Genomic DNA, 112,290 nt, shown 5'->3' on the forward strand with positions numbered 1-112,290 from the left:
CCAGCGATAGCGGTGGTCCAGTCCAAAATTTATTGACTGACCTGACGCCATCGCTGGCAAGCCAGCTCCCACAGGAATTTCGGGATTATGTACTTTCGCGGATTTTCAATTCGAAGCCCATATCCTCGACCGGCCGCGCCACGCTGTTGCCGGCCATCAGCGTCAGCATCTGCTCCGCCGCACGCTTGCCGATCGCTTCGCGGGGCGTATTGATGCTGCTCAGGCGCGGCACCATGTGCTCGGACATCGGCAGGTCGTTGAAGCCGAGGATCGCCACTTGCTCGGGGATCCTGATCCCGTTGCGCAGCGCTTCGAGCAAGGCCCCCTGAGCCAGGTCATCGTTGCCGAAGAAGATCGCATCGACATCCGGATGCGCCGCCAGCAATTGCAGGAACAACTCGCCACCCAGGCCCACGGACGATGAGCGCGGGGTCAGCACCTCCAGATCCGGGTCGTAACGGCCGGCCTTCTGCAACGCCTTGCGAAAGCCTTCACCGCGCAGCAGGGTGCGCTGATCAAGCTGTGCGCCAATGTAAGCCAGACGCTTGCGGCCACGGGACAGCAAATGTTCGGCAGCCGTTTCCCCGGCGCTGAGCTGCGAGAAACCGACGCAGTTCACCCCGGCGGCGCTGTCCAGTTCCATCATGTACACGCAGGGAATGTTGCTGGCCTCGATCATCCGTCGCGAGCTTTCGGTGCGGTCGAAGCCGGTCAGCAGCAAACCGCGTGGCTGATAGGCCATGTAGTTGCGCAGCAGGTTTTCTTCTTCATCGCGCGAATAGTGGAAGTTGCCGATCAGCACTTCGAAGCCTTTGGGCGTCAGTACCCGATGAATGGCTTCCAGGGTGTCGATGAACAGCAGGTTGGACAGCGAAGGCACCAGAACCACCACCGAATGGCTCTGGGCCGAGGCCAGGGCGCGGGCGGCGGGGTTGACCACATAGTTGAGTTCCAGCGCGGCTTTCTGGACTTTTTCCACAAGCTCGGTGGCAACCGTGCTGACCCCACGCAGGGCGCGGGAGGCGGTAATCGGGCTGACGCCGGCCAGACGGGCGACTTCATTAAGGGTGGGACGGCCGGTGGTGCGGGTGTTTTTATCGTTTTTAGGGGTGGTCATCGGGCGGCTTGCCAAACAAAAATCAAGGCACTAAGGTAGCGCTGTCCTTATGCAGCTGCAAATGCGTAAGCGAGGTCCTGCCTGATCCTCGCTTTTTGGCGTACGGACAAAACCTGCTGCAACCCAAAAAAACGACAAGAAGGCGTCGGCAACTTCTGCCTGTGCACTAGAGTCATAGCTAGCAAAGGTAGCGCTGTCTGCGCGCTGAGGTGTTACATGAATCATCCCATCACCGCCCTGGTCATCATGGGCGTTGCCGGTTGCGGCAAGACGTGCGTCAGCGAGGCCCTGTGCCAATTGAGCGGCGCCACTGCCATTGAAGGCGATACTTTCCATCCGGCCGCGAACATCGAAAAGATGAGCGCGGGGATCCCCCTGAACGACGAAGACCGTGCCGGCTGGCTCGACAGCCTGTGCGATGAACTGCGTCGCGTCGATGCCCTGGGCGAGCGCCCGGTGCTGACTTGCTCGGCCCTCAAGCACAGTTATCGCGAAGTGCTGCGCAGCGCCTTGCCGGGCCTGGGCTTCGTGTTCCTCGAATTGACGCCTGAAGTGGCCGCCGAACGTGTGTCCCACCGTCCGGGCCACTTCATGCCGGCCACCCTGATCGAAAGCCAGTTCGCCACTCTCGAGTCGCCCAAGGGCGAGCCGTTGACCCTAGCCCTGAATGCTTCGATCCACAGCGTTGAAGAACTGGCGGCGCAAGCCCACGTCTGGTGGCAGGCCCATGGCCTGAAACAGGCGGTATGAGTGTGATTGTGAAGACAGCGCTGTCCTTTCGACTTCTGATTAACCCGCTTTAATAACAACAACAAACCAGGAGACACCCCCTCATGTTTGGCATGTCCCATGACGCCTACCTGCTGTTCGATGCAGTGGTTACGGTGATCGGACTCATCGTCCTGATCACCAAGTTCAAGATTCACCCCTTCATTGCCCTGACCATCGCCGCCGCGTTCCTCGGCCTGACGTCCGGCATGCCGATCGGCACCATCATCAAGGCGTTCCAAGACGGCTTCGGTGGCGTGCTCGGTTTTGTCGGCATCATCCTCGCCCTGGGCACGATGCTCGGCAAGATGATGGCCGAATCCGGTGGTGCCGATCAGATCGCCCAGACCCTGATCCGCGCGTTCGGCAAGGACAAGGTGCAGTGGGCGATGATGTTCGCCGCGTTCCTGGTGGGCATTCCGCTGTTCTTCGAAATCGGCTTCGTGCTGCTGATTCCGCTGGTGTTCATCGTCGCTCGCCGCACCGGTGTGTCGATCATCAAGATCGGTATCCCGCTGCTCGCCGGCCTGTCCGCCGTGCACGGCCTGGTGCCGCCGCACCCGGGTCCGCTGCTGGCCATCGGCGTGTTCGGTGCCGACATCGGCAAGACCATTCTCTACGGTCTGATCGTCGCGCTGCCGACCGCCATCATCGCCGGTCCGATCTTCGGTACGTTCATCGCCAAGCACATCCCAGGTACCCCGAACCAGGAACTGGTCGATCAACTGGCCCGTGAAAACGATTCGGCCAACCTGCCGAGCTTCAGCATCACCCTGGTCACCGTGCTGCTGCCGGTGTTCCTGATGCTGCTGAAAACCTTCGCTGATGTGGCCCTGCCGGACGGTCATTTCTTCCGCACCTGGATGGACATGATCGGTCACCCGATCTCGGCACTGCTGCTGGCATTGCTGCTGTCGCTGTACACCTTCGGTCACAAGCAGGGCATCGGTTCTCAGCAGATGCTCAAATGGCTGGACGCGAGCCTGGCGCCGACTGCCGCGATCATCCTGATCATCGGTGCCGGCGGTGGCTTCAAGCAGATGCTGGTGACCAGCGGCGTGGGCGACGTGATCGGCCACATGGCGGTCAGCGCGCAGATCTCGCCGATCCTGCTGGCGTGGCTGGTGGCGGCGGTGATCCGCATCGCGACGGGCTCGGCTACTGTGGCGACCATCACTGGCGCGGGCATCGTGGTGCCGGTGGTGGGGATGATCCCGGGCGTGAACCGTGAGCTGCTGGTGCTGGCCACCGGTGCCGGTTCGCTGATCCTGTCCCACGTCAACGACGCCGGTTTCTGGCTGGTGAAGCAGTACTTCAACATGACCGTGGCCGAGACCTTCAAGACCTGGACGGCGATGGAAACCATCCTGTCGGTGGTGGGGCTGGGCTTTATTCTGTTGTTGTCGCTGTTCGTTTAACGTCGAACGCAAGACACAAAAAAACCGCAGCGATGCGGTTTTTTTGTGGGTGCAATTCGCGAGTGATCGTTCCCACGCTCCGCGTGGGAATGCCTCAATGGACGCTCTGCGTCCGCTTTCGGCAGGGACGCGGAGCGTCCCGGGCTGCATTCCCACGCGGAGCGTGGGAACGATCAGGTGGGGAGGAGGCAGTTACTTAGTGCCCAGGCCATCCGCCCGGAACATCCCGCGAATCCCGCGTACCGCCTGGCGAATCCGGTCCTGGTTTTCGATCAATGCGAAGCGCACGTGATCGTCGCCGTACTCACCAAAACCGACACCCGGCGAGACGCAGACCTTGGCCTCGGCCAGCAGCTTCTTGGCGAATTCCAGCGAACCGAGGTGCGCGTAGGCGTCGGGAATCTTCGCCCAGACGTACATCGAAGCTTTCGGGTTCTCGACCATCCAGCCCAGTTCATGCAGGCCTTTGACCAGCACGTTGCGGCGCTGGCGATACTGTTCGGCGATGTCGCGCACGCATTGCTGATCACCTTCCAGCGCAGCAATCGCGGCTACCTGCAGCGGGGTGAAGGTGCCGTAGTCGTGGTAGCTCTTGATCCGCGCCAGGGCGCTGACCAGTTCCGGGTTGCCGACCATGAAACCGATGCGCCAGCCCGCCATGTTGTAGCTCTTGGACAGGGTGAAGAACTCCACCGCAATGTCCTTGGCGCCCGGCACCTGCATGATCGACGGGGCTTTCCAGCCGTCGTAGACGATGTCGGCGTAAGCCAGGTCGTGCACCACCAGCACGTCGTACTGTTTGGCGAGGGCGATCACCCGTTCGAAGAAGTCCAGCTCCACGCACTGCGCGGTCGGGTTCGACGGGAAGCCGAGGATCATCATCTTCGGTTTCGGGATCGAGCCGCGAATCGCCCGTTCCAGCTCGGCGAAGAAGTCCACACCCGGCACCAGCGGCACCGACCGCACCTGGGCGCCGGCAATCACGGCACCGTAGATGTGAATCGGGTAGCTGGGGTTCGGCACCAGCACGGTGTCGCCCTGATCCAGGGTCGCCAGCATCAGGTGCGCCAGGCCTTCCTTGGAACCGATGGTGACGATGGCTTCGCTTTCCGGGTCGATCTCGACCTCGTAGCGTTCCTTGTACCAGTTGGAAATCGCCCGGCGCAGGCGCGGAATGCCCTTGGACGTGGAGTAACCGTGGGTGTCTTCGCGCTGTGCAACCTGCACCAGTTTTTCAACGATGTGCGGCGGCGTGGCGCCGTCGGGGTTGCCCATGCTCAAGTCGATGATGTCTTCGCCGCGACGTCGGGCGGCCATCTTCAGCTCGGCGGTGATGTTGAAAACGTAAGGGGGGAGTCGATCAATGCGCGCAAAGCGGCGCGGCGAACCTTGTTCAGCCATTGTTGCCTCGGATAACGTAAGCGCCCGGAACCGTCCGAGCGACGCTGGTCACTGCGGTGACCTGTGGCGGACGATAAGGGCAGCGATGGCAGACTGTCCAGCGCCTTTGTAAACAAATTTTTCCCAAGGAAATCGGTTAATGGAATTCACCAGCGGCTTCTTGCTGAGCCTTTCGCTGTGCCTGGACATCGGCGTGGCCAACATCGCGATGATCACCCTGGCGATGCAGCGCGGCTATTTTCAGGGCTTCGCACTGGGGCTCGGCACCTGCGTCGGCGACCTGATCTACGCGGTGCTGGCGCTGGCCGGAATGACCGTTCTGCTGCAATACGAAACCGTGCGCTGGGTGTTGTGGATCGGCGGTTCGGCACTGTTGATCTACTTCGCGGCGAAGATGATCTATTCGGCGATCCATCACGAAGCGCAATTGGCGGCGACCGCCGAAGTGGACCAGAACTCCCATCGCAAGGAATTCTTCCGTGGGATTTTTCTCGCCATGTCGTCACCCAGCGCCATCCTCTGGTTCGCGGCCGTGGGCGGCACGTTGATCGCCCGCTCCGGTGGCGGCGGTCCTTTGAGTTCGGCGCTGTTTCTCGGCGGTTTCCTGTGCGCCGGGCTGTTGTGGTCGGCAGGCTTGTGCTTCGCCGCGAGCCATGGCGGCAAGTTGCTGGGCGACAAACTGTTGCGCTATTCCTACATGGCATCTGCAGCGATCTTCTGCTATTTCGCGGTCTACGTGATCGTATCCGGCTATAACGAATTCGTCGCCTCGGGCGCCGCCGAGGCCCTGCATACGCTGTAAATGTGCGAATCGGGTTTGGCTTCTATACTCCCAGCCGAACCCACTTTTTTCGTTCAAGGAGTCGAGTCATGGATGAGCAAAAACGCGTCGAAGTGGCTGAACCTCGCTTCGAACATGGACACTTCCTGCTGATTGCAGGATTTCGCGATCGCTTCACCAAAGAGACCGTTCGGGACATCTCTGCACTGTGGGAAAAACTCATCCCGCACATCGGGCATATTCCGGGGCAGAAGAGCGAAGTGACTTACGGTGTCTGCAGCAATTTCGACGGCAATGGCGGTTTCGATTACATGGCCGGAGTCGAAATCCGCAAGCTGGACGACTTCCCGCAGGAAAAGTATCCGTGGATCGAAATCCTCCCGCGCCAGTACGCGGTGTTCGAACACAAGGGTTCGCTGGATCAGCTGCCGCAGACCATTGACTACATCTACAACACCTGGCTGCCGAATTCCGAATACAAAGGGCTCAACGCCCCGGAGCTGGAACGCTACAGCGCCGATTTCAATCCAAAAACCAATACCGGCAAGCTGGAAATCTGCGTCCCGGTGGAAAAGAAAACCTGATTGCTGACCGGCAGCGCGAACCCGCTTCGCGCTGCCGGTCAGGCTTTATTTGCCCTTGATCCGTCGTGCCCGCAACAGGTCGATGCCCAGAGTAATAAAGCCGAAGAAGCTGATGCCCAACACCATCAACAAACCGATTTCCACGCTGCTCATAAACGGTTCCCTCCTCGGGTGATAAGAGTCAGGGCTCAGAAATAGACCGTCCCGAATCCGAAGAAAAGCGCTTATACGCAGGCTTTACGCCCCCCGTGCGGATCGATATGAACACCTTATTCCTTTATCCTTGGCGGCCTTGTTTCCTCTGATTTCGAGCCGCCATGAACACCCTCATCCGCCACGTCACCGCCGCCGACCTGGACCGCTGCTACGCCATCGAAACCCTCGCCTATGAGGGTGACGAAGCCGCGACCCGCGAGAAGATCGCCACGCGCATCGCCACCTGGCCGGACGGTTTCATCGTCGCCGAGGTGGACGGGCAGGTGGCCGGCTTCATCAACTCCGGCGCAGCGTTTGACGTGCAGATGTCCGATGAAGCGTTCAAGGAACTGATCGGCCACGACCCGGCGGGGCCGAACGTGGTGATCATGTCGGTGGTGGTGCACCCGGATTATCAGGGGCTGGGCGTGGCCAAGCGTCTGCTGGGCGAATTCATCGAACGCATGCGCGAGCAGGGCAAGGCGACGATTCACCTGATGTGCAAGGAGCGGCACATCCCGCTGTACGCCGGATTCGGTTTTGCCTACATCAAACCGTCCGAGTCCGACCACGGCGGGATGGCGTGGCACGAGATGATCTTCACTCTGTGAGCTAACGCTAAACCCCTGTGGGAGATTGGTTACTCATTTGTACGTGTCATGCACTCACCCGGGCAGGCGGGATTTCTAGTTTTTAATGAGGATTTTTTGTACCGCGCCTACCGCTCTATCAAGTACTGCCTCTTCACTTAAATCGGTGGTGTCAATCACCACCCAATTTGCCAAACCACAGCGCTCATAACTGGATCGGACTCGGTTCTGATATGCAATGAAACTTTTAAGGCGATCCTCATTGCCACCGTCATAAGCTCCGCTCTCGCTAAGACGGAACGATCCCTTTCTTTGTGCCGCGAGAGCCGGGTCAACATCGAGAAAAATCACGAAGTCTGGCTTTCTAATTGTTGAGAATACTGTTAGGGCTTCTTCTGCTAAATCTATACTTTTAAGCAAGAAGCGCGCTAGGTATTTGTGGTACCAGCCATCTGCGATGCAATTTTTGCCAGAGCTAACTATCGGAGATATAGCAGCATGGTCTGTCGCTTGAAACCATGCGGTTATAAGGCTCATCCAGTGTTTGTCGCCTAATTGCTCAAGAGGTGCGTTGTCCGGATAGTCCCAAAGAACTTCCCGGAGTCGTGACATGTGGAATTCGGTATATCCTGAAGAAACGGGTGGGCGGTTTTTGTCGACGTAGTGCAAATCTATATTCGATTGTGAGAGGATTTCGTATGTTGCTCTTGCGATAGTCGACTTTCCTGCACCATCCGTTCCTTCAAATGTGATAAATATTCCTTGCTCAGAGGTGTAGTTCATGCGAAAGCTCCTAGGTAAGCCTCAGTATCTAGAGAGTTTCTACCGCTACCCTCTATCAATGGTCGAAATCCTTCTCTTTGATAAATTTCTGACATCTTTTTACCAATTGCACTCAGAAATTCTACGGAAGGTCGTTCTCTCGCACTGTATTGCGAGCCAGCATCTGGGTGAAATGCTGCCACTGCTGGAACTACGCCCATCTGACCAAAGTATTCGATACCCTCTATGATTGACTCTAATGGCTCCATTCCGGCAACGAATCCGGCATATACGTTGCCGCGCCCGAGAGTTTCTACAGCGGCTTCAAAAGCTTCGAGGAACCGATCCCGAGTGTAGTCACGAGATTTGCCTGGGCACACTTCTGAAAAAAGGCCAGGGTCGAATACTTCCAAGCTCATTGACATATTATTGCCGACAGTCTTGAATTTTTCGAAAAGTCGGAAGTCTTTGGGCGGCATAGAAATCAAGTGGTAGTCCAAGTGGTTATGCGCATTCTTTTCTTTTACTCTATTCAGCAAATCGATATGCATCCCATACCCTTTGTCGTAGTTACGGATTGTACCTCCGTTTAATAATACCCTACGGTATCGGCTACTCTCATCTTTGACAGCCATCGCTACTGCTTCTCCAGCAATGTCACCTTTAATTCGCATTCTATGATCTGACAGGCTTTCTCGAGCTGAACCCAGAGAGCAAAATTTACATTCATGACCGTCATTGAAGTAGTAGCAATGGCCGGGGGAGAAAATTCCAAGCGTAGAGTTTCCGTATATAGTCAGATGTTTTTCAAATAACTCGCCATTACTTAAAATTTTTCCGTAAGATTTAGGCCTGGCTGGAAAAGTAATTTTAATGATGTTTTTATTGTGGCTTAGTGCGGGAGCGTTTCGCTCTAAGATGATTTTGTATTTTGAGTGTGGGTTGTAGTTGGCGGCAGTAATGATATCGCCATCAAGAACAATTTCTTGTGGGGTTCGGATCGTTGGGTTGATTATGACGCTGTCACCTGTTCCGTATGCACGTCTTTTTTCAATATGATTCACCTCTGTTTGGAAATGCTCTAAGAAATCCCGGCTGAAATTAACGCCGTTAGCCAGTAGGGCGAGTTTCAATTTTACTGTATCGAATAGCATGATTCGGCTTCCAGTTAATTGCACTACAAAAATATTTTTATTAGATCTTCTGAAGATAAAGCAATCAATGTTCCATTATCCTTCAGGGCTTCTATGGATGGCGGTAAGCAATGCCTTGAGTGACCTTTTTCATCGAATAATGCTCCGCCTGACTCTCTCAAAATAAGTTCTGCCGCCGCAATATCACAGCTTCTCTCATGTCCAGGTGAGCCGATATCAATAAACGCATCAAGAACCCCAGCAGCAATCAGGCAGATTTCCAGCGAAGAGCAAGAGTAAACACGAACTTTGTCCGCTGACCATAAAAGCCGTTCTATTTTATGTCTTTCTTTACTGCCACGAGGACGGTGAAATGAAAGTCGCATTTGTTCTAATGATTCGGTTTTTCTTGTGTTTAACCGTTTTACAATTATTGCGGACTGAAGATACGCTCCTTCACCAAGTGAAGCGGTATAGACTAAATCTCTAGAGATGTCGTAAATCCATCCAAATACGTACTCATTACCATGATAGATGGCAACACTAGATGTGTAGTTCGGGAAACCCATAAGCGCATTGTGTGTGCCATCTAGGGGGTCAATAAGAGCGTAAAGGTCACCTTGGTCTCCAAGTTTTATTGGTGAAGTGCTTTCTTCTGAGTAAATTGTCATTTTGATACGAGATTTTGACAGGCAACTAAAGAGTATGTTCTGGCAATCTATGTCGTATTGTGTTTGGTTGAAATGCTGGTCTGCATTGGTTTTGTTAAAATCTGGAAGGCTGGACAATGTGCCGGCCCAATAGCGCCGCAACTGCTTTCTGGCTTCATAAAGACTTACTTCCAGTTCTGGAATGTATTCGCGCTTGAATAGAGCTCTCATACCGACTTCTCAGATATTAATTGCGTATGCCAGTTTTTCCGGTTGAGTTTAGATGCGTAGACTTTTACGTCGAATAGTTTTCCTGCGTAAACGGCGTAGTCTGCACTCATAAAGGCGCTGAACGTTTTGGGGAAAAGTGCTAGTGTTTTAACTTCGAAATTATAACCAAGTTTCTTTCTGATCATGTTCGCCGCTTGCCTGAGGCTTCCACCGGTATAGGCCTTGTCTATAATCAGCCATGAATCATTCGACGAAGTTGTATGAGGGAATATGTCTAGAAAATTTTCATCTCTAGTTAAAAGGCTCGGGTCATTTTGGCGATGAATTTCAGAGAAAAATATATCTGTATCTTTGGTAGCTGCCAAATATCCAAGTGCAAGCGGTAGGCCGGCTGACAATAAAAAGAGCTTATTTTTTGATATGTTTTTGATTTTCAGCCAGATAGAGTGGTCGTCATAGATGTATCTGGTATTGAGAGCAAGACTGCTATCCCAGTGTTCATAAGAAATGTATTTGCTGTAGAAAGCGCAGAATTTATTGTGGAAATCCAAGGTTTCATTATCAGTATCTATTAGCAGTCTGGTTTTTGTAAGGCCCCTATTCGTTGGCTTTACGCAGGAGAAGGGCTGGTGGGATGTCGCGAGTGCTTCTTTAATCAGGTCGCTCTTGAAATCTAATAGTTTGGTTTTGGAAGGTCCTGAAACGGCTAGTTCTGGTGAGAGACCATCTCCCTTTATCTTGCAAATGTCAGATGATTGTAATTGGGTTGTCCTTGAGTTTAAGTACTCCCATATTCGTATTACCTCTTCGTCTGACATGCCATCATAAATTGGGTCGAGGTTGCTCAAGTCGCAAACCATGACTTCCGGATGGCGGAGTTCAAAGGAGGCTCTCTGGAGATGGCACCCGCTCATTAGCGCTTTGCGGTAAGCGTAATAATCACTGGTTTGTAAACCGGTCAGAGTTCTCCATGCGTGATGTTCGCTAATAATGGTCGTGGAATTTAAGTGCGAGTTGTAGAACAAAGGTAACGCGCTAGCATGATTCATGTTTGGAGTCTCACGAAAATGCAATCGGTTAGGTGTTTTAACTTGCGTTGTCAATTAGTAAAAACGCGATCAAGTATCTAAAGTTTACCTATTGGCTGGCTGCTGTGTATTTTCAATAAAAATGTTAATCGCCAAAACATTGTCAGCATCAGAATGAATGAACAGATTGTTAAGGTTATAAATATAGAATGTATGTTGCGGTAAAAATTTAGAAGAATTGCGCAAAGGGCGATGCCAAAAATGTTCAACGTCAGAATGGTTAAAAGTGTGGGAGCCCAGAAATCGTCCATGCTTCTCAAAATCGTCCTGGTTAAAACATAGACGAACTCAAAAGTTAAAAAAGGAATCGAGTAAAGAGTATTGGTTTCAATTAGTTTCCTGATCGTTGAATCTGATGTATAGGTCATGGAAATGTTTTCTTTCCAAAGGACACTGGCTAGCAAAAAGGGCGCTAGTGTTAACAGGCCTGATTTTAGACCTTGGATATAAGTTTTTTTTAGTGAACCTAAATCCCTCCTGGTAAAGTGACGGGCGGCGATAAGCCCCGTCGCATTCCCTATTCCAATTGATATCATATATATGATGCTTATAAAGTGTAGTGATGCTTGGTAGGCGGATAAATTGTTTTCACCTAAGTTTTTTGAAATGAATGATAAGATGAAAAATAGAAAGCTTTCACCTCCAAAGCATAAGGCCATTGGCAAGCCTCGAGCTATATACTTAAGATACTGTTCTTTCGGTATTTGTATGGATTTTTGAGAGTTGTTGATGTAAAGGTGGATTTTAGAGTTGAAGTAGAAGAGTGCGAGAGTTGCGAAAGCACATCGTAAGCAAGAATATATGAGTATGAAGTCAGGTAGCGTGATTGCCGAGTTCGTGTTAATCAAGACTATGCAGGCGGAAGTGAGGCAAATATTAAATGTCCACGTATAAATTACTTCATAGTGTGTTTTTTGAACTCCATTAAAAAAATTGAATATTGTAACCTGTAGATATATGGCTGGAATTGATAGGGATATCAGCAACAGTGCTTGGATGTCTTCCGTGTTGGTTAGGTTTGTGATTGGCGTGAGTGCGATTTTGTGCACAAAAAAAATTATACATATGATCAAGACTCCAAATAAAATCGAAAGCCTGAGTGATATTGTTATTTCGGATTTTATGTTGTTTGTGTTCAGATCATTTGATCCTGCTATCTTAATCAGTGTTGGAGAAAAAAATCCGATACCGATGACAGTAATAAATGATATTGATGCCAAGGCAAATGAAGCGGAATCAAGTGAGTCAACAATAAAATGGCCAGCGAAGGAAAAGTAGATCAATGAAGCTGTCATGTCGCCCAATCTAGAGAATATGAGCGGAATTGCTATTTTGTAAATTTCCATAAGCGGGCCGCCAGCAAGTAGCACCAATTAACAAGCATAGTGTTGTAGAAGCTCTTTATTCCCACTCTTTCAGTAAACTCAAAAGCGGCGGAGTGTCCTTTGCGGCAAAGTATTTTTTTCTGAAATAGTATTCGGACTTTGAAACTTTGTGCGTGGTCTGCTTGCGCTCATTGAATTCATTGTCGAGGGCGGCAAGAGACTGTTCTGCAGTTGGATAAATTTTTGAGCTATTTAGAATTTTTTCAATTTCTAGAAATAGCAGATCCATATATTGGAGGGTTTCTTGAATGTACGACCTGCATTCGTCTCTTGTGCTGGCGCCTTGTCTGGCTAGTGTGAAGAATTTATTCTTGATCTCATCAAATCCTTCAATGCGGTACATGTTTGAGTATACCCACTTGTAATGCTTGTTTGTTGTGCCCGTAAGGTAGGTGAAACTCATCGCGGTTTTAAACATCATGTCTCTAGCTATCTCGCAACCCATCCATAAATTTTCTGATTGCCAGCAACCTTGAACATCCTGGAAAGCATAAAATACTGGAAGTTTCTCTCGGTGAGCTAAGTAGATATGTTTCTCTACGGGGATTCTTGATTTAAGTTTAAAGAATTTTTCATCGTTATTCAGAGCATGCCCGATTATTAGTCTATGGATTACATTGTTTTCTGTGTTCGTCAAAGCAGGGGCGTAAAGAAAACGTTGGTCGGAGGCAATTTCTTCAAATGTTTGTTCAATTTTGAAAAATATATTATCTATTTCTGAGTATGTTACATAGTCGGCATCGATGTGAATGCTGGTATCACCGTAGAAGTCTGTTGTATTGTGGACTTCTTCATCTTTAGTGATGTGGCGATAATTGATGTCGGTAACAAACGCATGTCCGATGTGTTTCATGTTTTGCGCTTTTGGACGTTTTTCGCAAATGATAATGCAGTCGATGTCAGAATGAATTGTTCCGATCCCCTCAATTAAAGAGCCTGAAACAATCAGAGTGCTTGTGTGCTCCAAGTGTGCTTTATCGAGTAAATAGCTTTTTGGTAATGATAATTTCCCATCCAATATTGTTACGTTGTTCTCCGAAATTGAGGATTTTGATGTTTTTATTAAGGTTTCCATATTGGATGTCCTGTGTATTTAAATTTTCTGTAAACCTCGCTCATGAAGAAAGCCTAGTTTTTACTCGAGTCTTCCGTCAATATTTGGATCCAGAATCAGAAGAGCCCTACAAGTTGTTGAAGGGCGAGAGTGTTTTTGGTGAAGGAAAATTCTTTTTATTTAAGTTAACTCCTACAGATAGTTTCCGCAGAATCTGTAGGAGCTTGGCTGAGATGTTTTCTTAATAAAGACTGTCGTGCACTCTGGCCGGGGCCTCGCGATCATAGGCCTCGGCATCAAACTGCCCATCATTCAGCCGCTTGTGAAACGCACCCGCCGTCGGCAGCGCCGAGCGTGGCAGATGAGTTTGCGGATTCCACGCATCCGAACGCACGAATGCCTTGGAGCAATGAAAGAACGCCACCTCCACCGTCACCAGCAGCACCGTGCGCGCCGGTTTGCCGTTCACCGCGAAGCTTTCCAGTAACTCGGGGTCAGCGCTGATGGTCGCCGTGCCGTTGACCCGCAACGTCTCGCCTATCCCCGGAATGATGAACAGCAGCGACACTCGCGGATCGTGCAATACGTTTCGCAAGGTATCGATGCGGTTGTTGCCGGGGCGATCCGGCAGAGCCAGAGTGCGCTCGTCGATGATCCGCACAAACCCCGGCGCGTCGCCTCGCGGTGAACCGTCGATGCCATCGGCACCCACCGAGCTTACAATCGCCAGCGGCGAAACCCGGACCATCGCCTGATAGTCCTCGTTGAGAAAACCGATCTGTTTGCGCACCGCCCGTTCGTGGGGCAAGCCGTAGATGGCTTCCAGCGCTTCGATTGAATCGATCATCGTTGCTCCCCCGACGATTAGAAGAACAGCCCCATCCGCCGCTCGTAACCGATACGGCCCTTGTACGCTTCGCCGCTGTCGACGAAGCCGTACTTGGCGTACAGCGCAATCGCGGCGTCGTTGTCGGCGTCCACCGACAGTTCCAGTCCTTTGATTTCAGGCCAGGCCTGGCGCGCAACTTCCGGCAACGCCAGCAGGCAGGCCTTGCCATAGCCCTTGCCTTGTGCGCGGTGATCGACCTGCAATGCATGCAGGGTGGCGCTGTGTTCATCGGCCCATTCCGGCAGAACCGGCGGGCGCTTGAGCAGCAGGAACGCCACTGGCTCATCGTCTGCCAGCAGGGCAAAACCCTTCACGCCAGGACCGGGTTTCGACAGCAGCGTATGCAGGGCGCCGTGGATATCGCCGGAGAACTTGATCTGCTCGGCGTGGATTTCAATCGCTTCGACTTGCTGACGCTGCAAGGCGTTAAGGCTCTCGTACGGTACGAGTTTGGCTGACACGGGAATTTCCTTTTTCCTGCAAAGATGAACCTCGGATTCTAGCGATTTTGTCTTCTCCGGAAATTTTTTGTTTCGGTTGTCGATCCTGCCAATCGCCGAACGACTAAGAGTGTCTTCACAACAAAAACTACGGAGAACATCATGAGCGCACAAAGCGAGATCCAGAGCCTGATCAACACCTACCGCGAAGCCGTCATGACCAAGGACGTCGAGAAAGTCATGGCGCTGTACGCCGACGACATCCTCTCGTTCGATGCGATCAAGGCCCTGCAATTCAAGGGCAAACCGGCCTACCGCGCGCACTGGGTGGATTGCATGCAAATGTGCCCCGGCCCGCACATTTTCGAGTTCCACGAAATCGCCATCGAGACCGCCGACAACATCGCCTTCGCCCACTGGGTCGCCAACTGCGGCGGCACCAATGAACAGGGTGAAACCCAGAGTTGCTGGATGCGCGTCACCGCCTGCTACCGGCAGGTCAGCGGGGCGTGGAAGATTGCCCATGAACACTGGTCGGCGCCGTTCGACCCGATGAGCGGCGCGACCCTGTTCGATGTGAAACCCTGATCTTCAGCCATAGTTGATCCGTCCGATTCAGGAGAACGCCATGAAGTATTTATGCCTGGTCTACAGCGATGAGCGCCTGCTGCATTCGTCGCCCGACAGCCCGGAAGATGCCGAGTGCTGGGCCTACGCCGAGTCGATCCAGGGCAGCGGCCGGATGGTCGCCGCCGAAGCACTGGAGTCGGTGCAGACCGCCACCACGGTACGGATGCGCAACGGCAAACTGTCGATCACCGACGGCCCGTTCGCCGAGACCAAGGAGCAGTTGGCCGGTTTCTACCTGATCGATGCGCGGGATCTCAACGAAGCGATTCAGGTCGCCGGCAACATTCCGGCGGCCCGGGTCGGCAGCGTCGAAGTGCGTCCCGTGCGCCAGTTGAATGTCTGAGGTCAGGGCGCGGGTCGAGCAGGTCTATCGCGAAGACTCGCGGCGGATCCTCGCGACCCTGATCCGCCTGCTCGGCGATTTCGACCTCGCCGAAGAAGCCTTGCACGAGGCGTTCTTCGTCGCGGTCGAGCGCTGGCAGCGCGATGGCGTGCCGGACAATCCGCGGACCTGGCTGGTGTCCACCGGGCGCTTCAAGGCGATCGACGTGTTGCGCCGTCGCGCACGGTTCAAGGCCTCGCAGCCGTTATTGCTGGCGCAACTGGAAGAACTGGAACAGTCCGAATGGGACGCCGAAGACGTGGAAGACGATCGCCTGCGCCTGATCTTCACCTGCTGCCACCCGGCGCTGGCGGCGGATGCGCAAGTGCCGCTGACCCTGCGTGAAGTCTGCGACCTCACCACCGAGGAAATCGCCCGGGCATTCCTCTCGGCCCCGGCGGCGATTGCCCAGCGCATCGTGCGCGCCAAGGCCAAGATTCGCGATGCGAAAATCCCTTATCAAGTTCCAGCCCTCAGCGAATTGCCCGAGCGCCTCGACAGCGTGTTGCGGGTGATTTATCTGGTGTTCAACGAAGGCTACTCGGCATCCGGCGGCGCTCAGGTGACCCGCGAGGATTTGACTCGTGAGGCGATTCGTCTCGGGCGGTTGTTGCTGGAGTTGTTGCCGGATCCAGAGGTCATGGGGTTGCTGGCGTTGATGCTGCTGCATGAATCGCGGCGCTCGGCGCGCTCTTCGCCGGATGGGGAATTGATTCTGCTGGATGATCAGGATCGCGGATTGTGGAATGCCGAGCTGATTGCCGAAGGCTGCGAATTGGTGGAAAAAGCGCTGACGACGGGACGCTTCGGGCCTTACTGTCTGCAGGCTGCGATAGCGGCGGTACATGCCGAAGCGCCGACGGCAGGGGAGACGGACTGGGCGCAGATCGTCGGGCTGTATGGCGTGTTGCTGCGGGCGGTACCGTCGCCGGTGATCGAGTTGAACCGGGCGGTGGCGGTGGCCAAGCGTGACGGGGCGCTGGCGGGGTTGACATTGATTGAGGGGATTCTGGGGCGTGGGGATTTGCAGGATTACCACCTGGCGCATTCGGCGCGGGCGGAGTTTTGCCGGCAGTTGGGACGGGTTGAGGAGGCTAGGGCGGCTTATTTGCGGGCGCTGGAGTTGACGCGGCAAGAGCCGGAGCGACGGTTTATCGAGGGGCGGCTTAAAGCATTGGACTGACCCGAACTGGTCGTTGGCAATATTGGCCTCTTCGCGGGCAAGCCCGCTCCCACAATTAAATGTGGGAGCTGGCTTGCCAGCGATGGGGCCAGTAAGGCTAGCGACTATCGATCAGGCTTGCTGCCGAGTAGCAGCCATCACAATCTCGCGAATACAAACCCCCTGCGGCTGCCCATACGCATAAGCAATCGCCGTCGCCACATCCTCGGCACTCAGCACCGTGCCGCCCATGTCCTGCTTCCACGCTTGATACCCGGTCTTGATCGCCTCATCCGTGGTGTGGCTCAGCAACTCGGTCTCGACCGCACCCGGCGCAATCGTGGTCACCCGTACGTTGTGCGGCGACAACTCTTCACGCAGGTTTTCCGACAAACCATGCACCGCAAACTTGGTGCCGACATAGGCCACATGGTTCGGGAACGTCTTGCGTCCGGCCACCGAGCTGACGTTGATGATCGTGCCGTGCTTGCGCTCGATCATCCCGGCGACCACCGCGTGCACGCCGTTGAGCAGACCTCTCACGTTGATATCGAGCATCTGGTCCCACTGCGCCGGGTCCTGCTTGCTCATCTCGCCCAGCAGCATCACCCCGGCGTTGTTGATCAGCGCATCGGCCGGGCCGAACTGCGCTTCCGCCTCGGCCACAGCGGCCAGCAACACGGCGCGGTCGGTGATGTCGACGCGGCGGCTGAGGGTGTTCGGCAGGGCCAGTGCTTCGAGGCGTTCGATGCGCCGGGCCAGCAACAGCAGCGGATGGCCGGCCGCGCTCAAGCGGCGGGCGGTGGCTTCGCCGATGCCCGAGCTGGCGCCGGTGATGATGATCAATGGCTTGCCCATGGTTGAACTCCTGAGATAAGAAAAACAAATAACCAGATTCGGGGCGCAGTATATTTAGCCCGCTGGAGGCTGAAAAATGCCTTATTCCTCTGTCTGCTATCGGAATCTCCTATGGATATCCGCCATCTCAAAGCCTTCCTCGCGGTGTTCGAGGAACGTAACATCACCGCCGCCGCGCAACGGCTGTTCGTCAGCCAGCCCACGTTGTCGGTGACCATCAAACAGCTGGAAGAAGAACTCGGTGCGACGCTGTTCGTACGTCAGCCCCGTGGTGTGGAGGTTAGCGACGAAGCGCGTCTTCTCTACCCGCAGGCGCGGCGGATGGTGGCCGAATCCGAGGCGCTGAGCCGGATGTTTCGCGGCCGCGAAAACCGTGCGCCGCTGACTCTCGGCATCGAAGGCGACATCGCCGCCAGCCACATCGAAGCCTTCGTCCGGATGGCCCATCAGGCGTTGCCCAATCTGCTGCTGACCCTGGAGGAGGGCTGTCACGGCGATGGTCGATTGGCCGTCGAGGAAATGTGCTGCGAGGACGAACTGTTCCTGCCGCTGTGGGAAGAATCCTATGTGATGGCGCTGCCCCTCGATCATCCGATGGCCAACGCGCAAGAGGGCTGGGCGCCGATTGAGGACTGGATCACCTGCCCGCAACATCCTTCGCATCAGCGGTTGATGGCGCTGTACGGGCGTTCGCCGGAAGCGGTGGCGGGGCACGCCGGTTCACTGCAACAGGCGTTGCACATGGTGGCGGCAGGTGTCGGTGTGGCGATGTTGCCGCAGTCGCTGGTCAGCGGGCATGAGCGCATCGTCGTGCGGGCGCTGCACCTGCCGGCACCGACCCGGCGGGTGGGATTGTGTTACGCGGCGCAGGCGCTGGAGTTGCCGACGATGCGCGGGTTGCACGCGTATTTTCAGGTGAATCGCCCGGCATCGATCGAGGCGGCCTGAGCTATTCCAGCATCTTGCTCAGCAACCAGCTCCCCGCCGGCCCCGGCGGGTACAGCCGCGACCACAGCGCATCGACGAACACCGGTTTCGGCCAGCCGCGCACTTTCAGCTCCACCAGCAAGTCATTGCCGAAACGCTCCACCAGCCAGCGCGGCAGCGGTGCCCAGCCGAAACCTTTTTCGGCCATTTCCAGCAGCATCAGATAACTCGGCGCCGACCACACCCGGCCTTTGCCGCGACTGTCATAGGGATTGACGATGGTGGCCAGGCGCAGCTCGCGATGCTGTTCAAGGACCGTTTGATCGATGGAGTCGTGAGTCGCCAACGGATGCCCACGACCCACGAACAAGGCGATTTCCGTACGCTCGGCGACGGTCGCGCTCGCCAGATCCGGTGGGTAGTTTTCCTGCATCTCGGCGAACGCGAGATGCGCCCGCCCGCGCTGCACCAGTTCGATCAAGTCATCGCATTCGGCGATCAGGCATTCCAGCTCCAGATCCGGGTAACGCTGCTCGAAACCCACCAGCGCCGCTTCGAAACGGTCGGACTGATAAGTGTCGGAAATCGCCACCGTGAGTTTCGGCTCCACGCCCTGAGCCAATTGCCGGGCGGTCATTTCCAGGCGGCTGGTGGCCGCCAGAATCGCCTCGGCCCGTTGCAGTATCACGTGCCCGGCCGGGGTCAGGGTCGGTTTGCGGCTGCTGCGGTCGAACAGAATCAGATCCAAGTCGATCTCAAGGCTCGCCACCGCCGCGCTCACCGTCGACTGACTGCGCCCGAGTTTGCGCGCCGCCGCTGAAAACGAGCCTTGAGTCGCCGCCTGGACAAATGCCAGCAACACTTCCTGAGATGCCATGAACTATCGCCTTGATCGATGGTTATTGGTTATGAAGTATCGGTGTGGTGCTGGATCATGGCAACCATCTTCACAGAGGACTTCGGCCATGACTGCCAACAAATCCATCACTGAACGTATCTTCCAGGCCATCGGTTTCGAACTGCTGGCGATCCTGATCTGTACCCCGCTGTTGGCGTGGATCATGGGCAAACCGCTGGTCGAAATGGGCGCCGTCACAATCGCCATCGCGATGCTGGCCCTGGGCTGGAACGTGGTGTTCAACGGCTTCTTCGACCGCATGCTCAAGCGCTGGAATATCGCCCACAATGCCTGGGTGCGAGTGGCGCACGCGGTGCTGTTCGAGGGCGGGTTGATCGTGATGGGCGTGCCGCTGATTGCCTGGTGGCTGTCGGTCAGCCTGTGGCAGGCGTTCCTGCTCGACATCGGCGTGCTGCTGTTCTTCCTGCCGTACACCTACGTCTACCACTGGGGTTATGACGTGGTGCGCGAGCGACTGGTGATGCGCAGCGTCTGCCAGAGCTGAAAACAAAAAATCGCCGCCTGTGAGGGCTGCGATTTTTTTTGTCCGGGATTTTTGCAGGGTTTAGAGAAACATCCCGCCCGACGCTTCAATCCGCTGACCGTTGATCCACTGCGCCCCCGGCGACAGCAGCAGCGCCAGCGCACCGCCAATGTCATCCGGCTGCCCGGCACGGCCCAGGGCGGTGTTGCTGGCGACCATGGCGTTCAGTGCCGAATTGTCGCGCACCGCGCCGCCGCCGAAGTCGGTTTCGATGGCCCCCGGTGCCAGGATATTCACGGCGATCTGCCGCGCGCCCAGCTCCTTGGCCTGATAACGGGTCAGCACTTCCATCGCGCCTTTCATCGCAGCGTAAGCGGCATAACCCGGCAGGGTGAAACGGGCCAGACCGCTGGAGATGTTGATGATCCGCCCGCCATCGTTGATCAGCGGCAGCAGTTGCTGAGTCAGGAAGAACGGCCCTTTCAACTGCACGTTCATCAGCAGGTCGAACTGTTCCGGCGTGGTGTCGGCGAAGGACGCATGCACACCAATCCCGGCGTTGTTGATCAGGAAATCGAAGCGCGGACGATCAAGTTGTTGCAGCGCTTGCTCGACCCGCACGGCGAACTCGGCAAAACCTTCGCTGCGCCCGACATCCAGTTGCAGCATCACGGCGTTGGCGCCGAGTGCTTCCAGTTCCTGCACCAGCGCCTGGGCTTCATCGGCGCGGCTGTTGTAGGTGCCGATGATGTCCACGCCTTGCGCGGCGAGGTGCAGGGCGGCGTTCTTGCCGAGGCCACGGCTGGCACCGGTGATCAATGCGATTTTGCGGTTCATGGGTTTTCCTCGATGGCGGTGACGGTTGATGGGGCAAAGTTTATTTATCCGCCATGAGGTGATAAACAGACTGAAACCGGAATCACTGGTCGGATTGTCCGAACAATCAATGGGTGGCCCATGAACAAACTGGAACTGCTGCGCACCTTCGTCCGGGTCAGCGAATTGTCGAGTTTTACGATGGCGGGGGAGAGTTTGGGGCTGCCGCGCTCAACGGTATCCGAGCAGGTGCAGGCGCTGGAAACCCTGCTCGGCACGCGCCTGCTGCAACGCACCACGCGCAAGGTCCAGGCGACTCAGGACGGCCTCGCGCTGTATGAGCGGAGCAAGGATCTGCTGTCGCACATGGACGAAATCGAAAACCTGTTCCGTCAGGACGAAGCGTCGCTGTCCGGGCGGATCCGGATTGACATGCCGAACATTCTGGCGCGGCGGCTGATCATGCCGAAGTTGCCGGAATTCATGGCCCGTCATCCGAACCTGGAACTGGAAATCAGCAGCACCGATCGCCGGGTCGACCTGCTCGCCGAAGGCTTCGATTGCGTGGTGCGCATCGGCGCGCAGCCCGATCAATCGGTGGTGGCGCGGCACCTGGGGGACTTCAGCATGATCAACTGCGCCAGCCCCGCGTACCTGGAGCGCTACGGCGTGCCGCAGACCCTTGAAGATCTGGCGCAGCATCGACTGGTGCACTACGTCGGTGTGCTGGGTTCGCGTTCGGAAGGGTTTGTTTACGAGCAGGACGGACAGATCCACCGGGTGCCGATGGCCGGCAGTGTGACGGTCAACAGCACCGATGCCTACGAGTCGGCGTGCCTTGGCGGGTTTGGTCTGATTCAGGTGCCGCGTACCGGCATGAACACCTATCTGGACAGCGGCGAGATCGTCACCGTGCTGCCGCAGTACACCGCGCCGGCGATGGGCATTTCACTGCTGTACGCGAGGCAGCGGCATCTGCCGTTGCGGGTGCGGGTGTTCATGGATTGGCTGGGGGATTTGATTCGCTCAACGCTGTGATTACTGCCGCAAACCCCTGTGGGAGCAAGGGCTCTCACAGGGATTCCGTTGGATCAGAAGATCTGGGTAAACAGCCAATACAGGCTGCCCGACAGCACAATCGCCGCCGGCAAGGTCAGCACCCATGCCATCAGCAGATTGCGGATGGTCTTCATCTGCAAGCCGCCACCGTTGGCGACCATGGTCCCGGCCACGCCCGAGGACAACACATGGGTGGTCGAGACCGGCAGGCCGAACATGTCGGCGGCGCCGATGGTCAGCATCGCCACGGTTTCCGCCGAGGCGCCCTGGGCGTAGGTCAGGTGGGTCTTGCCGATTTTCTCGCCGACCGTGACCACGATCCGCTTCCAGCCGACCATGGTGCCCAGACCCAAGGCAATCGCCACGGCGATCTTCACCCACAACGGAATGAACCGCGTGGCGTTGTCGATCTGCTGTTTGAACAGTTGCAGCTTGCCGCTGGTGTCGGCGTCGAAGCTGCCGACCTTGTTCTTGTCCATCAGGCGAATGGTTTCGCTGGCCAGGTACATGTCGTTACGCACGTTACCCATGGCCTCGGCCGGGACTTTCGCCAGCGAGCCGTAGCCTTTGACTTCTTCACCGATGTGCCCGGTCAGGGAGGCGAGGGCAGGAATCAGTTGCGGCGTGGCTTGCTTGCTGCGCATGTAATCCGAGAGCACGGCGCGTGGATCGGCCGGTGTCGGCAGTGGCGCACTTTTTACCAGCGCTTGCTGGGTCACTTGGGCGACGGCGGCGAATTGCAGCGACTGTTCTTCCGGCATGGTGCGATTCAGCGCATAAGCCATCGGCAGGGTGCCGACCAGAATCAGCATGATCAGGCCCATGCCTTTCTGGCCGTCGTTGGAACCGTGAGCGAACGACACGCCGGTGCAGGTCAGAATCAGCAAACCACGAATCCACCACGGCGGCGGGGTGTTGCCTTCCGGTGCCTTGTACAGCGAACGGTTCTTCACGAACGCGCGCAACGCCAGCAGCAACAGCGCTGCACAACCGAAACCCACCAGCGGCGACAGCAGCAGTGCGTAACCGATCTTGGTCGCCTGGGCCCAGTCCACACCGCTGGTGCCGTCGCGACCGTGCATCAGCGCGTTGGCCACGCCGACGCCGATGATCGAACCGATCAGCGTGTGCGACGACGAGGCCGGCAGGCCCAGCCACCAGGTGCCGAGGTTCCACAGGATCGCCGCGATCAGCAGGGCGAAGATCATCGCGAAACCGGCGGACGAACCCACTTGCAGAATCAGTTCCACCGGCAGCAGGGCGATAATGCCGAACGCTACCGCACCGCTCGAAAGCAGCACTCCGAGGAAGTTGAAGAATCCCGACCACACCACGGCCACATTCGGTGGTAGCGAGTGGGTGTAGATCACCGTGGCCACGGCGTTGGCGGTGTCGTGGAAGCCGTTGACGAATTCAAAACCCAGTGCAATCAACAGCGCCACGCCGAGCAGCAGGAACGGCGTCCAGGTGGTGACCACCGTGCCGAGTTCGTGCATGTCATGCATCAGACTGTAGGCGGTGAACAGCATCCCCATCGCCAGCACGGCGAAGAACACCACGTAAGTAAAGGGGCCGGTTTTTTTGTCGAGCGCCGGCCTGCCACTGGCAGTGGGGGCCAGGCTGGCGGTCAGGGAGGGAGTAGCCATGGGCGGACAATCCTGAACGGGGGAAGGAGTGTCGCCCATGATCGTTGCTAAATATTACAGAGAGGCTGCGGCAGATCAGTGTTTGGGTTTTTAGCTTCACCGTTGATCTGAAGGCGGTGATCGCTCTCACACTTACGGATGATCGTTCCCACGCTCTGCGTGGTAACGCCGCCCGGGACGCTCCGCGTCCCTGTGACGCAGAGCGTCACCTGATGCATTCCCACGCGGAGCGTGGGAACGATCTCGCAAAGTAAGTCAGTAGTCCCGGCGCTTGCGAAACGCCCAGCGCCCGGCGATCACGGTAAACGTCGCCACCAGCGCTACCAGAATCCAGAACCCCTCCGGATCAGTGGCCAGCGGTACACCGCCGACGTTCATGCCGAAGAAACCGGCAATGATGTTGATCGGCAGCGCCAGCACCGTGACCACGGTCAGGGTGAACAGCGTGCGGTTGCTCTGTTCATTGAGGTTGGCGGCGATCTCTTCCTGCAACAGCTTGATCCGCTCGCCGAGGGCGGTCAGGTCGTTGATGATCAGCGCGAACTCCTCGGTGGACTTGCGCAGCTCCTTAACGTCCTCCTTCTGCAACCACGGTGGCGGCCGGTTGAGCAGGCGCAACAGCGAACCCGGTTCCAGCGCCAGCAGCCGTTGCAGGCGCACCAGCACCCGCCGGTTGGCGCCGAGTTCGGCGCGGTTGGTCGACAGTCGCGAGGACAGCAATTCGTCCTCGACCTGATCGACGCTCATGCTGGTCTTGCGCACGATCTGCGTCAGCACTTCGCCCTGATCGCGCAGCAGGTGCACCAGCAGTTCCGATGGCGAGCGAAAGCACTCGCCGGCCTTCACCGAAGAACGCAGCTTGTCCACCGAATGCAGCGGTTGCAGACGCGCACTGACGATCAGTTTGCTGCGTACGCAAACCCACAGCGTCGACACGTCCGACGACACCATGCTGCTGAGGTTAAACACCACGTCGTTGACCACCGCCAGCAACGCCGAATCGACATGCTCGATGCGGGTCGAGCGCGAACCTTCGTGCAGCGCCTCGAAAAACTCCTCGGGCAATTGCAGATGGCTTTTCATCCAGCGCTCGCACGCGGCATGAGCCAGGTTCAGGTGCAACCAGAGAAACTCATCGCCCTCGCTGTCGTCTTGCAGGCAGCGCAGGGCGGTCGCCGAATCCACCTCGCGCCCGCGTTCGCCGGGGCGAAAGCGAAAGCCGTAAAGCAGGCCGAACAGGTCAGGATCACGATGACTGATATCGAGGCTGTGGTTCATGAAGGCTCGCTGCGAGAAGGCGTCTGTCGCGGGATTTGCAGATTCACCTGAGCCGCATCATCGCAATGTCACATGACGCTTGTGTGACAGCAAAATGATGTCAAATCAACGCGTTACCGGCGGTCGGATTTTTCTCAAGAAGGGCGCTGGAACGCCGATCACGCATGAGTTAGGTTGCGCGCCTTCGGCCATGAGCCAAGGTCCGCCGACACGGATGTCCGGCAACAATTCACGTCTTACCGGGCGTGCCTCATCCCTGTCCTGAGTACCTGTGATGCTGCAAAAATCCCTGAGAGCGCAAATTCTCGCCCTGCTGAGCGGCAGCCTGCTGGCGATGCTGTTGATCGCGCTGGCCTGCTTTCATTTCCTGTCCAACGGCGTGCAGAACTACAGCCAATTGATTGCAGGTCCGTTGCACACCTCACAACTGATCGATGAAGCCAACCTGCAATTCAAGGTGCAGGTTCAGGAGTGGAAAAACGTTCTGCTGCGCGGCAAGCAACCGGCGGATCTGGCCAAGTACTGGGGCCAGTTCGAAGACCGTCAGCGCGATGTGCAGGGCATCCTCGGTGAGCTGGCCAACCAGAAAGGCCTCGATCCTGCGCTGAAAACCCGTATCGAACGCCTGCGCGAAGAACATCGTTTGCTCGGCGCTGCGTATCAGAAGGGCCGTGATGCCTACGTCGCCGCCGGTGCCGATCCGACTGCGGGCGACGCTGCTGTCAAAGGCGTCGACCGTGCCGCCAGCGATCAGATGAGCGAGCTGGTCGCCGAGTTGCGCAAGCAGGGCACCGAGCAATCGGCGCAGATCAGCGCCAGTGCCGATCGCACCGTGTGGCTGGGTCTGCTGGTGATGCTCGCGTCCGGTCTGCTGATTGGTTTGCTCAGCCTGTGGCTGGTCAACCGCAACCTGGTCGAACCGATCCGCAAACTCATCGACTACGTCACCCAGTTGAGCAAGGGGCGTCTGGTCGAGCGTGTGTCCAGCGACCGTCAGGACGAGCTGGGTAACCTGGCCGCAGCGGCCAACACCTTGCGCGATTTCCTCGCCGAAACCTTCAACCATCTGCAGCGCAGCGCCAAGGATCTGGACAGTGCCAGCGGCGAATTGAACGCCATCGCCACCGTGATGGCCGGCGGCACCAACGAGCAGTTCAGCCGCACCGATCAGGTGGCCACGGCGATGAACGAAATGTCCGCCACCGCCCAGGAAGTCGCCCGTCATGCGGCTGACGCTGCACGTGCGGCCGACGATGCCGACCAGTCCGCGCAGCAGGGCGAGAAGGTCATGCAGAGCACCATCCACAGCATCACCCAGATGCGCGGTGAAATCGCCAACACCGCCACGGTCATCCGCCGTCTGGAAGCCGACAGCGGGCGCATCGGCAAGGTGCTGGAAGTGATTCGCGGGATCGCCGAGCAGACCAACCTGCTGGCGCTCAACGCCGCCATCGAAGCGGCCCGCGCGGGTGAGGCCGGGCGTGGTTTTGCGGTGGTCGCCGATGAGGTGCGCAACCTCGCGCAGCGTACGGCGGAGTCAATCATTGAGATCAACCAGATCATCCACAGCGTGCAGACCGGTGCGGTGGACGCGGCCCAGGCCATCGATAGCGGCCAGACCCGCAGCGATGAAAGCGTCGAGCAAGTGACCCAGGCCGGCGCCATGCTCGAGCGCATCACCCACGCGGTGGAAGCGATTCGCGACATGAACCGTCAGATCGCCACGGCGGCCGAAGAGCAGACGTCGGTGGCCGAAGACATCTCGCGCAACCTGACCGAGATCACCTCGATCGCCAGCACCAACCTCGACAACGTGCAGCGCACCGAAAGCGCCAGCCAGAACCTGCACGGCCTGTCCGGCCAACTGAACGACGTCACCGCTCGCCTGAGCGTCTGACCGGCCAGTGACTGTGTACCGGTTCGGATACCGAGTCGGTACACAGTCGATCTCAATTCGTACAGACCGCCGCCGATGCCCGGTTATCCATAACCGGCATTGGAGATTTCCCATGGTCAGCATCACGTCTGTTTCGATCAATCAGACCGTTACCACGCCTACCAGCAAAACCTCGATTGCCGATACGGCCGACGACACCTCCACCTCAGCGGCGGCCAGCACCGGTGTGAAGGCCGATACCAGCAAAGTCGCGGCGGGCGGTGGCGCGGCGCCGGCGGGGGACAGCAGTTCCAGCAGCGATGAATCGGATACCGTGAAAGCACTGCGCAAGCAGATTGCCGAGTTGCAAAAGCAATTGCAGGAACAGCAGCAGGCGCTGCAGGCGGCTCAGGCCAAGCAGGAAAGTCAGGATGCCAAGGCGGCGGATGTTGCGGCTGCGCAATCGCAGATCGCGACGACGTCGGCTTCGTTGCAGACGGCGACGGCGGCGTTGTTGGCGGCTTTGCAGGATTCGGACAGCGGTACTTCCGGTTCGTTGGTCAGTACGACCGCGTGAAGCCTTTCCCCCTCACCCTAGCCCTCTCCCAAAGGGAGAGGGGACTGACGGAGTTGAATGTTCGAGTTGCGCCGACCTGACAGTTCTGAGTCGAACTCAGGTTTGAACAGCATGAAGATCGGCTCCCTTTCCCCCTCGCCCCCTTGGGGGCGGTCCGACGTTTCGGGAGGGCTGGGGTGAGGGGATGGTTCTCACAGGCGAAACCGGAGTTTCGTCAAACGCCAGACACAAAAAAGCCGCACAACCCAAAAGTCGTGCGGCTTTGTCTTATCAGCCAATCAAGTGTCTTGCTTGTTGCTCAGCACCTTGCCGGTGGTCGCATCGAAGTCCACATCGAACTCCTTGCCATCAGCAGCACGCAGTTCAACTTCATACTCATAACCATTGAAGTGGTTATCCAGGTCGGTGTCGGTAATGGTCGCGCCCGGATGCAGTTTCAGCGCTTCTGCGTTCATCGATTCCAGCGACTTGATCTTGCCGGACTTGACCAGTTCAGGGATCTGGTCAACGCGAACGTCAGCCTGGGCCAGGCCAGCGGTGAGTGTCAGGGCGGCAGCGGTAAACAGGGCAGTCAAGGTTTTCATCGGTTATTCCTTTGGGTGATTCGTTTAAGTGGGTTCAGGTTAATCGCCGCAACTTAACTCACCCTTAAAACGCAGCGAGCAGGCCGGACTTCCGAGGGAGCGAGCCTGCTCGCGATACTGACTGACGCGCGGATTTACAGATCAGAAACCGTTGTTCTTCAACACCTGATCCACACTGGCGGCGGCCGGGCGTTTGTAGAACTTCAGCAGCTCGCTGGCGCGGTTGGTGAAGATACCGTCGACGCCAGCGGCCATGACTTTTTCGAAGTCCACCGGCTCATCCACGGTGTAAACGTGCACCAGCAGGCCCTGATCGTGGGTGTATCTGTTCATCCATGGTTGCACCAGATCCGAATAGCTCTGATCGCCGCCGTGGGTCAGCTTCGCCGAAGGGCCGGTGCCGATCGCACCCTGAGCCTTGGCGTAGTCGATCCACTGCTTGAACTCGGCTTCGGATTTCGGCTCTTGCTTGCCGTAGAACGCGTTCTTGTCCTTCTCGCCGGAGTCGGCAAAGGTCACTTTGGATTTCGGCTCGATGCTGCCTTCGCCGACCCACAGCAACAGGATCTTCGGCACCTGCGGCATTTCCTTTTGCAGCATTTCCAGGCTGCTCTTCTCGAAGGTTTGCAGGATCACCTTGCCGTTGCTCTCGCCGACGCTGGCGACGTTTTTCGCCGGTTTGGCGTCCGCCGGAATCAACCAGCCACGAGCCTGGAGTTTTTCCTTCAGGTCATGCTCGATCCCCGGGAACAGCTTCGGCTCCTTGGTTTCGATGTACAGGCCCGGCTTGTGCTTCGGATTGGCCTGGGCGATGTCGATGATTTCATCGAGGGTCAGAATCTTCAGGCCGACGTAGGACGGGCGGGCGCGATCCGGGTACTTGGCGTTGTACCAGCTGCCGGCGTCGAGGGTTTTCAGTTCGGCCATGGTGAAGGCATTGGCCGGGCTGTCCTTGCGCTCCGGGAACTTGGTGGCGACGTCGGTGGTGCGCTGCAGGTTATCGTCGTGCAGGGCGAACAGCACGCCGTCCTTGCTGCGCTGCAAGTCCATTTCCAGGTAATCGGCGCCCAGGTCGCGGGCCAGTTTGTAGGACGCGGCGGTGGATTCCGGGGCATCGAAGGAGGCACCACGGTGGGCGATCACCGCCGGGTGCGGAATGCCCTCGGAGGCAGCGAGCGCAACCGGGTTTGGCTGGCTGGCGGCGTGAGCCTGACCGAGGCCGAGCATCAGGCTCAGCAGCAGTGCGCTTTTGGTAAACGTGGCGGGCATGTCGAGGTCCTTTCGCAGGTATTTTCGAAGATGTCCCTTTTAGCAACTCAAACGAAAACCTGCTATCGCGAGACCGACATAAACGTACTGAAAGCGAAAATTTGCGCACTTTTGTGCGTTCGTTTGCAGTACGCTTGGCCACGGCAACCGCCCCGGCAGAGGGCTGGCCTCTATGCCCTGCGTGTAAACCTTCGATCACTTTTGTGAGGTTTACCATGCGCATCACATCGCAACTCATCTGCCAGGCCGCCGACGACCTCAAGGGCTTTGTCGGCCTCAACCGCAAGACCGGCCAGTACATCGTGCGCTTCAGTGAGGATTCGTTCGGCATGGACGTGGCCGATGACGGCATCATTCCGTGCAGCGAATTCGTCTGGGCGCCGGCCACCGAACAGACCATGACCCTCAAGCGCGAACGGATCCAGTTGCTGCTCGATCAGCACATCGATGACCGGATCAACATCACCGAACCGTTGCGCGTTTACATGAATAAACGCGAAGTGCCGGAGATTGAGGCGGTGCGTAGTCTGGTGAAGGGCTGAGATACTGCTGCGATTGTTCCCGCCCTTTCGTCGGAACGCCGCCCGGGGCAAGCCCGCTCCCACAGGTACAGTGTGATCTTGAGAGCAGCGCACTACCTGTGGGAGCGGGCTTGCCCGCGAAGGGGCCAGTGAATACACCTCAATACTCACTGGCCGAACCGATATTCCCGCTCCACCCGACACACCCGCGTCTGAAACGCCGAATACCACTCGGCCCGCCCGCGCGCCTGAATCACCCGGTGCTCCGGATGCTCGCGCCAGGCGAGAATCGCCGCCTCGCTTTCCCAGTACGAAACCGTCATCCCCACTCCGTCTGCCCCCCGGATCGAATCGATGCCGAGAAATCCCGGTTGCTCTTTCACCAGTTGCATCATGCGCTCGGACGCTTCGGTGTAGCCGTTGTCGCCTTCGGTGCGGGTCGAAGTGAAGATCACGGCGAAACACTCAGTGTTCGGACTCATCGAGATTGCTCCGAGCAGGCTTCAACAAACGCCCGCACCAGTGGCGGCAATTGCCCCTTGAGCGCTGCGCGTTCCGGCTGGAACAGTGTGGCGACGAAGAACACATGGTTTTTCAGTTCAATGGCCCGCAGGGCGCTGGCTTCACTCTTGTAAGGGCTGGCCGGAAAGCACCAGAAACCGTCGAAACGGTCGAGCGGTGTATCGGGGTGAATCCCGTCCGTGGCCAACCATTCGAAATCGACCGGACGGCGAAGGCGTTCCGCCGTCATTCCAAGGGCGACCGGAATGGCCTGGTGGGCAGTGACTTGCGGGTCGAAGTCACCGATCAGGGCGATGCGCAGGGCTCTGTATTCCATGAGTACTCGCTGTGCTTGTTGAGGGATGACGCTCACTATAGATTGGCGTTCACGCACTCAATATGGGCGTTTCCCCAAGTGATTAATGCAGCGACGCACTATCGGCTCGACTTCCCGGATCTGGCGCTGATTCTCGCCCTGGTGCGCGGCGGCTCTCTGGCCCGGGCCGCGCAGCTGTTGAAGGTCGATGTGTCGACGGTGTTTCGCGCCGTTCGCCGACTGGAAGCCGCGCTCGGCCAGCAATTGTTCGAAAAAAGCCGCGCCGGTTACCTGCCCACCAGCCTCGCGCAGACCCTGGCCGAGCAGGCCGAACGTGCCGAGCAGGCACTGGAAGCGGCGCGAATCGGCGTGGAGCAGGGCGGTGAAGTGGTCAGCGGCACGGTGCGCCTGACTTGTACCGACTCCGTGCTGCAAGGTCTGCTGCTGCCGGCGCTGGCGCAGTTCATGCCGAACTACCCGGCGCTGACCATCGAACTGAGCACTTCCAACGATTTCGCCAACCTCAGCCGCCGCGATGCCGACATCGCCCTGCGCCTGACGCGCACACCACCGGAGCATCTGGTCGGACGGGAGCTGGCGAAGATTTCCTACCGGGTCTGCGCCAGTCAGCGTTATCTACAAAATGTTGAATCGGCCGATCTGGCGGCGCTGACCTGGATCGCCCCGGACGACTTTCTGCCCGATCACCCGACCGTCGTCTGGCGCCGCCAGCACTTGCCTGGCGTGACGCCGGGCTATCGCTGCAACAGCATGCTGTCGGTGACGGAGCTGGTGCGCGCCGGGCTTGGCGTGGCGGCGTTGCCGGACTTTCTGATAAACGAAGGGCTGCAGGCCCTGAGCGAACCCTTGCACGGTTACGACACCGCGCTGTGGCTGCTGACCCGCCCGGACTGCCGCGCGTTGCGCTCGGTGGTCACGCTGTTCGATGAACTGGGGCGGGCGCTGAGGCTTTCGTGATCAGCCCTGCTGGGTCTGGCGCATGTGATCGTGCAGTTCGCGGGTCAGGCCTTCGATGCGCTCGGTCAGGTTCTTGGTCATCTCCGTGAGTCGGGTGTTCTGCTCCAGCAGCTCAAGCAGTTGCGCGGTGTTCTTCGCCGCTTGCGCCTGGCGTTCGCTGTTGGCCACGGCCAGGGCTTCGCGATGTTGCGCGTCAGCGTCCGATTGCGCTTTGTCGCGTGCAGCCTGACGAGTCTGTGCCAACAGAATCAGCGGCGCGGCGTAGGCGGACTGGAGGCTGAAAGCCAGGTTCAAGAGGATGAACGGATAAACGTCGAAATGGGTCACGCCAAAGATGTTGAGACTGATCCACAGCACCACGATCAGTGTCTGCGCGCCGAGAAAGGTTGGCGTGCCGAAAAAACGCGCAAACGCCTCGGCCCGCAAGGCGAACTTGTCGTTACCGAAGGTTGTGTTGAGGTGGGCGTGGGGGCGATGAAAGCGCAGGTGATCGACAGGGGCGGTGGAGGATTCGGTTTTTTCGGTGGTCATGACGGACTCGGCAGGGCTTGGGACGTTGAGTCACTATAGCCCTGCGTCGCCCGTGTTGGCCTTATCCCGGCGCACGCTCGTTGGCAAACATGCTCACCGCTTCCACGGCTTCGCTGGCGCCGTCCCGAATCTGCAGAATCACCGTACCGGCCTGATCCGCCAGCTCGACGCCTTGCGCCGCTCGACCACGGGTGCCGTCCATGCTCTTGATCGCCTGACGGGTTTCGGTCTGGATCAGGCTGATCATGTTGGAAATTTCCGCAGTGGAGCCGCTGGTGCGCGCTGCCAACTGCCGCACTTCATCGGCCACCACGGCAAAACCGCGACCCTGTTCGCCGGCTCGGGCGGCTTCGATTGCAGCGTTCAGGGCCAAAAGATTGGTCTGATCGGCAATCGCGCGGATGGTGTTGACGATGGCGGTGATCTGCTCGGAGCGCTCGCCGAGCTGCGCGATGAGGGTTGAGGATTCGGCAATATCGTCGGCAATCTCGCGCATTTCACAGGCGGCTTGCTGAATCACTTGCGTACCTTGCTCGGCGACTTTTCGGGTGGCCACCGAGATGTGATAGGCGGCGCTGGCACTGCGCGCATCCTGCTCGTGCTGTTCGACCCGGGCGGTCACGTCCGACGCGAACTTCACCACTTTGCACAAGCGGCCGGCGGCGTCGTAGACCGGGTTGTAATTGGCTTCCAGCCATACGGTCTGACCACGTTTGTCGACGCGTTCGAACTGGCCCTGAAACAGTTCGCCCTGATTCAACCGGCGCCAGAAATCCTGGTAGGCGCTGCTGTTGACCAGTTGCGCGGGGCAGAACAAGCGGTGATGTTTGCCTTTGAGTTCGGCAAGGGTGTAACCCATGCGCGTCAGGAAATTCTGATTGGCGGTGAGAATATTGCCGTCGAGATCGAATTCGATCACCGCCATGGCGCGGTCGATCGCCTGCAATTTCGCATTGGCTTCGCTTTCCTGCTGCACTTTCGCGGTGACATCCATGGCGTACTTGACCACTTTCACTACGCGGCCCGAGTCATCCTTGATCGGGTTATAGCTGGCTTCGAGCCAGATCGGTCGGCCCTGACTGTCGATGCGTTCAAAGGTGCCGGACTGGAATTGGCCGCTTTTCAATCGCGACCATAATTCGGTGTACTGATTGCCACGGGCAAACTCTGGAGAACAGAAATGGCGATGAGGCTGCCCGACCACCTGTTCGCGGGTGTAACCCATGGTTTTCAGGAAGTTGTCGTTGGCGCGCAGAACGACACCGTCGACATCGAATTCGATCACTGCCATGGAGCGGTTGATCGCTTCCAACAGGCCGGCTTGTTGGTTGATGGTGTTTTGAAGATCGACGAGGGCGGTCTTGTGACGATTGAAAATCATGCTCGTGGCACTCTGGAAATAGGGCTGAAGGTGGGGTCCCTGTTTCCGCGTCAGCCAGCCAGATAGCTCGATGGCTGGAAGCAGTGTGCCAGCATCCTGGCTGGCGGATTAACTTATACAAAACTTTATAAACTTGTACAAGAAATCGATTTTTCTCAATTTTGTACAAGTTTTTTCAGGCGGGTGATTGGCTCAACGCTACGCTGATTGTGTTACGTCCCGTGTGCTTGGCCGTGTACAACGCCTTGTCGGAATCTTCGAACCACTCAAGGGCATCGGCGTAAGAGGTTTGATAGCGAGCAAGCCCGATACTCAGGCTGACCCGCAGTTCGGAAACGTCGGGATGGCGGTATCGATCCAGTGCCTGACGCAGTTGCTCCATCAGCGCTTCAGCCTTGCTCAGGGGCAGGTTGGGCAGGATCACGCAGAATTCATCGCCACCGTAACGCCCGGCCAGCTTGCTTTCGTCGAGTACGAATTTCAGCTCATGGCTTAACTGCCGCAGCACCGCGTCGCCGACGATGTGCCCGTAACTGTCGTTGATCGACTTGAAATGATCGATGTCGATCAGCGCCAGGATGGCTTGGGAATTGTGCTGGCGGCACTGTTGGAACTTGAGGTGCAACAGGTCTTTCCAGGCGCCGTGGTTGAGCAGTCCGGTCAGGCTGTCGGTACGGCTCAGGGCGCTCAGGGTGCGTTTGTGTTCGGCGAGTTTGATCGCCAACCGGTAACAGACCATGCCAAGCGCCAGCGGATAAAGGGTCAGCATTGGCAGGCAGGCCAAGACCTGAGTCTGTGTAGCCGTCAGGGTGAAATGGATGCCGAACACTGACCAGCCCAGCAGCACGCCGATCACCTGGGCGAGGGCGCCCAGCCAGAACAGGCGCACGCCACCGGCGGCCACGTTGTTCATGGTCATCATCGACAGAATGGTCACCGTGGTCAGCGGATTGAACTGGAAACAGGCGGTCCAGAAACCACCGAATACCGAATCATAGAGCAGGTTGCGGCGTTCGGCGCGATACGGAAAGGCCGAGCGGGTCGACCATTGATAGGCCACATGCGGCCAGAGAAAGCCGTTAAACAGCAACACGGCCCAGAGCCAGGACGGCATGTTCAACGGATACAGCGCGGCACCCACACTGAAGAAGCCGATGCCTAATCCGATGGCCCGCGGCAAGTAAATGCGCCTGGCGAATGACAAACCTTTGCCGCGTTGGTTTTCCATGATGTTCTACGCCAGATTCATTCTGAAACACTTTGCAGTGTAATTCTTCAGACAGACCGTTCATCGGCCAATGACAGACATTGTCATTTATTCCAGCGGGAAAATTCAGTGTCCTTGTGAGCCATTTACCATGGCGCAGGCCTGAGCTAGAGCTGATAGCAGGTCAGGAACATATCGAGTGCAGAGTCGACCACGGCATTTTGCGTAGTGCTGTCGAGCGAGGGTTGGCCCAGGGAGATCTGTGGCCAGAAGGCAAAGGTTTTCAGCAGCCCTTGCACTTGATGGGCGGCGAACGCCGGATCGACCGGTTTCAATCGACCATCCGCTTGGGCGGCGCGAATCCACACCGTCACGCTTTCCTCACGTTCGTCCATACGCGCGACCATGTTCTGCGCGCGCTCCGGCGAATGGATCGCCGCCGCGATGGCGACACGGGCCAGATTCATGAAATTGTCGTCCGCCATCATTTGCAGTTTGGCCAGCAGCATGGTTCGCAATTGATCGCGCAATGGCTGATCGGGCTGATACGAGACGGTTTGCTCGGTGCTGATCCGTGCCCACAACTGGTTGAGAATTTCGGCGAACAGCTCTTCCTTGCTCGGAAAATGGTTGTACACCGTGCGCTTCGATACCCCGGCCGTGGCCGCAATCTTGTCCATGCTGGTGACCTCGAAACCGTTGGTACGAAATTCGGTGATCGCAGCCTGGATGATGGCTTCGCGTTTACGGTCAGTGAGGCGCTGAGGAGCTGTCATAAATTCGATTCGGCAGAAAAAAGGGTGAAGTTACACTCGGCAGTTTACTTGTCATCGGGTTTGATGCAACCTAGAAAGTACACCGGTCAGTGTAATGTTGCGTTAATCGGTGCAATCTAAAACCCGATGTCCGGCTGATGCGTGCGTGCCTTGGCCATTTATCGTCCCACCGTGGAAAGCCGTGAATTGCGCGGTGTTTCCGGAGTCATTCAGTCATGGCCAAATCAAATTCTCCCGCGGTTAGTCCAGCACCTGAAGCTTCGCGCCAGGCCGAAGGGACTTTCCGCAACCACGCGCCGGTGCAGCGCGAAGGTTTGCGCAAGATGCTGCGGATCATGTGGAACATGATCTTCCACAAGCCACGTAACACCCGTCCTGCGTCGGCCATCCCAGTGCAGCCACTGACCCGCGCCGACCTGATCGCGGCACCCAACCACAGTGTTTATCGCCTCGGCCATTCGACCTTGCTGCTCAAGCTGCAACACAAATTCTGGATCACCGATCCGGTGTTCGCCGAGCGCGCCTCGCCGGTGCAATGGGCCGGGCCGAAACGCTTTCACCAGCCACCGATCAGCATCGATGAATTGCCGCCGATCGAAGCGATGATCCTGTCGCATAACCACTACGACCACCTCGACTATGAAGCAGTGCTGAAACTGGCGGACAAGGTCAACGTGTTCCTGACCCCGCTGGGCGTCGGTGACACCCTGATCAAATGGGGCATCGATGGCAGCAAGATCCGCCAGTTCGACTGGTGGCAGGGCACCGAAGTCGCCGGCATCCGCTTCATCGCCACCCCGTCGCAGCACTTTTCCGGTCGGGGCCTGTTCGATAGCAACCAGACGCTGTGGGCATCCTGGGTCATCATCGACGGTGACAAACGCATCTTCTTCAGCGGCGACAGCGGCTACTTCGACGGGTTTAAACGCATTGGTGAAGAGTACGGACCGTTCGACCTGACGCTGATGGAGACCGGCGCCTACAACGTCGAATGGCCTCACGTGCACATGCAACCTGAAGAAACATTGCAGGCTCACCTCGACCTCAAGGGCCGCTGGCTGTTCCCGATCCACAACGGCACGTTCGATCTGGCGATGCACGCCTGGCATGAGCCGTTCGACCGCATTCTTGCGCTGGCATGGGAACGCAGCGTGTCGATCACCACGCCGAGAATGGGCGAGGCTTTTAACCTGATGCAACCGCAGCGTGGGGACGCGTGGTGGTTGGAAATGGAACAAGAGATGTCAGAAAAAGGGAGCATTGCTTGTAGCGGCTACAAGGCTGGGTGAGTTTTCCTACCGGTACTGGTTCTTGTTGCTGACAGCCGATTCCTGCGGCTTCGGTAGGCTTGGTCGCGAGTGAAATGACTCACTCGTGATTGGCTTAAACAAGGATTAGAAAATGAAATTCCGCTTTAACGGCAGACAGAATGCGCTCGCGCAGGCCTTCCTGCTTTCGCTCACCAGCAGCGGCGCCTTCGCGGCGCCCTCCAGCGCACCCCTTGAGTACGCAAGCGCCAGCGAGCTGAGTGCAATGATGGTCAGCAACGAACTGACTTCAGTCGCGCTGGTTCAGCACCTCATCACACGCATTGCGGATCTGGACAAGCAAGGTCCGACCCTCAATGCCATTATCGAAATGAACTCCCAGGCTCTCGACATCGCAGCCGCGATGGATGAAGAGCGTGCGCAAGGCAAGATCCGTGGGCCGCTGCACGGTATTCCCGTGCTGCTGAAAGACAACTTCAATACCGCCGACAACATGCAAACCAGTGCAGGCTCACTGGCCATGGTCGGGCAACCGGCGGCTCAAGATGCGTTCACGGTTAAACAACTGCGCGATGCCGGCGCCATCCTGCTGGGCAAGGCCAACATGAGCGAGTGGTCGGGGATGCGGGACTTGTCACTGCCCTTGGGGTGGAGCGGGCGCGGTGGTCAGGGGAAAAATCCTCATGTCCTCAGCGAAAGTACCTGTGGATCCAGTTCAGGTTCGGCGGCAGCGATTGCCGCAGGGCTCGCTCCACTGGCTCTGGGAACTGAAACCAACGGCTCGATCAGTTGCCCAGCGTCGGCCAATGGTGTGGTTGGCGTCAAACCGACGCTCGGATTGTTCAGCCGCTCCGGCATCGTGCCTATCACCCGCTTGCAAGACACGCCGGGCACAATGACCCGAACCGTGCGGGATGCCGCGCTGTTGTTCAACGTCATGCAAGGCGTTGATGCCTCTGACAGTGCCACTGCCGACGCGCCCACTGGCGTCGACTACACCGCATTGCTCTCCAGTGAAGCGCTGCAAGGCAAACGGATCGGTTATCCGGTTGCATACACCGGATCCCACGCTACGGTACTGAACCCGAGTCTGGAGATGCTTGCTGCAATGGCCACGCTGGAAGAGCAAGGCGCTACGCTGGTCCCGCTGACTGTGCGTCTGCCGGACATCGATGACTACATTAACGGTCTGATGGGCGCGATGAAGCATGAGCTGCCCGAATATCTCGCCAGTCGCCAAGGCTTGCCGATTGACTCCTTGCAGGCACTGATAGATTTCAACCAAGCCAACCCCGTTGACGATTCATTCGGCCAGCAGACGCTTGAGGCCATCAACGCATCGGCGCTTTCCCGCCAAGAGTCGAGCACACTGCTTGCTACTATCAGTCAGAACTTCAAAGACGCTATCGATGAGCAGGTGCGTGAGCACAATCTGGATGCGCTGTTCGCCGAAGCGGACGGCTTTTCCCAGTTCTCCGCCGCCACCGCAGGCTACCCGGCAATCACCTTGCCCTCGGGCATGAACGATGACGCCACGCCGACCTCCGTGACCTTCTACGGCCAGCAGTGGAGCGAGCCACAGTTGTTTGCCATGGCGTACAGCTACGAACAGGCTTCGATGGAATTGCGTCATCCGGGTTTCAAGGAGTAAACACCTTGTTGGCAGTGCGTTGTCTTCGACTATTTCAAGCACTGCCGTATCAAGCGAACACCACCTCAATTCGGCCCTCTTTGCGAGAGCGGGGGGCCGGTTTGACCACAATCTGCACATCTCGGCCGAGGTGGGAAAGGCATTCCATCATCTTGGCCTCACTGATGCCGCGGAATTTTCCTCTCAGCATTTCGGATAGCTTGGGTTGTGATAACCCCAAGATTTCAGAAGCTTGAGATTGAGTGAGATGACGCGCTTTGATGATTTCACCGATCTTTGAGGAAAGCTGTGATTTGATCCTCATCTCATTGGCGTTTGGTATCTCTAGATCCTCGTAGATGTTCCCTCTGCTTTCTTCGATTCCAATCAATTTCGAGTTCCTTCCGCGTGTGGGCCGACCTCAACGGGTCTTTTCAATCAGCCATTGCATAAGTTTCGCGATCAACCGACGTGGGCATCGCACCTCCGACATTCCCCCCACGCCCCGGCGCAAACCCCGGAAAGAACACCAACCCCTGCGCCTCGAACCGATAGGTCAACGCCAGCCGCACCGCGTCCGCCACGTCATGCTGCGCCTCGAACCGCTGAATGTCGTCTGCTGAAACCTTGGCCTCCCGCGACAACTGTTCGATGCTCCAGCCCAACATCCCTCGGGCCTGGGCGCAATGGGTGGGGGTGAACTGGAAAAGGGCGATACGTTCGAGGATGAGGTTCATCGCTGAAGAGGCCATGGTGTGCTCCGGGCTCGAGAGTGCTGATGGAAAATGTACTGTGTTTTTGTACAGTTGTTTTCGGCCGGGATCAAACGCATTTTTTGATTTGCCCTAGTTCGCCGCCTCCAACCAGACGGACGGTGCCTGACCGAGGATCCGGCGGAACATCGTCGAGAACGCCGCCGGGCTGTCGTAGCCGAAATCCAGGGCAATCCGCGTCACCGCTTCACCCGCCGCCAGACGTGCCAGCGCCAGTACCACGCAGGCGCGCTGGCGCCATCGACTGAAACTCAGGCCGGTCTGTAGACGAAACAATCTGTTGAAGGTGCGCAAGCTTACGTGCAGTTGATCGGCCCATTGCTGGGGGGATTGATGGGCATTCGGTTGATGCAGAAAGGTCTGACACAGTTCGAGCAGTCGTCCGTCAGAAGGCAGCGGGATATGCAACGGAAGTGGCGCACTGCGCACCAATTCATGCAGCAACAAATCGATCAACACGCCGTCGCGCCCGGTCAAGTCATAGGTCAGCGGCAGTTCCACGGCTTCCATCAGCAAGTGCCGGATCAATGGCGACACACTGATCACCTGACAACGTTCGCCCAGATCCACCGCCCCCGGCTCGATATACAAACTGCGCGTGCTGACCCCCAGCATCAACACCTCATGCGCCACCCCCGGCGGAATCCACACCGCCCGCTGCGGCGGCACCACCCAGTTGCCATCATGCGTGCTGACCTGCATCACCCCGGTCGCGCCGTACAACAATTGCGCCCGCCGATGCGTATGACGTGGCAACAGATAGCCGTGGGAATAATCCGTACCGATCGCCACCACCGGGCGCGGCGTGTCATCCAGCAGATTGATCGAAACATTGCGCATCGAGCGGCACCCAGCAGTTGGCGTAAACGCAAACATTATTGGCTGACTTGCTGAAGCAGGCCAAGCGCAGCGGCTCTATCGTCGACGGCTCCCCCATCAACGGACGACGCGCCATGTTCTACCTCCTGCTGACACTCTTCGGCTGCCTGACCGGCGTCACCGCCGTGCTCTTCGGCTTCGGCGGCGGCTTCATCGTCGTGCCACTGCTGTACCGCATGCTCACCGCGAGCCACGGCGCCGACGACCCGATCAGCCAATCCGCCATGCACATCGCTGTCGCCACCTCGACCTGCGTGATGATCGTCAACGCACTGGTCGCCACCGACAAACACCGCCGCGCCGGCAACCTCATCCGTGATTACCTGTGGCCCTTGGGCGGATTCATCGGATTGGGCGCGGTCGTCGGCGCAATCGCCGCGGTGTGGGTCAGCGGCGAAGTCATTCGCTATGCCTTCATCGCCTACCTCGGCGTGACGATTATCGATTGCCTGCTGCGACGCAGCTTTCTTACACAATCCCAAGGCGCCGTCCCACGTCGACTGGGAACGGTGGAAACATCTGGCGGCGGTGTAGGCATTGGCGCCATCGCAACCTTTCTCGGCGTAGGAGGAAGCGTCATGACCGTGCCGTTGTTGCGGCGTTGCGGGTTGAGCATGTCGCAGGCGACGTCCATGGCCAATCCGCTGAGCGTGCCCGTGGCGCTGGCGGGGACGCTGACCTACATGGTGATGGCTGGATTTAGCGAGACAGACCTCGGGTCATGGTTTGTCGGATATGTGGATCTGCTGGCGTTTGCGGTGCTGACGCTGGGCTCGATGCTGGGGATTCGACTGGCCACGCCGTGGATCGGACGGATACCGGATCGGGTGCATGCTTGGGTTTATATTGGATTGTTGGTTATTGTGATGTTGGGAATGTCGGCGAGGTAGTTCGCAAGTCGACAGTCCATCAATCGACCACTTCCAGTATTTATTAGAGATCAAGGATGCTGATCTTCAATTGCACCGAAGCCGCCAGCAAGTTCTTCAGTCGTGTCCACCAGGGCAAAAATATCACCCCGGTGGATTTCGCCCCGCCATCATCAACCGTCGAAGATGATGAGATGGACAGTGGTATCGAACAGTGGCTGGTGCATGCGATCACTGTGCAACGAAAGCATGTACTGTTCGCCATGCATATCAAGACTCGCTATTGCATGGTTTTCGCCGACATGAAAAAGGCCGATCTGGATGTATTTGTGGGGCAATTCGCTGATCGCTGGTTCAACGGTGTAATGCTTCATGCAACCCATCACGGGCTCTCCGAGTGGATTGATATCGAACCGTTGATTGAGCGATTCCAGTGGATGTGTCGACCGCAGCAGTTCTATCGCCGCAGCCATCGCAGCGCACAAAAACACATCGATGAAATTGCCTGGGTCTTCCAGGACAAGGCCGCAGGAACCGGTTGTTTACCGCCTGATGAAGTCGCAGCCATGGTGTTCGACGCGCAGATGAACGACACCCCGAGAAACAGTAAGGGCACAAAGGGTTATTACTACCCGGATGAGGAGATGACCGTTCATTGGCTTCGTCGTTATTGCGCTCTGGATGAGGACGAAGTTCAAGCGGCCAAGGACCGGCGCAAGCAAGTGTATCGGGAGATCGCAGCAGCTGAGCACGAAGCCTGGCTGAAGGAATACAACCGACAAAACTCGATTACTTAAACAACCCCCGCCATAATCCGCCCCGATTTTTCCAGCGCCGGCACCCACGTCCCGGCGCGACCTCCGACTCACTCAGGGATCGATCCATGCTCAAGGGACTGTTGCGCCTGGCGCCATACGCCGTGGCGTTGTTCACACTCATTTCCACCGCCCATGCCGAAGATGTCCGGCGCGTGTTCACCGGCACGCTGGGCAAGACGCCGATTGTGGTCGAGATCAATACCCAGAACCCGGATGAAGTGACCGGTCGTTACTTCTACGAAAAATACCATCGGGACCTGCCCCTCAGCGGGTCATTGCAGGACGGCACCCTGACGCTGGTCGAAGGCAACAATCGCTACAGCGACGACAAGCCACTGCCAACTTTGAAACTGGAAGAAACTGCCACTGGCTGGCAGGGCGAGTGGCAAAGTCCGAAGGGCAAGAAGCTTTCAGTGCAACTTTCCGAGGCCAGGCTTCCAGCGCCGACAACTTCTACGCTGCCCTTCATCGCCGCGCTGCCAAACGGTGAGCCGTATGAATATTTGCGACTACAGGGACTCAAGCTCAAACCGCTGAAGAAACAAGACTTCATGGGTTACACCCTGCAATGGTGGACAGAGCCCGAGTCGAAGATTTCGTTGTTCAGCGTAGAGTCCGGTCTGCCAAAAGATGATCTGCAACGGGTTAACCAGCAGTTGCTTGGACGATTGTGGAATGAAGTCATTCGTTATCACGGTTGCCAGCTGCAGGGTGGGGAAAACGTCGACTTCATGCAGAACGCAGACCCCAAAATGATTTCTCCAGCCGTGGTCAGCCTGAACATCTCGACCAGTTATTACTGTGGTGGCGCGCATCCGGACTTCGGTGATTCACCCCTTAACATTGATGTAAGAACAGGCCATCCGTTGTCACTCGAAGATGTGTTGTGGGTAGGTGAGGGCAAGCCACTTCTGCATGCCGAACGAGACAGTCTGGGTGACAAACCCTTGAGCCAAGCCGAAAGTGACGCGCGTTATCAGTATGAAAACAAAGAGCTGGTGCCTTGGCTGATCAAGCAATTCACCGCCCTGTACCTCGCAGAAATGAAGAAACCGACGCAAGATGATGATTGCGACTTCACGGAAGAAAGCGTTTGGGGTTCTTCGCCGTGGTACTTCACTGCGAAAGGTTTGTACCTGGGCGCCTATTTCGCCCGCGTACAACGTTCTTGCGATAGACCAGACTGGTCAGTCCTGCCGTATTCCCTCATCAAACAACACCCCGGCGCCGTCAAACTGCAACTGCCCCAGGGCTAACCATCACGCCAGACCCGGCGCTTCACGAATGATGAAGTGATCCAGATTCTCGATATTGGCATTGAAAACCTCGAAAGGCTTTTCGGGGTTCTTCTTGCCCGGCACCTGCTTCAACTCCGGCGTCACGCCATAAAAGAAGCAGAACAACTCCTTGTCGCTGTCGATCGCGTGCTTGATCTCTTCCAGAAACGCCTTGCGCTTGCGGTAGTTGTCGATCAGCTTTTTGTTGAGATAGACACTGACCGGATAAGGCTTCTTCTTGCTGTCCTCCGGCTTCTTGAACCAGACCTTGTCCTCGAAATCGATCCGGAAACTGGCGCTGTGAAAGTCCTCGATCTTCTTGATCCGGCCCCAGTAAATCAGCCCCTTGTTGTCCATCAAATACTCAATCTTCTTGAAGAACGAACTGTACGGCGCCGTGTGTTCGCCAATCTTCAACGGCATGCGCTTGAGCAAATCCTTGTCCGCGAAGTTCGACACAAAACACTCCACGGGGTGAGCGAAGACGCTGGTCTTGTCGGGCGCCGTCTCACGACTCGGCGATTCTTTTGAGGGAGTAGCCGCCACCCGCACCGGATCATCCCGCAACGCATCCGCCGTCCCCGCTGGCGCGGCAGGCTTGCGCACATACTCACGGCGCGTCAGCAACAACTCCGACGGAAAATGCTCCTCCCGCCCGTCATCCGTTTCCCCATCCGCCGCCTCAACCCCTGACGCCGACGTTTTCACACTCACATACGGACAACCCGCCACATGCTGCGTACCGGGCAGATTCTTGAAGTGCGGCGTGCGCACGTAATTCACGTTCTTGGCGTTGAACGTGCCCAACTCGTTGGAAGCATCGAATGCCGAACGACAGGCGTCGTTGGGGCACTGGAAATGCTCCTTCGCAGAATCGAACGCCACCGTCTCATCGAAATTGAGATCGCGAACGTCATAGATCGACAGTTTGTCGTCGAGGCTGAGGCAGTAGGCGAGGTCGAATTTCATGGTGGGGCTCGGGTCCTTGAGTGGGGGAGGGGTATTAATAGCGGGAGGTGGGGTGGGTTGCACTGATTGTTTTCAGAATGATGCAGAACCAGTCTGCTGACGATTGTCCTCCCAAGAACTCCGAGCCATAAAAAAACCGCTGCTTGAAAACTCAAGCAGCGGTTTTTTTATGTCAGTAACTACGCAGCATTCGTGAAGCTTTACGCCACCAGGATTCCTGCCGATTGAACGGATCCTCCGCCAGCAAACAGGGCATGTCCCGTAACCGAATCCACGGCTCATCCTGCCAGTGCAATGTGCTCAACGACATCTTGGGCCAGCTCAAAACACTCAGTATCGGACGCTCAACCGAGCGCGTCGGACGGGCATCTCGCAGCGCGGGTACAACCTGATGCGTCACCCACTCGCGAAGCTGCCGATACTCGGGGCAGTAGTGATAGACCAGCAGCGCATATACGCCTGACTCGCTCACCATCAAGTGTTCTCCGGCTTCGCCATAGGTCTCCACACACATCATCTGCCGCTGATCAGCATCGAGTTTGCGCAGTTGTCGCTCATCCAGATATTTGCCCATCAGACGCCCCAGTTCATGGACGCAGAACCAGGCTTGGTTCTCCACAAGAAGGGCATGCAGGTGGGTTTTGTTACGGACAAATCGAGTTGGACGAAGAGGTTCAGACATGACGTGCCTCCCGAGTCGGGAGCACGGGAATCGAATGGCGGGTACAACGATTCGCCTTCATCGTGAAGGCTGAATAGTCAGGCATTTCCATTTACCTCTGGCTGCTTTCTTAGGGCATTCGTTAAGGGTGTCGGGAGCTAAGAAACCCACCAGAGACGGGCCGGACATATTCCCCTTTCGGGTCTTGTATTCGCCCACTCCCGACATAACGGGATTTTTCGCAGGCGTAGAGAAACCGCAGACGAAAAAAAGCCGCATGACTGTCGGGTGCGGAGGACCGCTCTGGTTGAGGCGTTTCTTAGGCGCCGGGTTTAGAGGGTAGGGGGGCTATTACCTTGGGTCAACCCCCTAAAAGCTATCTGAGGTATATGAAGCTACCCTCAAAAACGGGCATACCGACGCTGAACTGATTATTGAGCCTGTAAAAAGGCCATTTCCCGATCCTGGTAGATAAAATCTATCAAGAGCCGGTCTGATTAGCTCAGAACGTATTGTCATGCACTGTAACTTGCTAAATCGAAGTACCTCATCCATGTGTGCCAGTTCTTAATGGTGGTAAGCGGGAGTTGTTAGCGTTTTTGGTTGTCAAGGAATATCGATTTTTTGTGCCATGTTTGATTATTTTGAAATCGTTCTGTTGTTTTTTGGCTATTATGTACGCTAATCTTGAATTGTTTGAGGTTTGCGTCAGGGACTGGATAGTGCAGTTTAAAATGGCGTACGTTTAAGTATGGAATATAGGGGGGAAGATGAAGATAGATTTGTTTGGGGCTCCATTGCGGGATGAAGTGCTTGGGGCAACTTATTTTGTTGGTCAGACAATGTATGGATTAGCTATCGAAAGATTGTATCCCTTGGTCCAGCGTCTAGATATTCAAAGGAATCTTCAAAATCCTTCGTTTTATAGTAGGCTTAGAAATGACTTGAAGATAGGTTGTATTATTCCTCCAATAACAATTGCTTTTGTTATTCAGGATGGTGCTCAAGTTGTCGATGAGGCATATATTAATGAAAATATATCCGAAGGATTTATTCTTGACGGTATTCAGCGTCTTAGCGCAATTCATCGCGCAAATAATGAATTGGAAGGCGAGGCTCAAACGGCATTTCATGAGCGTATTCTCCATTTAAATATAATTGTCGCACCATCAATGGATCGTTTGCTTTACAGGATGATTACGTTGAATAATGGGCAAAAGCCAATGTCTCCCCGTCACCAAATTGATATCTTGTCGGAGACTATGTTCGACTTTGAGAATTTGTCTCTTAGAAATCAGTCTCATAAGTCAAAGCAAGTGTCTTCTAATAAGCTATCTGTGCACAGATCTGACATCGTGAAGGGATATATTGCTTTTCTAGCGAATACCACTGCGATAGACAATAAGCTTATCATTGAAGAAAAAATGGATGAGCTAATTGCAGAGCGGATTATCGCAAGTGATATAAGCTCTGATGGTTATGAGTTTACTGAAATTTTAGGATGGGTTGCTGATCGATGTGTGGATGCAGCTATAAGCAAGTGGTTCTTATCTGGGAATAATTTCATTGGTTTTTGCGTTGCTGCAAGAAATAATTTTAATGAAATAAAAGATGAGACTATTGAGACGTTAACTGTGCAAATAGCTAGGTTTGAAAGTGTTTTTCTGAATTTTGATAAAAAGAAAATTAAGGTTGGAGACTATCGTCGTAGAATGGTTGCGGAGTACTTTGGCGCTTTAGCGCGGTTCAAGGTGTCGCCAGATAGTGATGTTGTAATTGAGTTGAGTCAGAAATAATGCCGGCATTTGACTTTTTTTTGCCAGCGAAATTTCATAATTCTATTTATGGGTGTGCAACTCCTTCTGAGAACTTTAGATTAAAGTCTCTTCTATTGCTTGTCGGAATTGGACGGGTTGGTAGGGTCGGTTCGAGAGAACCGAGGAAGCTTGAATTTGATTTTATGCTAATACCTCATCAAATGGTGGCGAAAAGATCGATTGCGCAAGCTGCATCAAAATTTCCGAACTATACCCGAAAGCAGCTGGATACATTTTTTCGCTCGGCAAATGTAAAAAACATGGTTATCCATAAAAATATTTGCAATGAGCTAAAGAGTTTGTTTGGGTATAAGGTTGAGGGGAATGATATTGGTTGTTTCTTGCATATTTATAGGATAATTGAACAGATTGCACTGTGTTTGCCAATGGTGTCGATTATAAATAAAGGAGGGTTTAATAATACTTTTTCAGAGTTTAAAGGATTGATCGAGGGAGGAGCTAAGTCTGATTTGGCTGTTCTCAAGAAATATTCAAGAAATCATCTGGATGGCTCTGTTGCTAGTTCTGTTGCGAGGTTTTCATTTTCTAGGACTGGTAATCCTCAGCAGAATGTATCTGTTGTTAAGCGCTTCTTTAAATCTGAGGATATCGTCTCTGAGACTGTTGATTCTATTGAGATAAAATATAAGCATATAGATACCTTGATTATTGGCTTTAGAAATCAATTCTTTCATTATTTGTTTCATGATAAAAACTTGTCAATGAGCGATTTGGATTGTCCCGACGAGTTTCTTGAAGTGTGTAATCCTATATTTATTAACTATTTTGCTTTTTTGTATCGCGAGCTTCTTGAGTCCGAGCTAATGATTTGGGGGTGAGTTGGGAATTATGATGAGAGGCTGAGTGGCGCTTGTTTGAGTGATGTAGGTTTTGTATCTGTGTGGGTTTTTGGTTTTTAAGTTGGTGTGGTGGGTTTAAGATCGAATGGTCTGTGATGCTATTCTGTGTCGCGGATTTTATGTTTTATTTTATTTGCTAATCCTGAAATATTTAAAAAGTTGATTTTTTCGTCAAACAGAAACTCTTGGAGAATTGATAGAATTTCGTCGGTGGTAAGTTTTGAGGGACCCTTGGTGCTGCATTCCCAGATATTTGCAACTCGCCAGCCGAGTTTTAATAGTGTTTCAATGGCTAGGTTGTCTCTGGCGCGATTAGACTCAATTTTACGCAGCCAAAATTCTGGGCGAGTCGATGGAAGTTTGAACATGGGACAATTATGCCCGTGCCAAAAGCACCCGTTGACGAATATAACAGCGTGATAACGTGGAAGTACAAGGTCTGGACTGCCCGGTAATTCGCGGTCATGTAATCGATAACGAAACCCTCTCGCATGTAAGCTCCTTCGGATCAGCATTTCTGGCTTAGTGTCACTGCCTCGGATCCTACTCATGTTGAGCTTTCGCTGTTCTGGGCTGAGTACGTCAGTCATCAAAATTCTCCCTTCGCGTCCGCGACAATGGCCTTTAGGCTATTTCGGATTTCATCGTTGCTCATCCCAGGTCGGAGAGTAATGGCTCCAAAGCGAAATTTATCTCGATATTGAGGGTGAAAAAGCCTCCCCGGTACAGGCGTATTTTTGAAATCAGAGTTGAGTGCAGGTGTGTGGGGCGTTAACAGATAGGCGGCTTTAACAATTCCCTCAACTTCCCCGCTATCTGTCTCCTGTACCAATGCGTCGCGATACATATGAATTGAAGTCAATGCATCATTCAAACTATCACTGATACGGTACTTCGCATCCAGGACAATTACCTGTCTGTCAGGAGTGCCAAACCCAGTGCCTGCCAGAACCACATCTGGCACCATGACCCGGCTGAAGCTGCCTTTGCCGTTTGGTTCCACCCAGTATTCACGGTATTGACGCTGGAAGCACAGGACCTTGTCGGAGCTGATTGAGACGGTAATTGCACCTGCGGAAATTGTTACGCCACCGGCGGCATCAGTTACGAACAGATTGTTCAGGTTCACATCGGTAGAGCCATACTCTTGAACTGCTGCGCGAAGGAGGCGGAGGAAACACCATAGTTCGTACAGCTCGTAGGTTCTGGCCAACGGCATTTGCAAAAAATCGCCAAATAGTGCAGCGAGCCCTAAGTTCATATCTTGCCAGAGGCGGTAAAATCGGTGGTAAACGGGATCGTTGCGAAATAGTGAAGACATCTTCAGTATTGGAGGGCTGTCAGTAACCTCTCTCATAAAGCCTGAATCTGCAGCTTCGTTTAACTGGCGAGCAATTCGCCGCGTGCGTATAGCCCAATTTCCATTTTTAGAAACTATATCCGAGTCGTCGCTACGATTGGTCCTAGCAAGTACATCTGCAACGCCAGATAACCAAGCTGCCCAAGATTTAAGGCATGCTTTGATCTGCCGGTGCTCCGGAATATCAACACTGTTGCGACGTTGTCGGACTATGATTTGTGCGGGCAAGCGCCCACCCAGCGCAGTTGGTAATCGGGATTGGCTATTGGTCTCCGTCCGGATAAGTCCGGATCGAAACGATTTTATGATTTCTGGCCCGGTGGCTCGCACGGCACGATGAGAGGGTAAGGTGATCTGCTCGGCGCGGAGGAAATGCCTGGGAGCGCGGTTGATCGCCTCAATCGTTCGCTTAATTTCCTCGGCCCGAGAGCGGAGGAATTCTAGGCGCGCCAACGGTGGCGGTTTACTGCCTGATTGACGTGCGATTCCTTTGCGAAAAGCACTAAGGGAGAAGAGGGCGAAGGTATCTTCCAGAATCTCTCGCACCATAGAATCAAAATCATCACGAGTCAGCTTGCGAAGATCAGGATCAGTGGTGATATCGAAGCGACGCACTCCCATACCTGAGAGGTGCAGAGCCACTTCTACAGAGCCAGCATGGAAACCCGGCGTCCATCGCCAGCGTGCAACACGTGGCTGGCGAGAACGCAGAGCCTCGATCGGCATGTCGTCAATCAAAAGGTCGGCATCAAGTGCATCTTCGCTATCTCGTAGCTCAAATAGATAAGAAGACGCCTCCTTGATTGAACCGCTAGGAATTGCATCCTGCTTCGGCCAAATCTGCCAAGTAGGGCCTCCACTTTCACTTTGAATGTGTAGCGTTGACATTTTCAGCGCATCGCCTGGAAGGAGCCGAACTCATCCAGATCACTTATTAGCCTGCGGACATATTTTTGTGCACTAGGTAGGCCATTGCAGGCTTTTTCTAGAGCATTTAGCAGTGGGCGCTGGCGCTCTGCACCACGCAGCTTAACCAGAACCTTTTGTACCAATAATTGATCTGTGACACTGTCAGTAGGATTCTGCAAGTGCTCGGCATCGAATGCGTGATATCGCACAAACTCCTCAATCACGCGGTAACCAAACCCTAGACCGTAGTGTTCCAAGAGCCTGTGGATTTCTGTGAGTTTCTCTTCAGAGTCATTCTTCGCTTTCTCCAGTTCGGGGTAACGTTCTGTGAGCGAGGTCATGAAACCCGGTACATCCACCGTCGACATATCAATTACTGATGCCCGATCAAGAACTTTGTCGCTGACAGGGTTGGTTGTTTCATCAATGTTAATTGTGCCGATGATGAAGAGATTAGTGGGTAAGGGGATTTCGGCTCGGACAGTGGCGCCGGTGGTGCCCTCTAGCGGCACGCTATTCGAGTGCAGCTGCAGGGAACCCTGGGTTTCTATGGCTGATAATATATCGGAGAGATAGTACTCAATCCGAGCGAGATTCATTTCATCGAGGATAACAAATACCGGAGAGTCTCGGTGCGCTGTAGCGACTAGTACGGCTTCTAGAAAGGTCGGTACAACGTAGCGATTCGTTAATACGTCGTAGTACCCAGTAAGCCCGGTCGGGTCAGTCCACTCTGGGCGAACAGGACATTCAAAAAGCAGCGGGTCAGCAGCTGTATTCGAGGTTAACCCATGAACAGCTCGTGCATATTTCAACGCTAGTTGCGTCTTTCCTGTGCCTGAAAGTCCAGAAAGAATTACAAAGTGCTTATGGTCAAGAAAGTTAAGTGCGGCGTGAAAACGCCGGACTTCTCCATTTGGATAATGACCACCCAGTGTCTTGATGGCTTTCTCGATTTCCGCAATCGGAAGGCTTGAAGGCATACGTAGCATGTCTGGGCTAAGCGTCGCGGTATCAGTCCAAACAGGAAGTTCATGAATTTTCTCCCTGCCGACCAAGCTACCTAGCCATCCGATGAATTCGCGAGCCAGCAGGCTGCGTCTTGCGGAAGCGGTCGGCGGATACAGTGCGACAACGATTTCGTCCGGCTCAGTTGAGGGGCCGAAAGGTGAGAGATCGAAAGCAAGGCTGTCCCAGAATTTAGCGTTGCGGAGCCACAACCGCCCATCTCTAGCCAAATAAATGGGTACGAGATTATTTCTGGCGCTGTACTTGATGGTGGCGCCTGGGAGTTCCAATTGCCCATCGTTTTCAGCGGCTTCCAGTGCAAACTCTGAATCATTTCCTGAGGTTTTTTTAACCAAGCCTAGGCGTTTCATTTTTGCCAAGCGTTCTAGGAAATTCGCCTTGTCTTTGCGAACTAGAACTGCGAAGTAAACTTCATCTTCTGGAGGGAATCGGAGAACGCAACCAAATATCAGTGCCTCAGTGTCTTCTCTAACGTTATCCAGGTTTACTACACCGAGCTGAATACCACCCTCAACAATCTTGGCACTATTAGAGACGCCGAACAGTTCTCGCGGACGAACTGTTTTTGATGTGCCGAAGTGTTTTTGGGCGGCTTCAAGAAACTGCTGTTGCCGCTCGACGAGGCTCATCTGCCATATCCTTTTGTGTGATTGCCTTCTTGAGTGTTTGCATCATATGAGTAGCTAGCGCCTTCGCCAACAAAGGAGGAACTGCATTGCCGATCTGTTTGAAGGCGGGGTTCATAGTGCCGCTGAAGCGAAAACCATCCGGGAAAGATTGCAAGCGAGCAGCCTCGCGTACCGAAATTGTCCTAGCTTGATTACTGTCGTAATGAATATGGCTATAGCCATCCTTTCCCAGGTGGGCCAAAAGTGTGCGTGCTGGTTGGTCGCGCCACATCTTTCGCCATTTATTTGGAAATTTGCTTGCATCGTAGGGAGGCACAATCGAATCCTTCAGAGCTTTGTACTCAAATGATTCGTCAACGATAGTTTCTCCATTGGCGCGAGCCACTGCCAGACGTTCCTGGAACATATTCATGGCATGTGCATATGCCTCAGGATATTGATCCCCAGGGTTCATGCGGGCAAACAGTTCATAGTCACGCGGGAGATATCGGATGACATGGTCCGTTAACCCGTTTTTGGGCGCTTCATGACCTAGCCAAGTACGCATCAGTTCTGCATATGCAGAAGGTTTTCTGCCGCTGTAGCTGACAGGATTATCAAAGCGGCGAGCACCGCGAGTGATCTTCCCTGCTGCAAGCAGTTCACGAGCATTGATTGTTGGAAGATCGCGTAGGGCGTCTTCCGCTGTAACTGCCGGCGGGAGATCAGGATTTGCTGCAGGCGGGTCTATGTAGGAGTGCGCCTGATCGACTAAATTTCGCAACGACTTCAGTGCAACAGAGCGAGTGCCTTCATATCCAGGTGGCAATATCAGCCAGTGGCTAGGGGAGGGAAACGAAACTTCTACATCTAGCTCTCGTCGATAAGCAATCAGGAACATACGTTCCCGCATCTGTGGGACGCCATAAAAAGCGGCATTGAGCAAGGTATAGCCACAGACATAGCCTTTGGCTTCCAGAACTTCACAGGTTTCCTCAGCGATGTTTTGGCCGCCATGATTCAGAATATCGGGCACATTCTCCATAAGCACGGCGAGTGGCTGGAACGCGTCCACGTACTCCAAGTATTTTTTGTAGAGCTGCGCGCGCGGATCATGGATGAATGCTTCGGGATGCTCTTCGATCTCGCGAAGCTTGGACCTGCCAACCCGAGCAAATGCTTGACAGGGAGGGCCACCTACAACGATATCGAAAGCATCAGCAACGTTGCCTAAATCAAGCTTATGGCACAGTTCAGCTGGAGAGGTTTTTGTGATGTCAATTGGTTGACTGTGAGCTTCTGCTCCGCCATGGAAATTCAGACCATGCGATCGTGCAGCATCAGGATCAAACTCAACGGAGCCTCGCATCTCGAAGCCTGCGGACTCAAAGCCAAGGGAAATTCCGCCACATCCGGAAAAAAGATCCAGTACGCGGGGTTTCGCAGAGGTTTGCAGGCGCGCTAGTTTACGAAGAATGACATCTTTACTCATGAATCAGATCCTTGTCGCGAAGACAGGCGAATAAGCAATTGCAGTTGTCCCCGGTACTCGCCAAGAAGCCTTGTACTCCATGCGCAGGCGACGCGTGATTTGCGTCTGCTGCAGCTGGCACTTGGAAGTGAGCATTCTCAGGCAGCATGACTAAAGTCCCGACGGTCTTTCGTTCAGGAGCAATGAGGAAGTGAGTCATATGCTTGGGGGCCAGGGTGAAATGGTGCCATTGTGCACCATAACGCACACCCTTTCATCAATCCCCTGACAGGCTGTTTTAGGGGGATTCATCGTCATCCGGCGCTGCCTAAATTGGTTATTTATGTTTAGGGGCATTACTTTTCAGAGACTAAAAGGCCCGGATTGCCTTAAGCATTCCGGGCCTTTTCAAGCGGCTCAGTGAGGTAGGCGTTTAAAGATCAATCCCAGCTCAACGCCCCACCAGTCTGATACTCAATAACCCGAGTCTCAAAGAAATTCTTCTCTTTCTTCAAGTCCATGATCTCGCTCATCCAAGGGAACGGGTTAGTCGTCCCTGGGTACTCTTCCTTCAAACCAATCTGGCTCAAACGACGGTTAGCGATGAACTTCAGGTAGTCCTCCATCATCGCTGCGTTCATGCCCAGTACGCCGCGAGGCATGGTGTCGCGGGCGTATTCGATTTCCAGCTGGGTGCCTTGCAGGATCATCTGCGAAGCTTCTTCCTTCATTTCGGCATCCCACAGGTGTGGGTTTTCGATTTTGATCTGGTTGATCACGTCGATGCCGAAGTTCAGGTGCATGGATTCGTCGCGCAGGATGTACTGGAACTGCTCGGCGACGCCGGTCATTTTGTTGCGGCGGCCCATGGAGAGGATCTGGGTGAAGCCGCAGTAGAAGAAGATGCCTTCCAGAACGCAGTAGTAGGCGATCAGGTTGCGCAGCAGCTCTTTGTCGGTTTCGACGGTGCCGGTGTTGAATTCCGGGTCGGAGATGGCGCGGGTGTATTTCAGGCCCCAGGCGGCTTTTTTCGCGACCGACGGGATCTCGTGGTACATGTTGAAGATCTCGCCTTCATCCATGCCCAGCGATTCGATGCAGTACTGGTAGGCGTGGGTGTGGATCGCCTCTTCGAACGCCTGGCGCAGGATGTACTGGCGGCATTCCGGGTTGGTGATCAGGCGATACACGGCCAGGGCCAGGTTGTTGGCAACCAGGGAGTCGGCGGTGGAGAAGAAGCCGAGGTTGCGCATCACGATGCGGCGCTCGTCGTCGGTCAGGCCTTCCGGGTTTTTCCAGAGGGCGATGTCGGCGGTCATGTTGACTTCTTGCGGCATCCAGTGGTTTGCGCAGCCGTCCAGGTATTTCTGCCAGGCCCAGTCGTACTTGAATGGCACGAGCTGGTTGAGGTCGGCGCGGCAGTTGATCATGCGCTTTTCGTCAACGGCGACACGGGCGGCGGAGCCTTCGAGTTCGGCGAGGCCTTCGGCAACGTCGAGGGAATCCAGTGCAGCCTTGGCGCGGGCCACGGCGGCCGAATCTTCGGCGGTCACGGCGCGGGCTTCGAGGGCGGCGGCGCCGCCGGCGCTGTCGAGGCGGTCCATGTTGGCTTCGCTAGCGTGGCCGGCGTTGGCGCCTTTCACTGCTGCTACTTCACTGTCTTCTTTGTCGAATTCGTCCCAGCTCAGCATGACGTGTCGTCTCCTGCGTGAGGGCCTGTGCCCGTGTGAAAACTGATTGGTTGGTTTTTCACACGGCCGTACAGGCCGCGTTGGATGTCGTTTTTTGCAGCGGTGCTACGCAGGCAATAAACAGAAAATTTTTACGGGTTTCCGAGAGCCTCTGACGGGCGCAGGTCAGCGTTGTCGCTGCTGCGGGGCTTCAGAATGGCTTTGATCCCTGTAAGGGAATATTGCTGACCCGATTAGGGCGGCATTATAGGGAAAAAAACACGGGCGTGGGGGAGGGCGAAACAGCGCAGGGCGGTCGAGCGCGCGGGTGATTTCGATCGGAGCGAGGGTTTACAGGGCTTTCGCCGGGATTGGCCCCGGAGAAAATTTTTTCATTAATTTTTTGGCGTGTGATTGATTGCTCAAAAAACGAGCAAAAAACCGCGTTTTTCACTATATCTTGTGTTTTGCAACCCTTTTGCGCCGCTTCAAACACAACTGAGCCCGACCGAAGCCGGGCTGGAATCGACCCTCGATGTTGCGCTGAGTGATCCGATTCGGTGCAGTCTCAACGCATCAATTGGTGCAGCCGTTGCCCATGATGCTGTAACGCAGGATGTGACGCTGACCCTTGGAGTCGTCGTATTCCATTTTCGCCGGAACAACTTCGCAGACGTTCGGAACTTCGCTCATGGAAACAACTTTGGCGATGTCCAGGTGAGTGGAGTAAGTGTATTCCTCGATAGCCGGTTGTTGCTGGGCGACATCAGTCGGAACCTCGTCTGCCATGGCGGTTGCGCACAGACTGCTGAGGGCCAGAACCAATAAAGCTTTCATTTGACATTTACCTTCTTGAGGTCGAGTGGGGTCACGCAACCTTTTTGGGGTTGCGTGTGGAACTTCATCGTTTTGCTTTGTTACTTCAGAACTGGATTAACGGCCTTCGTGGGGGCTGTAACCTTGTTAATCGCTTTGCCTTGTCGGCGAGGTGAATTTTAGGGAGGCGGGGCAGGGGTAAACAGACCCGGTTTTGATAAACACCTTTGGCAGATTTGGTAACAATCCGTGGAGAGCGTGTTGCCGGTGCTGCGGTTTTCCCGGGAAAACGAGGCGTCTGAATCGCTGGCAAGCCAGTTCCCACAAGGGTTGCGGGGTTTGCTTCAGGGGTGTTCAGGGCATTTCTGGATATTTTGTAGGGGCTTGTTACTACCATCGTCGAATGGTTCTATACGGGCGCCCCGGCTACAACAGGGTCATACAAAAACAACTATTACACCGAGGTAGGAAAGATGAGTGCGGCTTCCCTGTATCCCGTTCGTCCCGAGGTTCTGGCCAATACGCTGACCGATGAGGCGACCTACAAAGCCATGTACCAACAGTCGGTCGTCAACCCTGACGGCTTCTGGCGCGAACAAGCCAAGCGCCTCGACTGGATCAAGCCTTTCACCACGGTGAAACAGACTTCGTTCGACGATCACCATGTCGACATCAAGTGGTTTGCCGACGGCACCCTGAACGTTTCCTACAACTGCCTCGACCGCCATCTGGCCGAGCGCGGCGATCAGGCCGCCATCATCTGGGAAGGCGACGATCCTTCCGAAAGCCGCAACATCACCTACCGCGAGTTGCACGAACAAGTGTGCAAGCTCGCCAACGCCCTGCGTGGCCAGGACGTACACCGCGGCGACGTGGTGACCATTTATATGCCGATGATTCCCGAAGCCGTGGTCGCCATGCTGGCCTGTACCCGGATCGGCGCGATTCACTCGGTGGTGTTTGGCGGTTTCTCGCCGGAAGCCCTGGCCGGTCGCATCATCGACTGCCGCTCGAAAGTGGTGATCACCGCTGACGAAGGCATCCGTGCCGGCAAGAAGATTTCCCTCAAGGCCAACGTCGACGACGCCCTGACCAACCCGGAAACCAGCAGCATCCAGAAAGTCATCGTGTGCAAGCGCACCGGCGGCGACATCAAGTGGAACCAGCATCGCGACATCTGGTACGAAGACCTGATGAAAGTGGCAGGCACCGTCTGCGCGCCGAAAGAGATGGGCGCCGAAGAAGCGTTGTTCATCCTTTATACCTCCGGCTCCACCGGCAAGCCAAAGGGCGTGCAGCACACCACCGGCGGCTATCTGTTGTACGCGGCGATGACTCACGAGCGCGTGTTCGACTACCGTCCGGGTGAAATCTACTGGTGCACCGCCGACGTCGGCTGGGTTACCGGTCACAGCTACATCGTCTACGGCCCGCTGGCCAACGGCGCGACCACGCTGCTGTTCGAAGGCGTGCCGAACTACCCGGACATCACCCGGGTGGCGAAGATCGTCGACAAGCACAAGGTCAACATCCTCTATACCGCACCGACCGCGATCCGCGCGATGATGGCCTCCGGCACCGCCGCTGTTGAGGGCGCGGACGGCAGCAGTCTGCGTCTGCTCGGTTCGGTCGGCGAGCCGATCAACCCGGAAGCCTGGGACTGGTACTACAAGAACGTCGGCAAATCCCGTTGCCCGATCGTCGATACCTGGTGGCAGACCGAAACCGGCGGCAACATGATGAGCCCGCTGCCGGGCGCCCATGCGCTCAAGCCAGGTTCGGCCGCACGTCCGTTCTTCGGCGTGGTGCCGGCGCTGGTGGACAACCTCGGCAACATCATCGAGGGCGAGGCCGAGGGCAATCTGGTGATTCTCGATTCGTGGCCGGGTCAGGCGCGCACCCTGTACGGCGATCACGACCGTTTCGTCGACACCTACTTCAAGACTTTCCGTGGCATGTATTTCACTGGTGACGGTGCTCGTCGCGATGCTGACGGTTACTACTGGATCACCGGTCGCGTGGACGACGTGCTCAACGTGTCCGGCCACCGCATGGGTACCGCCGAGATCGAAAGCGCGATGGTCGCTCACCCGAAAGTCGCCGAAGCGGCGGTGGTCGGTGTGCCGCACGACATCAAGGGGCAGGGCATTTATGTCTATGTCACCCTGAAGAACGGCGAAGAGCCGAGCGAGCAACTGCGTCTGGAGCTGAAGAACTGGGTGCGCAAGGAGATCGGACCGATCGCTTCGCCGGACGTGATCCAGTGGGCGCCGGGGCTGCCGAAGACCCGTTCGGGCAAGATCATGCGCCGCATCCTGCGCAAGATCGCTACCGCCGAATACGAAGGGTTGGGCGACATCTCCACCCTGGCGGATCCAGGTGTGGTGCAGCATCTGATCGATACGCACAAGACCATGAACGTCGCGTAAGCGGCGGGTCTGAAGGCTGAGAAGCCCCGTCCGGCATTGCGCCGGGCGGGGCTTTTTGTTGTCTGGAGTTTAGGGGTTGTTAGTGCTGGCCCCTTCGCTGGCAAGCCAGCTCCCACAGGGATCTCCGTTGCTCCCGCAACCTCCAGCACACCACAAAACCTGTGGGAGCTGGCTTGCCAGCGAAAGCGGTTTGTCATGCAAAGCTGCAACCCTCTGATGGAACAAAAAATCGGCAGCCAATAATTATCGAATTGCTCCGTCAGCCCATTCCCACTGTTACCCGTCCGCGTTCAAGTAACTGAATGTGTAACCGCCCGCCCCGCAACGGGGCAATGAGAAACGCATCGCCCCGTTGCGGGGCCTCAAAACCCCCGGTGAAAAATAAGACATAACCCCGCGCTTGCCGGATTAGAAGGGTTTGCGAATAATAGGCCCGCAATTTGCAGCATAGATCGGTTCACTGTCTTTCGCTCTTGCATGAAATTGCAGGGCTGTCAATGTGCTCAAGCGGGTTTCTCGGTGCATCTGTAATTAGTTGTCGCATTGAAGAAATATCGGCTTCGGGCCTGTCGTTAGAATGCCGATCACTCGCTCGTCGTGGCTTGCGTTGAAGCCTTCGCGGTTTTGACTGGAATTGTCCCACGCACGCAGCAACCGATTTCGTTACACCCATTCGCATATTGGGCTGTCGCTCACTCTGCCGTTTTTGCCCTTTACCGATGGAGTCCCAAGATGAAGAAACTTGTGCTGCTTGGCGCCCTGGCACTGTCCGTGCTGTCCCTGCCGACATTCGCCGATGAAAAGCCTCTGAAAATCGGTATCGAAGCGGCTTACCCTCCATTCGCCTCCAAAGCGCCGGACGGCAGCATCGTCGGTTTCGACTACGACATCGGCAACGCGCTGTGCGAAGAAATGAAGGTCAAGTGCCAGTGGGTCGAGCAAGAGTTCGACGGTCTGATCCCGGCACTGAAAGTGCGCAAGATCGACGCGATCCTGTCGTCCATGTCGATCACTGAAGATCGCAAGAAGTCCGTGGACTTCACCAACAAGTACTACAACACCCCGGCCCGCCTCGTGATGAAGGAAGGCACTCAGGTCAGCGAAGGTCTGGCTGAGCTGAAGGGCAAGAACATCGGCGTGCAACGTGGTTCGATCCACGAGCGTTTCGCCCGCGAAGTCCTGGCCCCGCTGGGTGCCGAGATCAAGCCTTACGGTTCGCAGAACGAAATCTACCTCGACGTGGCCGCCGGCCGCCTCGACGGCACCGTGGCGGACGCTACGCTGTTGAATGACGGCTTCCTGAAAACCGACGCCGGCAAAGGCTTCGCGTTCGTGGGCCCGGCGTTCACCGACGTCAAATACTTCGGCGACGGCGTAGGCATTGCGGTACGCAAGGGCGACGCCCTGAAAGACAAGATCAACACCGCCATCGCGGCCATCCGCGAGAACGGCAAGTACAAGGCAATCCAGGACAAGTACTTCGACTTCGACATTTACGGCAAGTAAAGACGTCGCTCGACCCGTCCGAAATGGCGCAAGCAACAGGATCTCTGCGGTTTGCGCCATTTTTTCATCCCAACTTTCGAGGACCTGAATCATGTTGAAAGGCTACGGGGCTGTCATCCTCGATGGCGCTTGGCTGACGCTTCAGCTCGCCTTGTCGTCCATGGCCCTGGCCATCGTTCTCGGGCTGATCGGCGTCGCGTTGCGCCTGTCGCCGGTGCGCTGGCTGGCGTGGCTGGGCGATCTGTATTCCACGGTGATTCGCGGGATTCCCGACCTGGTGCTGATCCTGCTGATCTTCTACGGCGGTCAGGACCTGCTCAACCGCGTCGCACCGATGCTCGGCTATGACGACTACATCGATCTGAACCCGCTGGCCGCCGGTATCGGCACCCTCGGTTTCATCTTCGGTGCGTATCTGTCGGAAACCTTCCGCGGCGCGTTCATGGCGATCCCCAAAGGTCAGGCCGAAGCGGGCATGGCGTACGGCATGAGCAGCTTCCAGGTGTTCTTCCGGGTGCTGGTGCCACAGATGATTCGTCTGGCGATTCCGGGCTTCACCAACAACTGGCTGGTGTTGACCAAGGCCACCGCGCTGATTTCCGTGGTCGGTCTGCAAGACATGATGTTCAAGGCCAAGCAGGCGGCCGACGCCACCCGCGAGCCTTTCACCTTCTTCCTCGCAGTGGCGGCGATGTACCTGGTGATCACCAGTGTCTCGTTGCTGGCGCTGCGTCACCTTGAGAAGCGCTACTCGGTAGGCGTAAGGGCGGCTGATCTATGATCTTCGACTACAACGTCATTTGGGAGGCCCTGCCGCTGTACTTCGGCGGTCTGGTCACGACCCTCAAGTTGCTCGCGCTGTCGCTGTTCTTCGGTCTGCTCGCGGCCCTGCCGCTGGGGCTGATGCGCGTATCCAAGAACGCTGTGGTCAATGGCGCAGCCTGGCTCTACACCTACGTGATTCGCGGCACGCCGATGCTGGTTCAGCTGTTCCTGATCTACTACGGTCTGGCCCAGTTCGAAGCGGTGCGCGAGAGCTTCCTCTGGCCGTGGCTGTCCAGCGCAACGTTCTGTGCGTGCCTGGCGTTCGCGATCAACACCAGCGCCTACACCGCTGAAATCATCGCCGGCAGCCTGAAGGCCACGCCGAACGGCGAGATCGAAGCGGCCAAGGCCATGGGCATGTCGCGCGTCAAGATGTACAAGCGCATCCTGCTGCCATCGGCCCTGCGCCGGGCGCTGCCGCAGTACAGCAACGAAGTGATCATGATGCTGCAGACCACCAGTCTGGCGTCCATCGTGACCCTGATCGACATCACCGGCGCGGCCCGCACCGTCAACGCGCAGTTCTACCTGCCGTTCGAGGCGTACATCACCGCCGGCGTGTTCTACCTGTGCCTGACCTTCATTCTGGTGCGCCTGTTCAAGCTGGCCGAGCGTCGCTGGCTGAGCTACCTGGCCCCGAGGAAGCACTGATATGGAACGCATCGACCACGTTCTGCCGTGGAGCCACTTGGGCAGCGAGCGCCGGATTTCGGTCTTTCGCTTCGGCAGCGGCGAGCGCAAGGCCTACATCCAGGCCAGCCTCCACGCTGACGAACTGCCCGGCATGCGCACCGCCTGGGAACTGAAAAAACGCCTCGGCGAACTCGAAGCCAAGGGCCTGCTCAACGGCGTCATCGAACTGGTGCCAGTGGCCAACCCGCTGGGTCTTGGCCAGTTGCTGCAAGGCAACCATCAGGGCCGTTTCGAGGCCGGCAGCGGCAAGAATTTCAACCGTGATTTCGTCGAGCTCAGCGCCCCCGTGGCCGCCAGGCTGGAAGGACAACTCGGTGATGATCCGCACGCCAACATCCGTCTGATCCGTCAGGCGATGGCCGACCATCTGGCCGAATTGCCTGAAGCGAGTAGCCAGTTGCAAGGCATGCAGCGCATCCTGCTGCAACACGCCGCCACCGCCGATGTGGTGCTGGATCTGCATTGCGACTGTGAAGCCGCGCTGCACATGTACGCGTTGCCGCAGCACTGGCCGCAGTGGCGTTCGCTCGCTGCGCACCTGGACGTGAAGGTCGGCCTGCTGGCGGAAGATTCCGGCGGCAGCTCGTTCGATGAAGCCTGTTCGCTGCCGTGGCTGCGTCTGTCGCGTCTGTTCCCGGACGCGCAAATTCCACTGGCGTGCCTGGCAACCACCGTCGAACTCGGCGGTCAGGCTGACACCACGCCGGCGCAGGCCGAAGCCTGGGCTGAAGGCATTCTGGCGTTCCTCGCCGAGCAGGGCCTGATCCGTGGCGAGTGGCCGAGCGCGGCGCACGAACCATGCGAAGGCATGCCGTTCGAAGGCACCGAAATGCTCCTGCCGCCGCATCCCGGTGTGGTGAGTTTTCTGCGCAAGCCCGGCGAGTGGGTTGAAGCCGGTGACAAGATTTTCGAAGTGATCGATCCGCTGTCGGATCGGGTCAGCACGGTCTGTGCTGGTACGTCCGGGGTGCTGTTTGCCATTGAGCGGCTGCGTTACGCCCAACCCGGTTTCTGGCTGGCCAAAGTGGCGGGGCGCGATGCGCTGCGCGACGGCCCTTTGCTCAACGACTGACTGTTTTTGTGAGAACCGACCGCATGTACAAACTTGAAGTCCAAGACCTGCATAAACGCTATGGCAGTCACGAAGTGCTCAAGGGCGTTTCCCTGAAAGCGGCCGCCGGCGATGTGATCAGCATCATCGGCTCCAGTGGCTCCGGCAAAAGTACTTTCCTGCGCTGCATCAACCTGCTCGAGCAGCCGCACGCGGGCAAGATCCTGCTCAACAACGAAGAACTGAAACTGGTAGCGAACAAGGACGGCGCGCTGAAAGCCGCTGATCCGAAACAGCTGCAACGCATGCGTTCGCGCCTGTCGATGGTGTTCCAGCACTTCAACCTGTGGTCGCACATGACCGCGCTGGAAAACATCATGGAAGCGCCGGTTCACGTGCTGGGTGTGTCCAAGGCCGAAGCCCGCGAGAAGGCCGAGCACTACCTGAACAAGGTCGGCGTGGCTCATCGTAAGGATGCGTTCCCGGGGCACATGTCCGGTGGCGAGCAGCAGCGCGTGGCAATCGCCCGTGCGCTGGCGATGGAACCGGAAGTGATGCTGTTCGACGAACCGACTTCGGCCCTCGACCCGGAACTGGTCGGCGACGTGCTGAAAGTCATGCAGGCCCTCGCTCAGGAAGGCCGGACCATGGTGGTGGTGACCCACGAAATGGGCTTCGCCCGTGAAGTGTCGAACCAGTTGGTGTTCCTGCACAAAGGCGTCGTCGAAGAAAGCGGCAACCCGCGTGAAGTGCTGGTCAATCCGCAATCGGAACGTTTGCAACAATTCCTCTCGGGCAGCCTCAAGTAATCAGGGCTGCCGTTGCGCACCGAGATAGTGCATGCTTCGCAGCCTTGAGGCCGGTCTCGATTCCTGTGGGAGCTGGCTTGCCAGCGATGGCGTCCTGCCAGATTGCATTTCTGGGACAGACACACCGCTATCGCTGGCAAGCCAGCTCCCACAATTGATCTTTGCTGGTTTCGCGATTTGTGTTCATTTTCGGGCTAGCATTGGCCCTTGCCTTCATCACCGTTATTCGCTTCGGATCGCCCGCCCATGACTGCCCATCGAATTGGTTTCCTGATTTGGCCCAGCACTAAAGCTCTGACTTTGGCGCTGGCAGAGGAGGCCTTGCGTGTTGCCCAGCGTGTGCATCCGGACGTGGTTTACGAGTTGTCGTTTCTGCAGGCCGAAGCGCCGACCGAAGGTGAATGGCAACTGCCCGGCGAACCCTGGGCTGGCAAACTCGAAAACTTCCAGAAACTGTTCCTGCTCGCCGATGAGCCACCGACCACGTTGGCGCCGGCACTCAGCAGCGCGCTCAAGCAATTGGTGCGTGCCGGTTGTGTGATCGGCGGACTGTCGGCCGGTGTGTACCCGCTGGCACAACTCGGTCTGCTCGACGGTTACCGCGCGGCGGTGCACTGGCGCTGGCAGGACGATTTCGCCGAACGCTTCCCGAAAGTCATCGCCACCAGTCATCTGTTCGACTGGGATCGCGATCGCCTGACCGCATGCGGCGGCATGTCGGTGCTCGATCTGTTGCTGGCGGTGCTGGCCCGTGATCACGGTGCGGAACTGGCCGGTGCAGTTTCCGAAGAACTGGTGGTCGAACGCATCCGCGAGGGCGGCGAGCGTCAGCGCATTCCGTTGCAGAACCGTCTCGGCTCCAGCCATCCGAAGCTCACCCAGGCGGTGCTGCTGATGGAAGCCAACATCGAAGAGCCGCTGACCACCGACGAGATCGCCCAGCATGTGTGCGTGTCCCGTCGCCAGTTGGAGCGGATCTTCAAGCAATACCTCAACCGCGTGCCGAGCCAGTACTACCTGGAACTGCGCCTGAACAAGGCCCGGCAGATGTTGATGCAGACCAGCAAGTCGATCATCCAGATCGGCCTGTCGTGCGGTTTCTCTTCGGGGCCGCATTTCTCCAGCGCCTATCGCAACTTCTTCGGCGCCACGCCGCGCGAAGACCGCAACCAGCGGCGCAGCAGCAGTCCTTTTGAATTGTCGTCGGTGCCGCCAGAGCGCGGTTGACCGGTGAGCCGCAGCGCCATGGAGATCGACTCCATGGCGCTGTCGTTTCAGATGTCCTTCAATCTTCGATTTCGGCACTGGGGCGAGTTTGCACCTGTGGATGTTCCATTACGTCGTCAACGTTCAGGGTCATCCCCGTTTCCTGGTAGTAAGCCCGAATTCGCTGCATGGCCTGGGCGGAGAAGGGATTGCCGTACAGGTCGTAGCGATCGCCGACGTGGGCAGGCACCTCCATGAGTGCATCGGGCATTTCAGTGATTTCATTGCCCGACAGATCCACTTCCATCCAGTTGAGATTCTCCAGTACACCGTTGGGAATTTCCCTGATGCCGGTGGTGCTCAGGTCCAGGTCGGTGAGGTTCTGCAAATTGCTGAGGTCAGGTGTCAGTCCGAGCGGGTTATTGTGCAGATGCAGCAGATCAAGTTGGTCCAGACTCGCCAGCCCGGCCACGTCCTGCGGCGATAACGTGAGATTGCAGGTTGGCAGGCTCAAGGTGGTGAGTCGCTTCATCCGGAACACGGCTTCGGGGATGGAGGGCAGGTCGTAACCTTGAATATCGACGCTTTCAAGGTGGGTGAAGGCCTCGAGGAATCGACCGATCCGCGGCGAGTGATTACTGGTGCTGACCAGATAGAGATCCGAAACGTGGCCGAAGTCGGCGGTCAGTGTTGGCAACTCCCCCATGATCGGCAGCCTGAACGCAAACTGGTGGTCACTGGCGTCTGCTCCTTCCACCGGGGTTTTGCGCCAGCAAGTCAGCAATGCTTCTCGCAATGCCGTTCTGATTTGCTCTTGCATCAGGCGCTGGTCTGCTGGGAGTGGCAGCCCGGTGACCGGGTGAACGGGTATGTCGTTTTCCCAGGCGGCAAGATCACCCAGCAGTTGCTCGAGTTCGGCTTCCCGGCGTGCCAGCTCGATCCGGCCATCGGCCAGTGTGCCTTCGAGGTGATAGATGAAATCACTGGCCTGTTTATCGCTCAGGGCCGGGTAGAGCGTCTGGACGCGTGCGATGTCCGACGGCTCGGCCAGCACGCCAAGGTCTTCCCCGGTTCGGCGGAAGTAGTCCTTGATGCGCTCGCGGGTGGCCGCGTCCAGTGGATTGTCGCCCAGGTCAATGCCGTTGCTGGCGGAGGCAGGCAAATCGAAGAGCTCGGCGGGCAGTTCGGTCACGCGATTGCCGCTGAGGATGGCGGTTTCCAGCCAGGGAGGATCCAGCAAACTCGATGGCAGCCGGGTAATCCCGGTGTTCGACAGATCGAGAAATTCCAGTTCCGGCAGGCTGCGGATATCCGGCAACCGGCCCAGCGGATTGCTGTAAAGATCGAGTCTGACCAGTTGCTTCAGTGACGCCAGCGTGGCGCTGCCCTTGTCATCCAGTACGACCCCGCAGTTGCTCAGCACCAGTTGCTGAAGATCCGGCATTGCGGTCAGTGCAGGTGGCACTTCGGTCAATGCCAGATCACGCAATTCGAGCGAGTCGAGGCCGGTGAACCCTCGCAGGAAGCCTGTGCTTGCCCGTAGCTGAGCATTGCCGGTGATCGATAATGTTGTCACGTGAGAAAAGTCGGCACTCAAGTCCGGCAGGTCACCGATGAAGGCCGGATTCAGGTTGAGCACCGTGCTTCGCCGCTCGGGGTGTTCGCGAGACCTTTCGCGCCAGAACGATTCGATCTCCTGTCGGAACATCCTGCGACTGGCCTGCTCTGCGGATCGATCACTGGCGGTCAGCTCGATGCTGCTTGCCGGATAACGATCAGGGACGTCTGTCACCCATTTTTCGAGGTCACCTTCAAGCTGCCGCAGTTCGGTCTCCCAGCGCCCGATCTGTAATCGACCGAAGTCGAGAGTTCCCGGCAGCAGGTACAGCACTCGATTGGCGTCATCATCGCTCAGGGATGGAAACAGCTCACGGATCCGCTCGAGGTCTTCTCGAGGCATTGAAACGCCGAAGTGCTGCCTGAACTGCTGGTAACAGAGCTTGATGCGTTCCCGCGTGGTGGATGACAGCGGGTTGTCGGCGAGGCTGAGTTGCTTGGGTGGGCGGGCGGAAATATCGAAAAGGATGTCGGGCAGATCGCGGATCCGGTTGCGTTCGAGCATGGCGATGAGCAGTCGTGGATGACCGAGCAAACCGTCGGGCAGGCTCGAAATCCCGGTATCGATCATGCGCAGTTGCACCAGGGCCGGCAGCGCTTCGAGGGGCGGGTGGGCGCCCAGCGGGTTTCGGCTCAGATTCAAATACCGAAGATTTTCAAGAGACGACAGGGATGCGCGGCTTTGCGGGGTCAGCGTCAATCCACAATGCTCCAGAACCAGGCGCTGCAGTGAAGTCATGCGCATGGACGTCAGCGGGTTCTGGCCCAGGTTGAAATCGTGCAGTTCCAGGTGGCGCAAGGTGTTGAAGGGTTGCAGGAAACCGTCGACGTTGCCGAGAGCGTCATGCCCTGTGAGTGAGACTTCGCGGATGTGGCTGAAGTCGGTCGTCAGGGTGGGCAATTCGCCGATGAATGTCACACGCGCTACCAGTGAATCGCCCCGCTGCCTGGGGTTTTCCGGCATTCGTGAGCGCCACAGGGTTTGCAACTGTTCGGCAAACGCTGTTCGTGCCGAATGTTCGGCGAGGAACTCCCGCGGTGAGAGGGGTTGATGGCTGAAAGGATGCTCGTGGGGAACTGCCATTTTCCATTGCGACAGATCGGCGGTGAGTTGCTCGAGCTCGGCTTTCCAGTGCCTGAGCTGGCGGCGTCCGTGTTCCAGGTCACCGGGTAACCCGTAAAACACCTCGCTGGCCTCTTCGCCGTCCAGGTCGGGAAACAGCGCCTGGGTGGCATCGATGTCAGCCTGTTTGGCGACCACGCCGAAATCCATACCGGTGTCGCGCGAGTAACGTTTGATCCGTTCCAGTGTGTCGGCGGTCAACGGATTGCCGGAGAAATCGAATCCTGCGCTGGCTTCGGCGGGCAGGTCAAAGAGCGCCTCGGGCAACTCGCTGATCCGGTTATCACTGACAATGGCCGTTTTCAATCTCGGATGTCCGGCCAATCCGGGAGGAACATCGCTGATGCCTGTGCGAGAGAGGTCCAGATACATGAGCGCTGGCAGACTGCCTGCGTCGGGCGCACTGCCCAGCGGGTTGTTGGGCAGTTCGAGTGATTCAAGCTCGCGCATCCCCGCCAGTGCAAGCTGCAGCTCGCCAGTCAAGGTCACGCCGCAGTTGTTGAGAACCAGTGTATCGAGCACGGGCAGGGCCGCCAGGGACTGTGGCAGTTGTTCAAGTGCAAAGTCATGCAGGATCAGGCGTTTCAACCGGGGAAAGCTGCGCAGAAAGGGTGAGGTGGCACGTATTTGTTTGTTCCCGTTGAGCGACAGTGCGGTGATGTGGCTGAAATCCGCCGACAGCTCCGGCATGTCACCGATGAAATTGGCTTGCGCCGATAACACATCCGCTCTCGTCAGCGGATGTGCCGTCGAGCGGTGACGCCACAGCCGCTCAATTCTTCCGGCGAAAACTTCTCGCTCATAAAACTGATTGAAGTGTTCGTTGGGGGTCAGCAGTTCACCCGTGGACGGATCACGATTGGGTGTGTCCCGCGCCCATGTGGCCAGCTCGCTGGTCAGCCGGGTTATTTCGCTCTCCCAGCGATCCAGTTGAAGCCGACCCTGTAACAGCGAGCCGGGCAGGCTGTAAATCAGTTCGCTGGATTGACGGTCATTCAGGTCGGGAAACAGTGCCTTGATCCGGTTTATATCCGTTTGCTCGGGACGAACGCCCAGATCGCTGCCGGTCCGGTTGAAGTAGATCTTCACGTTTTCACGGGTCGCAGCAGAAAGCGGGTTGCCGAAAAAATCGTACCCTGCGGTGGAAGCAGCCGGCTGTTCGAACAAGGCATCGGGCAGTGTGGTGATCTGGTTATCGGTAAGCCATGCGCTGGTCAGGCGCGGGTGATCCAGGACACCGCTGGGGATTTCGGAGAGGCCGGTACTGGAAAGGTTCAGATGCGTCAGGTTCGGCATGAAGGTGAAGTCGAACGTCACGCCCAGTGGATTGCCTTCCAGATCCAGCGCGGTCAGCCCGTTGAGGCTCGACATGATCGACCGGTTTTCCGGTGTAAGGACGACGCCACAGTTTTGCAGTGTCAGCTGTTTCAGACCTGCGAGCGTTGTCAGGCGCGGCGGCAGATTGTGCAGGTCGAAGTCGCGCAGTTCCATGCGTACAAGTCCCGAAAAACTTTCGAGGAAGTGGTCAAGGGCACCCGGCTCGCCGCTGCCGATCAGTTCAAGATTGTCGACGTGGGAAAAGTCGGCCGTCAGGGCAGGAAGGTTGCCCACGATCGGCTGTGAAAAACGCATCTGGTAACCATGCGGGCCATGCATCTCTCTGCGCCAGCAACTGCGCAGGTCGTTGGCGAACGTCTGGCGATCACGGATGGCGGCCATCTGTTGGTCATCCGTTCGACGGAGGCCATCAGCCGGGTTGATCTCCGGCAGGTCGAACAGCCATTGATTGAGATCGCTGTCGAGTTGCGCGTATTCCAGCTGAAGCCGGGACAGTTCGGCGATCGCGCCGTTCGGATGGTTGGCCAGGCGCTGCGCCATGGCGATTCGTTCGACTTCAGGCATTCTCGGGTAGATCTGTCTGATCCGGTTGTCCAGCGTGCGGGGTGCTCGCAGCGCCGGTGGCGGGTTGCGTGAATAGCCGTCCGTGCCCAGCAACCGCAAGGTATCCATGACGGGAGGCGGCACGGGATCGGGCGTGATTGTCAGCCGCAGTTCGGTACGTGGCAGCGGATTGTCACTGATGGCTTGTCTGAGTTTTCCCCCCTCGCCGATCTGCAGGTTCAAGGCGTTTCTTTGCGCGTCCGGCAGGGCTTGCAGGACGGCAGTGTAGAAATCGGTGGAGCCGTGCAGTTGCAGTCCCTGCTCGTCGTACGGCTGCCAGAGCCCATCGGATTTGAGCACCAGCACCTTCTGAATAGCGGCATCGACCGGGCCGGTGCTGTCGATCAACTGTCCCTGGGGATCTTGACCGCGCACTTCAAGGCGTACGTCTGCGGACCAGCCTGGCAATCGTTGCAGGCTGTGCAGCGCCAGCGTATCGGTATCAGGATTGCGCACAGAATCCAGCAACAACCCTTCGAAGGCGCGAGTGACGCGCAGTTCCTGCCTGGCATGTTCTGCCAGCGCCTGTTGCCGTTCGGGCCATTGTCCTTTGCTGATCATCACCAGTTCCGAACCGGTGGCCGTGTTCAGCAACTCTTCAGTCACCCTGGCAGGCAGCTGTGGCTCATGCAGGGCCGCACGCCTGATCAAGGGCTCGTCGCGCTGTTGGAGCGCCTGGTAGCGTTGCTCGAAAAGCGAAGTGCGCTGCTCTCGGGCGATCTGCGCCAGTCTGGCTCTGAGCTTGCGCGTGCGCGCTTCGATAGCGTGCATCTCACCGAAATCCTCTCCCAGCAGCGTATTGATCTCCGGCTCGCTGAGCGTTTGCAGCAGCGTCTTGAGGACGTCGCCATCGGACAGGCTGTCCTGCCGAATCTCGGTCACAGGAAGCTGTTCGTCGGCAGAGGATTGCCATGCAATCTCACCTTGAGCGTTGATGAAACGCAATGTCTTGCGCTGGGGCCAGGGCGTTTGCTCTGCGATAAGCCGGAGCTGGAGCAGCGGATCCGCACCTGAATAATCCTCGGGGCGGTCGCTGGCCATCCGGTCGATGAAGTCCTGCAGGTCCTGATCAATCCGGCAGCGCTGAATGCTGTCGGCCAGCAAGGGGGGCAAGCGCTCCTGGTTGACGTGCATTTTGCGCAGTGCATCTTGCGTATAACCGCTGACCTTGAGGATCTGCTCACGTCGCACCGCAGGGAACGACTCGACGCTGTGACCGATCCGTTGCAATACGGTAGGGGCGTCCCATTCAAGCGGTCGTTCAAGCTCGGTATGAAAGGCGCCTTCGCCGTTATGGCGCACGATGGGGCGGTAGGCATCTGCCCGTGCGGGGTGTTCGATGTAGAGTTTGCCGGGATGTTCATGCGGACTGACGAGGTAATGCGCCTGCTCGAGTGGCAGCAGGCTTTCGCCCTGATAGTGATGCAGGCCCTGGCGGTCGGGCCCGGTCCCTTCGGGTGGCTTGACCTGGCGCTCGTAAGGTTTCAGATCCGGTTTCCAGTAGAGGGTTTTGCCATTGCGCAGTTTGACGGGCTGGAACCGGTCAATGAATGACATGACTTCTGCCGGCAATATTTTTGGAAGTTCTGTCAGGGCAATCCCGCCACCGAGGGCGAAAGCCCCCAGCTGGATCAATGATTCCAATGCGGTGAAAAAATGCTCGGCGGCCTCTGTAATCTGCCCTTCGGCCCAGTCGACAATCCACTCGAAGGCTTCGTCGAGAAATTGGTAGGCCATGTAGGCCATCATGATTTCTCCGAGAAACGGTACGAACGGCATCAGGACGAAGGAGGCGATCTCGAGAATCGATGACGCCACGTTGACGAATGAGTCCCAGAGCGCCCAGCGGGCGTTAGCGTCCGTCGTGGCCGTTGATACGGCGATAGTCGCTGCGTCATTGAGGATCTTGTTCAGCTTGCCCTGGTAGAGGTGTTCCCAGAGTTCTGTGGTGATGGGCGTGACGGTAAGTTGCAGTTTCGGCTTGTTTATAGGGGTGTCTCGCCAGGCAGGCAGCGGGCTTCCCGCCTCAGGCTTGTGCCATGTCACCTTGCTCAGTCGCCGGTTCAGTTCGCTGAAGAAATGACCACGTTGTTCATGGAGTACGAAACGGCTGAAGAAACGCTGATAGTCGGGGGCGCGCAATTGGCGGGTCAGTTCTTTCTCCATTTCGACGGGCGAGGCGTATTCCTTGACGGGGTGCTCGGGATCATCGGGTATGTAAGCAACCACCCGGGTCGAGGCCCTGGCCTGTTCCAGATCCGGGGTGAATATCACGATGCCGGTCAGTGTGGCCGACATCATCGTCAAGTCGTGACAGCGCAGCGGTTGACGGTCGATCCGCATGCCTTCCAGACCATCGAGCAAGCCACCGATCAGTCGAAAATATAACTCTCCGATGTCCTGGTTCATCCGTGCCAGTTGGAGGGCGGCCCTCAGTGCGGCTTTCTGACTGTCCTTGACATCGCGGGATAACACCGCAGCGGCGACCGGGCTGGTGAAACCGAGGTTGTCTTCAAGGTAGGTTTTGTAGCGGGCGCCGATGTCCAGCTCCCGGCAAAGGCTGGTGAAGGCCGGGATAGTGATTTTGCCGTTGACCTGCGGCAGCGGCTCGAACTGCCCTGTCGCAGACGGTCTGGAAATGAAGGATGAGCCACTTTCGTAAGCCCCTTGCCGTGTTTCCTTCTCTTCGAAATTGTGCAGCGCCGCCTCTACCAGCGATACGGTCCAGACCCGGGCGCCGGTTTTGATCGCAAAGCCGGACACGGTCACCGGTATGTAGAGGCGCAGGAAGGTTTCCTTGACGTCCACTTCCACGCCGAACCGGGACTTCAACGCTTGCGCAAGCAGCGGTGTTGCAAACGCGCTGGCGTCCTGCACGCGATCGAGCCTCTGATCCACGGTGTTCTGAGCGGACATGTGGTTGGCGATCGCGGCTCTCAATTCGTCGTGATCCGCCTGCGGTGCAGTCTTGATGGTGTCGGGAAGTGTCTTGCGATTGTTCTTCAGTGCCTCGCGCCTTTTGTCCGAGGCATTGCCCAGCCATGAGGGCATGGCGTTGACGAGCGGTTGATAATGAGAGGGCGGGTTGTGTCGGTCGTCGGTGTCGGCCGTGGCGCTGGCCCGATTGATCGGAGATTGCATGGTGATCCTGCCTTCGGCATCCGGAAAAGGAGCCCAGCAAATCAAATTGCTTTCGACAAAGTGCGGTACATAGATATGACATTGGCGGCTGCCGCAATTGATATCCTCTCAGGCCTGCTGCAATTGCTGGCGACGGTTTAAACTGCGCCTTTGCGACGCTATATGTCGCATTGCCGTAAACCCGGGAAAATCCGGGGTTTGCGCTATAAGAAGTTGTCGCTTGGCGGCAAGGCCGGGCACAAAACTGTCCTTACAATCCCCCCATCGCTCGCCAGTTTCAGGCGGGTGGCCCTCATCAGGAGACTCCGATGTCCGTTGAGCACGCTGCGGTACAACGCGCCGATTTCGACCAGGTTATGGTTCCCAACTACGCGCCTGCCGCTTTCATTCCGGTGCGTGGCGCCGGTTCCCGCGTCTGGGATCAGGCCGGCCGCGAGCTGATCGACTTCGCCGGCGGTATCGCCGTCAACGTATTGGGCCATGCGCATCCGGCGCTGGTCGGTGCCTTGACCGAGCAAGCGAACAAGCTGTGGCACGTGTCCAACGTGTTCACCAACGAACCGGCCCTGCGCCTGGCGCACAAGCTGATCGACGCCACCTTTGCCGAGCGCGTGTTCTTCTGCAACTCCGGCGCCGAAGCCAACGAGGCCGCCTTCAAGCTGGCCCGTCGCGTCGCGTTCGACCGTTTCGGCACCGAGAAGTACGAAATCATCGCCGCGCTCAACAGCTTCCACGGCCGTACCCTGTTCACCGTGAACGTTGGTGGCCAGTCGAAGTATTCCGACGGTTTCGGCCCGAAAATCACCGGCATCACCCACGTGCCGTACAACGATCTGGCGGCACTGAAAGCCGCTGTTTCGGACAAGACCTGCGCGGTCGTTCTGGAACCGATCCAGGGTGAGGGCGGCGTGCTGCCGGCCGAGCTGGCTTACCTGCAAGGCGCCCGTGAACTGTGCGACGCCAACAACGCGCTGCTGGTGTTCGACGAAGTGCAGACTGGCATGGGCCGTACCGGCAACCTGTTCGCCTACCAGCATTACGGCGTGACCCCGGACATCCTGACCAGCGCCAAGAGCCTGGGCGGCGGTTTCCCGATCGCGGCTATGCTGACCACCGAAGCGCTGGCCAAGCATCTGGTCGTCGGCACTCACGGCACCACTTATGGCGGCAACCCGCTGGCGTGTGCCGTGGCCGAAGCGGTGATAGACGTGATCAACACCCCTGAGGTGCTGAACGGCGTCCATGCCAAGCACGACAAGTTCAAGACCCGCCTGCAACAGATCGGCGAGAAGTACGGCCTGTTCACCCAGGTGCGTGGTCTCGGTCTGCTGATCGGTTGCGTGCTGAGCGACGCCTGGAAAGGCAAGGCCAAGGACATCTTCAACGCCGCTGAACAAGAAGGCCTGATGATTCTGCAGGCCGGCCCGGACGTGATCCGTTTCGCCCCGAGCCTGGTGGTGGAAGACGCAGACATCGACGCCGGTCTGGATCGCTTCGAACGTGCTGCGGCGAAACTGCCCCAAGCCTGATAGACCCTTCGGCGCCTGACTTGATCAGGCGCCGAACCCAATTTTGATGCCGGGCAAAATCAAATGTGGGAGCGGGCTTGCTCGCGAAAGCGGTGGGTCAGACANGACAATCCGCTTTCGCGAGCAAGCCCGCTCCCACACTGATCTCTGTGTATGCAGTAGCTGCCCGGTTATTTTTCTGTGAGTTGATGAGAGAAAGGAGTGACACCATGCTGGTGATGCGCCCCGCGCAAATGGCTGATCTGGGCGAGGTACAGCGTCTGGCTGCGGACAGCCCGATTGGTGTCACTTCCTTGCCGGATGACGTTGAACGTCTGAGCGACAAGATCGCTGCGAGCGAAGCCTCGTTTGCCGCCGAAGTGAGCTTCAACGGCGAAGAGAGTTACTTCTTCGTCCTCGAAGACACTGCCACCGGCAAGCTGGTGGGCTGCTCGGCAATCGTTGCTTCGGCCGGTTATTCCGAGCCGTTCTACAGCTTTCGCAATGAGACCTTCGTGCACGCCTCCCGCGAGCTGAAGATCCATAACAAGATCCACGTGCTCTCGCAATGCCACGACCTGACCGGCAACAGCTTGCTGACCAGTTTCTACGTGCAGCGCGAGCTGGTGGGGTCGCCGTGGGCCGAGCTCAACTCCCGTGGCCGTCTGCTGTTCGTCGCCAGCCATCCGGAGCGGTTCGCCGATTCGGTGGTGACCGAAATCGTCGGCTATAGCGATGAAAACGGCGACTCGCCATTCTGGGACGCCATCGGTCGCAACTTCTTCGATTTGAACTACGCCGAGGCCGAACGTCTGTGTGGCCTGAAAAGCCGCACGTTCCTCGCCGAACTGATGCCGCATTACCCGATCTACGTGCCGCTGCTGCCGGACTCCGCTCAGGAAGCGATGGGCCAGGTACACCCGCGTGCGCAGATCACCTTCGACATCCTGATGCGCGAAGGCTTCGAGACCGATCACTACATCGACATCTTCGACGGTGGCCCGACCCTGCATGCACGTGTTTCGGGGATCCGTTCGATCGCCCAGAGCCGTGTGGTGCCGGTGAAACTCGGCGAGCCGGTCAAAGGTGCCGGGCGCCAGTATCTGGTGGCCAATGCCCAGTTGCAGGATTACCGCGCGGTATTGCTTGAGCTGGATTACGCGCCGGGTAAACCGGTGACTCTGGATCTGGAAGCGGCCGAAGCCCTGGGCGTCGGTGAAGGTGCCAGCGTGCGCCTGGTGGCGGTTTAACGCCTTAGCGAGTTTCACGGGTGGCCACGGCGGCCCGTTTGAGGAGATAGCATGATTGTTCGTCCCGTACGCAGCAGCGATTTGTCCGCTCTGATCGACCTGGCCCGCAGCACCGGCACCGGCCTGACTACCTTGCCGGCCAACGAAGAGCGCCTGACCCACCGGGTTGGCTGGGCCGAGAAGACCTTTCGCGGTGAAGCCGGTCGTGGCGACGCGGACTATCTGTTCGTGCTCGAAGACGACAACGGTCGCGTGGTGGGGATTTCCGCCATCGCCGGCGCCGTCGGTCTGCGCGAGCCTTGGTACAACTTCCGTGTCGGCCTGACTGTCAGCGCCTCGCAGGAATTGAATATCTATCGCGAGATCCCGACGCTGTTCCTGGCCAACGACCTGACCGGCAACTCCGAGCTGTGCTCGCTGTTCCTGCACGCTGACTACCGCACCGGCCTCAACGGCCGCATGTTGTCCAAGGCGCGCATGCTGTTCATCGCCGAATTCCCGGAACTGTTCGGCAACAAGATCATCGCCGAGATGCGCGGCGTGTCGGATGACGCCGGTCGTTCGCCGTTCTGGGAAAGCCTGGGCCGTCACTTCTTCAAGATGGAATTCAGCCAGGCCGATTATCTGACCGGTGTCGGCAACAAGGCATTCATTGCCGAACTGATGCCGAAATTCCCGCTGTACACCTGCTTCCTGTCGCCGGACGCGCGCAACGTCATCGGCCAGGTGCATCCGGACACCGAGCCGGCGCTGGCGATGCTCAAGAGCGAAGGTTTCAGCTACCAGGGTTACGTCGACATCTTCGACGCAGGTCCCGCCATCGAGTGCGAGACCAGCAAGATCCGCGCGGTGCGTGACAGCGAAGCGCTGGTGCTGGCCATCGGCACGCCGGGCGACGACGCCACGCCGTTCATCATCCATAACCGCAAACGCGAAGACTGCCGCATCACGGCTGCGCCGGCCCGTCTGGCCGCCGGCACCCTGGTGGTCGATCCGCTGACCGCCAAACGTCTTCAACTCAACGCTGGCGATCAGGTGCGCGCCGTGGCGTTGTCTGCTGCCCGGGAGTCGAAATAATGAATTCGCTATACATCGCAGGTGAGTGGCTGGCCGGTCAGGGCGAGGCCTTTCAATCGTTGAACCCGGTGACCCAGCAAGTGCTGTGGTCGGGGGAGGGCGCCACTGCCGCTCAGGTCGAGTCGGCCGTGCAGGCTGCGCGTCAGGCGTTCCCGGGCTGGGCCCGGCGTACCCTGGAAGATCGCATCAGCGTGCTCGAAGCGTTCGCCGCCGCGCTGAAAAACCACGCCGACGAACTGGCCCGCACCATCGGTGAGGAAACCGGCAAACCGCTGTGGGAAGCCGCGACCGAAGTCACCAGCATGGTCAACAAGATCGCGATTTCGGTACAGAGCTACCGCGAGCGTACCGGCGAGAAGAGCGGCCCGTTGGGCGACGCCACCGCCGTATTGCGCCACAAGCCCCACGGCGTGGTCGCGGTGTTCGGCCCTTACAACTTCCCCGGCCATTTGCCGAACGGCCACATCGTGCCGGCGCTGCTGGCCGGTAACAGCGTGCTGTTCAAACCGAGCGAGCTGACCCCGAAAGTCGCCGAGTTGACGGTCAAGTGCTGGATTGAAGCCGGTCTGCCGGCCGGTGTCCTGAACCTGCTGCAAGGCGCCCGCGAAACCGGTATCGCTCTGGCGGCGAACCCGGGCATCGACGGTCTGTTCTTCACCGGTTCCAGCCGTACCGGCAATCACCTGCACCAGCAGTTCGCCGGTCGTCCGGACAAGATCCTCGCGCTGGAAATGGGTGGCAACAACCCGCTGGTGGTCGATCAGGTCGCCGACCTCGATGCGGCGGTGTACACGATCATTCAATCGGCGTTCATTTCCGCCGGTCAGCGCTGCACCTGTGCCCGTCGTCTGCTGGTGCCGGAAGGCGCGTGGGGCGACAGCCTGCTCAAGCGTCTGGTGGAAGTCAGCTCGACCATCGAGGTCGGTGCGTTCGATCAGCAGCCGGCACCGTTCATGGGTTCGGTGGTTTCCCTTGGCGCGGCGAAAGCCTTGATGGATGCCCAGGCGCATCTATTGGCCAACGGCGCAGTGTCGTTGCTGGCGATGACTCAACCACAGGCGCAGTCGGCGCTGCTGACCCCGGGCATCGTTGATGTGACGGCGGTTGCCGATCGCTCCGACGAAGAACTGTTCGGCCCGTTGCTGCAAGTAATCCGCTACGCCGATTTCGCGGCGGCGATTGCCGAAGCCAACGACACTGCGTTTGGCCTGGCCGCAGGTCTGCTGTCGGATTCCGAAGAGCGCTACCAGCAGTTCTGGCTGGAAAGCCGTGCCGGGATCGTCAACTGGAACAAGCAGCTGACCGGTGCTGCGAGCAGCGCACCGTTCGGCGGTGTCGGCGCCTCGGGCAACCACCGCGCCAGTGCCTACTACGCGGCGGATTACTGCGCGTACCCGGTGGCCTCGCTGGAAACCCCGAGCCTGGTGTTGCCGGCGGCCCTGACGCCTGGCGTGAAGATGGCGTGATGCCAATCGCCAGCAAGCCAGCTCCCGCAAGGACGATGAGATTCCTGTGGGAGCTGGCTTGCCAGCGATGACCGCGCCGCGGTCTCAAAGAATAGTTACTGAAGCCTATAACAACAGATTCTCGTGGAGCCTCGCTGATGAAATCCTATGAAGTCAATTTTGACGGTCTAGTGGGGCCGACCCATAACTACGGTGGTCTGTCCTACGGCAACGTTGCGTCCCAGAGCAACAGCCAGCAATCCTCGAACCCGAAGGAAGCGGCGCTGCAAGGTCTGGCGAAAATGAAAGCGCTGATGGAAATGGGCTTTCAGCAGGGTGTTCTCGCACCGCAGGAGCGTCCGGACGTGGCTGCTCTGCGCCGTCTGGGTTTCAGCGGCACCGATGCTCAGGTGATCGAGCGCGCCGCAAAGGAAGCGATGCCGTTGCTGGTCGCCAGTTGCTCGGCATCGAGCATGTGGGTGGCCAACGCCGCCACGGTCAGCCCGAGTGCCGACACCGCTGACGGTCGCGTGCACTTCACCGCCGCCAACCTGAACTGCAAATACCACCGCAGCATCGAGCACCCGACCACCAGTCGCGTGCTGGGCGCGATGTTCGCCAACCAGCAACACTTCGCTCACCACGCCGCATTGCCGGCGGTGGCGCAGTTCGGCGACGAAGGCGCAGCGAACCACACGCGTTTCTGCCGTGAGTACGGCGAGGCCGGCGTCGAGTTCTTCGTGTTCGGTCGCAGTGCGTTCGACACCCGCTACCCGGCACCACAGAAATACCCGGCACGCCAGACCCTCGAGGCATCGCAAGCCGTCGCTCGTCTGCACGGCCTGCGTGAGGATGGCGTGGTCTATGCGCAGCAGAACCCGGCGGTGATCGATCAGGGCGTGTTCCACAACGACGTGATCGCGGTGGGCAACGGCGAGGTGCTGTTCTATCACGAGGACGCGTTCCTCGACACCGATCAGATGCTGGCCGAGCTGCAAGCCAAACTGGCCAAGGTCGGCGGCAAGTTCCAGTCGGTCTGCGTGCCGCGTTCGGCGGTCACCGTGGATGACGCGGTGCGTTCCTACCTGTTCAACAGCCAGCTGCTGTCGCGTCCTGACGGTTCGATGCTGCTGATCGTGCCGGAAGAGTGCCGTGGCAACGAGCGCGTGTGGAATTACCTGCAAGGCCTGACCAGCTCCGGCGGCCTGATCCGCGAAGTAAAAGTCTTCGACCTCAAGCAAAGCATGCAGAACGGCGGTGGCCCGGCGTGCCTGCGACTGCGCGTCGCGCTCAACGAAACCGAGCTGGCGGCCGTCAACCCAGGGGTTATCATGACCGCCCCGTTGTACGGTTCGTTGACCGCATGGGTTGAAAAGCACTACCGCGACCGCCTGACCGAAAGCGATCTGGCGGATCCGCAGTTGCTGCTTGAATGCCGGACGGCACTGGATGAACTGACGCAAATCCTTAAACTGGGCGCGGTTTATCCATTCCAGATCAATTGATGGCCGACGCGCCGCCTGAACGTGGCGCGCGGCTTGTCTCCCCAACAGAGCGTAAAAAAGACATGAGCGATTCCCTGCGGCTGATCCTTGAAGACACCGACGGCAAGCAACTGGAAACTTCCTGCACCCGCGTCGCGGTCATGTGGCAAGGCAAAGAGCTGTGGATCCAGCAGGACGGCCGCGGCCAACTGTTGATCGGCGTGGACGTCGAAGAGGGCGACGAAGAGTACGCCAACCTGCTGTTGCGCCCATTGGCGACTAATCTGGTAAGTCTGCAACTGGAGATGGAACCGGCTGACCTCGGCGACGATGACGGCCACGTGCACGGCCCGGATTGCAATCACGACCACTAAGGAAACCGCTCTATGCTCGCCCTCGGCAAACTGCTTGAACTGACCCTCGCCGGCCGTGAACCGGCGGAGAAGACTCAACTGACTGTCGAAGGCGTGCGCATGCGCTGGTTGAGCGAGGGTGCGCTGGAAGTCCGGCCACCCGAAGCGCGCGACAATGGCCTGGACCTGCTGCTGTCGGCAGGCATCCACGGCAACGAAACGGCACCGATCGAACTGCTCGACCGGCTGCTGCATGACATTGCTCGCGGCGATCTGAAGCCGCGCGCACGCATTCTGTTCCTGTTCGGCAACCCGGAAGCGATTCGCAAGGGCGAGCGTTTCGTCGAGCAAGACGTCAATCGGTTGTTCAACGGCCGTCACGAACAAAGCAGCGGTTCTGAAGCCCTGCGCGCCTGCGAGCTGGAACGTCTGGCGGCGAGTTTCTTCAGCCTTCCTGATCGTCAGCGCCTGCACTACGACCTGCACACGGCGATTCGTGGTTCGAAGATCGAGCAGTTCGCTTTATATCCGTGGAAGGAAGGTCGCCAGCATTCCCGTCTTGAGCTGGCCCGCCTGCGCGCCGCCGGCATGGAAGCGGTGCTGTTGCAGAACAAGCCGTCGATCGTGTTCAGCTCCTACACCTACGACAAGCTGGGGGCCGAGTCCTTCACGCTGGAACTGGGCAAGGCGCGGCCGTTCGGGCAGAACGCCGGGGTCAATGTGTCACTGCTGGAAACCCGCCTGAAGCAGATCATCGAAGGCACCGAGCCGGAGATGGCCGAGCAAGGGCTGGACGGTCTGCAACTGTTCAGCGTGGCTCGGGAAATCATCAAGCACAGCGATGCGTTCCGCCTGAACCTGCCGGCGGACATCGAAAACTTTTCCGAACTGGATGTGGGTTATGTGCTGGCCGAAGACCTGGCCAATACCCGCTGGATCATCGAAGAGCAGGGCGCGCGGATCATCTTCCCCAACCCCAAGGTCAAGAACGGTCTGCGAGCGGGCATTCTGATCGTGCCGACCACTGACGAAAATCTTGCCTGATGATCGTTCCCACGCTCCGCGTGGGAATGCAGCCCGGGACGCTCCGCGTCCCAAAGCGGACGCAGAGCGTCCATTGAGGCGTTCCCACGCAGACGGTTCGACGCCTCGACGTGGGAACGATCATTGTGGGGTCAGACCGCTACAGCACGCGGCTCGGTACGGCGCAACGCACGCACTTTCTGCAACGTATCGGCGCAGGTCTTCGCCGCTTCCTGACCCTTGTGCGCGAAATGCTCGAAGAAGAACTTCTGGTGCTCTTCGCCGGCATGGAAGTGGTGCGGGGTCAGCGACACCGAGAACACCGGTACTTCGGTTTCCAGCTGAACCTGCATCAGGCCGCTGACCACCGACTGGGCGACGAACTCGTGACGGTAGATTCCGCCGTCCACCACCAGAGCGGCCGCGACGATACCGGCATAACGACCGGTCTTGGCCAACAGCTTGGCGTGCAGGGGCATTTCAAAGGCGCCGCCGACTTCGAAGAAATCGATGTCCGATTCCTGATAACCCTGAGCGATCATTTCGGCGAGGAAGCCTTTACGGCTCTGGTCGACGATTTCCTTGTGCCAGCAGGCCTGGATGAACGCGACGCGCTCGCCGTGGGTGTGTTTGCTTTTGCTGTCGATAGCGGTGGGTTGCATGTTCTGACTCCTGTTTGTGTGAAAAACAGGGCGTTATGAATCGAAAGGGATTCAAGGGTACGCACGCTCGCGCGAACACGGCGGACAGCCCTTTGGCGTCAATCCCGTTCTCTCTTCATCCGGACTATGACCGTCGGCCCCGGAATCACACCGGGTCTGCTGACCTTGTTGCCGCTCACGGCTTATGCCGTGTCCGTCACCAAGCGCTCGCGGGCTATGCGCATTGCGCGCAATTACCGCCGGTGGGGAATTGCACCCCGCCCTGAGAACGTTTCGCCGCCCTTTATCGGGCGGCGCAGCGTTTTTAACACAGATTGCAGGACCGTGCATTGAGCCTTTGTGATGATTGCCATCGGATTATTCGAAGCGTGAAAACGACTTTTCCTTGCGCAAGGGTTGATTAATCCGCGCCATGCCCGCAGTAATTCCTCTTCGAAAAGGGATTTCCCCTGCTGACTTGAGGCCAGGTTCATGAGCGTTATCGATCTTCGCAGCGACACCGTCACTCAACCGACTCCCGCCATGCTCGACGCGATGAGCCGCGCCGACACCGGTGACGACGTGTATGGCGAAGATCCGACGGTCAATCGTCTGGAAGCCGAACTGGCAAAACGGCTCGGTTTTGCCGCCGCGCTGTTCGTCCCGACCGGCACCATGAGCAACCTGCTGGGCTTGATGGCGCACTGCGAGCGTGGTGACGAGTACATCGTCGGTCAACAGGCACACACCTATAAATACGAAGGCGGCGGCGCAGCGGTGCTCGGCTCGATTCAGCCACAGCCGCTGGAAGTGCAGGCCGACGGCTCGCTGGACCTGGATCAGGTGGCCGCGGCGATCAAGCCCGACGATTTCCACTTCGCCCGCACCCGCCTGCTGGCGCTGGAAAACACCATGCAGGGCAAAGTGTTGCCGCTGGACTATCTGGCCCGGGCCCGCCAGTTCACTCGGGACAACGGCCTGCAACTGCATCTGGACGGCGCGCGGCTGTACAACGCGGCGGTCAAGCTGGGGGTCGATGCCCGGGAAATCACCCAATATTTCGATTCGGTCTCGGTGTGCCTGTCCAAAGGCCTCGGCGCGCCGGTCGGTTCGGTGCTGTGCGGTTCGTCGGCGTTGATTGCAAAGGCCCGGCGCCTGCGCAAAATGGTCGGTGGCGGCATGCGTCAGGCCGGACTGCTGGCGGCGGCGGGGCTGTATGCGTTGGACCACAACGTCGAGCGCCTGGCGGATGACCATGCCAACGCGCAGTTGCTGGCCGAAGGCCTTCGCGAGGCTGGTTTCAGCGTCGAGCCGGTGCAGACCAACATGGTTTACGTGCAGATGGGCGACCGTGCCGAGGCGATCAAGGCATTTGCCGCCGAACGCGGGATCAAGTTGAGCGCTGCCGCCCGTCTGCGGATGGTCACGCACATGGACGTCAATCGCTCGCAAATCGAGCAAGTGATCGCGACATTCGTCGAGTTTTCGCGCAAGTGACAGCGTTAGCGGCCCAATTGACCGTTTCTATCGTATAAACACGCTGTACCCCGCGCGCAGGGCCGATATAATGCGGCCCTTTGCCGTCGTTTCGTCTGTTGACGTTTCGTACAGGCCTTTGGCCGCAGCCTCCGTGGAAGAACCTAATGAAAAGCGCAGAAATCCGTGAAGCCTTCCTTCGCTTCTTCGAAGAGCAAGGCCACACCCGTGTAGCCTCCAGCTCTTTGATTCCGGGCAACGACCCAACCCTGCTGTTCACCAACGCGGGGATGAACCAGTTCAAGGACTGCTTCCTGGGCCAGGAAAAGCGCGCCTACACCCGCGCCGTCTCCAGCCAGAAATGCGTGCGCGCCGGCGGCAAGCACAACGACCTGGAGAACGTCGGTTACACCGCCCGTCACCACACCTTCTTCGAAATGCTGGGCAACTTCAGCTTCGGCGATTACTTCAAGCGTGACGCCATCACCTACGCCTGGAACTTCCTGACCTCCGAGAAGTGGCTGAACCTGCCGAAGGAAAAGCTGTGGGTCACCGTCTACGCCAGCGATGACGAGGCTTACGACATCTGGACCAAGGAGGTCGGTGTGCCGGCCGAGCGCATGGTGCGCATCGGCGACAACAAGGGCGCGCCATACGCCTCCGACAACTTCTGGACCATGGGCGATACCGGCCCGTGCGGTCCTTGCACCGAGATTTTCTACGATCACGGCGCCGACATCTGGGGCGGCCCACCGGGCTCGCCAGAAGAAGACGGTGACCGTTACATCGAGATCTGGAACAACGTGTTCATGCAGTTCAACCGCACCGCCGATGGCGTGTTGCATCCGCTGCCAGCCCCGTCGGTGGACACCGGCATGGGTCTTGAGCGGATCAGTGCCGTGCTGCAGCACGTTCACTCGAACTATGAAATCGACCTGTTCCAGAGCCTGCTGGCCGCATCGGCCAAGGCGATCGGCTGCAGCAACGACAATCAGGCTTCCCTGAAAGTCGTGGCTGACCACATTCGTTCCTGCGGCTTCCTGATTGCCGACGGCGTGTTGCCGTCCAACGAGGGTCGCGGTTATGTGCTGCGCCGGATCATCCGTCGCGCCTGCCGTCACGGCAACAAGCTGGGCGCCAAGGGCAGCTTCTTCTACCAGATCGTTGCCGCACTCGTGGCCGAGATGGGCGAAGCGTTCCCGGAACTGAAATCCCAGCAGGCGCACATCGAGCGCGTACTGAAAGCCGAAGAAGAGCAATTCGCCAAGACCCTGGAACAGGGCCTGAAAATCCTTGAGCAGGATCTGGCCGAGCTCAAAGGCGACGTGGTTCCAGGCGACGTGGTGTTCAAACTCTACGACACCTACGGTTTCCCGATGGACCTGACCGCGGACATCGCCCGCGAGCGCAGCCTGACCATCGACGAAGCCGGTTTCGAGCGTGAAATGGAAGCCCAGCGCGTCCGTGCACGTTCCGCCAGCTCGTTCGGTCTGGACTACAACAGCCTGGTCAAGGTTGACGTCGACACCGAGTTCACCGGTTATTACGCCACCAGCGGTTCGGCGAAAGTCGTTGCGCTCTATAAAGATGGCCAGTCCGTGGACGTCTTGAGTGAGGGGCAGGAAGGCGTTGTGGTGCTGAACCAGACGCCGTTCTACGCCGAATCCGGCGGCCAGGTTGGCGATTGCGGTTACCTGCAGGCCGGCAACAGCCGTTTCGACGTGCGCGACACCACCAAGACCGGCGGCGCATTCCTGCACCACGGCGTACTGGCGTCGGGCAGCCTGATCGTTGGCGCACCCGTGGAAGCCCACGTCGAAGCCGACGTGCGTCACGCCACTTCGCTGAACCACTCGGCCACTCACTTGCTGCACGCTGCATTGCGCAAAGTGCTGGGCGACCACGTTCAACAGAAAGGTTCGTTGGTCGACAGTCAGCGCCTGCGCTTTGACTTCAGCCACTTCGAAGCGATCAAACCGGAGCAGATCAAAGCGCTGGAAGACATCGTCAACGCCGAGATCCGCAAGAACTCCGCCGTTGAAACCGAAGAAACCGACATCGAAACCGCCAAGCAGAAAGGCGCGATGGCGCTGTTCGGCGAGAAGTACGGCGACAACGTGCGCGTGCTGAGCATGGGCGGTGATTTCTCCGTCGAGCTGTGCGGCGGTATCCATGCCAACCGTACCGGTGACATCGGTCTGCTGAAAATCATCAGCGAAGGCGGTGTGGCATCGGGCGTGCGTCGTATCGAAGCAGTTACCGGCGCTGCGGCTCTGGCTTACTTGAACGCTGCTGAAGAACAACTCAAGGAAGCGGCGAGCCTGGTCAAGGGCAGCCGCGACAACCTGATCGACAAACTGTCGGCGGTGCTGGAGCGCAACCGTGCGCTTGAAAAGCAGCTCGAGCAGTTGCAGGCCAAGGCCGCTGCTGCCGCCGGCGACGATCTGTCGGCCTCGGCCGTGGACGTCAAGGGCGTGAAAGTGCTGGCCGTGCGTCTGGATGGTCAGGACGGCAAGGCGCTGCTGGCGCTGGTCGATCAGCTGAAAAACAAACTCGGCCGCGCAGTGATCCTGCTCGGCAGTGTCCATGAGGAAAAGGTCGTACTGGTTGCAGGCGTAACCAAGGACCTGACTGGCCAACTCAAAGCCGGTGATTTGATGAAGCAGGCTGCTGCGGCAGTGGGCGGGAAGGGCGGTGGTCGTCCGGACATGGCGCAGGGCGGCGGTGTCGACGCCGGCGCACTGGATGGCGCACTGGCGCTGACCGTTCCATTCGTCGAGCAGGGTTTATAAGACGGCCCGTCGGGCCCGCAGTCTAGTGGCGGACCCGGCGGCTGTTCGAGTGATTATTGGGCGCCCTTCATGGGCAGAGGCGGCTTTGAAATGGCTTTGATCGTACAGAAATTTGGAGGCACCTCGGTCGGCACTGTCGAGAGAATCGAGCAGGTCGCCGACAAGGTTAAGAAATTCCGCGATGCCGGCGATGACCTGGTGGTTGTGCTGTCTGCAATGAGCGGCGAAACCAACCGTCTGATCGATCTGGCCAAGCAAATCAGTGGCGAAGATCAACCGGTTCCCCGTGAGCTGGACGTGATCGTTTCCACCGGTGAGCAGGTGACGATCGCCCTGTTGGCCATGGCGCTGATCAAGCGCGGTGTACCGGCGGTGTCGTACACCGGCAACCAGGTGCGGATCCTGACGGACAGCGCGCACAATAAAGCGCGTATCTTGCAGATTGATGACCAGAAGATTCGCGGTGACCTGAAAGCCGGTCGCGTGGTGGTGGTCGCCGGTTTCCAGGGCGTCGACGAGCACGGCAACATCACGACCCTGGGTCGTGGCGGTTCCGACACCACCGGCGTGGCGCTGGCCGCTGCGCTGAAGGCTGACGAATGCCAGATCTATACCGACGTCGATGGTGTCTACACCACTGACCCGCGCGTGGTATCGGTGGCTCAGCGTCTGGACAAGATCACCTTCGAAGAGATGCTGGAAATGGCCAGCCTCGGTTCCAAGGTGCTGCAGATCCGCGCGGTGGAGTTCGCCGGCAAGTACAACGTTCCGCTGCGCGTACTGCACAGCTTCAAGGAGGGTCCGGGCACCCTCATTACTATTGATGAAGAGGAAACCATGGAACAGCCGATCATTTCCGGCATCGCTTTCAACCGCGATGAAGCCAAGCTGACCATCCGTGGCGTGCCAGACACCCCGGGCGTGGCGTTCAAGATTCTCGGCCCGATCAGTGCCGCGAACATCGAAGTCGACATGATCGTGCAGAACGTCGCGCACGATAACACCACCGACTTCACCTTCACCGTGCACCGCAACGACTACCAGTCCGCGCAAACCGTGCTGGAAAACACCGCTCGCGAGATCGGTGCCCGTGAAGTGGTTGGCGATACCAAGATTGCCAAGGTCTCGATCGTCGGCGTCGGCATGCGTTCCCACGCAGGCGTGGCCAGCCGCATGTTTGAATCCCTGGCAAAAGAAAGCATCAACATCCAGATGATCTCGACCTCGGAAATCAAGGTTTCCGTGGTGATCGAAGAGAAGTACCTGGAACTGGCCGTGCGCGCCCTGCACACGGCTTTCGAACTCGACGCTCCGGCCCGTCAGGGCGAGTGATGCGTTGTCTGAAGGGCGCGGTCTGACCGCGCCCTTTATTTTTTGAATGGCGCGAGCCCCGAACTGTTCTTTTGCTCGCGCTGGTCAATACTCAGGCATGTAGGGCTACGATCGCTCCGGTTGTAGGTCGGGTGCCTTTTTTTTGCAGACTGTTGTCCCTGAAATGATTCGCGTGAGGAGAAAGGTATGCTGATTCTGACTCGTCGGTGCGCAGAAAGCCTGATTATCGGTGATGGCGAAATCACCGTGACCGTGCTCGGCGTTAAAGGAAATCAAGTGCGTATCGGCGTCAACGCCCCGAAAGAGGTGGCCGTGCACCGTGAAGAAATCTATCTGCGTATAAAGAAAGAGAAGGACGAAGAACCAAGCCATTAATTTTTATCGATTTTTATGTTTGCAAACGGGGAAGAAGGTGGTTAATATACGCCCCGTGTTGCGGAGAGCTGGCCGAGTGGCCGAAGGCGCTCCCCTGCTAAGGGAGTACACCTCAAAAGGGTGTCGGGGGTTCGAATCCCCCGTTCTCCGCCATTATTTGCTTAGTACGTTGTAATCTGGCTTTTTCTGTAAGTTGTTGAAATTTATAGAAAAAGTGGTTGGAATAGAGATTAGACGGGCTATAATGCGGCGCAACAAATGCACTCGTAGCTCAGCTGGATAGAGTACTCGGCTACGAACCGAGCGGTCACAGGTTCGAATCCTGTCGAGTGCACCATTTAAGAGTCAGTTGCAGCGATGTAAATGACTCGGCTTCAACCAGTTGTGATCTGGTCTAAAAACACAGAATGCACTCGTAGCTCAGCTGGATAGAGTACTCGGCTACGAACCGAGCGGTCACAGGTTCGAATCCTGTCGAGTGCACCATTTAAGAGTCAGTTGCAGCAATGCGGATGACTTGGTTACAGCCAGTTGTGGTCTGGTCTAAAAACACAAATTGCACTCGTAGCTCAGCTGGATAGAGTACTCGGCTACGAACCGAGCGGTCACAGGTTCGAATCCTGTCGAGTGCACCATATACCGAAAAGCCCGCGTTTAGCGCGGGCTTTTTGCTGTCCGGGATTTGGCTTTTCCCGTCACGCATCCTTTTTCATCAAAATCGATTTGAGCACTGCGGCCCCGCTTGAGGTCGTAACGATAACTCGTTGCCGAATTGCGGATGCTTACCTTGTCGGGTTTGCCGAGGGCGCTTTCCACATCCTGTTGGCTCATGCCGGCGATGATTCGTTGATTGATGATTGCCTCGCGCTTCTGTCGCGCGTCGATCAGATCTCCACATTTATCGTGAGTGCGACCGACGACGGCCATTTCTCTTTTTCTGATATTCATACCCGATGTTTCTTCGTGCCGGGCTTCGGGTATCAGTGTCACGGTCGAGCCGGGCGAATAGGGGTGCACTTCCTGCAATGAAAGGTGTTCATCGTTCGCACAGCTCAATGTGGTGAACGTGACGCTGCCATCAGAAGCTTCGCAGCGATGAAGTGTGGTTGTGCTCCCGATGGTGGGCAGGCAGAGCAGAGTGGTCAGCATGAATCGGGATGTTTTCGATGGCATTCGGCGTCCTCCATGACGATCCTGTTCAAGCGTAGCCGGCAGTTTTTTCACTGGCGGTGTGTTTTCTTTTCAGGATGAGTCGTCGCACTGTGAAGGATCAGGACAGCGCTCAGCTTTGTCTCGCAAGCGCTTGTTTCAGCCACGATTTTTTAACGTTTAAAACCGTCAGGCGGTGTATCATTGCGCCCGTCAGCCCCGCCGGGGCTTATGGAAAACCTCCATGGACTTACCCAGTAGTTATTCAGTAACCCGTTTCACCAATCATGAATTGACTGATTGATCCTTCCGGCGTGCCCCGCTGCTGGGAGTGGAGTTCGCCTATGTCCGAAATCGAAGTAAAGAAAACACAGGAAAGCCTGCAGGATCGCCTGGCTCAGGTGGTCGAGCTGCTGCAGCGCCAGCGGGTCGTCGAAGACCTGACTCATCGCCAGGAAGGCCCGCATCATGACCGGGTCGAGAACCTGGTCCACCGGCAAAACCTCGTCGAGTTGCAACGCAAGCTCGATGATCTGCACTCCGCCGACGTCGCCTACATTCTTGAAGCCCTGCCTCTGGACGATCGTCTGACGCTCTGGCAACTGGTCAAGGCCGATCGCGACGGCGACATTCTTCTCGAAGTATCCGATTCCGTCCGTGAAACGCTGATCGCCGACATGGACGATCATGAGCTCCTGGCTGCGGCCAGGGACATGGATGCCGACGAACTTGCTGACCTGGCCTCCGAGCTGCCGCGAGACGTCGTCCATGAGCTGATGGAGACTCTGGATCAGCAACAACGCGAGCGAGTGCGTTCGGCGCTCTCCTATGACGAGGAGCAGGTCGGCGCGCTGATGGACTTCGAGATGGTGACCATCCGTGAGGATGTCAGTCTCGAAGTGGTTCTGCGTTACCTGCGTCGCCTGAAAGAGCTGCCGGGCCATACCGACAAACTATTCGTGGTCGACTACGACGGCGTGCTCAAGGGCGTGCTGCCAATCAAGCGTTTGCTGGTCAATGACCCGGAGAAACAGGTTTCCGAAGTCATGGCCAGTGATCCGGTGAGTTTTCACCCGGATGAAGACGCCTACGACGCCGCTCAGGCGTTCGAACGTTACGACTTGATCTCGGCCCCGGTGGTCGACAAGAACGGCAAGCTGATCGGCCGTCTGACCATCGATGAAATGGTCGACCTGATTCGTGAGGAGAGCGAAAGCGAAGTCCTCAACATGGCGGGTCTGCGCGAAGAAGAAGACATTTTCGCTTCGGTCTGGAAGTCCCTGCGCAACCGTTGGGCGTGGCTGGCGATCAATCTGATCACGGCATTCGTCGCATCGCGGGTGATCGGTCTGTTCGAAGGTTCGATCGAGAAGCTGGTGGCCCTGGCGGCGCTGATGCCGATCGTGGCGGGCATTGGCGGCAACTCCGGCAACCAGACGATCACCATGATCGTTCGTGCCATGGCGCTCGATCAGGTCAGCACTGGCAACACCTCGCGCCTGATGCGCAAAGAGCTGGCCGTGGCGTTGATCAATGGCCTGGTCTGGGGTGGGGTGATCGGTGTGGTGGCTTACTTGCTGTATGGCAGCTGGTCGCTGGGCGTGGTGATGACCGCTGCCATGACGTTGAACCTGCTACTTGCCGCTTTGATGGGGGTGTTGATCCCGATGACTCTGGCGAAGATGGGCCGCGATCCGGCGATGGGTGCAAGTGTGATGATCACGGCCATGACTGACAGTGGTGGCTTCTTCATCTTCCTCGGGTTGGCGACGATTTTCCTGCTCTGACCGACTGCATAAAAAAACAGCCCGCCAATTGGCGGGCTGTTTTTTGTCTGTGAGAAGCCCCAATTGCGGGCAAAAAAAAAGCCAGCATTCATGCTGGCTTGAGATGTTCGGTTTGACTCAGGATGCGTCTGCAGCCATTTCGGCGTCGTGGGCGATCAGAGAAACCAGCGCGTTCTGCTGGCGATGGGAGAGTTGACGGAAGCGTTGCAGCAGCTCGCGCTCGTGCAGCGACAGCTCCGGGCTGTCTAGGCGCATGCTCAGCTCTTCGCCCAGTGCACCTTCCTGAATAAGACTCTGCTCAAGGCGCGCAATGATCTCGGAGTTCATGCTGCGATGATGATTGCGAGCCACCTCGGCAATGCGTTCACGCATTCCGTCTGGCAGACGTACGACGAACTTGTCAGCCGTACGGCTGGAATAAATTGCCTGTTTCAATGGGCGCATATATTTAACCGGTTAGTTCAGGGGAGCGGTTCTCGGGATTGGCCGCAGGATGTGTGGTAGGACAAGCATCCGCGCCAAATGGTTCAACCTGAATTGTTAAGAGGCGCGCATCATGCCTCAAAATTGCCAGATCATTGGCGTCAATTCTGTGACAAATATTGATCCGGGTAAAGGCGTAATGCCAGCACCAATTATCAGAAATGCGGACTGGTTTGAAAAGAAAGCATCAGTCCGTATTGCTGACCGCGTCCTGAAACACGTTGACTGATGCCCGAGGGCGTCAGAACGTGCATGCTATGCGGGTTGAATCGTTGTTCCTTACCTTGTACAGGATAGTGGCAAATGGCCGATTTACTAGGGGCAAATGCCCGCCGGAGGGCGTTTTCAGGATGGATGGCAGGCTGATTTACCTTATGGGGCCTTCCGGCTCCGGCAAGGACAGTCTGATCGAGGCTGCGCGTGAACCCTTACGGGCGTTGAACTGCGAAATCATCAGGCGAGTGATCACCCGTTCTGCTGAATCCGTGGGCGAGGATGCGATCGGCGTGACGCCTCAGGAGTTCGAGCAACGTCAGCGCGCCGGCGAGTTTTCGCTGGCGTGGGAGGCCAATGGTCTCGCCTATGGTATTGCGGCGGAAATGGATGAATGGTTGAAAGCCGGTAAGCACGTCCTGGTGAACGGCTCTCGGGCGAACCTTCGGCAAGCGCTGGAAAGCTACCCGACGCTGGTGCCGGTGTTGTTGACGGTGCGAGATAACGTCTTGCGGGAGCGGCTGCTCCGGCGTGGCCGGGAGACGCTTGAACAGATCGATGCGAGACTGGCCCGTAACGCGCTGTTCAAGGACCGGCGTTCAACTGACAGCCCTGTGCATCTGATCGACAATTCGGGTGACCTGGCGGATGCGGTCAATCAGCTGCTGAAGCTGGTCAGGGTCAGCGCAGTACAGGATCAAACTTGATCTTGCGCCCGGCCACCAGCGCCAATACGAACAGCGTCGAAAACACGCCGCACCCGATCAGAGGCAGGGATATTTCGGTTTCCTCGAACAGCGAAAAGTGCCCGAGGCCACTCAATAAGGCGAGGATCAGAAATCCTGCGGCTGACTTGGACATGCTGTACTCCTGAAGATATTTCAAAAAACCAGACGTTCAGTCGACTGCGCCGGCAACACCTGTTCAGACTCGCTGACCGCTTGCGGGGCGGAGCGCTGATCGCTCAATACCGCCCATTGGGGCGCTTTCTGCACTTGCAGGTAATGTGGCATGCGCCCGGCCACTTTCTCGTTGTCCTCGGGGAGGAAGTGAAAGCCCACGAGAACAGCCAGTGCGATTACGTTTGCGAGGACGAGGGCGCTGTTCATGAGACGAGTCTCCGAATGTTCTTTTATAGAACCGGTAAAGCAGCCGCCGTGCCAATAGTCTAACTGCTGTTAAGTCCTTTAAAAACAAGCATTTAAATGGATTTTTAGAAGAGGGCGCATTGCATTCTGCAATGATGGCGTTTTGCGGAGATGCAAATTGCACGGTAAAACGTCCGGCACCCTTGCAAGACGCCTGCCTACACTTAAAAAGCCCTGCGGACGACATGACAAATCAGGGCCCGACCGTTAACATGCACGCCGTCTGTCGCACCGACAGCCCTGTGTCCCAGTAGCTCAATTGGATAGAGCATCCCCCTCCTAAGGGGAAGGTTGGCAGTTCGAACCTGCCCTGGGACACCATCTATTGAAAAGCCCCGCGCAGAGTGATCTGGCGGGGCTTTTTGTTGTCGCCATTTTATAAGCGGAAGCGACTGACCATCGTGTTGAAGGACGCCGCCAGGTTGGACAGTTCCTGGGTCGAAGCGCTGGTCTGATGCGCACCTGCTGCCGTTTGGGTGGACAAATCCTGGATGTTCACCAGATTACGATCCACTTCGCGAGCGACGTGTGCCTGTTCTTCCGAGGCCGTGGCGATGACGAGGTTGCGATCATTGATCTGCGAAATGCCGTCGGCAATCAGCTCCAGTGCCTGGCCGGTCGCTTGCGCCAGTGACTGGGTTTCGCTGACCAGCGCCTGGCTTTTCCCCATGGCGCCGACGGCTTCGTCTGCACTGTTACGCACGTCGTTGATCATGCCTTCGATTTCCCCCGTCGAAGCCTGGGTCCTTGCCGCCAGGGCTCGTACCTCGTCGGCGACCACGGCAAAACCTCGACCTTGCTCACCCGCGCGTGCAGCCTCGATGGCGGCGTTAAGCGCCAGAAGATTGGTTTGCTCGGCAATTCCCCGGATCACATCCAGCACCTTGCCGATGTCTCGAACTTTCTCCGCCAGGTCCTTGACCATGGTGGTGGAGGTGGCGATTTCCGTGGTTGCATGGTTGATCGCGGCAACGGCGTTTCGCGCTTGATCGCGTCCATTGCTGGCTTCCCGGCTGGTGGTCTGGGAGGCCTCGGAGGTGGATACCGCATTGCGCGCGACTTCCTCCACGGCGGAGGTCATTTCCGTGACAGCGGTCGCTGCCTGCTGGATCTCGTCGTTCTGACGGATCAGACCACGGCTTCCGTTGTCGGTGACGGCGGTGAGTTCTTCGGCAGCTGAAGCCAGTTGATCTGCCGCGTTGGCGATCTGCTGAATAGTGCCTTTCAGACTGCCCTGCATCTCGGCCAGGGCCGTGAGCAACTGGCCGGCCTCGTCGCGGCCGGTGCTGACGATGTTTTGAGTCAGGTCTCCCCCAGCGATGCTTCGGGCGCTTTCAACGGCTTTGGAGATGGGGCGGCTGATCAGTCGGCTGATGAACAGGCCGAGCAAAATCGCAGCGACGAAGGCCAGCACGATGCCGATGTACAGCGACGTCTTGGCGGACGACTCCGTCAGAACCGATCGCTTTGCGGCTTCGCTGACTTGCATATCGTTGGAGTTGGTCATGATGGTCAATTCGTCCATGACGACGCGGTAGTTCTTTTGCAGGTCGCCGAGCAGCAGTTCGCGGCCGTTTTCCAGGTCGCCGGCCTTCATCAGGGCCAGATACTTTTGCACGATCGCCTGGTAAACGGGCCAGGCTTTTTCCATTCGGTCACCTGCTGCACGTTCGTCGTCGGCAAGCTTGGTTTTTCGATATTCGGCAAAGGCTTTTTCACTCGCCAACTGGTTCGCGCTCATCGAGGCGAGGAATTCGTCTTTGGTGCTCTGTGGCAGATTGGCCGCAGTGGCGACGTAAAGCCGATACATGTCACGGGTCTGTCCGACGGCCTTGATTTTGGTCTGCGCGATGTTGGCGACAGCGACAAGGTTGTTGCCGAACACCGATCTAAGGCTCGCCGATAGCTCGGTCACTCCCCGGCTTCCCAGCAGGCCCACCCCCAGGGTGATGAAGGCGCACGCGGCGAAGGCCGTGATCAATTTCGTGGAAAGTCTTGCGTCATTCAACCAACTCATAAGGGCATCCTGCTGACGTGTGGGGGTCGGGACAACATCGAGTGCAGCTCGTAAGAAAATGGCGTGTCGTCGTACATCTTTCGGCTGCGGAGTCCACAACTGTAGGGTTACCAGTTGTTTCTAACGTAAATATATTCTGCATGAAATCCCTTGTAACCATCGGTTTAGAGCACTCAGCACATACATACAAAATATGGCACTTGGCCTTTTCTATTTATTGCCAAGTGTTACATTGTGTGGAATATTCCAAAAAATACGTACGACATCGTACCTCTTCGTCCTTGTCGCTCAAGATGACGAGGACACTGTGTTCGTGATTTCCAGAACCGTGAAAAAAAGAACGAAGCAGCCTAGGGTAGGACTCATGTCGCGTCGCATTGATAAAGGGAAATGCAAGGGGTACGCCTTTGCCGGATGGGTGACGCTGTTGATCGCCACGGCCGGGGCAGCGCATGGCGAGGGGCTCGACAGCACCGCGTCGGTGGGCAAGCGTCTGGCGGTAGCGGCTGACTGTGTGGCTTGCCACACGGCGCCAGGCGGCGAGGCTTTTGCGGGCGGCTATCCGCTCAGTTCGCCGATGGGCACGATCTACTCGACCAACATCACGCCTTCGAAAACGGCGGGTATCGGCAATTACACCTCAGAGCAATTCGCCCGCGCGGTGCGTGACGGGGTGGCGGCCGATGGCACTCGGCTTTACCCAGCGATGCCCTACACCTCTTATTCGAAGATGACCGACAGCGACATTGCTGCGCTCTACGACTACTTCATGCACGAAGTGATGCCGGTCGATACGCCGAACCAGAAAACCGCACTGGATTTCCCGTTCAATATCCGTGCATCGATGATTGGCTGGAACGCGCTGTTCCACAGCAAAACACGCTTCACGCCGGATCCGGCCAAGTCCGCCGAGGTCAATCGCGGCGACTATCTGGTCAACGGCCTGGCTCACTGCGACACCTGCCACACGCCGCGCAATGTCCTGATGGCGGCCGACAGCGCAAAACCGTTGGCCGGCGGATCGCTGGGCAGTTGGTATGCCCCCAATATCACCTCCGACAAAGTCAGCGGCATCGGGGCCTGGTCAAGTGACGAGATCGTGGCCTATCTGCGTACCGGACACGTCGAGGGCAAGGCTCAGGCGGCGGGGCCGATGGCCGAGGCGGTGGAGAACAGTCTGCAGCATCTGAGCGATGTGGATCTCAAAGCCATCGCGGCCTACCTGCTGCAGACCACGCCGATCAAGACCGGGGAGAGCAAGGCCCGGCACGAGTACGGTCAGGCTTCGGTCGACGAATTGACGCTGCGCGGAGGCAAACCCGGGGACAACCCGGGCTGGCACGTTTTCAGTGGCACTTGCGCCAACTGCCATCAGCCGAACGGTCAGGGCACACGAGAATACCCATCGCTTTTTCACAACACTGCCACCAGTCGCAGCGACAACCTGATCGCGGCCATCGTGTATGGCGTGCATCGTGAAGTCGACGGTGTGGCCATCGACATGCCGGGTTTCGGCCCTGACGCGCTGTTCACCGACCGCCTGAACGACCAGCAGATTGCCGATGTCAGCAACTACGTGCTGTCGCGCTACGGCAATGCCGACGCGGTTGTCACCGCCGCCGATGTGGCACAGGTACGCAACGGTGGGCCCCAGGCGCCACTGGCAGTGATGTCGAAGTTTACGATCCCGGTCATCATTCTCGTGTGCTTGTTGATCGGCCTGGGCGCATGGGCCTTGATTGCACGTCGGCGCAAGGAGGCCTGAGCAATGGACACTTCAATGACGCACAAACACGTAAAAAATCAAACCGAAAGCTCGGCGGGGCTCACTCGCCGCAATCTGTTGCGCGGTTCCGTGACGCTGGGCCTGGCCGCGATGATCGGCAGTGCGCTGCCCTGGCAGTCGGTGCTGGCAGCGCAGGTTTCGAGTGACGATTTCATTGCGCTGTCGCAGTTTCTGGTCAGCCGTGCGGTCAATCCGGTTCTGGCCGGTCGTTACTACGCTGCGCTGGACAAGCGCGCACCGAATTTCTCGACCAACGTGATTGCCCTGAAGCAATTGATCAGCACTCAGGGCTACAGGCATGTCGATGAATACCTGGCGCAGCCGAACCCGGATCCGTCGCTGCGGGCCACGGCCACCAGCATCATTTCCGCCTGGTATCTGGGCATCGTCGGTGAGCCAGCGGATGCCGAGCTGATCAGCTATTCCCTCGCCATGATGTATCAGCCCACTCACGGCATTCTCATCATTCCAACCTACGGTGGCGGCCCGGATTCATGGGGTCCCAAACCAGCAGTCATTCAGGACTCGACAGTATGAGCAGCGATCAATTCGATGCCGATGTGGTGATCATCGGTTCTGGTGTCATGGGCGGTCTGATCGCCACGGGCCTGGCCAAAGCGAACAAGTCGGTGATCGTGCTCGAGGCCGGGCCTCGGGTGAATCGCCGTGATGTGGTGGAAACGTTCCGCAATGCTCCGGTGAAACTCTCGCTGGCCAATGCCAAGCTGCAGGGCGCCGGGTCGCCTTATCCGAGCCTGCCCCACGCGCCCTCTACTTATGGCGACTATTTGCAGCAGGTAGGGCCGGTGAAATACAACACCTCTTATCTGCGTGTGGTAGGTGGCACCACCTGGCATTTCGGTTCCTCGCTGTGGCGCATGCTGCCCAACGATTTTCGTCTGAAGTCGCTGTATGGCCGTGGTCGTGACTGGCCCATCAGTTATGACGAACTGGAACCGTATTACGCTCGAGCTGAAGTCGAACTGGGCGTTTCCGGTGTCGACGGCCAGGACGAAAGCGGGCAGGGCGGGGACGCCTATCCGCCGCGCTCGATTCCCTATCCGATGGAGGGCCTGAAGCCGAGCTACATGTTCAAACGCCTTTCCGAATTGCTCAGCAAGGGCGGGTATAACCCAATCCTCGAGCCGAATGGCCGGGCGACCCGTCCCTATGGCAAACGGCCTCCCTGTGCCGGCAACAACAACTGCAACCCGGTGTGCCCGATTGCAGCCAAGTACGACGGTTCGATGCACATTGATGAAGCCGAGCGCCATGGCGCCAAGGTGCTGGACAACTCTGTCGTCTACAAGATCGAGGCGGGCGACGACGGCAAGATCACCGCGATCTGGTACATGCGCCCCGACAAGTCCAAACACAAACTGACCGCCCGGGCATTTGTACTGGCGGCATACGGTATCGAGTCGCCGAAGCTGCTGTTGATGTCGACCTCGGAAAAGTATCCGAACGGGATTGCCAACTCGTCGGATCAGGTCGGGCGCAACCTGATGGACCACACCGGCATCAGCATGAACGTCATGACCAAGGAAGACATGTGGCCGGGCGAAGGGCCGACGCAATTGCTGGTCTATCTGAACAGCCGCGATGGCGCGTTTCGCAACGATTATCCGAGCTACAAGATCAAGGTGCGCAACACCGTGCCGACGTCGCAAATCACCTCGAACCTGATCGCCAAAGGTGTCCTGGGCTCGAAGCTCGATGAGCAGATCCGCCTGCAATCGGCGCGCTCCCTGAACTGGGCTGTCGACTTCGAAACCCTGCCACTGCCGGAGAATCGGGTCACCCCGAGCAAGACCAAGTTCGACGCCATCGGCCTGCCGGTTCCCGAGATCTACTACAGCGTTCCCGACTACTGGCACGCCGGTAAAGAGAAGGCGCTGGAAGACTTCAAACAGTTTGCGAAACTGCTCGACGCCGACATCCTCAGCACCGACACGGGCTTCCAGAACCGTCAGCACATCATGGGCACCACCATCATGGGCGATGACCCGAAAGACTCGGTGGTGGACCGCGATTGCCGCAGTCACGACCATTCCAACCTGTTCATCGCAGGCACGAGCGTCATGCCATCGTCCTCCTGCGTGAACCCGACGCTGACAGGTGCGGCGTTGAGTATTCGGATTGCCGATGTGTTGGTGGCGGAGGTCTGAGAAGCGCCCTGAGGTACAAAGCCCCACGCAGAGGTGTCTGGTGGGGCTTTTTTGTGTCTTTCAATCTTGCAGGAGGAAAGGCTAGAAAATTTCAGCTCCACCCTCTGCCTTTCCAATCGAGGTTGTGACGTTCATGAAATGTCGGCGGCCGTTGACTGAGAAGCCCCGTTCGGGATCCTGAGACCCAGGCTTGCGCAAAGTCAGCAAGGCGGGCAATCCGTCTTTCTCGCTGTAACTACCAAACCAATTGTTCAGCCTTGCGATGAAGCACTCGTTGTCGATGAAAACTGGCAAGTCCATGACGGTTTCTACTGCGTAGTAACCTGCGCCGTAACTGTAATAATCATCGTCACCCGAGCCCGATGCAGGAATGGGGCAGAGGGGGCCTTTGTGTTGGCTGGGTTGTTGAGGTTTACCCGCACCCGATTGGGTCAGGGCTTTTATGAGAGTTTTTCGCAAGACTGGGTCCAGTACGTAGCTGGTACTGCTTTCCTCGGAGTATTGATTGCTCGGCACGATCAACTTGTAGTCATACTGAACCGTCACTGTTGGTATTTGGCTGTTGATCTTCAGGGGATTGAGCAGGTAGATCTGATCGACACCGTATGACCCGTTGCGATAGGCGAGATACATCCTTCCATGAGATTTGATCCAGGCTGCCGATTGGTTGGCGCCTCGATCATTGGTGGAGAACAACGAGCTGCCGGCGCTGGCGTCCGGATCATAGGGCGCCAGTCTTCTGGTGAACCGTTCTCCATCGCGACGGAAGGTTTCATAGAAGCTGAAGAGGCCTGTACCACCGGTGTAGGTTGAAACGATCAGATCCCGTTGACCGTCGCCGTTAAGGTCTATCAATGAGTAATTCGCCTGGCCCTGCTCGGCATCAGCGTCAAGACCGGAAGCTTTAAGCGCCTTCCATTCATTCGGGGTTACACCCTTGGGAATGCTTTTGGGAAACAAGGTCTGATCGTAAGTGTTGTCGTCGCTGGGATCACCGGAGAACGAAGTTTCGCCGTCGTCGGTTGAGAGAGAATCCAGCGCCCGCTCCAGCGCAAACTCCGGACTCTCCTTGCTCATCTCCCGAACCCGTTGCTGCAGATCCTCCATGACCTGTTTATCAATGTCGTCCGGCTTGTAGGCCACCGCGTCGATCCACTGAGCGTGCAAGACCTGCAAACGATCCTGATAACGCTGGTTCAGGCAGCTGACCTCTTCGCCACATCGATCACGCTCCTTCAGCCACTGGCGCTGGGCGTTTTTCACTCCGGCCTGCGCCGGGGCAGCATTCATCAGCTTCCGATAAGCCGCCCCCATCTGCGCATCCACCTCATACAAAGGCTTGTCCGCGCAAATCGCCTTCTCCACAGCACTCGCCGCCTTTGTGCAGTCCATTCCGCTCGCCACTGCCTGCTGAAAAAACAGCAGCGCACAGGCCGACACGATGTAGCGTCCCTTGATGTACACGATGAATCCTTTGCCGTTGGAAGGTGTGAACCGCCGCGCAGGGTAATCCTTGCGCAACGAATCTTGAACCCCCGCTTCAAGAGAACCGCTGATCCGGCCGATAACCCGTTCGGTGACTACAGAGTCGCGCGAAATCGCTTGATAGCATTTGGCCGGCAGCTATCATCTGCGCGCCTGGAAATGGTCCATCTTCTTCAATTGCCTGGAAATCCTCGATGCTGTCGTATCACCAAAAGAGTTTTCTGATCGTCGATGATTTCTCGGATTTCCGCAGTTCCGTGCGTTCGATGTTGCGCGAGTTGGGCGTCAAGGATGTGGACACCGCCGACACCGGTGAGCAGGCGCTGAAAATGTGTGCGCAGAAGTCCTACGATTTCATCCTTCAGGACTTCCACCTCGGTGACGGCAAGAAGAACGGTCAGCAGGTGCTGGAAGACCTGATGATGGAGAAGCTGATCAGTCACGAAGCGGTGTTCGTGATGGTCACGGCCGAGACCAGTCAGGCGATGGTGCTCAGTGCCCTGGAGCACGAGCCGGACGCGTACCTGACCAAACCGTTCAACCGCTCTGGCCTGGCTCAGCGCCTGGAGCGTCTGGAGCAGCGCAAGACCCTGCTCAAGCCGATCCTGCAAGCCCTCGACCGTGGTAAACCGGTCGAGGTGCTCAACGCCTGCATCGCCCTGTGCAAACAGGACATCCGTTATTCGCCGCTGTGTCTGCGCTATCGCGCCGATGCCTTGCGCGACATGAACCAGAACGAAGCGCTCGAGCGCCTCTACGACAGCATCATCGCCGACCGGCCATTGCCGTGGGCGTTTGCCGGGTTGGGCAAGTTGCTGTTCAAGCGCGGGCAGGTCAGTCAGGCCAAGGGCGTTTACGAAAAAGCCCTGAAGGTCTTCCCGATGATGCCGGCGTTGTATGACGGGATGGCCGATGTGCTGGTCGCCGAAGGCGATACCAAAGGTGCTCAACAGGTATTGGAAGAGGCGATTCGACTGTCGCCGCTGGCCGTGCGCCGTCAGGCGTTGCTGGGCAAGCTGGCGATGGCCAACGAAGATTTCGAGACGGCTTCCCGGGCTTATCGCCAGGCGGTGAATCAGGGCGCGCAATCGCGGTTCAAGGATCCGGAAAGCAATCTCGGCCTGGCCCACGCGCTGATCAGCAAAGGCAGCGAACGCGGGCTCGACACCCGTACGCGGCTGGAGATCAACACCACCCTCAGCGCCGTGGCCAAGGAAAACCCGACCGATCCGGGCCTGCAGATTCGTGCGCGTCTGATGAAAGCCACGAGCCTGTTGCTCAACGATGCCGAGACCGCCGAGAAACTCACCGAGCAAGCGCTGATGCGCCTCGACGGCATGGAGCAGTTCATGAGCCCCGAGGCGGCGTTGCTGGTCGCCAAGCAATTGCAGATGCTCGGCCAGGCCGAGGCGGGCACTTCGATGCTCAAGAGCTGCGCAGAAATCTACGGTGATGACCCGACGGTGATGAAAGACATCGCCAAGCTCACCGACGACCCGACTATTCTCAGCTCCAGCAACGCTGCCGCCGATCTCAACCGGCAGGGCGTGCGCGTGTACAAGACCGGTAATCTGGTCGAGGCCCGCGAGGTGTTCCGCAAGGCGCTGAAGATGCAACCGAAGAACATCAGTATCGCGCTGAACATGGCCCAGTCGCTGCTGCACGGCACCGACACCAATGTGCCGTCGGCGGAGCTGGAAGAATGCCGGGCCTGCCTGAAACTGGTGGGCATGATGCCCGATACCGACGCGCGTTATCCGCGTTATCAGAAGCTGAAAAGCAAGGCGTTTGGCGAATGAACCAAGACGAGCAGGCACTGGATTTTTCCACGGTGATCGCCTCCACCGTGCACGACATGAAGAACTCTCTGGCGATGCTGATGCAGGCCCACAGCCAATGGCTGGCGCGCCTGCCCGAGGCCCAGCGCCAAGGGCCGGAGCAGGGCGTGATCGACTTCGAGTTCGCCCATCTCAACGGCATGCTGGTGCAGCTGCTCGGGCTGTACAAGCTCGGGGTCAATCAGATGCCGTTGCAGCCGGCTTATCACGAGCTGGACGACTTCATCGAGGCGCAACTGGCGGCGCATCAGGACGTGTTCGCCAGCCGTGGAATCATCGCCACTTACGAAGTCGATCCGCTCAGTCCCCTGGGCTTCTTCGATCGCGAACTGATCGCCTCGGTGCTGGGCAATTGCATCAACAACGCGATCCGCTACGCCCGCGAATCGCTGCTGATCACCGTCAGCGACGAAGCCGGGCAATTGGTGCTGAGCATCAACGATGACGGCGACGGTTACCCGGCCGAAATGCTCGAACGTCAGTCCGATTACGTGCAGGGCATCAACCACAGCAGTGGCAGCACCGGCCTCGGTCTGTACTTCGCCGGACGTATCGCCGCGCTGCATCAGCGCAACGGTGTTGGCGGCCGGACCGAGATCCGTAATGGCGGCCCGTTGGGCGGCGGCGTGTTCAGTATTTACCTGCCCTGAATCACGGATTCATCGACCGGAATTCTTTTTGTTGGCTGCTGCTTGATATTCCGAACAGCCGAAGCCTATTTTGTCCGGGTCGCCGTTCGCGGCTCGCACAATAACAAGGATTGCGTCATGACAACCGATGGCCAGCGTTCACTCGCGCAGCGATTGACGGGCATTGATGAGATTGAATGTGTCACGCCGGATTTGAACGGCGTGCCACGGGGCAAGGTAATGACCGCCGAGGGCTTCCTCGAAGGGCGGCGTTTGCAGTTGGCCCGAGGGGTGCTGCTGCAATGCATCATGGGCGGCTATCCCGCCGCAAAATTCTATGGCAGCGATGACGGTGATCTGGCGCTGGTGGCCGATCCTGCGCAGATCCATCCGTTGCCATGGAGTGATGAGCCGCGGGCCTTTGCAATCTGTGATGCCGACGAGCTGACCGGTGAAAGCTCCAACCTGTCGACCCGAGGTCAGCTCAAGAAAGTCATTGCCCGCTACGCAGCTCTCGGGCTGGCGCCGGTGGTGGCGACCGAACTTGAATTCTTTGTGTTCGCGCCGAACACCGACCCGAACCAGCCGTTCCAGCCGCCCGTCGGTCTCGACGGTCGTCGCGAGGACGGTCATTCGGCGTTCAGCGTCAGCTCCAACAACGGTCTGCGGCCGTTCTTCAGTGAAGTCTATAAATGCATGGCGGCCCTTGGTCTGCCGCGTGACACCTTCATGCACGAAATGGGCGTCAGCCAGTTCGAGATCAACTTGCTGCACGGTGATCCGCTGTTGCTGGCCGACCAGACCTTCCTGTTCAAGCATCTGCTCAAGGAAGTCGCGCTCAAGCACGGCCTGACCGTGGTGTGCATGGCCAAGCCGCTGGCGCACACGCCGGGCAGTTCGATGCACATTCACCAGAGCATCGTCGAGATCGGCAGTGGCAAGAATGTGTTCAGCGACGCGGACGGTCAGCCAACCGCGATGTTCCGCCACTTCATCGGCGGGCAGCAGGCGGGCATGGCTGATTTCACCGCGCTGTTTGCGCCGAACGTCAATTCCTACCAGCGCCTGTGCCATCCGTTTGCGTCGCCGAACAATGCCTGCTGGTCCCACGACAACCGCGCTGCCGGCCTGCGTATTCCGGCCAGTTCGCCGGTCGCGCGTCGGGTCGAGAACCGTTTGCCGGGGGCCGATGCCAACCCGTATCTGGCGATTGCCGCGAGCCTGGCCGCCGGCTTGTACGGCATCGAGCATGAACTCGAACCAAGCGAAGCGATTCAGGGCGAGTTCGAAGTGCCGGACAATCTTTCGCTGCCGTGTACCTTGCACGCGGCGCTCGAACGTCTGAAACGCAGCCAGCTTGCAAAGGAACTGTTCGGCACGGAGTTCATCGAAGGCTACATCGCTTCGAAGACCATGGAGTTGACCAGCTTCTTTGATGAAATCACTCCCTGGGAACGCCGTGTTCTAGCAGCCCAGGCCTGACGAAATGTCGCCGTCGGGCTATCGTTTGATAGCCCGATACTTACTGCAAGGAGCCGCTCGGAACGCCGATGCGCCAAATCTGGAAATCCTTTCGAGCGCTGTATTTCGCCTCGCTGATGATGTTGATCGGCTCGGGCCTTCTTTCTACTTATCTGGCTTTGCGTCTGGCTGCCGACCATGTCGACGGGTTGTGGGTCGGTGCGTTGATGGCCGCCAACTATTTTGGTCTGGTGCTGGGCGGCAAGATCGGTCACCGCTTGATTGCCCGGGTCGGGCATATCCGTGCCTACTCGGCGTGTGCCGGGATCGTCGGTGCGGCGGTGCTCGGTCATGGCCTGGTGGACTGGTTGCCGGCGTGGCTGGTGCTGCGGACCATCGTCGGCCTCGGCATGATGTGCCAGTACATGGTCATCGAGAGTTGGCTGAACGAGCAGGCCGACGCCAATCAGCGCGGTCTGGTGTTCAGTGGCTACATGATCGCGTCGTATCTGGGGCTCGTGCTCGGTCAGTTGATTCTGGTCATGCACCCGGGCCTTGGCCTGGAACTGCTGATGCTGGTCGCATTGTGTTTTGCCCTGTGTCTGGTGCCGGTGGCGCTGACTCGACGGATTCACCCGGCGCCGCTGCATCCGGCGCCGATGGAGCCGCGCTTCTTTATCAAGCGCGTGCCGCAGTCGCTGAGTACGGTGCTCGGGGCAGGGCTGATCATCGGTTCGTTCTACGGTCTGGCGCCGTTGTATGCCTCGCAGCAAGGGCTGTCCACCGAGCAGGTCGGTCTGTTCATGGGTAGCTGCATCTTTGCCGGGCTGGTGGTGCAGTGGCCGTTGGGCTGGTTGTCCGACCGCTATGACCGGGCGCTGTTGATCCGTTGCTTTGCGCTGTTCCTGGCGGTTGCTGCATTACCGCTGGCGATCCTGCCGCAGGTGCCGTTGGAGGTGTTGTTCGTGGTCGGCTTCTTGTGTTCGCTGGTGCAGTTTTGTCTGTATCCGTTGGCGGTGGCGTTCTCTAACGATCACGTCGAAGGCGAGCGCCGGGTGTCGCTGACGGCGATGTTGCTGGTCACGTACGGCGTGGGTGCCAGCGTCGGCCCGCTGGCGGCGGGGGTGTTGATGAAGCTGTTCGGGCCGCAGAGTCTGTATGCATTCTTCACCTTTTTCGCGCTGGTGCTGGTGTGGCGGATCCGGCCGAAAGCCGTGACCAATCTGCACCAGGTCGACGATGCGCCGCTGCATCACGTGGCGATGCCGGACAGCATGTCCAGTTCACCGCTGGTGGCGGCGCTTGACCCGCGGGTCGATGAGCAAGTGGTGCAGGAGCAGATGCAGAATACGGTCGCTCCAGAGCCTGAGCCTGAGCCAGAACCTGTCGCGCCAACCGACTCGACAGTCGAGGGCGAGGGGCCGGACATCAGCACCGCCAGGCCTTGATTCGGGCATAAAAAAACGGGCAGTCACCGCAGTGACTGCCCGTTTTTTATGCTTGCCGATCAGAGGTCGTCTTTATCGAACCGACGCGCTTCGCGTTGCAGTTGATAAACGAAACGCTCGACGTTGCGGGCCGCCGGGCCGCTGATGTTGTGAAAGCGCAGGCCGGCGAAGGTGATGTTGAGTTTTTCTTCGAAGTGCAGGTAACGCAGTTCGACCGAGGTTGGCTGGTTGCCGAACAACGGCGCGGCGATCAGGCGATCATAGACCTGGCCCAGTTGCAGGCGGTCGGTGATGTCGCCTTCGAAACGCAGCTTGCAACCGGTGGCAGAGATATCCAGCAGTTTGCCGCCGATAGGCGACTTGAGCTTTTCGCCACCCAGTTCGACGCTGACAAGGTCGGTCAGTTTCAAAGCGGCTCGGAAGGCATTGCGGCGCTGGTGATAAACCACTTCGGTTGGCATCTCGCCAATATAAAAGCGGTCACCGTCGGAGTCCTTGATGTCCAGCGTACCGTTGCATTCCCAGGCAATGCGCACGCCGTCATGGAAACCTTCGACCTTGAACGGCTCACCGGCGAGCAGGAAGCGTTCGCCATCGCGCGGGATCATCTCGTCCAGGGCAATCGTGGCGGCTTCCCGGTCAACCTTGATCAGGTAGCTCTGGAACCGCTGGCTGCGCTCGTGGAAGGTGATGATCAGAGGATCATGGCTCTCTTGCAGCTGGCGCAGGTTGCTGGAGATCTCCAGGGGCGTGGTGAGCACCTTTGGGGGCTGCGGAGCGTCATCGTTGGACACGTTAAATCAATCTCCAGACAAAATTTGACTACGGCTGGCCAGTATTTTGCCAGCATGTTTCGCACGTTGATAGGGCGCAAGCATGGAAGAAAGCATCACGCCTGGCTGAGCGCGCGTGGTTTCTGCAGTTTGGAGAAGGTGCCACTGGCATCGTAGAGCGCGGGAGGCTCGCCGCCGGTGAGGATTTTCAGCTGATTGGCCGTGGCGGCCTGCTGCATGACGATCGATTGGCCATTCCTGGCATTCGCTGCCTGGCACTGGGCGATCAGGTCGGTCAGGACATCGCTCTGGCTCAGCAACTGGTCGCCGATGCTCGACTGGCTGGCCAGTTGTTCCAGGCCGGCGCGGTCGATCGACAGGTTGAGGCTGGCGAGAATTTCGCTGCGTTTGCGGCCATGCTGTTCGAGCAGAATGATCAATGCCTGCTTGTTCGCCAGAATTTCTTCCAGCAGAGGCATGTCGCGACCGTGCAAGGCGAGGGACTCGGTTTGCAGTAACTCCAGCAATTGTTGAGCTGGAGCAAAGTCGTCGATGATCAGTTGCAATAAATTAGTGTCGTGCATGGCTGGCCTTGGGTTTTAAGCGTCCAAAAGCCTGGCGCAGACCGAGGCCTAGCGCTGGGCTTCGAAGTTGAGCAGTTTGCTGGCTACACGGTTGCTGTCGACTTTATAGCTGCCATCGGCAATCGCTGCTTTCAATTCGGCCACACGGGCTTTGTCGACGGCAGGCTGATCGCGCAGCTTGTCAGTGACCTTCTGCAACTGTTGAGCCTCATTGCTGAGGTGTACCGATTCCCCGCTTTTTGCGGTACTGGCCTGTTCGGCCGGGGTATTCAGCGGCGCGGAGGTGCCGGTTTCGGCGGTTTCCTTGGCGTTGCTGGTACGTGTACTGCCCGTAAGTGACGAGGAGCTGTTCAAACGGCTGAAATCGATGACCATGTTAAAAACCTCTGGGAATTTGGACGCTTGCCATGTTCTCGGCCATCCCCTGGAAAACTTTAGGCTCATTTAGCAATGAGCTTGCATGCGCCGTTGCAGATCCTGCTGCGGCACAGTTTAGGGAACAGCTCGGGTCAGCGCCAGTTTTCTGCCAAACGCTCAGGGGCTTTTCAAATATCCGCTCATATTCCCGCTCACGCCTGCGGTCACATCGCCACTTCCACCTGGCCAGGCGCCACAACCTGCGCTTTGATGACCCGCTGGGAATTGAGGTTTTTCACGCGAATCTGTTCCTTGAGGCCGCCGTTGGCCAGGGCTTCACCCGGCATGCGCACGGCGAGGGTGCCACTGCGGGCGGTGATCACCACCTGGTCGCCCTTGCGAACCACTTCCGCCTGTTCCAGATGCACCAGGGTAATGACTTGATCGGCGACCGTTGGTCGGGTCAATTTCTGTCCGATGGCTTCATCCACCGACGTCAGGAAACCCTGGTTGATCGTGCTGACGTCGCGCTCGCGCAAGGTCACGTCCTGCGGCTCGATGATGCCGGCGCGCTTGAGTGGCCGCGTGGTGGTGACAATCTCGCGAAACAGGCGGACTTGAGCGGGCACGAACACCGTCCAGGGGGAGGCGCCTTCGCAGCGGACCTTCACCGTGACACGGCCCAAAGGACGTGCCGGACTCTCCAGTGTCGCTGTCAATTCCTTGTCGCACATAGGCATGCGCATGCGCGGATCGAGCTGGTTGACCTCGATTTCATAACGGCCTTCCGTTTGACTGGTAGCCAGATAGTCTTCTACGGTGAATTCAAGAAAGCCCTGAGTGACGCCGATAAGCATGTCAGGCAAGGTAACCGCATCAGCAATGGCAGGGCTGCCAGCGAAAAACAGGCAAACGGCGGACATGGCGCAAAGCCCTCTGCGGAGGGGAGATGTCAGGCGTCGGAAAAATGTCGTTTGAGCGTTCATACGAGTTAAAAAGCAAGCGCCGTGCCGTTTAGCAATGAATGTGCGTCGCAACAACACTTGGCGTTGGTGTAGGAGTCTGGGCATGGCTGGTGTAATGGATTCGGTGAACCAGCGCACGCAACTGGTGGGGCAGAATCGCCTGGAGCTGTTGTTGTTCCGTCTCGACGGCCAGCAGCTCTACGGGATCAACGTGTTCAAGGTTCGGGAAGTGCTGCAGTGCCCGCAACTGACGCTGATGCCCAAGTCCAGTCCTGTCGTGTGCGGGGTGGCGAATATCCGGGGGGCGACCATTCCGATCCTTGATCTGGCGATGGCGACCGGCTCCGGTGCTTTGAAAGACAAGAACAGTCCGTTCGTGATCATCACGGAATACAACACCAAGACCCAGGGTTTCCTGGTGCGCTCGGTGGAACGTATCGTGAACATGAACTGGGAAGAGATTCATCCGCCGCCCAAGGGTACCGGACGCGATCATTACCTGACCGCTGTGACTCGGGTCGACAATCAGTTAGTCGAAATCATCGACGTCGAGAAGGTGCTGGCGGAAGTCGCGCCGACGCCGGAAGCGATTTCGGTCGGCGTGGTGGATGTCGAGACCCAGAGCAAGGCGTTGTCGCTGCGGGTGCTGACGGTCGATGACTCGTCGGTGGCGCGCAAGCAGGTGACGCGTTGCCTGCAGACGGTCGGCGTCGAAGTGGTGGCGTTGAACGACGGCAGGCAGGCGCTGGATTACCTGCGCAAGCTGGTCGACGAGGGCAAGAGGCCGGAAGAAGAGTTCCTGATGATGATCTCCGACATCGAAATGCCGGAGATGGACGGGTATACCCTGACGGCCGAGATCCGCAGCGACCCTCGCATGCAAAAGCTTCATATCATCCTGCATACTTCGTTGTCGGGTGTGTTCAATCAGGCGATGGTCAAGAAAGTCGGTGCCGATGACTTCCTGGCCAAGTTCCGTCCTGATGACCTGGCATCCCGGGTAGTCGACCGGATCAAAGCAGCAGATATCAGCTAAGGGCCTTCTGCCCTCGGCGTTCAACACGATTTAAGAGGCGGCATCATTTGTCTACGGGTAATTTGGATTTCGAACAGTTCCGGGTCTTCCTGGAAAAAGCCTGTGGCATTTTGCTCGGTGAAAACAAGCAATATCTGGTGTCGAGCCGTCTCAACAAACTGATGGAGCAGCAAGGCATCAAGTCCCTGGGTGAGCTGGTACAGCGCATCCAGACCCAGCCGCGCAGCGGTTTGCGCGAGCAGGTGGTCGATGCCATGACGACCAACGAAACCCTGTGGTTTCGCGACACCTATCCGTTTGAAGTCTTGAAGAACAAGGTGCTGCCCGAAGCGATCAAGGCCGCTCCCAATCAGCGTCTGCGGATCTGGTCGGCGGCCTGCTCGTCGGGTCAGGAACCCTATTCACTGTCGATGTCGATCGACGAGTTCGAGCGGACCAACATCGGCCAGTTGAAGATGGGCGTGCAGATCGTCGCCACTGATCTGTCCGGCAGCATGCTGACCAACTGCAAGACCGGCGAGTACGACAGCCTGGCGATTGGCCGTGGCTTGTCCGCCGATCGTCTGCAGCGTTACTTCGACCCGAAAGGGCCGGGGCGCTGGGTGATCAAGGCGCCGATCAAGAACCGGGTGGAGTTCCGCTCGTTCAACCTGCTCGACAGCTACGCAAGCCTTGGCAAGTTCGACATCGTGTTCTGCCGCAACGTGCTGATCTACTTCTCCGCCGAGGTGAAGAAAGACATCCTGTTGCGCATCCACAGCACGCTGAAGCCGGGCGGATATCTGTTCCTTGGCGCTTCGGAAGCGCTGAACGGTCTGCCGGATCATTACCAGATGGTTCAGTGCAGCCCGGGGATCATCTACCAGGCGAAGTGAAACACCGGCGACACAAGAAACGGGAGTCCTCAGGGGCTCCCGTTTTTTTATGCCTGAAGGTTTTGCCGGTGGCAGGCGGCAGAAAAGCGGCATCCGGCGGAAACCGGTTGCCGCTTTTCTGGCATCGCCGCGTTGCCGGTTCCGTGCAAAGCCCCGTAATCCGGGGCTTTCTAAAACTGGCACGACGCTTGCTATACCCCTGTTACGAAAAATCCGGTCACCTGAAGGTTCCCGACATGAGCATCAGCTTCGATAAAGCGCTCGGCATTCACGAAAAGGCTTTGGGCTTCCGCGCCCAGCGTGCCGAAGTGCTGGCCAACAACATCGCCAACGCCGACACCCCGAATTACAAGGCGCGGGATCTGGAGTTCTCCAAAGTGCTCGAAGCACAGAGCCAGAAGAACGCCAACGGCACCATCGCCCTGAACATGACCAACAGCCGTCACATCGAAGCTGAAGGCCTGGGCAATGGCGACGAGTCGCTGATGTATCGCACGCCGATGCAGCCGTCGATCGACCAGAACACCGTGGATGCCCAACTGGAACAGTCGAACTACGCGGAAAACGCGGTCGGCTTCCAGGCCAGCTTCACCCTGCTCAACAGCAAATTCAAAGGGCTGGTGTCAGCCCTGCGCGGAGAGTAATCCATGTCCCTGTCCAGCGTTTTCAACATTGCCGGCAGCGGCATGAGCGCCCAGACCACCCGTCTCAACACCGTGGCCTCGAACATCGCCAACGCCGAGACCGTCTCGTCGAGCATCGACCAGACTTATCGTGCCCGTCACCCGGTGTTCGCCACCATGTTCCAGGGCGGCCAGAGCGGCGGCAGCAATTCGCTGTTCCAGAACCAGGACGCAGCCGGTCAGGGCGTGCAGGTCATGGGTGTGGTCGAAGACCAGAGCAACCTCGAAGCGCGCTACGAGCCGAATCATCCGGCGGCCGACGCCAAGGGCTACGTCTACTACCCGAACGTCAACGTGGTGGAAGAAATGGCTGACATGATTTCCGCGAGCCGGTCATTCCAGACCAACGCCGAAATGATGAACACCGCCAAGACCATGATGCAGAAGGTACTGACCCTCGGTCAGTGATAAGGGGCGACTGCCATGAGTGTTACCGATACCACCAGCAGCCTGACGATGAACGACATACTGGCCAACTCTTCGAAGAAGACCAGTAGCACCACCACCGGCGGCATCGCTTCGGCCACCAACAGCTCGACCGGCGGCCAGGCCCTGGGCAAGGACGCGTTCCTGCAACTGCTGGTGACCCAGCTGAAGAACCAGAACCCGCTGGACCCGCAGGACAACAGCGCATTCGTTGCCCAGTTGGCGCAGTTCAGCAGCCTCGAGGGGATCACCACCCTCAACAGCACCGTCAGTTCGCTGGCCGGCAACTACAACTCGTCGCAAGCGTTGCAGGCGTCGTCGTTGGTGGGTCGCAATGTGATTGTGCAGACCAACACGGTTCAGCTGGACGATCCGAGCAAAGGCATGACCGGTTCGGTCACCGTTCCGTCGTCGATTGCCGGCGGTACAGTCACCATCACCGACAGCAGCGGCACCGCCATTCGCACCATTGACCTGGGCAGCCGCGCCGCCGGCAATGCGAGCTTCACCTGGGACGGCAAGGACAAGGACGGCAACCTGGTGAAAACCGGTACCTACACCGTCAAGGCCAACGCCTCGATCAACGGCACCGCGACCGACCTGGCGACCTACCTGCCCGCCACGGTCACCAGCGTGACCATCAGCCAGACCGGCGGCGAGCTGATGCTCAACCTGTCCGGCAAGGGCACGGTCGCCCTGTCCAAAGTACAAACCATTGGTATATAGAGCCGACTAACCGGCACAAAGGAGTGGAATATGTCTTTCAATATCGGCCTTAGCGGTCTCTATGCAGCCAACAAGCAACTGGACGTGACCGGCAACAACATCGCCAACGTTGCGACCGCCGGTTTCAAATCGTCCCGTGCAGAATTCGAAGACGTCTACTCGGCGACTCGCCTGGGCAGCGGCAGCAAGGTCATTGGTAACGGCGTGCGTCTGGCCAACGTTTCCCAGCAGTTCACCCAAGGCGACATCAACAACACCGGCAACGTGCTGGATATGGGGATCAACGGTTCGGGCTTCTTCACCCTGAGCAACAACGGTTCGATCTCCTACACCCGTGCCGGTACGTTCAAGGTCGACAAGGACGGCTTCATTACCAACACCGACTACACCTCGCGTCTGCAAGGCTACGGTGTGGATTCCAACGGCAAGATCATCAACGGCGTGTTGACCGATCTGAAGATCGACACCTCGAACCTGGCGCCGAAGTCTACCTCGCTGGTGACTTCGACCATCAATCTGAACTCGACGGCTCCGGTGATCGACGACACAGCAGTGGCCGGCAAGTTCGACCCGACCAACCTCGCGACCTACACCAAGTCGTTCAGCACTCCGATCTATGACAGCCAGGGCAACTCCCATGTCATGGATCAGTACATGGTGAAGACCGGCGCCAACACCTGGAAGGTCTACACCCTGGTGGACGGTCGCAACCCGGATGCTACCGGCAGCGATCCGAAAGTCACTGCGCCTGTCGCGTCGACCATGACCTTTGACTCCACTGGCAAGCTGACTCAGGTCAGCACTCCGCCTGCCGTGATCAGCAGCGACCTGAAGCTCACTGGCTGGGTACCGGGCACTGTCACCAACGGTGTGTGGACGGCCAACGGTGCTTCGGCTAACCCGGCCGGCATTACCATTTCGATGGCCAAGACCACTCAATACAACGCTGACACCGCGCGTTCGATCCCGACGCAGGATGGTTATGCCACTGGCCAGATCACCAACCTGACGATCGACGGTACCGGTACGCTGTTCGCCAACTTCAGCAACAACCAGAGCAAGGCTATCGGCCAGGTTGCGCTGGCCAGCTTCACCAACGAGCAGGGCTTGCAGCCGATCGGTGGTACCAGCTGGAAAGAAACCTTCGCTTCGGGTATCCCGGGCTACGATGCACCGGAAACCGGTACGCTGGGTTCGGTTGTTTCGAACTCGCTGGAAGAGTCCAACGTTAACCTGACCAATGAGCTGGTGGACCTGATCAAGGGGCAGAGTAACTATCAGGCGAATGCCAAGACCATTTCGACTCAGAGCACCATTATGCAGACCATTATTCAGATGACCTGATTCTGGGTTTGGTTTTGTACGGGAGCCCCTCTTTTTGAGGGGCTTTTTTTTGGCTGCGGTTTGGAGTGTTTATCCGTTTCTGCGGGTGTTGCCGCTGGCGGTTTCGCCCTTACGGCGAGTCCCTTTTGCAAACGCCCAAAAGGAACCAAAACGCTGGGCCCCGGCGTTCGGCACCTCGCTTTGGCTCGGTGTTCCTTCGTTACGGGATTCATCCGGGGGCATCGCCTACGGTTTGCTTCGCTGCACCTCCTCTCGATGCATGCGGCTGCGCCGCACGGTCGCTGCGCTCCCACCCCCGGATAAATCCCTCCACTCAGCCTTCCGATGGGGCCGGCATGTCAAAAGCGGTACTCGAGCTAACGCTCATCGTGTTGAGTGGTGGAGGCAAAGGCAAAGGCAAAGGCAAAGGCAAAGGCAAAGGCAAAGGCAAAGGCAAAGGCAAAGGCAAAGGCAGGCGCGGGATGTTTGCTTTTTAAGGCTTGAGTTCAGCTCGGTCTTTCACGTCGGCGTACCTCCCCCAAACACCTCGGTCAGTTCCCTCTCCCTCTGGGCGGTCCGACGTTTCGGGAGGGCTAGGGTGAGGGGGCTTTTGCTTTTGCTTTTTGCGCGGGCAAAAGAAAACCCCCGACAAACCAGAAGTCTATCGGGGGTTTCTCGGATCAGGCGTTTCGCAACGCCTGATTCAGCTCAGCTTATTGGCAAGCTTCGCAATCCGGCTCGTCGATGGCGCAAGCCTTTGGCACTGGAGCCGGGCCGGCAGGGGCTGCCAGGACCGAGTCGTCGCCGTGGTTGCCGCCGCTGGATACAGCGTTCAGCTTGCCGGTGTTGATGGTCGACTTCTCGGTGCTGGTCGCGGCCAGGGCACGGAGGTAGTAGGTGGTTTTCAGGCCACGGTACCAGGCCATGCGGTAGGTCACGTCCAGTTTCTTGCCCGATGCACCAGCGATGTACAGGTTCAGCGACTGGGCCTGGTCGATCCACTTCT

The 112,290-nt window shown here is 57.7% G+C and carries 103 protein-coding genes, 5 tRNA genes, 3 pseudogenes and 1 riboswitch (1 of these 112 only partly in view); of the genes and pseudogenes, 62 read left to right on the forward strand and 49 right to left on the reverse strand.

Going from position 1 to position 112,290, the window contains the following annotated elements; genetic code table 11:
- Positions 1 to 85: 85 nt before the first annotated feature.
- Positions 86 to 1,117, reverse strand: coding sequence for a LacI family DNA-binding transcriptional regulator (locus tag ACTJK7_RS21795; RefSeq protein ID WP_039766142.1), 1,032 nt, complete (start codon positions 1,115 to 1,117; stop codon positions 86 to 88).
- Positions 1,118 to 1,333: 216 nt separating this feature from the next.
- On the opposite strand from ACTJK7_RS21795, the gene ACTJK7_RS21800 reads away from it, so the two are divergent.
- Positions 1,334 to 1,867 carry a gluconokinase gene (locus tag ACTJK7_RS21800; protein WP_011335582.1) on the forward strand — a complete coding sequence of 178 codons (534 nt, stop codon included), beginning with the start codon at positions 1,334 to 1,336 and terminating at the stop codon, positions 1,865 to 1,867.
- Between the two features lie 83 nt (positions 1,868 to 1,950).
- Positions 1,951 to 3,303 carry a GntP family permease gene (locus tag ACTJK7_RS21805; RefSeq protein WP_323150910.1) on the forward strand — a complete coding sequence of 451 codons (1,353 nt, stop codon included), beginning with the start codon at positions 1,951 to 1,953 and terminating at the stop codon, positions 3,301 to 3,303.
- 192 nt (positions 3,304 to 3,495) lie between these two features.
- Here ACTJK7_RS21805 and alaC read toward each other — a convergent pair whose 3' ends face one another.
- A complete protein-coding gene (gene alaC / locus ACTJK7_RS21810; RefSeq protein WP_074688274.1) occupies positions 3,496 to 4,704 on the reverse strand; it encodes an alanine transaminase in 1,209 nt (402 codons plus the stop codon).
- 139 nt (positions 4,705 to 4,843) lie between these two features.
- On the opposite strand from alaC, the gene ACTJK7_RS21815 reads away from it, so the two are divergent.
- From ACTJK7_RS21815 to ACTJK7_RS21825, 3 genes are all read left to right on the forward strand, one after another.
- Positions 4,844 to 5,506 (forward strand): LysE family translocator, encoded by a 663-nt coding sequence (locus ACTJK7_RS21815; RefSeq protein ID WP_440779823.1) that lies wholly within the window; start codon positions 4,844 to 4,846, stop codon positions 5,504 to 5,506.
- A 68-nt stretch (positions 5,507 to 5,574) separates the two neighbouring features.
- The gene (locus ACTJK7_RS21820) at positions 5,575 to 6,069 is read left to right on the forward strand and encodes a GyrI-like domain-containing protein (RefSeq protein ID WP_323151341.1); all 495 of its coding nucleotides are present in this window, start codon (positions 5,575 to 5,577) and stop codon (positions 6,067 to 6,069) included.
- Positions 6,070 to 6,386: 317 nt separating this feature from the next.
- Positions 6,387 to 6,875 (forward strand): GNAT family N-acetyltransferase, encoded by a 489-nt coding sequence (locus ACTJK7_RS21825; protein WP_108563052.1) that lies wholly within the window; start codon positions 6,387 to 6,389, stop codon positions 6,873 to 6,875.
- A gap of 75 nt (positions 6,876 to 6,950) precedes the next feature.
- Here ACTJK7_RS21825 and ACTJK7_RS21830 read toward each other — a convergent pair whose 3' ends face one another.
- From ACTJK7_RS21830 to ACTJK7_RS21850, 5 genes are all read right to left on the reverse strand, one after another.
- On the reverse strand, positions 6,951 to 7,637 hold the full coding sequence (locus ACTJK7_RS21830; protein ID WP_108563051.1) for a dTMP kinase: 687 nt from the start codon (positions 7,635 to 7,637) through the stop codon (positions 6,951 to 6,953).
- A complete protein-coding gene (locus ACTJK7_RS21835; protein ID WP_108563050.1) occupies positions 7,634 to 8,770 on the reverse strand; it encodes a radical SAM protein in 1,137 nt (378 codons plus the stop codon). The genes ACTJK7_RS21830 and ACTJK7_RS21835 overlap by 4 nt, the downstream gene beginning before the upstream one ends.
- 23 nt (positions 8,771 to 8,793) lie before the next feature.
- On the reverse strand, positions 8,794 to 9,630 hold the full coding sequence (locus tag ACTJK7_RS21840; protein WP_108563049.1) for an inositol monophosphatase family protein: 837 nt from the start codon (positions 9,628 to 9,630) through the stop codon (positions 8,794 to 8,796).
- On the reverse strand, positions 9,627 to 10,478 hold the full coding sequence (locus ACTJK7_RS21845) for a hypothetical protein (protein WP_234420585.1): 852 nt from the start codon (positions 10,476 to 10,478) through the stop codon (positions 9,627 to 9,629). The genes ACTJK7_RS21840 and ACTJK7_RS21845 overlap by 4 nt, the downstream gene beginning before the upstream one ends.
- A 278-nt stretch (positions 10,479 to 10,756) precedes the next feature.
- Positions 10,757 to 11,377 (reverse strand): MATE family efflux transporter, encoded by a 621-nt coding sequence (locus tag ACTJK7_RS21850; RefSeq protein WP_234420584.1) that lies wholly within the window; start codon positions 11,375 to 11,377, stop codon positions 10,757 to 10,759.
- A 298-nt stretch (positions 11,378 to 11,675) separates the two neighbouring features.
- On the opposite strand from ACTJK7_RS21850, the gene ACTJK7_RS21855 reads away from it, so the two are divergent.
- Positions 11,676 to 11,996, forward strand: coding sequence for a hypothetical protein (locus ACTJK7_RS21855; protein WP_234420583.1), 321 nt, complete (start codon positions 11,676 to 11,678; stop codon positions 11,994 to 11,996).
- Positions 11,997 to 12,119: 123 nt separating this feature from the next.
- Here ACTJK7_RS21855 and ACTJK7_RS21860 read toward each other — a convergent pair whose 3' ends face one another.
- From ACTJK7_RS21860 to ACTJK7_RS21870, 3 genes are all read right to left on the reverse strand, one after another.
- Positions 12,120 to 13,178: a hypothetical protein gene (locus tag ACTJK7_RS21860; RefSeq protein WP_108563046.1), complete on the reverse strand. Its 1,059-nt coding sequence runs from the start codon at positions 13,176 to 13,178 to the stop codon at positions 12,120 to 12,122.
- A 220-nt stretch (positions 13,179 to 13,398) separates the two neighbouring features.
- A complete protein-coding gene (locus ACTJK7_RS21865; protein ID WP_108563045.1) occupies positions 13,399 to 14,004 on the reverse strand; it encodes a pyridoxamine 5'-phosphate oxidase family protein in 606 nt (201 codons plus the stop codon).
- Between the two features lie 17 nt (positions 14,005 to 14,021).
- Entirely contained in the window at positions 14,022 to 14,507 is a 486-nt protein-coding gene (locus ACTJK7_RS21870; protein WP_108563044.1) for a GNAT family N-acetyltransferase, read from the reverse strand.
- Between the two features lie 141 nt (positions 14,508 to 14,648).
- On the opposite strand from ACTJK7_RS21870, the gene ACTJK7_RS21875 reads away from it, so the two are divergent.
- Genes ACTJK7_RS21875 through ACTJK7_RS21885 form a run of 3 tightly spaced genes read left to right on the forward strand, consistent with a single transcriptional unit; the run spans position 14,649 to position 16,681 of the window.
- Positions 14,649 to 15,074, forward strand: a complete 426-nt coding sequence (locus tag ACTJK7_RS21875; protein WP_108563043.1) for a YybH family protein — start codon at positions 14,649 to 14,651, stop codon at positions 15,072 to 15,074.
- Positions 15,075 to 15,114: 40 nt separating this feature from the next.
- On the forward strand, positions 15,115 to 15,459 hold the full coding sequence (locus ACTJK7_RS21880) for a YciI family protein (RefSeq protein ID WP_007951101.1): 345 nt from the start codon (positions 15,115 to 15,117) through the stop codon (positions 15,457 to 15,459).
- On the forward strand, positions 15,452 to 16,681 hold the full coding sequence (locus ACTJK7_RS21885; protein ID WP_323162319.1) for an RNA polymerase sigma factor: 1,230 nt from the start codon (positions 15,452 to 15,454) through the stop codon (positions 16,679 to 16,681). The genes ACTJK7_RS21880 and ACTJK7_RS21885 overlap by 8 nt, the downstream gene beginning before the upstream one ends.
- 111 nt (positions 16,682 to 16,792) lie before the next feature.
- Here the strand turns inward: ACTJK7_RS21885 and ACTJK7_RS21890 are convergent, their stop codons facing one another.
- Entirely contained in the window at positions 16,793 to 17,518 is a 726-nt protein-coding gene (locus ACTJK7_RS21890; protein WP_323151344.1) for an SDR family oxidoreductase, read from the reverse strand.
- A 111-nt stretch (positions 17,519 to 17,629) separates the two neighbouring features.
- Here ACTJK7_RS21890 and ACTJK7_RS21895 point away from each other — a divergent pair, with 111 nt between their 5' ends.
- Positions 17,630 to 18,466: a LysR family transcriptional regulator gene (locus tag ACTJK7_RS21895; protein WP_440779822.1), complete on the forward strand. Its 837-nt coding sequence runs from the start codon at positions 17,630 to 17,632 to the stop codon at positions 18,464 to 18,466.
- A 1-nt stretch (position 18,467) separates the two neighbouring features.
- Here ACTJK7_RS21895 and ACTJK7_RS21900 read toward each other — a convergent pair whose 3' ends face one another.
- Complete coding sequence (locus ACTJK7_RS21900) at positions 18,468 to 19,322, reverse strand: LysR family transcriptional regulator (RefSeq protein ID WP_323151346.1); 855 nt, start codon at positions 19,320 to 19,322, stop codon at positions 18,468 to 18,470.
- An 88-nt stretch (positions 19,323 to 19,410) separates the two neighbouring features.
- Here ACTJK7_RS21900 and ACTJK7_RS21905 point away from each other — a divergent pair, with 88 nt between their 5' ends.
- Positions 19,411 to 19,848 carry a multidrug/biocide efflux PACE transporter gene (locus tag ACTJK7_RS21905; RefSeq protein ID WP_064383679.1) on the forward strand — a complete coding sequence of 146 codons (438 nt, stop codon included), beginning with the start codon at positions 19,411 to 19,413 and terminating at the stop codon, positions 19,846 to 19,848.
- Positions 19,849 to 19,908: 60 nt separating this feature from the next.
- On the opposite strand, the gene ACTJK7_RS21910 is transcribed toward ACTJK7_RS21905, so the two are convergent.
- On the reverse strand, positions 19,909 to 20,664 hold the full coding sequence (locus ACTJK7_RS21910) for an SDR family NAD(P)-dependent oxidoreductase (RefSeq protein ID WP_236196541.1): 756 nt from the start codon (positions 20,662 to 20,664) through the stop codon (positions 19,909 to 19,911).
- A 120-nt stretch (positions 20,665 to 20,784) separates the two neighbouring features.
- Here ACTJK7_RS21910 and ACTJK7_RS21915 point away from each other — a divergent pair, with 120 nt between their 5' ends.
- Positions 20,785 to 21,681: a LysR family transcriptional regulator gene (locus tag ACTJK7_RS21915; RefSeq protein WP_108563037.1), complete on the forward strand. Its 897-nt coding sequence runs from the start codon at positions 20,785 to 20,787 to the stop codon at positions 21,679 to 21,681.
- A gap of 53 nt (positions 21,682 to 21,734) precedes the next feature.
- On the opposite strand, the gene ACTJK7_RS21920 is transcribed toward ACTJK7_RS21915, so the two are convergent.
- Positions 21,735 to 23,348: an inorganic phosphate transporter gene (locus tag ACTJK7_RS21920; RefSeq protein ID WP_440779821.1), complete on the reverse strand. Its 1,614-nt coding sequence runs from the start codon at positions 23,346 to 23,348 to the stop codon at positions 21,735 to 21,737.
- Positions 23,349 to 23,603: 255 nt separating this feature from the next.
- Positions 23,604 to 24,626 carry a transporter gene (locus tag ACTJK7_RS21925; protein ID WP_011335565.1) on the reverse strand — a complete coding sequence of 341 codons (1,023 nt, stop codon included), beginning with the start codon at positions 24,624 to 24,626 and terminating at the stop codon, positions 23,604 to 23,606.
- 853 nt (positions 24,627 to 25,479) lie between these two features.
- Here ACTJK7_RS21925 and ACTJK7_RS21930 point away from each other — a divergent pair.
- From ACTJK7_RS21930 to ACTJK7_RS21940, 3 genes and pseudogenes are all read left to right on the forward strand, one after another.
- Positions 25,480 to 25,590: pseudogene (locus tag ACTJK7_RS21930) on the forward strand (hypothetical protein); the annotation flags it as partial.
- A gap of 228 nt (positions 25,591 to 25,818) precedes the next feature.
- On the forward strand, positions 25,819 to 26,523 hold the full coding sequence (locus ACTJK7_RS21935; protein ID WP_371921029.1) for a methyl-accepting chemotaxis protein: 705 nt from the start codon (positions 25,819 to 25,821) through the stop codon (positions 26,521 to 26,523).
- A 112-nt stretch (positions 26,524 to 26,635) separates the two neighbouring features.
- Positions 26,636 to 27,079 carry a hypothetical protein gene (locus tag ACTJK7_RS21940; protein WP_440779819.1) on the forward strand — a complete coding sequence of 148 codons (444 nt, stop codon included), beginning with the start codon at positions 26,636 to 26,638 and terminating at the stop codon, positions 27,077 to 27,079.
- Between the two features lie 278 nt (positions 27,080 to 27,357).
- Here the strand turns inward: ACTJK7_RS21940 and ACTJK7_RS21945 are convergent, their stop codons facing one another.
- Positions 27,358 to 27,663 carry a PepSY domain-containing protein gene (locus ACTJK7_RS21945; RefSeq protein WP_074688249.1) on the reverse strand — a complete coding sequence of 102 codons (306 nt, stop codon included), beginning with the start codon at positions 27,661 to 27,663 and terminating at the stop codon, positions 27,358 to 27,360.
- Positions 27,664 to 27,804: 141 nt separating this feature from the next.
- A complete protein-coding gene (locus tag ACTJK7_RS21950; protein WP_440779818.1) occupies positions 27,805 to 28,932 on the reverse strand; it encodes a glycerophosphodiester phosphodiesterase in 1,128 nt (375 codons plus the stop codon).
- 215 nt (positions 28,933 to 29,147) lie between these two features.
- On the opposite strand from ACTJK7_RS21950, the gene ACTJK7_RS21955 reads away from it, so the two are divergent.
- Entirely contained in the window at positions 29,148 to 29,474 is a 327-nt protein-coding gene (locus tag ACTJK7_RS21955) for a DUF2025 family protein (protein WP_108563034.1), read from the forward strand.
- 146 nt (positions 29,475 to 29,620) lie between these two features.
- Here ACTJK7_RS21955 and ACTJK7_RS21960 read toward each other — a convergent pair whose 3' ends face one another.
- Together ACTJK7_RS21960 and ACTJK7_RS21965 are read right to left on the reverse strand one after the other, a co-directional pair.
- Positions 29,621 to 29,935 carry an antibiotic biosynthesis monooxygenase family protein gene (locus tag ACTJK7_RS21960; RefSeq protein ID WP_108563033.1) on the reverse strand — a complete coding sequence of 105 codons (315 nt, stop codon included), beginning with the start codon at positions 29,933 to 29,935 and terminating at the stop codon, positions 29,621 to 29,623.
- Positions 29,932 to 30,291 carry a hypothetical protein gene (locus ACTJK7_RS21965; RefSeq protein WP_440779817.1) on the reverse strand — a complete coding sequence of 120 codons (360 nt, stop codon included), beginning with the start codon at positions 30,289 to 30,291 and terminating at the stop codon, positions 29,932 to 29,934. The genes ACTJK7_RS21960 and ACTJK7_RS21965 overlap by 4 nt, the downstream gene beginning before the upstream one ends.
- A gap of 15 nt (positions 30,292 to 30,306) precedes the next feature.
- On the opposite strand from ACTJK7_RS21965, the gene ACTJK7_RS21970 reads away from it, so the two are divergent.
- Complete coding sequence (locus ACTJK7_RS21970) at positions 30,307 to 31,248, forward strand: LysR family transcriptional regulator (RefSeq protein ID WP_323151365.1); 942 nt, start codon at positions 30,307 to 30,309, stop codon at positions 31,246 to 31,248.
- Here ACTJK7_RS21970 and ACTJK7_RS21975 read toward each other — a convergent pair whose 3' ends face one another.
- From ACTJK7_RS21975 to ACTJK7_RS21995, 5 genes and pseudogenes are all read right to left on the reverse strand, one after another.
- Positions 31,249 to 31,779: a DUF1003 domain-containing protein gene (locus ACTJK7_RS21975; RefSeq protein ID WP_011335556.1), complete on the reverse strand. Its 531-nt coding sequence runs from the start codon at positions 31,777 to 31,779 to the stop codon at positions 31,249 to 31,251. It abuts the gene before it with no gap.
- Between the two features lie 61 nt (positions 31,780 to 31,840).
- Entirely contained in the window at positions 31,841 to 32,401 is a 561-nt protein-coding gene (locus ACTJK7_RS21980; protein ID WP_419791545.1) for a methyl-accepting chemotaxis protein, read from the reverse strand.
- Positions 32,387 to 33,160 (reverse strand): annotated as a pseudogene (locus ACTJK7_RS21985) (PAS domain-containing protein); the annotation flags it as partial. The pseudogene ACTJK7_RS21985 and the gene ACTJK7_RS21980, both read right to left, overlap by 15 nt.
- Before the next feature lie 175 nt (positions 33,161 to 33,335).
- Positions 33,336 to 34,388: a diguanylate cyclase gene (locus ACTJK7_RS21990; RefSeq protein WP_440779815.1), complete on the reverse strand. Its 1,053-nt coding sequence runs from the start codon at positions 34,386 to 34,388 to the stop codon at positions 33,336 to 33,338.
- A gap of 146 nt (positions 34,389 to 34,534) precedes the next feature.
- The gene (locus ACTJK7_RS21995) at positions 34,535 to 35,143 is read right to left on the reverse strand and encodes a TetR/AcrR family transcriptional regulator (RefSeq protein WP_440779814.1); all 609 of its coding nucleotides are present in this window, start codon (positions 35,141 to 35,143) and stop codon (positions 34,535 to 34,537) included.
- A gap of 215 nt (positions 35,144 to 35,358) precedes the next feature.
- Between ACTJK7_RS21995 and ACTJK7_RS22000 the strand changes: the two genes are divergently transcribed.
- Together ACTJK7_RS22000 and ACTJK7_RS22005 are read left to right on the forward strand one after the other, a co-directional pair.
- Entirely contained in the window at positions 35,359 to 36,432 is a 1,074-nt protein-coding gene (locus ACTJK7_RS22000) for an MBL fold metallo-hydrolase (RefSeq protein ID WP_440779813.1), read from the forward strand.
- A 112-nt stretch (positions 36,433 to 36,544) separates the two neighbouring features.
- The gene (locus tag ACTJK7_RS22005) at positions 36,545 to 38,062 is read left to right on the forward strand and encodes an amidase family protein (RefSeq protein WP_440779812.1); all 1,518 of its coding nucleotides are present in this window, start codon (positions 36,545 to 36,547) and stop codon (positions 38,060 to 38,062) included.
- 49 nt (positions 38,063 to 38,111) lie between these two features.
- Here ACTJK7_RS22005 and ACTJK7_RS22010 read toward each other — a convergent pair whose 3' ends face one another.
- The 3 genes from ACTJK7_RS22010 to ACTJK7_RS22020 form a co-directional block, all read right to left on the reverse strand.
- Complete coding sequence (locus ACTJK7_RS22010; protein ID WP_011335550.1) at positions 38,112 to 38,432, reverse strand: helix-turn-helix domain-containing protein; 321 nt, start codon at positions 38,430 to 38,432, stop codon at positions 38,112 to 38,114.
- Between the two features lie 43 nt (positions 38,433 to 38,475).
- A complete protein-coding gene (locus tag ACTJK7_RS22015) occupies positions 38,476 to 38,793 on the reverse strand; it encodes an XRE family transcriptional regulator (RefSeq protein WP_323151357.1) in 318 nt (105 codons plus the stop codon).
- A gap of 93 nt (positions 38,794 to 38,886) precedes the next feature.
- On the reverse strand, positions 38,887 to 39,654 hold the full coding sequence (locus ACTJK7_RS22020) for an AraC family transcriptional regulator (RefSeq protein ID WP_440779810.1): 768 nt from the start codon (positions 39,652 to 39,654) through the stop codon (positions 38,887 to 38,889).
- 113 nt (positions 39,655 to 39,767) lie between these two features.
- On the opposite strand from ACTJK7_RS22020, the gene ACTJK7_RS22025 reads away from it, so the two are divergent.
- From ACTJK7_RS22025 to ACTJK7_RS22035, 3 genes are all read left to right on the forward strand, one after another.
- Positions 39,768 to 40,583, forward strand: coding sequence for a sulfite exporter TauE/SafE family protein (locus ACTJK7_RS22025; protein ID WP_440779916.1), 816 nt, complete (start codon positions 39,768 to 39,770; stop codon positions 40,581 to 40,583).
- 56 nt (positions 40,584 to 40,639) lie between these two features.
- On the forward strand, positions 40,640 to 41,359 hold the full coding sequence (locus tag ACTJK7_RS22030; protein WP_236196550.1) for a DUF6933 domain-containing protein: 720 nt from the start codon (positions 40,640 to 40,642) through the stop codon (positions 41,357 to 41,359).
- A gap of 86 nt (positions 41,360 to 41,445) precedes the next feature.
- Positions 41,446 to 42,636 carry a hypothetical protein gene (locus ACTJK7_RS22035; RefSeq protein ID WP_440779808.1) on the forward strand — a complete coding sequence of 397 codons (1,191 nt, stop codon included), beginning with the start codon at positions 41,446 to 41,448 and terminating at the stop codon, positions 42,634 to 42,636.
- A 3-nt stretch (positions 42,637 to 42,639) separates the two neighbouring features.
- On the opposite strand, the gene ACTJK7_RS22040 is transcribed toward ACTJK7_RS22035, so the two are convergent.
- Complete coding sequence (locus ACTJK7_RS22040) at positions 42,640 to 43,626, reverse strand: hypothetical protein (RefSeq protein WP_440779807.1); 987 nt, start codon at positions 43,624 to 43,626, stop codon at positions 42,640 to 42,642.
- A 172-nt stretch (positions 43,627 to 43,798) separates the two neighbouring features.
- Positions 43,799 to 44,308 (reverse strand): BRO-N domain-containing protein, encoded by a 510-nt coding sequence (locus ACTJK7_RS22045; protein ID WP_440779806.1) that lies wholly within the window; start codon positions 44,306 to 44,308, stop codon positions 43,799 to 43,801.
- 749 nt (positions 44,309 to 45,057) lie between these two features.
- On the opposite strand from ACTJK7_RS22045, the gene ACTJK7_RS22050 reads away from it, so the two are divergent.
- Both ACTJK7_RS22050 and ACTJK7_RS22055 read left to right on the forward strand, forming a co-directional pair.
- A complete protein-coding gene (locus tag ACTJK7_RS22050; protein ID WP_440779805.1) occupies positions 45,058 to 46,083 on the forward strand; it encodes a hypothetical protein in 1,026 nt (341 codons plus the stop codon).
- Positions 46,083 to 46,943: a hypothetical protein gene (locus ACTJK7_RS22055; RefSeq protein WP_440779803.1), complete on the forward strand. Its 861-nt coding sequence runs from the start codon at positions 46,083 to 46,085 to the stop codon at positions 46,941 to 46,943. The genes ACTJK7_RS22050 and ACTJK7_RS22055 overlap by 1 nt, the downstream gene beginning before the upstream one ends.
- Before the next feature lie 119 nt (positions 46,944 to 47,062).
- Here ACTJK7_RS22055 and ACTJK7_RS22060 read toward each other — a convergent pair whose 3' ends face one another.
- The 6 genes from ACTJK7_RS22060 to ACTJK7_RS22085 form a co-directional block, all read right to left on the reverse strand.
- Positions 47,063 to 47,554 (reverse strand): very short patch repair endonuclease, encoded by a 492-nt coding sequence (locus ACTJK7_RS22060; protein ID WP_440779801.1) that lies wholly within the window; start codon positions 47,552 to 47,554, stop codon positions 47,063 to 47,065.
- Complete coding sequence (locus ACTJK7_RS22065; protein WP_440779800.1) at positions 47,554 to 49,212, reverse strand: DUF2357 domain-containing protein; 1,659 nt, start codon at positions 49,210 to 49,212, stop codon at positions 47,554 to 47,556. Before ACTJK7_RS22065 ends, ACTJK7_RS22060 begins: the two co-directional genes overlap by 1 nt.
- Positions 49,213 to 49,214: 2 nt before the next feature.
- Positions 49,215 to 50,891, reverse strand: coding sequence for an McrB family protein (locus tag ACTJK7_RS22070; RefSeq protein WP_440779799.1), 1,677 nt, complete (start codon positions 50,889 to 50,891; stop codon positions 49,215 to 49,217).
- Positions 50,857 to 52,362 carry a DNA cytosine methyltransferase gene (locus tag ACTJK7_RS22075; RefSeq protein ID WP_440779798.1) on the reverse strand — a complete coding sequence of 502 codons (1,506 nt, stop codon included), beginning with the start codon at positions 52,360 to 52,362 and terminating at the stop codon, positions 50,857 to 50,859. The genes ACTJK7_RS22070 and ACTJK7_RS22075 overlap by 35 nt, the downstream gene beginning before the upstream one ends.
- 419 nt (positions 52,363 to 52,781) lie before the next feature.
- Positions 52,782 to 54,032, reverse strand: coding sequence for a ribonucleotide-diphosphate reductase subunit beta (locus tag ACTJK7_RS22080; RefSeq protein ID WP_007951068.1), 1,251 nt, complete (start codon positions 54,030 to 54,032; stop codon positions 52,782 to 52,784).
- A 555-nt stretch (positions 54,033 to 54,587) separates the two neighbouring features.
- Positions 54,588 to 54,848 (reverse strand): DUF2790 domain-containing protein, encoded by a 261-nt coding sequence (locus tag ACTJK7_RS22085; protein ID WP_011335542.1) that lies wholly within the window; start codon positions 54,846 to 54,848, stop codon positions 54,588 to 54,590.
- A 452-nt stretch (positions 54,849 to 55,300) separates the two neighbouring features.
- Between ACTJK7_RS22085 and acs the strand changes: the two genes are divergently transcribed.
- The 7 genes from acs (at position 55,301) to argR (ending at position 63,367) form a co-directional block, all read left to right on the forward strand.
- Positions 55,301 to 57,256 carry an acetate--CoA ligase gene (acs, locus tag ACTJK7_RS22090; RefSeq protein ID WP_440779797.1) on the forward strand — a complete coding sequence of 652 codons (1,956 nt, stop codon included), beginning with the start codon at positions 55,301 to 55,303 and terminating at the stop codon, positions 57,254 to 57,256.
- Positions 57,257 to 57,988: 732 nt separating this feature from the next.
- Positions 57,989 to 58,762: an ABC transporter substrate-binding protein gene (locus ACTJK7_RS22095; RefSeq protein WP_064383630.1), complete on the forward strand. Its 774-nt coding sequence runs from the start codon at positions 57,989 to 57,991 to the stop codon at positions 58,760 to 58,762.
- 91 nt (positions 58,763 to 58,853) lie between these two features.
- Positions 58,854 to 59,543, forward strand: coding sequence for an ABC transporter permease (locus tag ACTJK7_RS22100; protein ID WP_007951063.1), 690 nt, complete (start codon positions 58,854 to 58,856; stop codon positions 59,541 to 59,543).
- On the forward strand, positions 59,540 to 60,238 hold the full coding sequence (locus ACTJK7_RS22105; RefSeq protein ID WP_011335540.1) for an ABC transporter permease: 699 nt from the start codon (positions 59,540 to 59,542) through the stop codon (positions 60,236 to 60,238). Before ACTJK7_RS22100 ends, ACTJK7_RS22105 begins: the two co-directional genes overlap by 4 nt.
- A 1-nt stretch (position 60,239) precedes the next feature.
- Positions 60,240 to 61,352: a succinylglutamate desuccinylase/aspartoacylase family protein gene (locus ACTJK7_RS22110; protein WP_236196553.1), complete on the forward strand. Its 1,113-nt coding sequence runs from the start codon at positions 60,240 to 60,242 to the stop codon at positions 61,350 to 61,352.
- 23 nt (positions 61,353 to 61,375) lie between these two features.
- Positions 61,376 to 62,140 carry an ABC transporter ATP-binding protein gene (locus ACTJK7_RS22115; protein ID WP_003227281.1) on the forward strand — a complete coding sequence of 255 codons (765 nt, stop codon included), beginning with the start codon at positions 61,376 to 61,378 and terminating at the stop codon, positions 62,138 to 62,140.
- Positions 62,141 to 62,386: 246 nt separating this feature from the next.
- The gene (gene argR, locus ACTJK7_RS22120; RefSeq protein WP_085709719.1) at positions 62,387 to 63,367 is read left to right on the forward strand and encodes a transcriptional regulator ArgR; all 981 of its coding nucleotides are present in this window, start codon (positions 62,387 to 62,389) and stop codon (positions 63,365 to 63,367) included.
- Between the two features lie 58 nt (positions 63,368 to 63,425).
- Here the strand turns inward: argR and ACTJK7_RS22125 are convergent, their stop codons facing one another.
- Entirely contained in the window at positions 63,426 to 71,168 is a 7,743-nt protein-coding gene (locus ACTJK7_RS22125) for a dermonecrotic toxin domain-containing protein (protein ID WP_440779794.1), read from the reverse strand.
- Positions 71,169 to 71,476: 308 nt separating this feature from the next.
- Between ACTJK7_RS22125 and ACTJK7_RS22130 the strand changes: the two genes are divergently transcribed.
- From ACTJK7_RS22130 to astE, 7 genes are all read left to right on the forward strand, one after another.
- Positions 71,477 to 72,697 carry an aspartate aminotransferase family protein gene (locus ACTJK7_RS22130; protein ID WP_440779792.1) on the forward strand — a complete coding sequence of 407 codons (1,221 nt, stop codon included), beginning with the start codon at positions 71,477 to 71,479 and terminating at the stop codon, positions 72,695 to 72,697.
- A gap of 209 nt (positions 72,698 to 72,906) precedes the next feature.
- On the forward strand, positions 72,907 to 73,926 hold the full coding sequence (aruF, locus tag ACTJK7_RS22135) for an arginine/ornithine succinyltransferase subunit alpha (protein ID WP_064598807.1): 1,020 nt from the start codon (positions 72,907 to 72,909) through the stop codon (positions 73,924 to 73,926).
- 51 nt (positions 73,927 to 73,977) lie between these two features.
- Positions 73,978 to 75,003 (forward strand): arginine N-succinyltransferase, encoded by a 1,026-nt coding sequence (gene astA, locus ACTJK7_RS22140; protein WP_011335534.1) that lies wholly within the window; start codon positions 73,978 to 73,980, stop codon positions 75,001 to 75,003.
- Entirely contained in the window at positions 75,000 to 76,469 is a 1,470-nt protein-coding gene (gene astD / locus ACTJK7_RS22145) for a succinylglutamate-semialdehyde dehydrogenase (RefSeq protein WP_164872184.1), read from the forward strand. The genes astA and astD overlap by 4 nt, the downstream gene beginning before the upstream one ends.
- A 137-nt stretch (positions 76,470 to 76,606) precedes the next feature.
- Positions 76,607 to 77,953 carry an N-succinylarginine dihydrolase gene (gene astB, locus ACTJK7_RS22150; RefSeq protein WP_108563015.1) on the forward strand — a complete coding sequence of 449 codons (1,347 nt, stop codon included), beginning with the start codon at positions 76,607 to 76,609 and terminating at the stop codon, positions 77,951 to 77,953.
- Positions 77,954 to 78,015: 62 nt separating this feature from the next.
- Positions 78,016 to 78,306, forward strand: a complete 291-nt coding sequence (locus ACTJK7_RS22155) for a hypothetical protein (RefSeq protein ID WP_064598799.1) — start codon at positions 78,016 to 78,018, stop codon at positions 78,304 to 78,306.
- A 12-nt stretch (positions 78,307 to 78,318) separates the two neighbouring features.
- Positions 78,319 to 79,329: a succinylglutamate desuccinylase gene (gene astE / locus ACTJK7_RS22160; RefSeq protein ID WP_007951052.1), complete on the forward strand. Its 1,011-nt coding sequence runs from the start codon at positions 78,319 to 78,321 to the stop codon at positions 79,327 to 79,329.
- Between the two features lie 131 nt (positions 79,330 to 79,460).
- Here the strand turns inward: astE and ACTJK7_RS22165 are convergent, their stop codons facing one another.
- Positions 79,461 to 79,970, reverse strand: a complete 510-nt coding sequence (locus ACTJK7_RS22165; RefSeq protein ID WP_440779789.1) for a 6,7-dimethyl-8-ribityllumazine synthase — start codon at positions 79,968 to 79,970, stop codon at positions 79,461 to 79,463.
- 102 nt (positions 79,971 to 80,072) lie between these two features.
- Positions 80,073 to 80,244, reverse strand: a riboswitch (FMN riboswitch).
- Positions 80,245 to 80,441: 197 nt separating this feature from the next.
- On the opposite strand from ACTJK7_RS22165, the gene ltaE reads away from it, so the two are divergent.
- The 8 genes from ltaE to ACTJK7_RS22205 all read left to right on the forward strand — a co-directional run bounded on the left by ltaE (position 80,442) and on the right by ACTJK7_RS22205 (position 86,559).
- Entirely contained in the window at positions 80,442 to 81,446 is a 1,005-nt protein-coding gene (gene ltaE / locus ACTJK7_RS22170; RefSeq protein ID WP_440779788.1) for a low-specificity L-threonine aldolase, read from the forward strand.
- A gap of 146 nt (positions 81,447 to 81,592) precedes the next feature.
- Complete coding sequence (gene alaS, locus ACTJK7_RS22175; protein ID WP_085654879.1) at positions 81,593 to 84,217, forward strand: alanine--tRNA ligase; 2,625 nt, start codon at positions 81,593 to 81,595, stop codon at positions 84,215 to 84,217.
- A 90-nt stretch (positions 84,218 to 84,307) separates the two neighbouring features.
- Positions 84,308 to 85,549: an aspartate kinase gene (locus tag ACTJK7_RS22180; RefSeq protein WP_007951048.1), complete on the forward strand. Its 1,242-nt coding sequence runs from the start codon at positions 84,308 to 84,310 to the stop codon at positions 85,547 to 85,549.
- Between the two features lie 186 nt (positions 85,550 to 85,735).
- The gene (gene csrA / locus ACTJK7_RS22185; RefSeq protein WP_002554426.1) at positions 85,736 to 85,924 is read left to right on the forward strand and encodes a carbon storage regulator CsrA; all 189 of its coding nucleotides are present in this window, start codon (positions 85,736 to 85,738) and stop codon (positions 85,922 to 85,924) included.
- Between the two features lie 62 nt (positions 85,925 to 85,986).
- Positions 85,987 to 86,077, forward strand: a tRNA-Ser gene (locus ACTJK7_RS22190).
- Positions 86,078 to 86,184: 107 nt separating this feature from the next.
- Positions 86,185 to 86,261: transfer RNA gene (locus ACTJK7_RS22195), tRNA-Arg, on the forward strand.
- Between the two features lie 72 nt (positions 86,262 to 86,333).
- Positions 86,334 to 86,410: transfer RNA gene (locus tag ACTJK7_RS22200), tRNA-Arg, on the forward strand.
- Positions 86,411 to 86,482: 72 nt separating this feature from the next.
- A tRNA-Arg gene (locus ACTJK7_RS22205) sits at positions 86,483 to 86,559 on the forward strand.
- Between the two features lie 19 nt (positions 86,560 to 86,578).
- Here the strand turns inward: ACTJK7_RS22205 and ACTJK7_RS22210 are convergent.
- The gene (locus ACTJK7_RS22210) at positions 86,579 to 87,097 is read right to left on the reverse strand and encodes a hypothetical protein (protein ID WP_064383617.1); all 519 of its coding nucleotides are present in this window, start codon (positions 87,095 to 87,097) and stop codon (positions 86,579 to 86,581) included.
- Between the two features lie 320 nt (positions 87,098 to 87,417).
- On the opposite strand from ACTJK7_RS22210, the gene mgtE reads away from it, so the two are divergent.
- On the forward strand, positions 87,418 to 88,860 hold the full coding sequence (gene mgtE / locus ACTJK7_RS22215; RefSeq protein WP_064383614.1) for a magnesium transporter: 1,443 nt from the start codon (positions 87,418 to 87,420) through the stop codon (positions 88,858 to 88,860).
- Between the two features lie 117 nt (positions 88,861 to 88,977).
- Here the strand turns inward: mgtE and ACTJK7_RS22220 are convergent, their stop codons facing one another.
- Positions 88,978 to 89,304, reverse strand: coding sequence for an Arc family DNA-binding protein (locus tag ACTJK7_RS22220; protein WP_003178899.1), 327 nt, complete (start codon positions 89,302 to 89,304; stop codon positions 88,978 to 88,980).
- Positions 89,305 to 89,693: 389 nt separating this feature from the next.
- Here ACTJK7_RS22220 and phnN point away from each other — a divergent pair, with 389 nt between their 5' ends.
- Positions 89,694 to 90,263, forward strand: a complete 570-nt coding sequence (phnN, locus tag ACTJK7_RS22225) for a phosphonate metabolism protein/1,5-bisphosphokinase (PRPP-forming) PhnN (protein ID WP_064383613.1) — start codon at positions 89,694 to 89,696, stop codon at positions 90,261 to 90,263.
- Here the strand turns inward: phnN and ACTJK7_RS22230 are convergent.
- Entirely contained in the window at positions 90,238 to 90,417 is a 180-nt protein-coding gene (locus tag ACTJK7_RS22230; RefSeq protein ID WP_064383611.1) for a PA3371 family protein, read from the reverse strand. The two genes, phnN and ACTJK7_RS22230, sit on opposite strands and share 26 nt — an antisense overlap.
- 20 nt (positions 90,418 to 90,437) lie before the next feature.
- Positions 90,438 to 90,665, reverse strand: coding sequence for a hypothetical protein (locus tag ACTJK7_RS22235; protein WP_323151648.1), 228 nt, complete (start codon positions 90,663 to 90,665; stop codon positions 90,438 to 90,440).
- Positions 90,666 to 90,948: 283 nt separating this feature from the next.
- Between ACTJK7_RS22235 and ACTJK7_RS22240 the strand changes: the two genes are divergently transcribed.
- Positions 90,949 to 91,025: transfer RNA gene (locus ACTJK7_RS22240), tRNA-Arg, on the forward strand.
- Between the two features lie 55 nt (positions 91,026 to 91,080).
- Here ACTJK7_RS22240 and ACTJK7_RS22245 read toward each other — a convergent pair.
- Both ACTJK7_RS22245 and ACTJK7_RS22250 read right to left on the reverse strand, forming a co-directional pair.
- Positions 91,081 to 91,944: a methyl-accepting chemotaxis protein gene (locus ACTJK7_RS22245; RefSeq protein ID WP_419791546.1), complete on the reverse strand. Its 864-nt coding sequence runs from the start codon at positions 91,942 to 91,944 to the stop codon at positions 91,081 to 91,083.
- Positions 91,939 to 92,721: pseudogene (locus ACTJK7_RS22250) on the reverse strand (MCP four helix bundle domain-containing protein); the annotation flags it as partial. The pseudogene ACTJK7_RS22250 and the gene ACTJK7_RS22245, both read right to left, overlap by 6 nt.
- A gap of 364 nt (positions 92,722 to 93,085) precedes the next feature.
- Here ACTJK7_RS22250 and ACTJK7_RS22255 point away from each other — a divergent pair.
- The 3 genes from ACTJK7_RS22255 to ACTJK7_RS22265 are packed head-to-tail and all read left to right on the forward strand — an operon-like array spanning position 93,086 to position 96,675.
- A complete protein-coding gene (locus tag ACTJK7_RS22255) occupies positions 93,086 to 94,486 on the forward strand; it encodes a cytochrome c (RefSeq protein ID WP_440779787.1) in 1,401 nt (466 codons plus the stop codon).
- 3 nt (positions 94,487 to 94,489) lie between these two features.
- Entirely contained in the window at positions 94,490 to 95,044 is a 555-nt protein-coding gene (locus ACTJK7_RS22260) for a sugar dehydrogenase complex small subunit (protein ID WP_064383604.1), read from the forward strand.
- The gene (locus ACTJK7_RS22265; protein WP_323151650.1) at positions 95,041 to 96,675 is read left to right on the forward strand and encodes a GMC family oxidoreductase; all 1,635 of its coding nucleotides are present in this window, start codon (positions 95,041 to 95,043) and stop codon (positions 96,673 to 96,675) included. Before ACTJK7_RS22260 ends, ACTJK7_RS22265 begins: the two co-directional genes overlap by 4 nt.
- A gap of 81 nt (positions 96,676 to 96,756) precedes the next feature.
- On the opposite strand, the gene ACTJK7_RS22270 is transcribed toward ACTJK7_RS22265, so the two are convergent.
- Positions 96,757 to 98,139, reverse strand: coding sequence for a lysozyme inhibitor LprI family protein (locus ACTJK7_RS22270; protein ID WP_440779785.1), 1,383 nt, complete (start codon positions 98,137 to 98,139; stop codon positions 96,757 to 96,759).
- 215 nt (positions 98,140 to 98,354) lie between these two features.
- On the opposite strand from ACTJK7_RS22270, the gene ACTJK7_RS22275 reads away from it, so the two are divergent.
- From ACTJK7_RS22275 to ACTJK7_RS22290, 4 genes are all read left to right on the forward strand, one after another.
- Positions 98,355 to 99,959 carry a tetratricopeptide repeat-containing response regulator gene (locus tag ACTJK7_RS22275; protein WP_064383597.1) on the forward strand — a complete coding sequence of 535 codons (1,605 nt, stop codon included), beginning with the start codon at positions 98,355 to 98,357 and terminating at the stop codon, positions 99,957 to 99,959.
- A complete protein-coding gene (locus ACTJK7_RS22280) occupies positions 99,956 to 100,648 on the forward strand; it encodes a sensor histidine kinase (RefSeq protein WP_011335515.1) in 693 nt (230 codons plus the stop codon). The genes ACTJK7_RS22275 and ACTJK7_RS22280 overlap by 4 nt, the downstream gene beginning before the upstream one ends.
- Before the next feature lie 219 nt (positions 100,649 to 100,867).
- A complete protein-coding gene (locus ACTJK7_RS22285; protein ID WP_199913033.1) occupies positions 100,868 to 102,109 on the forward strand; it encodes a glutamine synthetase family protein in 1,242 nt (413 codons plus the stop codon).
- A gap of 68 nt (positions 102,110 to 102,177) precedes the next feature.
- Positions 102,178 to 103,536 (forward strand): MFS transporter, encoded by a 1,359-nt coding sequence (locus ACTJK7_RS22290; protein ID WP_085654887.1) that lies wholly within the window; start codon positions 102,178 to 102,180, stop codon positions 103,534 to 103,536.
- A gap of 59 nt (positions 103,537 to 103,595) precedes the next feature.
- Here ACTJK7_RS22290 and ACTJK7_RS22295 read toward each other — a convergent pair whose 3' ends face one another.
- The 4 genes from ACTJK7_RS22295 to flgA all read right to left on the reverse strand — a co-directional run bounded on the left by ACTJK7_RS22295 (position 103,596) and on the right by flgA (position 106,236).
- The gene (locus tag ACTJK7_RS22295) at positions 103,596 to 104,330 is read right to left on the reverse strand and encodes a flagellar brake protein (RefSeq protein ID WP_085654889.1); all 735 of its coding nucleotides are present in this window, start codon (positions 104,328 to 104,330) and stop codon (positions 103,596 to 103,598) included.
- A gap of 95 nt (positions 104,331 to 104,425) precedes the next feature.
- On the reverse strand, positions 104,426 to 104,893 hold the full coding sequence (locus tag ACTJK7_RS22300; RefSeq protein ID WP_011335511.1) for a flagella synthesis protein FlgN: 468 nt from the start codon (positions 104,891 to 104,893) through the stop codon (positions 104,426 to 104,428).
- A gap of 48 nt (positions 104,894 to 104,941) precedes the next feature.
- The gene (gene flgM / locus ACTJK7_RS22305; protein ID WP_007960324.1) at positions 104,942 to 105,268 is read right to left on the reverse strand and encodes a flagellar biosynthesis anti-sigma factor FlgM; all 327 of its coding nucleotides are present in this window, start codon (positions 105,266 to 105,268) and stop codon (positions 104,942 to 104,944) included.
- Between the two features lie 206 nt (positions 105,269 to 105,474).
- Entirely contained in the window at positions 105,475 to 106,236 is a 762-nt protein-coding gene (flgA, locus tag ACTJK7_RS22310; protein WP_084777063.1) for a flagellar basal body P-ring formation chaperone FlgA, read from the reverse strand.
- A gap of 82 nt (positions 106,237 to 106,318) precedes the next feature.
- Here flgA and ACTJK7_RS22315 point away from each other — a divergent pair, with 82 nt between their 5' ends.
- From ACTJK7_RS22315 to flgE, 6 genes are all read left to right on the forward strand, one after another.
- On the forward strand, positions 106,319 to 107,251 hold the full coding sequence (locus ACTJK7_RS22315; RefSeq protein WP_201816002.1) for a chemotaxis protein CheV: 933 nt from the start codon (positions 106,319 to 106,321) through the stop codon (positions 107,249 to 107,251).
- A gap of 47 nt (positions 107,252 to 107,298) precedes the next feature.
- A complete protein-coding gene (gene cheR, locus ACTJK7_RS22320) occupies positions 107,299 to 108,126 on the forward strand; it encodes a protein-glutamate O-methyltransferase CheR (RefSeq protein ID WP_007960327.1) in 828 nt (275 codons plus the stop codon).
- A gap of 236 nt (positions 108,127 to 108,362) precedes the next feature.
- Positions 108,363 to 108,770, forward strand: coding sequence for a flagellar basal body rod protein FlgB (gene flgB, locus ACTJK7_RS22325; protein WP_007960328.1), 408 nt, complete (start codon positions 108,363 to 108,365; stop codon positions 108,768 to 108,770).
- 3 nt (positions 108,771 to 108,773) lie between these two features.
- Complete coding sequence (flgC, locus tag ACTJK7_RS22330) at positions 108,774 to 109,217, forward strand: flagellar basal body rod protein FlgC (RefSeq protein ID WP_007960329.1); 444 nt, start codon at positions 108,774 to 108,776, stop codon at positions 109,215 to 109,217.
- Positions 109,218 to 109,232: 15 nt separating this feature from the next.
- Positions 109,233 to 109,961, forward strand: a complete 729-nt coding sequence (flgD, locus tag ACTJK7_RS22335) for a flagellar hook assembly protein FlgD (RefSeq protein WP_064383587.1) — start codon at positions 109,233 to 109,235, stop codon at positions 109,959 to 109,961.
- Positions 109,962 to 109,991: 30 nt separating this feature from the next.
- Positions 109,992 to 111,305: a flagellar hook protein FlgE gene (gene flgE, locus ACTJK7_RS22340; RefSeq protein ID WP_064383586.1), complete on the forward strand. Its 1,314-nt coding sequence runs from the start codon at positions 109,992 to 109,994 to the stop codon at positions 111,303 to 111,305.
- Between the two features lie 692 nt (positions 111,306 to 111,997).
- Here the strand turns inward: flgE and ACTJK7_RS22345 are convergent.
- Positions 111,998 to 112,290, reverse strand: the 3' portion of a protein-coding gene (locus ACTJK7_RS22345) for a ribonucleoside-diphosphate reductase subunit alpha (protein WP_085654893.1). The gene runs 2,602 nt beyond the window's last position; only the last 293 of its 2,895 coding nucleotides appear in the window; its start codon lies off the right edge, out of view; the stop codon is at positions 111,998 to 112,000.

Origin of the sequence: Pseudomonas sp. 22085, from assembly GCF_052045815.1 — a bacterium.
Classification (GTDB): Bacteria; Pseudomonadota; Gammaproteobacteria; order Pseudomonadales; family Pseudomonadaceae; genus Aquipseudomonas; species Aquipseudomonas glycinae.

Excerpts from the sequence above, each read along its gene's own strand:
- ACTJK7_RS21945 (WP_074688249.1), bottom strand. The coding sequence starts at position 27,663 with ATGAAAACCTTGACTGCCCTGTTTACCGCTGCCGCCCTGACACTCACC.
- ACTJK7_RS21830 (WP_108563051.1), bottom strand. The coding sequence starts at position 7,637 with ATGAACTACACCTCTGAGCAAGGAATATTTATCACATTTGAAGGAACG.
- ltaE (WP_440779788.1), top strand. The coding sequence starts at position 80,442 with ATGAGCGTTATCGATCTTCGCAGCGACACCGTCACTCAACCGACTCCC.
- flgM (WP_007960324.1), bottom strand. The coding sequence starts at position 105,268 with ATGGTCATCGATTTCAGCCGTTTGAACAGCTCCTCGTCACTTACGGGC.
- ACTJK7_RS22030 (WP_236196550.1), top strand. The coding sequence starts at position 40,640 with ATGCTGATCTTCAATTGCACCGAAGCCGCCAGCAAGTTCTTCAGTCGT.
- ACTJK7_RS22005 (WP_440779812.1), top strand. The coding sequence starts at position 36,545 with ATGAAATTCCGCTTTAACGGCAGACAGAATGCGCTCGCGCAGGCCTTC.
- ACTJK7_RS21825 (WP_108563052.1), top strand. The coding sequence starts at position 6,387 with ATGAACACCCTCATCCGCCACGTCACCGCCGCCGACCTGGACCGCTGC.
- ACTJK7_RS22230 (WP_064383611.1), bottom strand. The coding sequence starts at position 90,417 with ATGTCCAAGTCAGCCGCAGGATTTCTGATCCTCGCCTTATTGAGTGGC.
- flgA (WP_084777063.1), bottom strand. The coding sequence starts at position 106,236 with ATGAACGCTCAAACGACATTTTTCCGACGCCTGACATCTCCCCTCCGC.
- ACTJK7_RS21895 (WP_440779822.1), top strand. The coding sequence starts at position 17,630 with ATGGATATCCGCCATCTCAAAGCCTTCCTCGCGGTGTTCGAGGAACGT.
- ACTJK7_RS21920 (WP_440779821.1), bottom strand. The coding sequence starts at position 23,348 with ATGGCTACTCCCTCCCTGACCGCCAGCCTGGCCCCCACTGCCAGTGGC.
- ACTJK7_RS21990 (WP_440779815.1), bottom strand. The coding sequence starts at position 34,388 with ATGGAAAACCAACGCGGCAAAGGTTTGTCATTCGCCAGGCGCATTTAC.
- aruF (WP_064598807.1), top strand. The coding sequence starts at position 72,907 with ATGCTGGTGATGCGCCCCGCGCAAATGGCTGATCTGGGCGAGGTACAG.
- ACTJK7_RS21835 (WP_108563050.1), bottom strand. The coding sequence starts at position 8,770 with ATGCTATTCGATACAGTAAAATTGAAACTCGCCCTACTGGCTAACGGC.
- ACTJK7_RS21880 (WP_007951101.1), top strand. The coding sequence starts at position 15,115 with ATGAAGTATTTATGCCTGGTCTACAGCGATGAGCGCCTGCTGCATTCG.
- ACTJK7_RS21905 (WP_064383679.1), top strand. The coding sequence starts at position 19,411 with ATGACTGCCAACAAATCCATCACTGAACGTATCTTCCAGGCCATCGGT.
- ACTJK7_RS22245 (WP_419791546.1), bottom strand. The coding sequence starts at position 91,944 with ATGCAGGGCAGTCTGAAAGGCACTATTCAGCAGATCGCCAACGCGGCA.
- argR (WP_085709719.1), top strand. The coding sequence starts at position 62,387 with ATGACTGCCCATCGAATTGGTTTCCTGATTTGGCCCAGCACTAAAGCT.
- ACTJK7_RS21940 (WP_440779819.1), top strand. The coding sequence starts at position 26,636 with ATGGTCAGCATCACGTCTGTTTCGATCAATCAGACCGTTACCACGCCT.
- flgC (WP_007960329.1), top strand. The coding sequence starts at position 108,774 with ATGTCCCTGTCCAGCGTTTTCAACATTGCCGGCAGCGGCATGAGCGCC.
- ACTJK7_RS22115 (WP_003227281.1), top strand. The coding sequence starts at position 61,376 with ATGTACAAACTTGAAGTCCAAGACCTGCATAAACGCTATGGCAGTCAC.
- ACTJK7_RS22065 (WP_440779800.1), bottom strand. The coding sequence starts at position 49,212 with ATGTCAACGCTACACATTCAAAGTGAAAGTGGAGGCCCTACTTGGCAG.
- ACTJK7_RS21960 (WP_108563033.1), bottom strand. The coding sequence starts at position 29,935 with ATGAGTCCGAACACTGAGTGTTTCGCCGTGATCTTCACTTCGACCCGC.
- ACTJK7_RS21890 (WP_323151344.1), bottom strand. The coding sequence starts at position 17,518 with ATGGGCAAGCCATTGATCATCATCACCGGCGCCAGCTCGGGCATCGGC.
- ACTJK7_RS22060 (WP_440779801.1), bottom strand. The coding sequence starts at position 47,554 with ATGACTGACGTACTCAGCCCAGAACAGCGAAAGCTCAACATGAGTAGG.
- ACTJK7_RS21950 (WP_440779818.1), bottom strand. The coding sequence starts at position 28,932 with ATGCCCGCCACGTTTACCAAAAGCGCACTGCTGCTGAGCCTGATGCTC.
- ACTJK7_RS22085 (WP_011335542.1), bottom strand. The coding sequence starts at position 54,848 with ATGAAAGCTTTATTGGTTCTGGCCCTCAGCAGTCTGTGCGCAACCGCC.
- ACTJK7_RS22265 (WP_323151650.1), top strand. The coding sequence starts at position 95,041 with ATGAGCAGCGATCAATTCGATGCCGATGTGGTGATCATCGGTTCTGGT.
- astE (WP_007951052.1), top strand. The coding sequence starts at position 78,319 with ATGCTCGCCCTCGGCAAACTGCTTGAACTGACCCTCGCCGGCCGTGAA.
- ACTJK7_RS21850 (WP_234420584.1), bottom strand. The coding sequence starts at position 11,377 with ATGGCCTTATGCTTTGGAGGTGAAAGCTTTCTATTTTTCATCTTATCA.
- ACTJK7_RS21910 (WP_236196541.1), bottom strand. The coding sequence starts at position 20,664 with ATGAACCGCAAAATCGCATTGATCACCGGTGCCAGCCGTGGCCTCGGC.
- ACTJK7_RS22220 (WP_003178899.1), bottom strand. The coding sequence starts at position 89,304 with ATGCGCCCATTGAAACAGGCAATTTATTCCAGCCGTACGGCTGACAAG.
- csrA (WP_002554426.1), top strand. The coding sequence starts at position 85,736 with ATGCTGATTCTGACTCGTCGGTGCGCAGAAAGCCTGATTATCGGTGAT.
- ACTJK7_RS21805 (WP_323150910.1), top strand. The coding sequence starts at position 1,951 with ATGTTTGGCATGTCCCATGACGCCTACCTGCTGTTCGATGCAGTGGTT.
- ACTJK7_RS21820 (WP_323151341.1), top strand. The coding sequence starts at position 5,575 with ATGGATGAGCAAAAACGCGTCGAAGTGGCTGAACCTCGCTTCGAACAT.
- ACTJK7_RS21900 (WP_323151346.1), bottom strand. The coding sequence starts at position 19,322 with ATGGCATCTCAGGAAGTGTTGCTGGCATTTGTCCAGGCGGCGACTCAA.
- ACTJK7_RS22055 (WP_440779803.1), top strand. The coding sequence starts at position 46,083 with ATGCCGGCATTTGACTTTTTTTTGCCAGCGAAATTTCATAATTCTATT.
- alaS (WP_085654879.1), top strand. The coding sequence starts at position 81,593 with ATGAAAAGCGCAGAAATCCGTGAAGCCTTCCTTCGCTTCTTCGAAGAG.
- ACTJK7_RS22210 (WP_064383617.1), bottom strand. The coding sequence starts at position 87,097 with ATGCCATCGAAAACATCCCGATTCATGCTGACCACTCTGCTCTGCCTG.
- ACTJK7_RS22035 (WP_440779808.1), top strand. The coding sequence starts at position 41,446 with ATGCTCAAGGGACTGTTGCGCCTGGCGCCATACGCCGTGGCGTTGTTC.
- ACTJK7_RS22130 (WP_440779792.1), top strand. The coding sequence starts at position 71,477 with ATGTCCGTTGAGCACGCTGCGGTACAACGCGCCGATTTCGACCAGGTT.
- ACTJK7_RS22015 (WP_323151357.1), bottom strand. The coding sequence starts at position 38,793 with ATGGCCTCTTCAGCGATGAACCTCATCCTCGAACGTATCGCCCTTTTC.
- ACTJK7_RS22110 (WP_236196553.1), top strand. The coding sequence starts at position 60,240 with ATGGAACGCATCGACCACGTTCTGCCGTGGAGCCACTTGGGCAGCGAG.
- astB (WP_108563015.1), top strand. The coding sequence starts at position 76,607 with ATGAAATCCTATGAAGTCAATTTTGACGGTCTAGTGGGGCCGACCCAT.
- ACTJK7_RS22025 (WP_440779916.1), top strand. The coding sequence starts at position 39,768 with ATGTTCTACCTCCTGCTGACACTCTTCGGCTGCCTGACCGGCGTCACC.
- astA (WP_011335534.1), top strand. The coding sequence starts at position 73,978 with ATGATTGTTCGTCCCGTACGCAGCAGCGATTTGTCCGCTCTGATCGAC.
- ACTJK7_RS22155 (WP_064598799.1), top strand. The coding sequence starts at position 78,016 with ATGAGCGATTCCCTGCGGCTGATCCTTGAAGACACCGACGGCAAGCAA.
- ACTJK7_RS22125 (WP_440779794.1), bottom strand. The coding sequence starts at position 71,168 with ATGCAATCTCCGATCAATCGGGCCAGCGCCACGGCCGACACCGACGAC.
- ACTJK7_RS22050 (WP_440779805.1), top strand. The coding sequence starts at position 45,058 with ATGAAGATAGATTTGTTTGGGGCTCCATTGCGGGATGAAGTGCTTGGG.
- mgtE (WP_064383614.1), top strand. The coding sequence starts at position 87,418 with ATGTCCGAAATCGAAGTAAAGAAAACACAGGAAAGCCTGCAGGATCGC.
- ACTJK7_RS22260 (WP_064383604.1), top strand. The coding sequence starts at position 94,490 with ATGGACACTTCAATGACGCACAAACACGTAAAAAATCAAACCGAAAGC.
- ACTJK7_RS22105 (WP_011335540.1), top strand. The coding sequence starts at position 59,540 with ATGATCTTCGACTACAACGTCATTTGGGAGGCCCTGCCGCTGTACTTC.
- ACTJK7_RS22165 (WP_440779789.1), bottom strand. The coding sequence starts at position 79,970 with ATGCAACCCACCGCTATCGACAGCAAAAGCAAACACACCCACGGCGAG.
- ACTJK7_RS22300 (WP_011335511.1), bottom strand. The coding sequence starts at position 104,893 with ATGCACGACACTAATTTATTGCAACTGATCATCGACGACTTTGCTCCA.
- ACTJK7_RS22275 (WP_064383597.1), top strand. The coding sequence starts at position 98,355 with ATGCTGTCGTATCACCAAAAGAGTTTTCTGATCGTCGATGATTTCTCG.
- ACTJK7_RS22045 (WP_440779806.1), bottom strand. The coding sequence starts at position 44,308 with ATGTCTGAACCTCTTCGTCCAACTCGATTTGTCCGTAACAAAACCCAC.
- ACTJK7_RS22280 (WP_011335515.1), top strand. The coding sequence starts at position 99,956 with ATGAACCAAGACGAGCAGGCACTGGATTTTTCCACGGTGATCGCCTCC.
- ACTJK7_RS21860 (WP_108563046.1), bottom strand. The coding sequence starts at position 13,178 with ATGGAAACCTTAATAAAAACATCAAAATCCTCAATTTCGGAGAACAAC.
- ACTJK7_RS22315 (WP_201816002.1), top strand. The coding sequence starts at position 106,319 with ATGGCTGGTGTAATGGATTCGGTGAACCAGCGCACGCAACTGGTGGGG.
- flgD (WP_064383587.1), top strand. The coding sequence starts at position 109,233 with ATGAGTGTTACCGATACCACCAGCAGCCTGACGATGAACGACATACTG.
- ACTJK7_RS22070 (WP_440779799.1), bottom strand. The coding sequence starts at position 50,891 with ATGAGCCTCGTCGAGCGGCAACAGCAGTTTCTTGAAGCCGCCCAAAAA.
- ACTJK7_RS21925 (WP_011335565.1), bottom strand. The coding sequence starts at position 24,626 with ATGAACCACAGCCTCGATATCAGTCATCGTGATCCTGACCTGTTCGGC.
- ACTJK7_RS21965 (WP_440779817.1), bottom strand. The coding sequence starts at position 30,291 with ATGGAATACAGAGCCCTGCGCATCGCCCTGATCGGTGACTTCGACCCG.
- acs (WP_440779797.1), top strand. The coding sequence starts at position 55,301 with ATGAGTGCGGCTTCCCTGTATCCCGTTCGTCCCGAGGTTCTGGCCAAT.
- ACTJK7_RS21865 (WP_108563045.1), bottom strand. The coding sequence starts at position 14,004 with ATGATCGATTCAATCGAAGCGCTGGAAGCCATCTACGGCTTGCCCCAC.
- ACTJK7_RS22020 (WP_440779810.1), bottom strand. The coding sequence starts at position 39,654 with ATGCGCAATGTTTCGATCAATCTGCTGGATGACACGCCGCGCCCGGTG.
- flgB (WP_007960328.1), top strand. The coding sequence starts at position 108,363 with ATGAGCATCAGCTTCGATAAAGCGCTCGGCATTCACGAAAAGGCTTTG.
- alaC (WP_074688274.1), bottom strand. The coding sequence starts at position 4,704 with ATGGCTGAACAAGGTTCGCCGCGCCGCTTTGCGCGCATTGATCGACTC.
- ACTJK7_RS21875 (WP_108563043.1), top strand. The coding sequence starts at position 14,649 with ATGAGCGCACAAAGCGAGATCCAGAGCCTGATCAACACCTACCGCGAA.
- ACTJK7_RS21840 (WP_108563049.1), bottom strand. The coding sequence starts at position 9,630 with ATGAGAGCTCTATTCAAGCGCGAATACATTCCAGAACTGGAAGTAAGT.
- ACTJK7_RS22235 (WP_323151648.1), bottom strand. The coding sequence starts at position 90,665 with ATGAACAGCGCCCTCGTCCTCGCAAACGTAATCGCACTGGCTGTTCTC.
- ACTJK7_RS22000 (WP_440779813.1), top strand. The coding sequence starts at position 35,359 with ATGGCCAAATCAAATTCTCCCGCGGTTAGTCCAGCACCTGAAGCTTCG.
- ACTJK7_RS21855 (WP_234420583.1), top strand. The coding sequence starts at position 11,676 with ATGGCTGGAATTGATAGGGATATCAGCAACAGTGCTTGGATGTCTTCC.
- ACTJK7_RS21955 (WP_108563034.1), top strand. The coding sequence starts at position 29,148 with ATGCGCATCACATCGCAACTCATCTGCCAGGCCGCCGACGACCTCAAG.
- ACTJK7_RS21815 (WP_440779823.1), top strand. The coding sequence starts at position 4,844 with ATGGAATTCACCAGCGGCTTCTTGCTGAGCCTTTCGCTGTGCCTGGAC.
- ACTJK7_RS22095 (WP_064383630.1), top strand. The coding sequence starts at position 57,989 with ATGAAGAAACTTGTGCTGCTTGGCGCCCTGGCACTGTCCGTGCTGTCC.
- ACTJK7_RS22290 (WP_085654887.1), top strand. The coding sequence starts at position 102,178 with ATGCGCCAAATCTGGAAATCCTTTCGAGCGCTGTATTTCGCCTCGCTG.
- flgE (WP_064383586.1), top strand. The coding sequence starts at position 109,992 with ATGTCTTTCAATATCGGCCTTAGCGGTCTCTATGCAGCCAACAAGCAA.
- ACTJK7_RS22285 (WP_199913033.1), top strand. The coding sequence starts at position 100,868 with ATGACCGCCGAGGGCTTCCTCGAAGGGCGGCGTTTGCAGTTGGCCCGA.
- ACTJK7_RS21800 (WP_011335582.1), top strand. The coding sequence starts at position 1,334 with ATGAATCATCCCATCACCGCCCTGGTCATCATGGGCGTTGCCGGTTGC.
- ACTJK7_RS21935 (WP_371921029.1), top strand. The coding sequence starts at position 25,819 with ATGTCCGCCACCGCCCAGGAAGTCGCCCGTCATGCGGCTGACGCTGCA.
- phnN (WP_064383613.1), top strand. The coding sequence starts at position 89,694 with ATGGATGGCAGGCTGATTTACCTTATGGGGCCTTCCGGCTCCGGCAAG.
- ACTJK7_RS22255 (WP_440779787.1), top strand. The coding sequence starts at position 93,086 with ATGTCGCGTCGCATTGATAAAGGGAAATGCAAGGGGTACGCCTTTGCC.
- ACTJK7_RS22100 (WP_007951063.1), top strand. The coding sequence starts at position 58,854 with ATGTTGAAAGGCTACGGGGCTGTCATCCTCGATGGCGCTTGGCTGACG.
- ACTJK7_RS22040 (WP_440779807.1), bottom strand. The coding sequence starts at position 43,626 with ATGAAATTCGACCTCGCCTACTGCCTCAGCCTCGACGACAAACTGTCG.
- ACTJK7_RS22180 (WP_007951048.1), top strand. The coding sequence starts at position 84,308 with ATGGCTTTGATCGTACAGAAATTTGGAGGCACCTCGGTCGGCACTGTC.
- ACTJK7_RS21915 (WP_108563037.1), top strand. The coding sequence starts at position 20,785 with ATGAACAAACTGGAACTGCTGCGCACCTTCGTCCGGGTCAGCGAATTG.
- ACTJK7_RS22080 (WP_007951068.1), bottom strand. The coding sequence starts at position 54,032 with ATGCTGAGCTGGGACGAATTCGACAAAGAAGACAGTGAAGTAGCAGCA.
- ACTJK7_RS21995 (WP_440779814.1), bottom strand. The coding sequence starts at position 35,143 with ATGACAGCTCCTCAGCGCCTCACTGACCGTAAACGCGAAGCCATCATC.
- ACTJK7_RS21885 (WP_323162319.1), top strand. The coding sequence starts at position 15,452 with ATGTCTGAGGTCAGGGCGCGGGTCGAGCAGGTCTATCGCGAAGACTCG.
- ACTJK7_RS21795 (WP_039766142.1), bottom strand. The coding sequence starts at position 1,117 with ATGACCACCCCTAAAAACGATAAAAACACCCGCACCACCGGCCGTCCC.
- ACTJK7_RS21975 (WP_011335556.1), bottom strand. The coding sequence starts at position 31,779 with ATGACCACCGAAAAAACCGAATCCTCCACCGCCCCTGTCGATCACCTG.
- ACTJK7_RS22075 (WP_440779798.1), bottom strand. The coding sequence starts at position 52,362 with ATGAGTAAAGATGTCATTCTTCGTAAACTAGCGCGCCTGCAAACCTCT.